Genomic DNA, 99,277 nt, shown 5'->3' on the forward strand with positions numbered 1-99,277 from the left:
GACGTGGCTCAGCGGTAGAGCATCGCCTTGCCAAGGCGAGGGTCGCGGGTTCGATTCCCGTCGTCCGCTCCATTTTTTGCGCCCTTAGCTCAGCTGGATAGAGCGTTTGACTACGAATCAAAAGGCCAGGAGTTCGAATCTCTTAGGGCGCGCCATTTTTTACAACAAATATCGGGATGTAGCTCAGCTTGGTAGAGCACCTGCTTTGGGAGCAGGGGGTCGCATGTTCAAATCGTGTCATCCCGATTGTTTTGCGGGTGTAGTTCAATGGTAGAACTTCAGCCTTCCAAGCTGATAGCGTGGGTTCGATTCCCATCACCCGCTCCATTTTTTATAAAGCCAAGACCGTAATCGGTCTTTTTTGCTATATACCCTTGGCGTTCTTAGGAACGCTATTTTCTTATATTCATTTGCTTTCTTTCTGTGCAGTTTTAAAGCGGGAACTCTTTATTTCTACATAATATTTTTTAGTTTTACTTGATCATTTTGAGGTCTGAATTTTACAGTTACTTAGTCGCTTTTTCATTATAAAATGAAGATTTATCAAATGAATTGTTGTATGATGTGATGAAGATGTGACATGAGTAAGTATGCAATGCAGACAGATAGGAGGAGTAACATGACTGAACTGACGGTAACCGCTAGCAAAGGCAGTTCCAACAACCTGCTCAGACGCGATGTGCGGTTCCTGGGGAATATTCTTGGAGAAGTGCTTGTTCACCATAGCGGGCAAGAACTTTTGGATAAGGTTGAGAAGATTCGTGAATTAAGCAAGTCGCTTCGCGCGATTTATCTGCCTGAAGTGCACGAAGAATTTAAACGGGAAATTGATTCGCTTGATCCGGATATTCGACATCAGGTGATACGTGCATTTGCGATTTATTTTCAACTTGTTAATATTGCGGAACAAAACCATAGAATTCGTAGAAAACGTGACTATGAACGATCTGCTGGTGAAGCTGCACAACCAGGTTCAATCGAAACCTCGGTTCAGCAACTAAAAGAACAAAACTTCTCCTATGAAGATGTCGAGAACTTTTTGCAAAACTTATCACTTGAACTTGTTATGACTGCCCATCCTACAGAAGCTGTACGACGAGTGATTTTAGATATTCATAAGCGTATTGCAGCAGACGTGATGCAGCTTGATGATCCTTCGCTAACGTTCAGAGAACGCGAACAATTGCGGGAAAAGCTGCTGAACGAAGTTATTACCTTGTGGCAGACTGATGAATTGCGCGATCGCAAACCGACTGTACTCGATGAAGTGCGTAACGGGATGTATTACTTCCATGAGACGCTATTCCATGTGTTGCCGGATGTCTATGCAGAGTTGGAACGTTGCTTGGCTAAATATTATCCGGAACATGATTGGCATGTACCGAATTATTTGCGTTTTGGTTCTTGGATCGGTGGAGACCGTGATGGTAATCCATCCGTAAAAGCAAACGTAACGTGGCAGACGCTACAAATGCAGCGTAAGCTCGCGATCCGGGAATATAACAGTATCCTTAAAGAAATGATTCAAATGCTGAGCTTTACGAGTAGCATCGTTGAAGTGACGCCGGAATTGCTAGAGTCGATCGAACATGATCGAGAGAATGTCGTTGTGGACGCAAAAGCGTATTGGCATAACGATAACGAGCCTTACCGCGTGAAATTAACGTATATGATGCGCAAGCTCGATAACGTACTTAACGATGAGAAAAAAGGTTCTCCTGATCGCTACTCGACTCCGGCTGAACTGATTGAAGATTTGCAGATCATCGACCGTAGTTTGCGTTATCACCATGCCGATTATGTAGCAGATAGTGCGATCAAAAAATTGGTGCGTCAAGTTGAATTGTTCGGTTTCCATACAGCGGCTCTTGATATTCGTCAACATAGTCAAGAGCACGAAAAAGCAATGACCGAGATTTTAAATAGTATGAATGTCGTGACCGATTATGCGCAGCTATCCGAAGATGAGAAAGTGGAGTTGTTAGTCGGACTGCTGGAAGATCCACGGCCGTTGACTACCCCTTACCAGACCTATAGCGAGGGCACAGAAGAGTGTCTGCAAGTATATCGGACCGTATTCGAAGCTCAAAATGAGTTCGGTAAAAACTGTATCAGCAGCTATCTGATTAGTATGGCGGAAGCTTCTAGCGATATTCTCGAAGTCATGGTGTTTGCAAAAGAAGTCGGTCTTTTCCGTAAACATACCGATGGAACTGTCGTTTGTACTTTGCAAGCGGTACCTTTATTCGAAACGATTGACGATCTTCAAGCTGCGAGCGGCATTATGAAACGTCTATTCGATATTCCGATCTATCGTGAATCGGTTACAGCTATGAATAACCAACAAGAGATTATGCTCGGGTATTCGGATAGTAGTAAAGATGGCGGTACCGTAGCGGCAAACTGGGAGCTTCGTGTCGCTTTGAACGAAATTACGGCAATGGCTTCGTCTTACGATATTAAGCTGAAGTTTTTCCACGGTCGAGGAGGGTCGCTCGGTCGAGGCGGAATGCCGCTGAATCGCAGTATTTTGGCTCAACCTCCACATACCGTTGGAGCAGGTATCAAAATTACGGAGCAAGGCGAAGTGTTATCGTCTCGTTATTCTTTAAAAGGGATTGCTTATCGCAGTTTGGAGCAGGCAACATCGGCATTGCTCAAATCCGCAGTAGCTGCGACCGATACTTCTTATATGGAAGAAGAACGTCAGTGGGAAGATATTGCTAGAGGTATTTCCGAAGCATCGTTGAACAAATATCAAGATTTGATTTTCCGCGATCCGGATTTCTTGTCTTTCTTCAAAGGCGCTACGCCGTTATCGGAAATCGGTGAATTGAATATCGGTTCTCGTCCGGCAAAACGTAAAAATAGTGATCGCTTTGAAGACTTGCGTGCGATTCCATGGGTATTTGCTTGGACGCAAGGGCGCTATCTGGTACCGGCTTGGTATGCAGCTGGAACAGGCATTCAAAGCTTTTATCAAAACAAACCGGAAAATCTTGTCGTATTAAAAGAAATGTACGCGAGTTTCCCGTTCTTTACTTCGCTGATCGATTCGTTGCAAATGGCGATTGCCAAAGCGGATCTCGTCATTGCGAAAGAATATGCTTCAATGTATGGGGACGACGAAAGTCGCAACCGAATCTTCGGATTGATCGAAGAAGAGTTCCGTTTGACGAAGCAGCTGATTTTGGACATTACAGGACAACAAGAAATTCTTGATAATGTACCGGTTATCCAAGAGTCGATCAGACTGCGTAATCCTTACGTTGATCCACTCAGTTACTTGCAAGTTCAGTTGTTGACGGAACTGCGTGAATTGCGAGATCAAGGCAGACCGGAAGATCAAGAACTTATTCGTGAAGTATTACTTACGATTAACGGTATTGCAGCCGGGCTTCGTAATACAGGTTGATCCAACCTCAAACTTTATCATTATATGCTTTTCAAAAACCGTATCTTTTTATTAAAAGATACGGTTTTTTTGATGTTTTTGGAAAGAAGTTAGAAGTTTTTCAGTTTCTTAACTTTTGTAAGGGGTTGGAAGAAGTTACAGCAGTAGTGTTGCTTTTTAACGCCGCATGAATTACGATTTGAACATACGCATAAATCGACCGGTTCACAGTATCTTTGTAGATCACGATGCTGTCGAAAAAGAGATGTGTTACCGAATCGGTCGGATGTAATGCTTGCCTTAACAGGCTTAGTCTGGGGGAGACATGGTGGACAATCTGGAAACGAGATTGGTGAAACTTGCGCTCAAAGGTGACCAGAGGGCGTTCGCCGAAATCGTTGATCTTTATAAGGATCGAATTTTTCATCTCGCATATCGAATGCTAAGCAATCGACATGAGGCGGAAGATGTCGTTCAGGAGACATTTTTGCGTGTCTACCGAAATTTGGATCGGTATGATCCTGGACAGAAATTTTCGACCTGGATTTATCGGATCGGAACGAACCTGAGCATCGACCGCTTAAGAAAAAGAAAACCTACATATTCGCTTGATGCTGAAATTGGCGATCAGGACGGTGCCGATGGCTACGCACTGATACCGGGCGATAACCGTACACCGGAAACGGAGTACATGATTTCCGAAACGCGCACAACGATTCACGAAGCGATCGACGGATTACCTCCAAAGTATAAGACGGTCATGATTTTACGTTATCTGCAAGAGCTTTCGTTACAAGAAATTAGCGATGTGCTTGATATGCCGGTAACGACAATCAAAACGCGTGTGCACCGTGGACGCGAGTTTTTGCGTAAAAAGCTGGAATCGCAGCAACACTAAGCGATTTCGGTTTTTTTATGCTGTTCTTTTTAAAAGTAAAAAAATTATCGGCTCCAACTGAAACTATCGTCGAGATGCGGCGTATTAAGAAGGGCACGATAAGGTTTAGATCAGATTTTACCGAGTTTTTACGAAAGGATTGGCTCTTATGGAATGCAAACAAGCCGTCTTGCTCATGCATGATTATCTGGACGAAGATCTACCCTTGGAGCAGGAAGCTCAATTGAAAAGTCATCTTGATACCTGCCCTGAATGTCGTGCTGCTTTTCGGCGTCTCGAAGAAACCGAGATGATGTTGTTCGCAGCAAATCGTAAATCCGAATCGCTATCCGTGTCTGAAGATATGACCGATCGCATTATGAGTTTTCTTCCTCAGCCTAAAAAACATAGTCCCGCATGGAGTTGGATACGTCGACACCCGGCATTGACTGCGGCAGCAGCTTTTATTTTGATTATGGTAGGTACGTCGATCGGATTTTGGAATGCGGATACTCAGCTTGTGCTCAAAGGCAATGATTTGAATCGTGTTCAAGTAGAAGGCAATACGGTTACTGTCCCGGAAGGTACGATTATTGGCGGAGATCTTACGGTAGAACGTGGAGAATTGAGAATCTACGGTGATGTTGAAGGAAATGTGACGGTGATTGACGGGACTTCGTATCAAGCTTCGACGGCACATGTAGCAGGGCAAGTTAAAGATATTAATCAAGCGTTGGATTGGGTCTGGTACAAGTTAGGCAATATTGTTTCAGAAGTAGCGTATAAGTAAGCTGTACCCACAGGCGCGTCTCGATGAGGCAGCGCCTTTTTTTGCTTGTAAAAGGATAGTCGGCTTGCAACGCAAGCACGAACGTTATAACCTATAGGTATCAATCCGAACTACAATCCGAACCGGCATTCGGTGCCGAAGCTTGGTGAGCCGGTGGATCTACTTCAATACCAGCAGCCTAAGATAGACGAAGATAACGGGGGCTTGGGGTCATGATGGATTATCTTACAAATTTAACAGTGAAAGATACGATCAAGGATGTCGCGGACATCTTGATCGTTACTTATATTGTGTATCAATTGATTTTGCTTGTACGCGGAACTCGCGCCGTTCAATTGCTAAAAGGAATTTTGGTTTTAGTCATTGTATGGGCAATTAGTAGTTGGTTAGATTTATACACATTAAAGTGGTTAATGGACCGGATGTTTACATTCGGCGTCGTTGCGCTGTTTATTATTTTCCAACCGGAGCTTCGTCGTGGTCTTGAACAATTGGGTCGCGGCAAGTTTGTCGGTCGCAACAGTGCAGACGAAGCGGAAGTCGGGCAAATGATCGCCGAACTCATGAAGTCGGTGGCTTATTTGTCCCGTCGCAAGATCGGAGCTTTGATTGTTTTTGAACGGAATACCGGGCTTAACGAGTACGTAGAGTCGGGGATTCCAGTGAAGTCGGTCGTGACGTCAGAACTTTTAAATAATATTTTTACACCGAACGCGCCTTTACACGACGGGGCAGTGATTATTCAGGATCGCGTGTTATCTGCGGCTGGCTGTTATCTGCCTTTGTCGGAAAATCCTTTTATCAGTAAAGAACTTGGAACAAGGCACCGTGCAGCAATCGGAATTAGCGAAGTCGCAGACTCTGTGTCTGTGATCGTGTCTGAAGAGACGGGGCAAGTTTCGCTTGCGCTAGACGGTAAAGTTGTACGTGACATCAGTGAAGAAGCGCTAGTGTCCAAGTTATATGAGTTGCTGAAATCCAATGCTTCGATCAAGGAGAAAAAGGGCTTGTTCTGGAGAAAGAAAGGGGACGAGCCGAATGGATAAGTGGTTGGCAAACAACACCGCTGCAAAAATCATCGCGCTTGCTGTAGCCCTCATTCTTTGGGCAATGGTTCATGTCGATACGGATACGCCTACCATTACAAGAAGCAGTCAGGGCGATCATACGACGATTGCGAATGTAGGGATCGAACCGTATGGATTTGATCAGGATAAATATGTATTAAAGACGGTAAGCCCGAAGCAAGTGAATGTGAATGTATCTGGGCAAGTGTCACAGCTTACGTCTTTGCCAAGCAGCAGCGAATATCAAGTCAAAATGGATTTGAGTAATATCGAAAAGCCGGGGCAATATACCGTTCCATTGAAGTTCGATCCGCCGCCTGGTGTAAGTCTGTTATCGATTGAACCGTCAAAAGTGACGATAACCGTAGAAGAAAAAGTGACAAAATCGTTTGATGCGGTCGTGCTGACTACAGGCGTACCGGCAGAAGGATTTACGAAGCTTGATCCGATCTTTGAAGAAGGAAATACCGTGCAAGTGACATTGCCAGAAAGCGAAATGGAGCAAGTCCAAAAGATTCAAGGCGAGATTAGTGTTGAAGGATCAAATGGAGACGTAGCAGGTCGAATCAAACTTGTAGCATACTCCCAAAACGGAAAAGTGTTAGACGATGCGGTAATTGAACCGTCATCGCTCAGAGTTCAAATTCCGATCTCATCCAGCGATAATGTGTCTTCCAAAACGTTACCGCTGAATATCAGCTACAGTGGGGATTTACCAGACGGAATGATTGTGTCGGATGTGCAAGCCAGTGCTCAAAAAGTGACCTTATACGGTTCATCAGAAGTGTTAGATCAATTGAGTAGTTTTCCGCCGGTAACATTGAATTTGGATCGCGTGACGGCAGAAGGTGAGACGACGTATACGGAATCGTTAAGCCCGCCTGAAGGGATTGATCGGATTGTTCCGGCTTCGGTTAACTATAAAGTGACTATCGTGCCTTACCAGAAAAAAACGATTGCTGATATTCCGATCACGTTAGCCGGTCTTGCTAATGGAAGTGAAGCAACCATCACCAATCCGCAGTCTGGTAAAATGGATATTACGATCGTAGGTGCTTCAAGTCTGCTGGATCAAGTGACAGCCGACGATATTCGGTTGACTGCTGATCTTACGGGGCTCAAAGCCGGAGCACAAGATGTTAAACTCAAAGTTGATCTGCCGAATTATATTCGGATTGAGGATAATACATCCCCTACGATCAAAGTTCAGATCACAGGCGGAGAATCTGAGACAGGGACTCAACCTCCGGAAGAAAATAATCCCGAAGTTAATCCATCTAGCGGTACAGACACACCTTCAAATGGTGGGAATACCGAGACAGGAAATGAACCGGACTCTGGTTCGGGATCGAATTCAGGATCAGGCTCGACACCTTCGGACCCTCCAAGCTCGACAGATCCGCCAGCGCAAAATGGATCGGATACGGAAACGCCGGGAACCGAAGAAGAACCATCGGATACACCAAGCGAAGGCTCGACCGATAATGGTCAAGGACAGAATCCACCTGGGCAAAGTGAAGGTACGAACCCGGATGATAACAAACCGGATTCTGGCACTGGCACCGATACCGGGGGCGAGGCTGCAACGCCTTAGCGTCGCCCCTACCAAGTTGTCACATACATTATGATTATTCGAATACGAAGCAGAGAGTCCAATCGTCTCTATGCACGTGGTTTGAAATAAAAGGAGAACAAGAATCGATATGGGAAAGTATTTCGGAACTGATGGCGTCCGTGGGGTCGCAAACCAAGAACTTACTGCGGAGTTGGCTTACAAAGTAGGTCGCTGTGGAGGTTATGTATTAGCAGGTAAAGTAGAAAAACCTACTGTACTGATCGGCATGGACACACGTATTTCCGGTCTGATGTTGGAATCGGCGTTAATCGCAGGATTGCTATCGATCGGAGCAAATGTTGTACGTCTTGGCGTCGTATCGACTCCAGCCGTAGCTTATTTGACTCGGACGCTTAAAGCCGATGCCGGCGTAATGATCTCTGCGTCGCATAATCCTGTACAAGATAATGGTATCAAATACTTCGGCGGAGACGGATTCAAGTTGTCCGACGAAACTGAACTTGAGATTGAAGCTTTGATGGATGCTGAAGTTGATGAGCTGCCGCGCCCTGTAGGAGCTGGACTTGGAACCGTGGTCAACGACGAAGCTTCGAAATTTGCTTATCTGGATTATTTGAAAACAACCGTGTCGAATTCTTTCAGCGGTCTGAAAGTCGTGCTCGATTGCGCGCACGGAGCGGCTTACGAACTGGCGCCGCACTTGTTCCGCGATCTAGGCGCAGAAGTGATTGCGATCGGTGCCGAGCCAAACGGCTTGAATATCAACGATAACGTAGGTTCAACGCATCCCGAAACGCTTCGCGAAGAAGTATTGAAGCACGGCGCGCAGATCGGTCTGGCGTTCGACGGCGATGCGGATCGTCTGATTGCGATCGATGAAAAAGGCGACGTGTTAGACGGCGATTATATTTTGTGTATTTGCGGCGATGCGCTGAACCGTGCAGGCAAATTGAACGGAAGTACGATTGTGACCACGGTTATGAGTAATATTGGTTTCTATAAAGCGACAGAAAAACTAGGTTTGAATACGCTCAAAACCGCAGTAGGTGACCGTTACGTGATGGAAGAGATGCGTAAAGGAAGCTATAACCTGGGCGGCGAGCAATCGGGTCACGTGATCTTCCTTGATCACGGCACGACAGGCGACGGAATGCTCACAGCGATTCAATTGGTGGATACACTGGTTGCCGCAGGCAAACCGCTTAGCGAATTGAAAACGATGATGCGTCAGTATCCGCAGTTGCTTGTAAACGTACGCGTTCAAGACAAACGTAATTACGAAGGCAATCAAGCGATCTTGGCAGCAGTCGAAGCTGTTGAGCAAGAATTGGGCAGCGAAGGTCGCGTATTGGTACGCCCTTCCGGTACCGAAGCTTTGATTCGGGTTATGGCAGAAGGCCCGGATAAAGACCAATTAGACCGCGTTGTCGGTCAGATTGCAGACGTCGTACGCCGAGAATTGGTATAAAAGTTGTAAACCTACGTTCGATGTCATATAATAACGGGGTGCTCGCTTGCGTTCAGGTGAGCATCTTGTTTTTTTTATTCAGCATTCGACTTTGAAGATTGCATCACTTTGAAAAGAAAGAGAGGAATGTGAGGTTAGATTCATAAGCGCCAGAGCTTGAGTGCCAGATCGGGACGCCGCTAGATCGATAGTGATTTAACGGGTATGTGCGATTCAAGCTGACGAGGTGGAGGTGTTCGAAATATTCGGCGGGGACCTTCCGGTATCGCATCAAACCGTAAGCGAATTTCGAAAAACGGACAGGCGACTGTCCGCACAAACGAATTCGTGGATGCAAAGTCATAAAGCTTGTCGTGCGGAAGTTGAAGCCGCGAAAGCTTATGTAGCCGAAAAAGGACAGATTGTTGCTTTCGGTGCGTAGATTTTGAAATTTCATGTACATCAAAGGCATCATTCTGTCTTTTTATCAAGAAATCAGTCTGTGCTTCATAAGTTTTTGGGATTCAATCATCCGCTCAAGCTTTATAGACCTCAACCCAAATGATGAGCGGAGGATATTAATTATGTGTGGAATCGTAGGATATATTGGACCAAGAAATACACAGGACATTTTGATCGAAGGGCTTTCCAAGCTTGAATATCGTGGATATGATTCGGCGGGTATCGCGGTTTATACAGACGGAGGCTTAAAAGTCTCTAAAGCGCTGGGACGTCTGGTGAATTTGGAAAACAAATTAGAAGGCGCTCCATTGGTCGGTTCGGCAGGAATCGGCCATACACGCTGGGCAACACACGGTAAACCTTCGGATGTGAACTCGCACCCACATACGGATGAAACGCAAAAGTTCTCGGTCGTGCATAACGGCATTATCGAAAATTATCTGGAACTCAAAGACGAACTGATGGCAAGCGGTGTTGAATTCGTATCCGAGACGGATACAGAAGTTATCTCTCACCTGCTGGCACGCGAATATCAAGGGGATATCGTTGCAGCGGTTCAAAATGTAATCAAACATCTGCGCGGTGCATTCGCACTGGGTGTACTGACTGAATATGAGCCGGATCGCCTTGTAGCGGTTCGTCATGCAAGCCCGCTCATTATCGGGATTGGCGAAGATGAAAACTTTATCGGATCGGATATTCCAGCAATCTTGAAATATACACGTAACGTATATATCTTGAACGATGGCGAAATGGCTTTGCTCACAAGAGATAGCGTGAAGCTGATGACGATCGAAGGCAACGAAATTACCCGGGAAATGACACATATCGAATGGGATGCGATTACCGCTGAAAAAGGCGGCTATGAGCACTTCATGCACAAAGAAATCCATGAGCAACCTAGAGCTTACCAAGATACAATGCGCGGACGCGTAGACGAAAGCGGGAAAAAAGTTGTGCTTCCTGATTTCCATATGACAGACGAGCAGATTAAAAATATCCGCAACGTACAAATCATCGCTTGCGGTACGGCTTACCATGCAGGTCTGGTCGGACGCACGGTAATCGAACGCCTGGTACGTATTCCGGTCGAAACAGACGTGGCTTCCGAGTATCGTTACCGTTCACCAATCGTGAACAAAGATACTTTGGTGATCGTCGTGAGCCAATCCGGTGAAACAGCGGATACTCTGGCAGCTTTGCGTGAAGCACAAGCAAACGGTGCGCATGTATTGGCAATCACGAACGTTGTAGGCAGCTCGATCGCACGTGATGCTAACGATGTCATCGCGACGCTTGCAGGCCCTGAGATCGCGGTAGCTTCGACAAAAGCGTATACGTCGCAATTGATTGCGTTCTATCTGCTCGGTCTGTACTTCGCACAAGTGCGCGGTACGCAAACGGAAGAACAAGTATCGGAGACTTTGGCTGCGATGCAAGCTCTTCCTGAGCAAGTCGAGCATATTCTTGCACGTGAAATGGAAGCAAAAGCTCATGCAGAAAGCTTCTCTTCGCAAAAACACTTGTTCTTTATCGGACGTGGTTTGGACTATGCAGCCGCTCAAGAAGGTTCATTGAAACTCAAAGAGATTTCGTATATTCATTCCGAAGCGTATGCCGCTGGCGAATTGAAGCACGGAACCCTTGCGCTGATCGAAGACGGCGTACCGGTTATTGCTTTGGCAACGGAACAATCGCTGATCGAAAAAACAGTGAGCAACATTAAAGAAGTTAAAGCTCGCGGCGGCGTTGTTCTGACAATCTGCTACGAAGAAGATGCAAAAGAATTGTTGAAATCGGTCGATTCCGTATTCACGATTCCAAAAACATTGCCGCTTCTGACGGCTTCGTTGTCGGTTATTGCTCTGCAATTGCTGTCCTACTACGCTTCGTTGGCTCTCGGTCTGGACGTAGACAAACCACGTAACTTGGCGAAAAGTGTAACTGTAGAATAGGAACTTGCTTCGATTTTACTGAAATAAACACAAACTGAAATAAACACAAAAGGAACTCCCTTTAGCGAAAGCGATAAGGGAGTTCCTTTTTATTTGATCTTTATTTTTGATTTGTATTTTTGGTCTCTTTTATCTTTGCTTGACTAAGCAAGTGTAAAACAGGGTAAAATGAATAAGTGAGCAATCATACATGAAATATTCCGGGAGGTTTTTAGATGTCAACAGCTCAAGCTAAAGTCGTATACGGGGCGGATCAGCCGTTCCAATCTGCTGAAATTCAACGTCGGGAACTTCATCCGCATGACGTACTGATCGAGATTAAATACGCAGGCATTTGCCATTCCGATATTCATAGCGCAAAAGGAGAATGGGGACCGGTTCAATATCCTTTCGTTCCGGGTCATGAGATTGCGGGTGTCGTCGCAGCCGTAGGTTCGGAAGTGACTAAACACACGATCGGCGATCGCGTTGGCGTAGGCTGCATGGTCGATTCTTGCGGCAAATGTATTCATTGCCATGACGGCGAAGAACAGTATTGTCTGGAAGGAATGACTGGAACTTACGGTTCGGTTGACCGCTACGGTCAATATACACAAGGTGGGTATTCAAGCCATATCGTCGTTACCGAAGATTTTATCGTGAAAATTCCGGACAATATTTCGTTAGAAGCGGCAGCTCCTCTGCTGTGTGCAGGAATCACAACGTATTCTCCGCTGCGTCATTGGGATGCAGCTTCAGGCAAAAAAGTCGCGGTTGTGGGTCTCGGCGGTCTGGGACATATGGCTGTGAAATTTGCTCATGCGATGGGCGCCGAAGTAACCGTATTGTCGCAATCGCTGAAGAAAAAAGAAGATGGGCTAAAGCTTGGAGCAAGTGCTTACTATGCCACAAGCGACGCAGAGACATTTAAGCAGCTTGCCGGTTCGTTTGATCTAATTATCAATACCGTGAGCGCACAGCTCGATATGAACGCGTATCTGTCGCTTCTGGCTGTAGATGGCACGCTCGTTAACGTAGGAGCTCCTGCTGAGCCGCTTCCGGTTCAAGTCTTTTCGTTGATCGGCAAGCGCCGTTCGTTCGCAGGATCTTCGATTGGCGGTATCCGCGAAACTCAAGAGATGCTGGATTTCTGTGCTGAGCATGGAATCACTCCAGAAATCGAAGTGATCTCGGCAGACCGGATCGACGAAGCTTGGGAACGCGTGTTGAATTCGGACGTAAAATATCGTTTTGTGATCGATATTTCGACATTGTAAAAATCGCTTCAAGATCACTTGAACATCAGACCTACCGCCCTCGGTAGGTCTTTTTTTGTAATGCCTGCTGGATTTCGCTTCGAAACACGCTATAATCAAATCGATCTTTCTTTTTACTTAAAGGAGCGGAAATATTGAATAAGCATGAACCTTTGTTGCCACAGCGATCTTTTCAAAAAGGTCGGCTTTTCGCATTTATCGCTTTACTTATCGCGACCGTATGGTTTGCCTCGCCTTCGATTCACCATGTGAATGCGAATATGTCTGCGGTTGGACCGGATGATCCGCATATTCACTATGTCGGGCGTTGGGACGATTCTGTGCCAGATACGTATCGGGGCTACTGGGCAGGTACTTCGTTTACGACAGCTTTTACGGGGGGCAGTGTGCGGCTAAGATTAGGAACACCTTATGGCCCTGCGGGTTCGGATTTATATACCTCGATCGACGGAGAACCTTTTCAGCTATACAAAAATGCGTACGGAACCGTGAATTTAACGCCCGAGCCTCTAAGCAGCGGCAATCATACGTTAACGGTCGTAACGAGAAATATTCGAGATGTCATCGTTTTTAAAGGGCTGCTACTCGACGAAGGAGCACAAACGATCGCTCCGCCAAAGCGAGATCGTCTGATCGAATTTATAGGCGACTCGATTACGGTTGGCTACAAAACGCCGAACGTCTCGATTGAATCGTATGCTTGGCTTACCGGCGAACAATTGAATGCAGATCATACGCAAATTGCCTATACCGGAATATGTCTGGTTGACGGCATTTCATGTAACGGATTACCGCCTTCAGGCATGAGTGAGCAATATTTTAAGCTTGAGACGCTCGATTATGCACAGTCACCGGCTTGGGATACAGCCAAGTCTGTACCGGACGTCGTCGTGATTAATATTGGAACTAACGACGCTCGCGCCAATATCGATTCGCATACTTTCCAAGCGACGTACGTTGAATTTTTGGAAAAACTACGACAGATCTATCCGCGTACGCAGTTGGTCGTATTGCTGCCTTTGAATGGATATATGAATAAAGAAAGTCGTGAAGCGGCTACGATTCGTCAAAAAGCGGGCGATCAAAAGCTGCATATCATCGCGACAAACGGTTGGTTATCGGAAGCCGCAGGCGATTACACCGATCAGCTGCATCCTTCGGCGCAAGGCAATATTAAAATGGCGGAGCGATTGACGCAAGAGTTGAAAACGACATTGGGATGGTGAGCTAAGGTTTTAGGAATCTTCCTAAAGCCTTTTTTGCATGGACAGGAGAAACCTATGCCGCGCAGTGGTATAATAGAGGATAGGGTTAGATACCATATACCGATCGGCGATTTGGAAAAATGTATCGCATAACCGGAAAAAGGAGAAGAATAATGATAGCAAAAACAGAGCAAGAAATCGAAGGTCTGAAAAAAATCGGGCGTATTGTCGCGTTGATCCGCGATGAATTGAAAGAAATGGCGAAGCCGGGTGTACGCACAATCGATTTGGATTTGCGCGCGGCGGAATTGTTCAAAGAACACGGCGCGGTATCCGCTCCGAAATCTACGTATGATTTCCCGGGCTATACGTGCATTAGCGTGAATGAAGAAGTAGCCCACGGCATTCCGGGCGAGCGCGTCATTCAAGAAGGCGACTTGGTCAATGTAGACGTCTCCGCTTCATGCGACGGGTATTTTGCGGATACCGGCGTATCGTTTGTCGTGGGTCAAGGCGATCCGCGTCTGGTTGAATTGTGCGAAGCGGCTGTCGAAGCTTTCGAAGCGGGAGCGGCGAAAATCAAAGCCGGATCGAAACGCAATAATGCAGGCAAAGCGGCTTATAACGTCGCACGCCGTCATGGCTTTAACATTATCGAGACGTTGACGGGGCACGGGATCGGCACTTCGCTGCATGACGAACCGGAATATATTTTGAGCTATTACGATCCGACGGATAGCGATCTTTGGAAAGAAGGATCGGTTATCGCGTTCGAGCCATTCGTTTCGACGAATGCGCGCGAAGTGGTCGAAGACGAGCATGACGGCTGGACGCTGCGAGCAGACGACGGCAGTCTGGTAGCGCAATATGAGCATACAATGATCATCACCAAAGGCGAGCCGATCATTTTAACGAAGTAGGAGCGAAAGATGACCAAAATAGCAGCAACGACTTTGTTTAATCAGGTCTTGGCGTTGCGCGAGGAATCGGGCGCAGAAGCGGCGTATGCTTGGGCGCGGGAGCACGGGGAACCGGGCGATCCGCGCCATATGAACTTGCTGTATGCGCTGGCTGCGGCTTCGGGGCAAGCGGGTACAGCGTTTGCGCTGCTGAGCGAAGCGGTGAAGGAGCGCGGCTTCTGGTATCCCGCAGACTATTTGCGGGAAGATGAGGATCTGGCTTCGCTGCGCAGCGAAGCGGGGTTTGCGGAGCTTGTGGAGCTATGCGAAGCACGCGAGGAAGCGGCGCTGGAACAAGCGGCTCCTGGGCTTAAGGTCTTGAAGCCGGAGCCTGCGGCAAGTGGAGGAAGCGAAGCCGGACTTACGGCGAACCGCGTGCTGCTTGTACTTCATGGTGATCAAGAAAATGAGCGCGATACCGAAGTTTTCTGGCAATCGGCAGTGAAACAAGGCTGGACGGTCGGACTGGTACGTTCTTCGCAAATCAAATTTGCCGATGCGCATGGCTGGGACGATATCGATCTTGGTGCTGCGGAACTGCGCGAGCATATGGAGAGTATGCTGCAAGATTCGGCATCTTCTGATCGCCGAGTTGTTCTAGGCGCTTTTTCGACAGGAGCGGAAGTGGCTTTAAATGCACTGCTTCATGACGAACTTCAAGTCGATGGGCTGCTGATGGTCTCGCCGTGGCTTGACGATGCCGCCGAATGGGTAGAAGCGCTAGAGCGATTGGAAGACCGAACGCCGCGCAGCGTATGGATTGCGGGCGCAGACGACGAAGAAGGACGCGAAGCTTCTCGCACATTGACCGGAGGGCTGCAAGATCGAGGGTTGAAAGCTCGCTTGAAAGTCGTAAACGGAATAGGTCACGATTACCCGGAAGATTTTGCGGTTCGTTTGGCAGAAGGATTAACGTGGATCACAGAGACTAAATAAGTATCCAATAAAGCTCCATATTTTGATCTAAAGGTCGACGATCCTCGTCGATCTTTTTTTATTTATAAGCGAAATCGTTTTTATTTTTGAAGGTTTAGGTGCTTCTTTTGACTGACGATTCAATGCGGTGAAGGAATAAATAAAAATAGTTGACACGTCATGTTCGCCCCGGTATATTGGTTTGAAAAATCGTTGAAGCCAGCAGGGACGTATTTCTGAGGCGTCTTGAACAAAAAGGCGTTTTTTGTATGCGGCGAGAAAGTGGTGAAGTGAGATGGAACAGGAAAAAGGTGGAGAGTTCAAACGCAAGATGCAAGTACGGCATGTGGTGATGTTATCGCTTGGCGGCGTTATCGGAACCGGATTGTTTTTAAGTTCGGGCTATACGATCCAGCAAGCGGGACCGATCGGAGCAATCTTGTCGTATTTGGTTGGAGCGATCGCGGTCTATTTGGTGATGTTATGTCTGGGCGAGTTATCGGTACAAATGCCGGAAACCGGTGCTTTTCATAGTTATGCCGCCAAATATATCGGACCTGCTACGGGTTATACGGTGGCTTGGTTGTACTGGTTAACATGGACCGTCGCGCTTGGCTCCGAATTCACAGCCGCAGGGTTATTGATGCAGCGCTGGTTCCCGGATATTAACGTCTGGATCTGGAGTGCTTTGTTTGCGGCGTTAATTTTCTTTTTGAATGCAAGCAGCGTACGCTTTTTCGCGGAGTCTGAATTTTGGTTTTCTTTAGTCAAAGTATTGACGATTGTCGCTTTTATTGTGATCGGAGCTGCGGCTGTATTCGGAATCGTGCCTATGGAAGGACAAAGCACGGCGCCGTTATTTTCGAATTTGACCGCAAACGGTTGGTTCCCGAATGGAGCCTGGGCGATTTTACTTACGATGCTTGCGGTGAATTTTGCTTTTTCGGGTACAGAACTCATCGGGATTGCAGCCGGAGAAGCGGTTGATCCTGCACGCACGATTCCTAAAGCGATCAAAACGACTTTACTTCGCCTGGTTCTCTTTTTTATTGGAACGATTGTGATCTTGTCGGCTTTACTGCCTATGGATCAAGCTGGTGTACTCGAAAGCCCGTTTGTCGCGGTATTGGATCGGGTGGGAATTCCATACGCGGCAGATGTGATGAACTTTGTGATTTTGACCGCTATTTTATCGGCTGCAAATTCCGGGTTATACGCGTCTTCCCGGATGTTATGGTCGCTTGCAGACAAAGGTACGGTTCCGCGCTCGTTGTCTAAAATTAATACGCGCGGCGTTCCGATGAACGCATTGATTCTCAGCATGGCGGGCGGAGCTTTGGCTTTGCTGTCGAGCATCATTGCACCGGGAACGGTATATATCGCACTGGTGTCGATCTCAGGGCTTGCGGTTGTCGCCGTCTGGATGAGCATTAGCTTGTCGCAATTCTTTTTCCGTCGCGCGTATGTGAAAGCAGGTCATTCGGTAAAAGATTTACAATTTCGAACGCCGTGGTATCCGGTCGTGCCGATCGTATCGTTTTTGCTTTGTTTGTTGTCGTGTGTCGGAATCGCTTTTGACCCCACGCAGCGGATTGCGCTGTACTGCGGGATTCCGTTTATTGTGATCTGCTATATCGCTTATTACGTCACAGCTAAACGAAAAGCCATGCAGTGAAGGAGGAAGACTTATGAATACTGTTAATCGAAAAGAAAACAAAAAAGAAAATCCGATCGCGGCTATTTTGAACCATTATCCGATTTTGATCTTGGATGGAGCGATGGCGACTGAACTTGAACGTTACGGCAGTAATCTGGATGATTCGCTCTGGTCCGCACGTGTATTGTTGGAGCAACCCGAACTGATATCTAAGGTGCATGAAGCTTATTTTCGCGCCGGAGCGGATTGTGCGATTACGGCGAGCTATCAAGCTACAGTTGAAGGATTTGCGGCAAAAGGAATCAGCGAACAAGAAGCGCTAGCCTTGATTCAACTTACCGTTGAGCTAGCATCCAAAGCACGCGATACGGTATGGGCAGAAGTGGATCAAATGACTCGTCCAAAGCCGATCGTAGCTGGTTCTGTTGGCGCGTATGGAGCCTTTTTGGCAGACGGTTCGGAATACACAGGCAATTATGGAGTAGATGATAGAAGGTTACGTGATTTTCACCGACCTCGTATCCAAGCATTGATTGAAGCCGGAGCGGATCTGCTCGCTTTTGAGACAATTCCTTCTTTGCAAGAAGCAAAGGTGTTAGCGGAATTACTGGCGGACGAGTTTCCGGATGCGTATGCGTGGATGTCGTTTTCTTTGCAAAACGGAGAACGGATCAGCGAAGGGACGCTGCTCCGTGAATGTGCGCAAACGCTGGAACCCTATACGCAAATTGCCGCGATTGGCGTGAATTGCGCACCGGCTTCTTTTGCCGCGCAAGCGATTGAGACGTTGGCGAGCGAGACAGACAAACCGCTGCTGATCTATCCGAATTCCGGAGAAACGTATGATGCGAAGACGAAAACATGGCAAGCCGGTGAATCGCAAACTTGTGGTTCTTTCGCCGAATCGGCAGAGATCTGGCATCGCGCAGGGGCGAAAGTAATCGGAGGATGTTGCCGCACGACGCCAGAGCAGATTGCACAAATTTCAAAAGCTTGGCGCAAGTAGAGCGAATCCTACGGAAACTTATTTATTTTTAAAAAAATCCAAAAAACAGTGATCTTTATTTTGGCTTTTTGCGTTTTATCCGATGAGAGCGCCACAGACTAGACATCATAATCGGCCCCATCGCCTACCTAAGTTTCAACTACCCGTTGGCGCTCTTGTTTTCCGCGACTTATACCTATCGACCTTGAATGTTTACAACCAGTCAGTCTACATGAACAAACCTTCTCAAGGTCAATTTCTACGGCAACCTTTTTGTATTCGTCCTCTAGCCGCCGCAATTTTTTCAAATGCCGGAGTCGCGGAAACACCAACAGGTCCTGATGCAGATCAGGGCTTTTTGTTTTATATAAAAGGAAATGAAAAAAGCGAAGCCCTTAGGCTCCGCCTCCTGTAGTGGATGCTAAAAGAGTATCGACATTCAAAACAAGCACGATCCGATCACGGTGTTCGAACACAGACGGCAAAAAGCGACGGCTTGCGACTTCTTCGTTATCTGTCAGTGCTGAATCAGCTACAGAAGCCGTATCATCTAGCGAATCGACGAGCAAAGCCACTTTTTCGCGTCTAAGCAAAATGAATTTATCCGTATCATTTTGATCTTCATGCGAAATATTGAGCTTTTTACGCAAGTTGACGATGGTATAAATTTCTTCGCGAATCTTGACGACGCCTTCGTGCCAATTCGAAGAAAACGGAATCGACGTACCGGGTTTGGAATTTTGGATCTCATCGATCTCATGGAACGGAATTCCGTATGTTTTATCGGCAAGTTTAAAAAGAATAAAATCGTTCATCGTATGCTCCGGTCTCCTTCATTAACGAATAGAATCTTGTTGCGCCAAGACTAAAAAAGTGGAGACGCAAAAGAAAGGGTTACCGTCATTATAGGGTATTATGCCTTAGCTTACTAGCATCATTCCGGCGATTTTTCGCGTCAATGCTGTTCATAACGTCAAGCGCATGGTACACTAACAGCGTATCGCACGTTGAAGTGCGTGCTTTTATCTTTTGCTTAAAATTAGTACCAGATACTAAAAACGGAATACGGAAGGAGCAGTCGACGTGTTGTATCAACCCATCGCCAGATTTGCCAGACTCTTATTGCGAGGATTCGGAAAATTCGAAATCGTCGGAGCGGATAAACTGCCCAAAGAAGGCGGATACGTGATCACCTGCACGCACAGAGGATGGATGGACGTTGTGGCACTGGGATGCTCGCTGCTGCCGACAGAAGTTCATTTTATGGCGAAAAAAGAGCTTTTTCAAAAAAAGATTGCCGATAAATTTCTGCGTGACATTAATGCGTTCCCGGTCGATCGCGAAAATCCAGGGCCTAGTACGCTAAAAGTTCCGATTCAACTGCTGAAGCAAGGCAAAACGATCGGAATCTTCCCGTCAGGTACGCGTTCGTCTGAAGATGTACCGTTAAAACGCGGCGCGGTCACGATTGCGAGTATGGCGAAAATGCCGATTGTCCCTGCTGCTTATATTGGGCCTAAAGGTTTGAAAGATCTGCTAAAAGGGACCAAAACGATGATCGTGATCGGAGAACCGATCTTGACCGTAAGCGAAGGCCCTTCGCAAGGAAAAAAAGATCTGAACGAACTTGCTGACCGCTTGGCGGGTGCGATGAATAAGTTGGAAGCCGAACTTGAGCAACTTCCTCAAAATCGTAAAAAGCTCAACGCATGATTTGAATACTTTATGATGAAGCCTCGATCTATTCGAGGCTTTTTTGTATGCGCGAAAAGTTGAAAGAACGTAGATGTCCATGCAAGCGGATGTGTAAAAATGGGTATATACGTATCACAACGATTTGATTCTGATGTAGAGCTGGGATCAATGAACAATTGAAGGAGGTGTGCTCCCTTTTCCTTGTTAACTTTATGAAAAGTGGAGAGTAGATATGGAAATTGTGAATGTGATTGTCGTGATCGTACTGATTTTATTGACCGCCTTTTTTGTAGCTTCTGAGTATTCGATTATTCGGGTACGCGTCTCGCGTATTAATCAATTGGCGGAGAGCGGGAACAAAAATGCGTTGGCAGTCAAACGGATCTTGTCTCGGCTCGATGAATTTTTGTCTGCCAGTCAATTGGGGACGACGTTAACGTCGCTGGCACTCGGTTGGTTGGGTGAATCGACCGTCGAAGAACTGCTTGCACCGATCTTTGTCTGGTTACATATTCCAAGTTCGATTACAGGAGTCTTATCATTCTTACTCGCCTTCTTGATTTTGACGTATTTCGAAGTACTGATCGGGGAACTGGTTCCCAAAACGATCGCGATTCAAGTTGCGGAGCCGCTGGCATTGGCTTTAGCGCGTCCTTTGATTATTTTTTACCGTATCACGTATCCGTTCAACTGGATTTTGAGTCGTTCGTCGCGCGTGATCAGCGGGCTATTCGGGCTTAAGCCATTAACCGAAGGAGAAGCGGCACAGAGCGAAGCCGAACTTCGGTTGGCATTGTCGGAAGGATTCAAAAGTGGTGAAATCACGCCAACGGAATATCGGTATTTGAACAATGTATTTGATTTCGATGAGCGGGATGCCCAAGAAATTATGGTTCCGCGTACGGAGATTCGCCATATTTCGCAGCAAGCGAAGATTGAAGATCTACTGCAATTGATTCAAGTCAAAACGTATAGTCTGGTTCCGGTCTCTATCGATGGCGATAAAGACCATATCGTAGGGATGATTAACGTCAAGCAAGTGCTTAATGATTATGTGCAAAAAGGGTATGATCCTCATCATCTAATCGCTGGATATATTCGTCCAGTCATCCAAGTTATTGAGACGGTACGTGCGCGCGATCTGCTGATTCGTATGCAAAAAGAAGGGATTCATATGGCAGTGTTACTCGACGAATACGGAGGTACGTCAGGTCTGGTTACGTTAGAAGATTTACTCGAGGAAATCGTCGGCGATATCAAATCCAGCTCGTCACCAAATGACGCCTCAGCACCGACGCCGCTTATCCGCAAACATAGCGAAGACGTATTTATACTGGGCTCCAAAGCTTTGCTGCACGACGTCAATCGCAAACTCGGAACAGATCTGGATTCCGAAGAAGTGTATACGATTGGCGGTTGGTTACTTTCGAAAAAGTACGATCTTAAACAAGGCGATGTTTGGACAGGAGAAGGTTGGGACTGGAAAGTCTCCGTAATGGAAGAAGGACGAATCCGTCAGATCGAAGCGACTCGTCAGTCTAAAAAAGAAGAATAAAGAAATCGGATATTTAGGTTCGTTTATTAGCAAAAATGTGGATAAAAATAAAATTTTCAGAAAAAAAGAATAAAGATTTCAACAGGCTGGGGATAAAACCCGCAATTCCGTGGATAAACCTGTGTATAATGTTTGAATAAACTGTGCACAAAGTACGACTTATACACAGGTTCCTTTCTTTTTCTAATCCTCGTATAATAAAAAGACCGTTATACTCACAGGAGGTACACTTTATGGCAGCGAAGAAAAAGCAGCCTGCTGCTCGTCCAGCCGCATCGGATAAGCCAGCAACGCTGAAAGATTTATTGAATCCCGATGTACTTGCGAAGTTGCAAGCCCAAGCCAACGAACTCAAAGCGACCGAACAAGAACGCCGGGAAGAAGAACAACGCGCCGCTGCTGAAGCTAAAAAAGCAGAGCGCAAACGCCTCGAGAACGACTTCGAGTATCTACTCGGTCAAAGCGAAGGTAAAAAGATCAATAAATACGATTGATCGTGAAGATTTGAAGAAAAGACCTCACTCCGGTGAGGTTTTTTCTTTTGGAGGTGTAATGAGTAAAACCGCATAGCGAATCCCCAAAGACAACGGCTCCAAAAAAAACAGAGTTGACAGCTCCAATCTATCGGGAGTATAGTACATTTTATTAATCGTAATAATTACTATTTGTCAAAAGGAGCGGTAAATCATGGAGCGATCAAAGATTCCAGTTACCGTCTTGTGCGGATATTTGGGATCAGGGAAAACGACTCTTTTGAATCATATCCTTCATAACCGTCAAGGCTTAAAAGTGGCAGTCATCGTCAATGATATGAGCGAAATTAATATTGATGCCGGATTAGTCGCAGGAGAAGCAAATCTGTCTCGTACCGAAGAAAAACTAGTGGAAATGTCGAATGGATGTATCTGCTGCACTTTGCGAGACGATCTGCTTCGTGAAGTGGAACGGCTATCGTCCGAAGGACGGTTCGACTATATTTTGATCGAATCGACGGGGATCAGCGAACCTGTGCCGATTGCCCAGACTTTTACCTATGCAGACGACGAGACGGGTGTAGATCTGACCAGACTCGCAAAATTGGATTGTATGGTGACGGTTGTCGATGCGTATCGGTTTTGGCATGACTTCGAAAGTGGTGAAAGTCTGCTCGCACGTGGTCAGGCAAGCGCAGAAGACGATACACGCGACGTGACCGATCTGTTGATTGACCAAGTTGAAATGTGCGATGTGCTGCTGATCAATAAATGCGACCTCGTAGAAGAACATCAATTGCAGCGGCTAGAGGGCGTATTGCGCAAACTACAACCATCGGCAATAATCATTCGCACCGTGCGCGGAGAAGTAGAACTGTCGGAGATTTTAAATACAGGCAAATTCGATTTTGAAAAAGCGAGTTTATCGCCGGGTTGGATTCGTGAATTGCAAAAAGAAGAGCATACTCCGGAAACCGAAGAGTACGGAATCGGATCGTTCGTATATCGCCGCCGCCGTCCTTTTCACCCTCAGCGTCTTGCGGACTTGCTATCGGAATGGCCGACTGAGGTTGTGCGCGCCAAAGGCTTGATGTGGATTGCAGTCAAAGAAGATTGGGCAGCAAGCTTTAGCCAAGCCGGGCCTTCGATTCAGTTTGGTCCGGCTGGGCATTGGATCGCCGCATTGCCTATAGCGGAGCGCGAAGAATTGTTTGCCGAGCAACCGGAACTTGCCCAAAGTTGGGACGAAGAAGTCGGAGATCGAATCAATGAGTTTGTCCTGATCGGCATCGATATGGATCGTCAGCAGCTGGAAGACCAACTGGATGCTTGCTTGCTAAATGATCGCGAATTGAAATCAGACTGGGCAAAAATGTATAACCCTTTACCGTGGATGACTGCTGAAGAAATCGGTGTGTAACCGAGCATATATATTAGGAGGGAAATTCAGATGGCGAAAAAGTCAAAAGTAGTCAAAGAGAAAAAACGTCAAGAAACCGTAGCGAAATATGCAGAACTACGCCGTGAGTTAAAAGAAAAAGGCGATTATGCCGCTCTGCAAAAATTGCCGCGCGATTCATCCCCGACTCGTCTCAAAAACCGATGTGAAGTGTCAGGGCGTCCTCGCGGTTATTTACGCAAATTCAAAGTCTCCCGGATCGTATTTCGAGAATTGGCGCACAAAGGACAAATTCCCGGCGTAACCAAATCAAGCTGGTAAACTTAGAAACTTAGGAGGAATGAATCATGAGAGTGATCGTAACTTTGGCATGTACAGAATGTGGAGACCGGAATTACACAACGACCAAAAACAAACGCAATCATCCCGAACGCTTAGAATTAAAAAAATATTGCCCACGCTTGAAAAAATATACGATCCACCGGGAAACGCGTTAAGTTTATTTCAACAAATAGATGGAGTTGTACTAGCCGCTTTTCGCTTTGTTGCGAAGGTGGCTTTTCTTATTTGGGCGCTTATCTTCCCTTATGTTATGATACATACAGACAAAAGGATAAAAAAGGAGGCATCGTTATGAACGGAAACAACCGGTCTTCGATTAAGCCAGGGCTTACCGTCGATATTGTACTCAAAAAGGATCAAGCTTCAGGCACACTCACTCGCGGCGTTGTCAAAGATTTGCTCACGAATTCCGCTACACATCCGCATGGAATCAAAGTTCGTCTGCAAGACGGACAAGTCGGACGCGTTAAACAGATTGTTGAATGATTGGGATTACGTAGAATCTACGGTTAGATAAAGAATATTCGCGTTTAATAGTAGGGTAGATGTCATCTTCACAACTTCTTGCTGAACATTGCTAATTTTTCAAAATGAACGGTAGGGAAGACAGGAGGAACGTAGGATGAACCAGCACCCTGAATCGACAGAGTTAAAAGTGGAACTGAAGTTTTTCCGCCCAGAGTATGAAAAGGCTCTGTTCGAAGATTATCATGTTTCCGCTGAGCAAGAGAAATATACGGCGCTCCCTGTACGAGCGATCCAGCTTTGCCGAGAAGATCGAGATCGTCATCCGATCGTGATTTTGGCGGCAAAACAGCCTGTTGGTTTTTTCGTGCTTCATCGAGGAGATCGAATCCGCAGTATTACCGAATCGCCGCGCGCGATGTTAGTTCGTTCGTTGTCGATTAACTTGTCGGAACAAGGCAAAGGATATGGTAAAGAAGCGATGGCATTGCTGCCGAAGTTCGTGAGCGATTACTTCCCGGATATGAATGAGATCGTATTGGTCGTGAATCAGCATCAAGAAGGCACTTTACAACTATATACGGACGCCGGGTTCGAAGACCGAGGTCATCGTAAATCAGGACCTGTCGGCGAACAAGTGCTTTTGCATTATCGAATGAACCGAAAACAATAAGAGTTGCCTGAATTTCGATAGGCAAAAAAAGCTCCGCAATGCGATCTAAAGATCGTATTACGGAGCTTTTTGATTGAAAACAAATCTTTTTCGTTAGACAGGCAATAACAGCAAAATGATCGAAGATAAGCTGAGACATACGCTGACTAGGCAGAGTACAAGCAATACTTGCTTCGGATTCAGCCCGCTAGAGAGTAGCCGGTAATGAATTTGAGAAGCATCCGCTTCGTAAATCTTTTTACCATTCTTCAATCGTTTGAGCACAACAAAGATATTATCGAAGATCGGTACGCCTAGCGCCAGGATCGGGACAAGCAGGGATAACAACGTTGCTTGTTTGAACGCTCCGTCTAATGCGATGATCGCCAAAATAAATCCTAAAAATGTCGCGCCGGAGTCTCCCATATACACTTTTGCCGGCGGCTTGTTGTACTTCAGATACGCAATCCCGACGCCAACCAAGCTAATCGCCATAATCGCCGAATCACTACGTTGCTGCGCAATTGCCACTACAAACAATGTACCGGCTGAGATTGTAGCCAGACTGCCTGCAAGACCGTCCAACCCATCGGTAAAGTTGATTACGGTCGTAACGCCGAAGATCCACAGTAAAGTCAGAATCAATTGCAGCCACTCCGGTAAAATCACATAACTGTCGGTGAACGGATTAGAAAATCCGGAAAACCGGATACCTGCCAAATAGACGAGCAACGCGGCAAGCAATTGCACAATCAACTTAGGTAAAGCCGGGAATTCGCGTTGGCTGACTTTATACCAATCGTCTACAAGTCCAATCGATAAAATAAGTAAAGAACCACCCAGTACAGCAGCCGACTCGATGGGAGTCATATCATTAAACAGTATGTAAGTGGTAGCAAATCCGGCGAACAGAGCAATTCCCGCCATCAGCGGAATCGGCTCGCGGTGTAATTTGCGTTCGTTATCGGGACGGGGTTTATCAACAAAATCAAGTTGGACAGCCCATTTGCGTAGTAGCGGAATCAACACAAGAGCAATCGTCAAAGACACGATAAAAGCAGCTAAATAAGACATAGAACCTCCTTGAACAGATCGCGATTTTGCATCGCAGTTGTACACTGTTGTCAGTATAATCCGCTTTGAATGAATGCGCAATGCGGAGCTTTTGAGTGAGGTCAGAGGCTGAATCCTGTTCTTGTTCTATGGTATGATGAAGAAAGATCGTAACTTGAGCGATCCGGCGACTACAATCTATGATCGCCTGATATGCGGAGGATGAACCTGGTGATGAGACGTATAACAAAGCCTTTTGTCAGATGGCTAAACGATATGAGAATTCGCAATAAGTTGATTTTCTTTTATGTAATCGTTGTCATGATTCCGGTACTGATTGTCGGTTTTATTGTGATTCAATATTTTAGATTGGACGCGCTGGAAAAAGCGACCAAGCAGACGGAGAACAATGTACAGCGAATCAAAACGCAGATTGAAAATCTGCTCAATGTACCAATTAGCGTATCCAATCAATTGCTGCTGGACCGAGATATGGAGCGTGTCGCAACTACGGTCTATCCGGCGGACAGACCGATTGAACTGGTCAATGCGTATCGCAATTATACCGATTTTACGAATTATGTGCGGGCTTATAGCGAAGTTCGCAGTATCCAATTGTTTACCGACAACTCGACGTTGTTCAATAATTTGCAATTTATGAATGCGGATCGCGAGATCCAAGCGACAAACTGGTATAAACAAGCGATGCAGCAGCGCTCGATTTTTTGGATGTATATCGATGATATGAATAATCCAAGACTTCAAAATAATAAGCAGCTGAGTCTGGTCAGACAGATCTTTTTCCCGAATACCGGCAAGCGAAGTGTGTTAGTGATTCAGATCAATACCGATTATTTGAACGAACTGCTGAGTCAAGAACCGTTCGATACGATGGTTGCAGATAAAGACGGATATATCGTAGCCGCGAAAAACCAAAGCTCGATCGGCAAAACGTTAGAAGAGATGGGATTTGAATTGGCTGCCGAAGATACCGAGCAAGAACGGTCATTTGAACGAAAGATTGAAGGCGTTGATTATCAAGTGTCGATCAATACGTTGATTCCCGATTCCAGCGTGAGCGGATTGACGGTAGTATCGGCATTTTCTTCGGCAAGTATCGTACATGACGCGAATCGAATCGGTCTGATCGGAGCGGGCTTGATCGTATTTATTCTATTTATGGCGCTACTTGCGGTATATTTCAATTCCCGGTTGATCAGTTCGCGGTTACTGAAATTGAATCGTAATCTGAACCGGGTAGCCGAAGGCGATCTGGGTACGGTCTCGCGTATCGACGGGCAAGACGAGATTGGTCAGTTATCGGAACAGTTCAATTATATGGTCGTCAATATCAACGAACTCATGAGTCAAGTCTACGAAGCGAGCGAAGCGAATAATCGGATGGAAGTGATGCAGCGCGAGATCAAGCTCAAAATGCTCGCCAGTCAGATTAACCCCCACTTTTTGTTCAATGCGCTGGAATCGATTCGGATGCGTGCTCATATACAAGGCGAAAAAGATATTGCCCGTGCGGTTCAGCTATTAGGAAAACTGATTCGGCGTAATTTGGAATTGGGCAACCGGCATGCTTCCCTTCGCAGCGAGCTGGATATGGTACGTTCCTATTTGGATATTCAAAAATTCCGTCACGGAGATCGTCTGCATTACGAATTGTCGGCCGGCGAAGATACGCTAAATACGATGTTACCGCCGCTTATCATACAACCTTTGATCGAAAACGCTATCGTTCATGGTTTGGAAAACAAAGAAACCGAAGGTTGTGTCACACTTCATGCTGTTCGAATCGGAGAAGAAGTGTTGATTGACGTAGTCGATAACGGTGCGGGAATGACGCCAGAACGATTGAAGCAAGTCGAAGAATCAATTCGCGAAAAAGAAGAAAGCGAAGAAAGTCGAATCGGGCTGCGTAACGTCCATCAACGATTGGTGATGACCTATGGCGAAGAATGTGGGTTACGCATTTCGAGTGAGCTTGGCAAAGGCACGCAAATTTACTTCAAGATACCTGCCGGGAGGGACGAGTAATGTATAAAGTGTTAATCGTAGACGATGAGCCTATGATTCGCGAAGGGCTGCGTACGATCGTAGATTGGGAATCGGAAGGCTTCAAGATCAGCGATACGGCTTCCAACGGAAAAGAAGGCTTCGAGAAATTCGGTCAGATTCAGCCGGATTTAACAATTGTCGATATTCGGATGCCGGGTATGACCGGGCTCGATCTGATCGAAAAAGTTCGTCAAAATAACGGAACTGCTCATTTTCTGATATTGAGTGGTTATGCAGAATTCGATTATGCAAAGCGTGCGATTGTGAACGGCGTAAATGGATATTTGCTCAAGCCGGTAGACGAAGTGGAGTTACTCGACGAATTGCGCCGGGTCCGAGATCTGCTAGAGCGAGAACAAGCTGCGCGCAGCGCCAAAATCGAGCAAGAAGCCGCGCTTCCCAAAGCGCAATTAGTAGAAGAATTACTGTTTGAAGAAAAGCCGCAAGATGAAAATCATATCACTAAGCTTGCCTCAGCACTGGGGTTGTCGGCTCCTGCTTATCGGGTCTTGCTAGTCGATGCGCACGGAAGTATAGAAACAGAGTCGCGCCAACATGCCGTATTCCGTCAACGGTTAAAAGAAAGTTTTGAAGAAAAAAACGGCGCTATTTTATTTTCGGCGGGTACGTATATCGGGCTGCTTTTAGTGCGGCAAAATCATACGGAATGTAGCCATACGCTGCAAAATCAGTTGTCCGATGCGGCAGGCGAATTGCATTTTCATGCGGCTTGCGGAGCCTCAATCGACGATTTGACCGAAGTATCGGCGTCTTTTCGCGAAGCAGAACGCTTATTACAGGCACGATTCTTTTTCGAAAGCGGTTCGGTCATCGATCAAGCCGCGTACAACCAGGTATTTGCAGATCAACCGACAGATGAAGATCTAACGGAATCCGAAGATATGCCGGAACTTGGCGAAAAGTTATATTATGCGCTCGATATTCGTAGCCGCGATGCTGTGCAAAAGGTACTGAGTGAGCTAGAGCAACGATTAGCTTTCCGCAAAACAGACGAAGCGGGAGTGCGTAGCGAATATGCGCGAACGTTATCCCTTGCGATGGGAAAGTTATCTTCTGGCGGAAGTTCGTCTACGACCGAGCTTGCTCAAAATTATCATAGTCTGCTGTTATCCGACGTGAATCAAGCCCAAAGTTACGGAGCACTGAAAAGACAGATTCATACACGTCTCGGTGAAATGATTGATCGTTTCGGTGGTGCCAATAAAGATACGGTACTCAAGCAGATGATCGATTTTATTCAGCGTAATTATAATGAAAACCTCAAACTTGAGCTGCTTGCCGATATGTTTGGCTACAATAGCGGATATTTAGGTAAGTTGTTCAAAAACTACACGGGACAGTATTTTAATGCGTTCGTGGATAAAGTCCGAGTCGAAAAAGCGAAGACGTTACTGGCTCAAGGGTTAAAAGTACATCAAGTCGCGGCAAGAGTCGGATACTCCAATGCCGATTATTTTCACGCTAAATTCCGAAAGTACGAAGGCACGTCTCCTTCGGCGTACCGAAGCGAAGTACATGGCGAGCAGCAAAGCGGCGAATCGTAAACCAAAGTCTATGATTAAAAAACGCAGCGTAAGCAATTGGAGTATAAATCTCTAATTGTTAGTCGGGCGAGGTGAGAATCAGAATTTAGATCTCTGATTTTCACCCTATTTTTTTGCGAATTTTTAGGTGAAACGTTTTTTATGTCTAATTTTCGCATGATTTTGTCTAAAATTCCTAGGGTATGCGCTTTCATAAAAACCATCTATCATAAAATCATAAAGAAATCAGGAGGGGTAAATATATGGGAACGCTCACACCAGGCGGTAGTTCCAATAGGAATCCGGGTACTCCTGCTGCTGATGCACTCGCTGGTAAGCGCTTTAAAAAGCAAGGTTTCTGGCGAACCGCTCTACAGCAAAGATACCTGTACTTAATGTCGTTGCCTTTTGTCATCTGGGCATTCATCTTCAGCTACTTGCCGTTATGGGGCTGGACGATGGCATTCCAAGACTTTAAACCGGCAAAAGGATTTTTCGAACAGAAATGGGTAGGGTTCGAGCATTTCGTCGAACTGTTCTCGGATGATCGGTTCTACCTCGCACTTCGTAACACGTTAGCGATGAGTGTAATGGGTCTGGTTGTCGGGTTTGTCGTTCCAATCATTTTCGCAGTCTTGCTCAATGAACTTCGCGGAATGATCTTCAAACGTTTTGTTCAAACGGTATCGTACCTGCCCCACTTCGTTTCTTGGGTCGTAGTAGCAGGTCTTGTTACGAAAATGCTTTCGACGCAAGGCGGTGCAATCAACGACTTGTTGGTCGGTCTTCATATTATTAACGAGCCGATTCAATTTATGGCTAAAGGCGAATGGTTCTGGTACATTGTAACCGCTTCCGATGTTTGGAAAGAGATGGGTTGGAACACAATCATCTATCTGGCGGCAATTACAGGTATCGACCCTGAACTGTACGAAGCTTCCCGTGTCGACGGAGCAAGCCGGTACAGACAAATGTGGCATATTACCCTTCCGGGTATTCGGACAACGATCTCTGTACTCTTCATTATGCAGATCGGTCATTTGCTCCAAATCGGATTTGAAAAACAGTTCCTGCTCGGCAACAATCTGGTGCTGGAATACTCGCAGGTACTTGAACTTTATGCGTTACAATACGGGCTCCAAATGGGACGCTTCTCGTATGGTACAGCGATCAGTATCTTCAACTCCGTTGTCAGCGTAATCCTACTGTTTACCGTCAACGGTATCTTCAAACGAGTATCCAAAGAAAGCATCATGTAAGGGGGGACAATTATGGCAGCACCTAAAGCATTTAATGCCACGCGAGGCGATAAAATATTCGATATTGCGAACATTGTTTTGATGTCGCTGGTTCTGATCGTGACGTTGTATCCGTTCTTGAACGTACTTGCGATCTCGCTCAACGAGTCGTCCGATACCGTTCGAGGCGGCGTTACCATCATTCCACGTGCTTTTACCTTTGATAACTATCAGCAGATCTTCCAGTATGAAGGATTGATTCGCGGTCTGTGGAACTCGATTCTTCGTACCGTAATCGGTACCGTCTTCGGTCTGATCAGTGCTTCGATGTTGGCGTATACGCTGAGTCGACCAGACTTCCAAGCTCGTAAGTTTACTTCGACTTTCTTGGTTGTGACGATGTATGTCAGCGGCGGTATGATTCCGGTTTATATCTTGTTCCGCGATCTGGGACTGCTGGGTTCGTTCTGGGTCTACATTTTGCCAGGTATCGTCAGTGCATTTAACGTTATCGTTATTCGCTCGTTTATGGATGGTCTTCCATACGCGTTGCAAGAATCGGCAAAACTTGATGGAGCGAACGATTTAACGATCTTCTTCCGTATCATTTTGCCGCTTTGTAAGCCGGTACTTGCGACTATCGCGTTGTTCCTTGCCGTTGGACAATGGAATTCGTGGTTCGATACGTATTTGTACAACGGACGTCATCCAGAATTAACGACGCTTCAATACGAATTGATGAAAGTTCTACAAAGTACGCAACAAGGCGGTAGCGGTCAGCAGATCAATGCTGCGGACATGGCGCAAAAAATGACGCAAATCTCGCCAGAATCGATCAAAATGGCAATTACCATCGTCGTTACCGTACCGATCTTGATCGTGTACCCGTTCTTGCAAAGATACTTCGTAAGCGGTATGACGCTTGGCGCAGTAAAATCGTAATTCAAGTTCTATCGTAAACAGGCAGCTTAGGTATTCACGGGAGGCTACTGCCTCCCGATATACAAAGGGCGCTTTGCGGAATAAGCGGAAATGAACATTTGCGTTTATTGTGACGAAGTGACCCATATAGAGAAAAAGAGCAATTTCAGGGTGATTGAAAAGGGAGGCTTTTTAAAGTGGGAAATAAAAAAGTGAAATGGGTAGCGCCGGTTGCACTGGCATCTATCGTAGGCTTAACCGCATGTGGCGGAGCAAGTAGCGATAATCGTTCGGCAGAAGAAGTAGAAAGCGGTCCGATTTCGTTCAGCTTGTTCAGCGCAGATTCAAATAGCAACTGGGTTGGGATGAAAGACGCCGTAGGCGCAGCGATTACAGAAAAAACAGGAGTGACGTTGGACGCGGAATACGCAATCGGCGGCGACACGCAAAAAGTATCATTGATGGTCGCGTCGGGCGAATATCCGGATTTGATTATGCCAAAAGGCGATACAAGCAAGCTTGTAGACGCCGGAGCATTGGTCGATCTAACCGATCTTATCGAACAATATGCGCCAAATATCAAAAAGATGTATGCCGAAGATATGAACCGTCTGAAGTACAGCAAAGAAGACCAATCGATCTATATCATTCCGACGTATACGGGTGTGGGACAGACGACATTCGATGCAGGCGGCGGCTTTGAATTGCAACTCGAAGTGCTCAAAGAACTTGGGTACCCAGAAATTCGTACACTCGAAGATTTCGAGAAAGCCATCAAAGAATATTACGAGAAAAATCCAACAATCAACGGTCAGCCTACGATTCCTTTATCGCTGAACGCGGATGATTGGAAAATGATGATCGGCGTAACGAACCCGGCATTTTTGGCTACAGGGCTTCCGGATAACGGCGAATTCGCGATCAACCCGGATACGTATGAATCGCAGCTTCATTACAAACGTCCGGAAGAAAAAGAATATTTCCGCTGGTTGAACAAAATGTACAACGAAGGTCTGCTGGATAAAGAAACTTTCACGCAAAAAAGCGACCAATATTTAGCGAAAATTTCGAGTGGACGCGTTCTCGGTACGATCAATCAAGAATGGGATTACTCTGAAGCAGAAAATGCACTGAAAGGATCAAGCGATCCAACGACGCAAAACCGTATTTACGGTCACTTCCCAGTAACGCTAAACGAGCAATACAAAGATCATTCCTTTATGGACGTAGGTTTCCCAGGTGGATACGGAATCGGTCTGACGACCAATTTGAGCGATGCGGAACAAATCCGTGCCATTAAATTCTTGGACTTTTTAGCATCGGATGAAGGTCAAGTGCTTGTTCAATGGGGCGTTGAAGGCGACCATTACAATGTAGAAGATGGCAAGCGTGTGATTCCACAAGAGATCCAAGACCGCAAAACGAACGATAACGTAGCGTTTACCAAAGAAACCGGAATCGGTATGTACACTACGATGTCTCCGCATTATGGCGACGGTGTCAAAGACGAAACGGGCAATTATTACACAACGAACTTCCCGGAACAGATTCAAAATGCGTATACGCAACCGGAAAAAGATGCTTTGAAGCAATATAATGCAACGACATGGAAAGATCTATTCCCACAAGCAGACGAACTCGGTACAAGCGCTTGGGGCGCCGCGTACAATTTGCCAGCTCCAAACGATTCGTCGTACACGGTTTCGTTCCAAAAGTCGCAGGACATTGTCCGTAAACGGATTCCGGAAGCGATTCTCGCTCCAGCCGATCAATTCGATACGATCTACGATGGTATGTTGGAAGAATTGAACGCGGACGATATTTTGGAAATGGAAAAAATCTTCTCGCAGCAGATCAAAGATACGGTTGAACTATGGGGTACAGGCAAGTAAATGTAGGTTTTAAAAAGAATAAATTTAAAGAAAAAGAATCCTAAAAAGGATTCTTTTTCTTTTTGATAAAAATATAAACATTTTTGTTGACAAAACGTTTTCGGAGTATTATATTCTTAACTGTAAGCACTTACATTACATGAAACAGCGATTTTAGCTTTATTCGAAAACGGTTCACCTAAGACTAAAAGTTATTAGTTAGGATGGATTTTGCAGAATAAAGCTTAATTATTTATTAATAATGTAAACGCTTTAAATCCAAATGATTAAAGAATTGTTGCTTGTCCAAGAGTCGGTATGATCGGGCAGCGCCCGTTGTACGCATATAAAAAATCCGTCCTAAGGGGGATGTCGATTAATGAAAGGGAAAACAAAAAAGATTGCAGCGTTGCTTATGACGAGCACGTTGGTGGTAGCAGCAGGATGCGGTGGCGGCGATACAGCAAAGCCTGCAAGCACAGGTGGAAATAATGCCGCAACAGACGGGGCGCCAAGCACAGAACCGGTAACGTTCACGTTCTTCGGCGGCGACGCTAGCCCAAACTGGAACAACATGCAAGATGCAGTAGGCAAAGTGATTACCGAAAAAACAGGCGTATCGCTTGAAGCCGAATTTGCAGTAAGCGGAACCGATCAGCAAAAGATCGCATTGATGATTGCTTCCGGCGAGTATCCAGAAATCATTTTCCCTAAAGGCGAAACCAGCAAGCTGGTAGACGCGGGCGCTATGGTAGACTTGACTCCGCTGATCGATCAGTATGCGCCGAATATCAAAAAGATCTACGGCCCTTACATGAATCGTCTGAAATTCAGCAAAGAAGATCCAGCAATCTATACGATCCCAACGAACGCGATGGTCGATCAGACTCCGTTTGACGCAGGCGGCGGATTTGAACTCCAACTTGCGGTACTCGAAGAACTCGGTTATCCAGAGATTCGTACAGTTGAAGACTTCGAGAAAGCGCTGCGCGATTATTACGAGAAAAACCCGACAATCGATGGTCAACCGACCATTCCTTTAACTTTAAATGCAGATGACTGGAAAATCATGATTACCGTAACGAACCCTGCCGTATACGCAACAGGCGGACCGGATGACGGCGAATATTATGTGGATCCAGAAACATACGAAGCTAAATTGCACTACAAACGTCCAGAAGAAAAAGAATACTTCCGTTGGCTCAACCATATGTACAACACAGGTCTGCTGGACAAAGAATCGTTCACTCAAAAGAACGATCAATATCTGGCTAAAATCTCGAGCGGACGCGTACTCGGTCTGATCGACCAAGATTGGGATTACCAAGAAGCTGAAAACTCCCTCAAAAGTGCAGGCAAACATGAGCGTACGTACGGTCATTTCCCGGTTACTTTGACAGAGGAGTACAAAGACCATTCGTTCGTCGATATCGGTAACGGTTCCGGTTACGGCGTAGGTCTGACAACGGCTTTGAGTGAAGAAGAACAAATCCGTGCGATTCAATTCCTGGACTGGATGGCTTCTGACGAAGCTCAAATCTTGAACAACTGGGGCGTTGAAGGCGAACATTATGTATTGGAAGACGGCAAACGTGTCATTCCTGCCGATGTTCAAGATCGCAAGTCGAACGAAAATGCCGCATTCACAAAAGAATCGGGCGTAGGCCTGTATGCGCCATTGTCTGTACGTTATGGCGATGGTGTTAAAGACTCAACGGACAACTACTACACAACAAATTATCCAGAGCTGATCACAGCGAACTACAGCGAGCCTATGAAAAAAGCTTTGGCAGCGTATGAAGCAACGACTTGGAAAGATCTGTTCCCGGGCAAAGACGAGTTCCCTGTTAAAGAGTGGGGCGCTGCGTACAACTTGCCGGCTCCAAGCGGTTCGGATTACACGGTTGCTTTCCAAAAATCGCAAGATATCGTGCGTAAAGCCATTCCGGCTGCAATCGTTGCAACACCTGAACAATTCGACGGCATTTACGATCAAATGTTGACCGAGCTTGACGGGAACGGCATTCCAGAGATGGAAGCGACGTATACCCAATTGATCAAAGACACGGTAGAAGCTTGGAACGCGAAATAAGCGATCTGCTTTGATCCAAATCAAATCAAACAACCTTCGTCCTTAGAGATGAAGGTTGTTTTGTTATTCTCTAACTATTTTTTAAAAAAGTTATCAATTTAGAAATGTAAGCGTTCTCAAAAAGAAAAAAGTAGGATATAATAAAGCGGAGCAAACGATACATGCTCAAAATGTAAGCGCTTAAAAATAATTGGGGGCAAGGCCATTTTCGGAAGGGTGGGATACAATGGAAACGATTAAAAAGTGGAAAGTCGCAATGGTATTGACAGCAGCATCGGCTTTGGCGGTAACAGGATGTAATAGCGGAAACGACGCAGCTTCAAAGCCAGCAACAGAGACATCATCGGCAAACGGAGCAGAAGGCGACGATACGTCACCGGTGACATTTACCTTCTTTGGCGGCGACGCAAGTCCAAACTGGTCGCGGATGCAAGATGAGACGGGCAAAGTCATTACCGAAAAAACAGGCGTTACCATCGACGGCGAGTTTGCGGTCAGCGGAACCGATCAACAAAAAATTGCGCTGATGATCGCTTCCGGCGAATATCCCGAAATTCTCTATCCGAAAGGCGAAACGAGTAAGCTTGTGGATGCCGGCGCATTGGTTGATCTGACGGACTTGATCGATCAGTATGCACCTAATATCAAAAAGTTATACGGACCTTATATGAACCGACTCAAATACAGCAAAGAAGATCCATCGATCTACACGATTCCAACGAATACAGCTATCGATAATACGCCTTTTGATGCCGGTGGCGGTTTTGAAGTTCAATTAGGCGTACTTGAAGAGTTGGGCTATCCCGAAATTCGTACCGTTCAAGATTTTGAAAAAGTATTGAAAGACTACTACGCGAAACACCCAACCATCGACGGGCAACCGACGATTCCTCTGACGCTCAATGCAGACGATTGGAAAATTATGATCACCGTCACGAATCCTGCTTTCTTGGCAACAGGAGCACCGGATGATGGCGAGTTTTATATCGATCCAGAAACGTATGAAGCGCAGCTGCACTACAAACGCCCAGTTGAAAAAGAATATTTCCGCTGGCTCAACCATATGTATAACGAAGGTCTGATCGATCCAGAAGCTTTTACGCAAAAAAATGACCAATATCTGGCGAAAATTTCTAGCGGACGCGTACTCGGTCTGATCGATCAAGATTGGGATTATCAAGAAGCTGAAAATTCTTTGAAAGCAGCGGGTAAAAACGATAAAATCTACGGGCATTTCCCGGTTACTTTGACAGAAGAGTATAAAGATCATTCCTTCGTTGATATCGGTAACGCATCCGGCTATGGCTTGTCGTTCTCGACGACCATGAGCGAAGAAAAACAGATTCGTGCAATCAAATTCTTGGACTGGATGGCGTCTGATGAAGGCCAGTTACTTGTGAACTGGGGCATCGAAGGTAAACAATACAATGTCGAAGATGGCAAACGCGTCATTCCAGAAGACGTATTGGATCAAAAGATTAACGACAATTCCGCTTTCCAGAAAGAAACGGGAATTGGTCTGTACACACCATTCACGGTTCGTTACGGTGACGGCGTAAAAGACGAGACAGGCAACTACTACACAACAAGTTATCCAGAGCAAATTACGAACAGTTACAGTGAAGATGAGAAAAAAGCGCTCAAAGCTTATGACGCTACAACTTGGAAAGATCTGTTCCCGGGTAAAGAAGACTTCCCTGTTAAAGCTTGGGGTGCAGCGTACAACTTACCGGCGCCAAGCTCGTCTGACTTCACGGTACCTTATCAAAAAGGTCAAGATATCGTGCGTAAAGCGATCCCGGCTGCAATTGTCGCTACACCGGAGCAATTCGACGTCATTTACGATCAAATGCTGACAGATCTGAACGGATCAGGGATTCCGGAGATGGAAGCTTTGTATACGCAGATGATCAAAGACACCGTCGAAGCATGGGGGACGCCGGCGGAGTAACCCTTTTGAGTGAGGTGGGGTCGTTCAATTGTGGGAGAGTGTAGGTGGAGCGGAGCTTTAGTGGCGCTGCGTGGAAAATTCGTTCAAGCCGCTGTTTCACTCGGAAAGCAGGATTGAAATTGGGGAAGGAAGCTTTCCGGGTTCAAAGGCGTCTTGAACTGAATTTTCCCCTCCGCTGGGCCAGGCTCAACGCATACGGAAGAATTGAATAGACTCCACGAAAAAAGGCGGGGGATGCTCCGCCTTTTTTTGGTGGGGGAAATTACAACCTAAAAAATCCAGAACGAATTGAAGAAGAACTGGGGGATGTTTATGCTAAAATGAGAAGGAAGTCATTTAGAAAAAAAGTGAAAAACGGTGTCGTCGATCTAAAACGTTTCTTGAAAAGCGGAAGGTGGCGGAATGGTGAGTAGCAAAACGTATAAATTATGGTACAGACAGCCTGCGACGAAGTGGGAAGAAGCATTGCCTGCGGGGAATGGGCGGCTCGGAGCGATGGTTTTTGGCGGAGATCGCCGAGAGCGCTTGCAGTTGAACGAAGACACATTGTGGTCAGGGTTTCCAAGAGACAAAGTCAATTACAACGTCAGACGGTATTTGGAGCCGGTACGGAAGTTGATTTTTGCGGGTAAATACGCAGAAGCAGTAAAGATCATCAACTCCAATATGGTTGGTTCGAATACCGAAGCGTATCAACCGTTAGGCGATCTGTACATTGATCGAATTGGCGGGGGAGAAGCATCGAATTACGAGCGCGACTTGAATGTAAGTAACGGAGTTTTGACTACGTCGTTTACGGCAGATGGAGTGAAGTTCACTCGCGAAGTCTGGATTAGCGAACCCGATCAAGTCATTACAGTTGTGCTAGAAGCAGATCAAGCAGGAGCGATCGATATCGATGTATCGTTAGAAAGTCTGCTTCCATACGAGACCGCCGCGTATACGGGCGGCGTCTTGTCGATGACTGGAACAGCACCGAGTCATGTCGAGAACAATGATGACGAGGACCATCCTGAACCGGTTTTGTTTGATGAAGAATTGAGTCTGCGTTTTGAAGCAAGATTACAAGCCATTGCTGAAGGCGGAGAAACCTTGGCTTCTGAAGGCAAAATTCAAATTCGCGGCGCTAATCGCGTGATGCTGTTATTAGCGGCGGCGACGAATTTCGAACGATTTAACCAAATGCCGCAAAATAGTTCACGCCGTCCGGATTTGCTATGCAAACAATGGTTGAGCGAAGCTTCGAAACTTGGCGAAAATCGTTTGCGTGAACGACATATCCGCAACCATGAGCAATTATTTGCACGCGTGGAGCTTACGCTGGGCGGAGAAGAACGAGCGGAACTTCCGACCGATGAGCGGCTTGAAGCTTATAAGCAAGGTACGGCTGATCCGGCTTTGGAAGCTTTGTATTTCCATTACGGTCGTTATCTGTTGATGGGCAGTTCGCGTCCGGGCACGCAACCTGCCAATCTGCAAGGGATATGGAATCATCAGATCGATCCGCCGTGGAACAGCAATTATACATCGAATATCAATGTTGAGATGAACTACTGGCCGGCAGAAATCGTGAACTTAAGCGAATGTCATCAGCCGATGCTAGAGATGATCGCCGAAATGGCGGAAGCCGGTAAACGTACCGCGAAAGTCCATTACGGGACACGTGGCTGGACAGCGCATCACAATATCGATATCTGGCGGATGTCGAATCCGTCCGGCGGCGACGCGAGTTGGGCATTCTGGCCAATGGGCGGACTATGGTTGACCGCGCATCTATGGGAACATTATTTGTTCACGCGCGACGAAGCATTTTTGCGGGATCAAGCTTATCCGATTATGCGAGAAGCCGCTTTGTTTGCTCTAGACTGGCTGGTCGAAGGACAAGGCGGCCAATTGACGACGGCGCCTTCAACGTCGCCCGAGAATCGTTTTGTGACCGATAGCGGGGAATTCTCCAGCGTAGCTTTCGGATCGGCAATGGATCTGACATTGATTCGCGATGTGATGGAGCGCGTACTTGAGATCGAAGATAAATTCGAGCTGACCCACTCGGACAGTGAAGAAATTCGTTCGGCGCTAGAACGTTTGCAGCCGCTTCAAGTCGGCTCAGACGGTCGATTGCTGGAATGGGGAACAGAGCTTGCCGAACATGAACCCGGTCATCGTCACGTTTCGCATCTATACGGGGTGTATCCGGGGCGCTCGATCAATAGAGTCCACTCGCCGCAGCTGCTTGAAGCTGCCGAGAATTCGCTAGCTTCGCGGATCGCCAATGGCGGTGGTCATACCGGCTGGAGCTGCGCATGGTTGATTAACTTGTATGCGCGTCTACTCGATAGCGAACAAGCGCATCATTTCGTCCATACGCTGCTTGCGCGTTCGACGCATCCGAATTTGTTTGACGATCATCCGCCGTTCCAGATCGACGGAAACTTCGGCGGCACAGCCGGCATCGCCGAGATGCTGCTCCAGAGCCATCTGGACGAGCTGCATCTGCTTCCGGCTTTGCCTTCCGCTTGGAACAGCGGTTCCGTGAGCGGCTTACGTGCTCGCGGCGGATACACCATCTCGCTATCTTGGCAAGATGGACAGATCCAATCGGCGGAGATTACCGCCGATTTCACCGGGGCGATTACGATCCGCACCGATCGCGCGTTCGAGGGGTCTTCGCCTGTACAAAGCGGCGAAGCAGGAGCTTTCGTAGGCAGCTTGAATCTAGCTGCCGGCGAAATGGTTCAGCTTTCATTTAATTAAGCTTTATGGTTTTTTGCAAGTTTAAAAGCCGTCTGTGCAAAATGTCACAAAACTGTCGAACAAAACGCTAACTGATTCGCACACAACGACTCTCTTTATCCGATAAAATAAGAATGTCGCGATAAGGAGCGCTACACATGTAAATTTGTTGGATAACGGTCCGAAAGACGTTAAAAGGGGTAAGAGCATATATAAAGGAAGAGAAATTTAAAAAGGCGAAATAAAGTGAGGGGGAAATAGAAGATTAGTCACTTATTCTAAGGAAGTATCTGCATTGTCGAAAGAGCTTTTCAACGGTCAAAATCACCGATAAAAGCAGATAGTTTGACATCTTTGTTAACAAAGTCAAAACTTTTCGAAAAAGCTGTTCATTTCTGGTATCTTTAAGTGTAGAATCAAAGTTGCGTTTTAATGTCTGAAATGCTTATCGAATGACTTGAGCGTTCACCAAGGAGAGGGGATCTACATGAGCAAAAAACGAAGATCGCTCGTTCGTGCAGCTTTCTCGGCAATCACTCTTGTTATGACGATGCTGCTGCTTTCCGGATGCGGGAACTACATGGTTCTGAATCCGAAAGGACCGATTGCGGCTCAGCAGTTGGACTTGATCATCATCACGGTTATCTTATGCGCGATCATCATCGTGCCTGTGTTGGTTATCACGTTCGTTATCGTATGGCGCTACCGCGCTACTAACAAGAAAGCCGATTATAAGCCAGAATGGGCACACAGCAACCTGCTGGAGACGATCTGGTGGGGAATTCCGATTGTCATCGTTATTGTCCTCGCGATCGTGACTGTGCGTTATACGCACGAGCTTGAACCTTCCAAAGCGATTGCTTCGGAAAAAGATGAAGTAACGATTCAGGTTGTATCACTCAACTGGAAATGGTTGTTCATCTATCCGGAAGAAGGTATTGCGACCGTAAATACGATCACAATTCCTGAAGATCGTCCTGTTCGCTTTGAGTTGACGGCAGATTCGCCGATGAACTCGTTCTGGATTCCAGAATTGGGCGGACAAATTTATGCGATGTCTGGTATGTCGATGGCACTGCATTTGCAAGCCGATGAGCCGGGAACTTATTTCGGTACGGCGGCTAACTTCACCGGCGAACACTTCGAAAACATGACGTTTGACGTTAATGCGACGAGTGACGCTGAATATGACCAGTGGATTGAAAAAGCGAAACAATCGCCGGAAACACTCACTGATGAGTCGTATGAAGAATTGTCTAAGCCAAGCGAAAAAGAAGAACCTATGCTTTATTCCTCGGTTCCTGACGGAATTTACGAGCGTATCGTAACGAAGTATATGCACGATGGTGCAGAACTTCATCAACACGGAAGCGCATCTGCTGACGAGACAAACGGATCGACATCGGCAGAAGCTACAAATGCGAACTCGGAAGAAGCATCTTCCTCGCACAACGGTCATTGAGATCCGCCTTTTGGCGGGTCTTGATGTCTGAACAATGAATGCAACGAAAGGAGCTCCCTAATGCTCGAGAAAATCAAAGAGTTCGCATCCGAGTTTTTTGTAACGGGCGATCCACTGATCTATGGCGCCGACGTGTCTATCGTTTTAGCGACGCTTGGGATTGTGTTTGTACTCACGTACTTCAAAAAATGGGGTTGGCTCTGGAAAGACTGGCTGACGACTGTCGATCATAAAAAGATCGGTATCATGTACATCCTTGCCGCGATCGTAATGTTGTTCCGCGGTGGCGTCGATGCCGTTATGATGCGGACTCAGCTCGCTTTTCCGGATCTAAATTTCCTTGAAGCGGATCACTATAACCAAATCTTTACGACGCACGGCGTTGTAATGATCTTCTTTATGGCGATGCCTTTCATGTTTGGTCTGTTCAATATCGTCGTTCCGCTGCAAATCGGCGCACGCGACGTTGCGTTCCCTTTCCTGAACTCACTGAGTTTCTGGTTGTTCGCAGCCGGAGCGATGCTGTTCAACTTGTCCTTCGTTATCGGCGGTTCGCCTGACGCTGGCTGGTTGTCATATCCACCGCTTTCGGGTACGCAGTTCAACCCAGGGGTCGGACAAAACTTCTATATCTGGGGTATCCAGATATCCGGTATCGGTTCCCTCGCGTCCGGTATCAACTTTATCGTAACGATTCTTAAAATGCGTGCTCCGGGCATGACGATGATGAAAATGCCGATGTTCACTTGGTCGGTATTCGCTGCTTCGACAACGATCATCTTCGCTTTCCCAATCTTGACAATCACAATGTTGCTGCTGTTTATGGACCGCTTCTTCGGCGCCCATTTCTTCACGCTCGACGGCGGCGGCAATCCGATGATGTATATCAACCTCATCTGGATGTGGGGTCACCCGGAAGTATATATCGTCGTACTGCCGGCATTCGGTGTCTTCTCCGAAACGGTAGCGACATTCGCGAGAAAACGGCTGTTCGGTTACGCTTCGATGGTATTCGCGATGGTAATCATCAGTATCATTTCGTTCTTCACTTGGGCTCACCACTTCTTCACAATGGGCTCCGGCGCGAACGTTAATGCGTTCTTCGCCGTGACAACGATGATTATCGCGATTCCGACCGGGGTTAAGATATTCAACTGGTTGTTCACCATGTACAAAGGTAGGATTACCTTCCCGACTCCAATGATGTGGACCATCGCGTTCATACCGGCATTCGTTGTCGGCGGGATGACGGGGGTTATGTTGTCGGTAGCACCGGCAGACTTCCAGTTCCACAACAGTTACTTCCTGATCGCCCACTTCCACCAAGTACTGATCGGTGGCGTCGTATTCGGTTACTTCGCTGGTCTGTATTATTGGTGGCCGAAAATGTTCGGCTTCAAGCTCAACGAATATCTCGGCAAATGGGCATTCTGGTTATGGAATATCGGTTTCTACATCTGCTTCATGCCTCAGTACCTTGTAGGTCTTGACGGTATGACGCGCCGGATCAGTGTATTCAGTGATCCGGATTGGCAAGGGCTGAATATCGCATCGACCATCGGTGCTTATATTATGGGTCTTGCATTCGTATTCCAAGTTGCACAAATCGTGTACAGCATGTTCCGCAAAGAAATGGATACAACAGGCGATATCTGGGATGCTCGCACATTGGAGTTCTCGATTGCTTCCCCAGCACCGGAATACAACTTTGCGGTAATCCCGCAAGTGCATAGCCGCGATGAGTGGTGGGAAGAAAAAGAACGCCGTGCAAGAGGCGAAAAACCTTGGGACCTAGGCAAAATCGAACCGATTCATATGCCGAAAAACTCGGCAATCGGACCGATTATGGGCGCGTTCTGGTTTATCGCAGGCTTCGGTCTGGTCTTCCATTGGTTGTGGATGGCGATTCCTGGCTTTATCGGTATTTTCGCTTGTATGTACGCGCGTTCGTTCAGTGCTCACAAAGCCGAATACTACATTCCGGTTGAAGAAGTCGAGCGAACTGAAGCGAAGTTAAGGGGGTCGGTATAATGGCACAGTCTCCGGCGCATGGTTCGGACCATCATGATCATCACGCTGCAGGTCATCACGACCCGCAAGATCTGAAATTGCTCGGTTTCTGGATTTTCCTTGTAACCGACGTTATTATGTTCTCTACGCTTTTTGCAACATTTATCGTACTTCGCGGCGGTACGGACGGTGGTCCTACCGGCGCGGATCTACTGGAAATCAACGGGATCATCATTTCCACGTTCCTGTTGTTAACAAGTAGTTTCACGAGTGGTGTAGCTGTACTTGCAATGCACCAAAACAAGATCAAACAGATGATTATCTGGTTGGTTATCACCGGATTGCTCGGGGCAGGATTCTTGTACCTCGAAGTCAACGAGTTCTTGCACTTGATTCATGAAGGTGCGACTCTGCAAACTAGCGCATTCTGGTCTTCGTTCTTTACCCTTGTCGGCACGCACGGTGTCCACGTTACCGTCGGCTTGTTCTGGATGATCTCGATCATTATTCAGATCGTACGCCGTGGTCTGACAGACGACACCAAAGGCAAAGTTACAGTATTCAGTTTGTACTGGCACTTCTTGGACGCGGTCTGGATCTTCTTGCTCTCGATCGTGTACCTGATGGAGGTGATGTAAGATGGCGGATCACAACAACGCGCATAACAGTCATGGTGGGGAACGTCACGAGCATGGCTCGCTTAAGTCCTACATCATCGGTTATATCATCTCGATCGTATTGACGATTATTCCTCTCGTTGTCGTGTTAAACGACATGATGGGGCGTACCGCAACGATTGCTGTGATTATGGTAACCGCAACTCTGCAATTTTTGGTTCAGTTGATCTTCTTCATGCACGTACGTGATGGAGAACAACCTCGTTGGAACTTGATCACTTTGATCTTCGGCGTTTTGATTTTGCTGACGATCGTGATCGGTTCGATCTGGATCATGGGTAACAACTCGATCGGCATGAAAATGTAGATCCAATCAGAGCTCGCTTCGGCGGGCTCTTTTTTGTTGCACAAAAAAGGCTGATTCTCCAAAGCCAAGCATCATGGAGAATCAGCCTTTTTACTTTTTCGATCAAGATCTTTATCACTCAGTCGGTTCCACGGTAGCGGGGCGGAACACCCAAAGTTTGTTTAATACATAATTTAGAGCCAAGCTTGGCAAAGTTACGATTACTTTTGCGATCCATAGGGGGAGAAACGTATTCAGTCCGATCAAGATCAACGTCGTTAATAGCGCTACGATCACGTTGACAACTATAAAACGAATCCATTCACCTTTTGATTGACTTTTATGGGTAGCGAACGTCCAGCGACGATTCCAATAATAGCTATTGGCTGTACCGGCTGCGTAACCTGCGATCTGAGCAAAAGGACCGAGTACGTGCTGCAGCAGAAAAAACACAATAAAATCAACAATCGTATTAGACACTCCAACGATCGCAAAACGTAACGGTCTACTCGAAATTTGGGTAAGCGGCATATCGACTTATCTCCTTTTATCAGATCTACAGCTTAGAGAGCTTAGTTACGGCACTTGGTTTACAACGGAATATCGCGCAAAGAACTTAAATCGTATAACGTATAACTTTTATCAAGACCCAGGTTATCGAAGACTTGCCCAATCGCGCCTTTGATATTCAATCGGTCTGAATCTGCGGAAGACACGTTTTGTACAGGTGCTGTATTGGAGTAAAATGGATTCCATGCCGATTCCGGTATCGCTACTCCGTTATTTTCGACCCAGCGGATAATGGGATCTTTTTTGTTATGCGTACCGCCGATCAGTACATAGCGAAGTTCACCGGAGCGAACAAGCTTTTGCAGCCCGGCTACATCAAGCGCGGGATCTACTCCTTTAAATCCACCCCAGGCTAAAACGGGAAGTTTCGTCTGAATAATCAACGCATCAGCTCCGCTGTTAGACGAAGGCATTGCTGCCAAATACTTGGCTTGACCTCGATTTTCGATCATATATTTCACAAGTTCCGTATCCAAAGGTTTTCCGTCTTGGCTCCAACTTCCGCCGTCATCGGCTAAATGGGGTGACGCATAAGGTTGGCGAGCACTCACTCCATATAAGGAAGGAGTAAGCGACCAGTAAGCGGGCAGCGCAAGCAGAGTTGCAAGCGACAAGGTTAGCGCCATTCTGGCTGCACGGCATCCCTTCAATTTGAGTCCAAGTAAAGCCAGCATACCAAGTATAAAGCAAATCAGTCCAAGCGCTAAATAACCGTCGTCATAAGCGATATACGTGATCGTACCCAATCCGAGCAACGAGGCAGGCAAAGTCCATTTCCAACTACGGCTTTGATATAACTCCGCAAGGGCTGAACCTGCTAAGGCAGCGATCGCTGGAGCCAACATAATCAAATAATAACGGTGGAAATACCCAGCTAAGCTGAATACAATAATCATCGGAATCAGCCATGCCGCCCAAAAAAGAACTTCGTTTCGCTGTTCCCGTCGACGGCTCCACAGCAGAAATATCCCGAATAAACCCAGAGGAAGCAACCATGTAATTTGACCCGCAAGCTTTACATCCAGTAAGCGCACCAGACTCGGAGGGCCATCTTCGCTTGTTGAACTCATCGCTCCTGCTGAAGACGAAGAGTAAAGGGTACTTGGTTCGGAAGCTGATTCCAGCTGTGAAGATGTAGAGCTTGAGAAATTGATTTTGGAACGATCTCTATCCAGTGGAAGGGTAGACGTTAAATGCGCATCTTGCGCTTTGATTTTCGCCGCTACTTGTTGACTTGCTGCCAGACTTCCGCTCAAATCCCCGGTTAATCGACCGATCCCGTTATAGCCTAGAGCCAGTTCCAATACCGAGTTGTGCTGACTGCTGCCGATATACGGTCTTTTATCCGCAGGTGTGAGATCGACGATCACTGCCCAAGATAACGACACGACAATCAATACCGCTGTCCCGGCGCTAAGATGCTTTAATTTTTGTTTCCAATCAATTTTATAAGCCAACCAGATGAATAAATAAAAAGCCGGCAATATCAGATAGGCTTGTAGCATTTTCGTATTAAAACCTACGCCGACTAGCACAAATGCCCAACATAACGTAGAAAGCCGCTGGTTTTGAACTGCTTTTTTTAATATATATGTAGCCAGTAATAAAAAGAACACCAATACGCTATCTACATTATTCGTTCGACTCACCGCAACCGCAATCGGCGTTAACGTGAAAATAACAGCCGACAATCGCGCGGCAGCGATGCCGAACGAAGAACGCACAATAAAGTAAAGGAGCACCATTGAACCTGCAAAAGCAAGCGCAGACGGCAAAGCCAAACTCCAAGAATGGAGACCGAAAATTTTCACACTGATCGTTTGAAGCCAAAAAGCGACTGGAGGCTTGTCTATCGTGATAAACCCGCCGGGATCAAACGAGTTATAAAAAAAGTTATGAAAGCTTTGGGTCATGCTCGTTACAGCGGCAGTGTAATAGGCGTTAAGATTACCGGATTTTTCGATCTGAAAAAGCGATAAAAATAAAGCGATCAGCACCAGAATTGCCGGAACAGGGTCTATTTTTCTTATCCATAATCTTGCGTTCATCGTAAGTCCCTCCGGTTCCGGAATTTCTGCCTATCTATTGTGTACCTCTGAAATTGAAATCAATTTATTTTAACCGGGAAAGCTGAGTTGTAAATGAAAAAAAGCTTAGTCAAAGCTGAAAGAAAAGATGTACAAATTGTACAATGTGAACTAAAATGAACCTATATAAACGTTCACTTTTAAAATCGAAAGGATGACTACTGTGGAAAACCGTTATGATTCTAATCCGAAAGACGTAAAAGGCTTTGATACGACTCGTTTGCGCGAAGAGTTTTTGATCGAAACGCTGTTCACACCTGATGAGCTTGTAACCGTTTACTCACACACGGATCGATATATTGTAGGTTCTGCTGTTCCGGTATCGAAAGAAATTAAGCTGGAAGCAGACTTCAAACAAATCGGCGCGGATTATTTCTTGGAACGTCGCGAAGTCGGCATCATCAATGTTGGCGGCGCAGGTTCGGTAAAAGCTGGCGACGAAGAATATTCGATCGGCGAAAACGAGTGTCTGTATATCGGGCTTGGCGTTGAGCATGTGTATTTTAAAAGCGCAGATGGAAGCATCCCGGCGAAGTTCTATCTGGTATCGACTCCAGCTCACAAAGCTTATCCAACGAAAAAAGCCGGTCAAGGCGAAGCGATCAAAGCTCATCTGGGCAGTATCGATACTTCGAACGAGCGTACGATCAACAAATACATTTTGCCAGGCGGAATCGAAAGTTGTCAGCTCGTGATGGGCATTACGCATTTGGAACCGGGCAATATGTGGAACACCATGCCTTGCCATACGCACAACCGCCGCTCCGAAGTGTATCTGTATTTCAACATGCCCGAAGATGCAGCAGTATTCCACTTCATGGGTGAGCCGCAAGAGACGCGTCACTTGGTCGTACGCAACGAGCAAGCGATCTTGTCGCCAAGCTGGTCGATCCATAGCGGCGTAGGTACGAACAACTACACGTTCTGCTGGGCAATGGGCGGGGAAAATCAATTGTTCGACGATATGGACGGCGTAGACATGAAGGACTTAAAATAGACCCTACACGACTTTTTTCGGAATAGGAGCTATATCCAACCATGAACGCACTCAAAAGGCACGAAAAACTGATGGAAATTCTGATCGAGCGCCAAGAGATCGGGGTCAGTGAGTTAAGCACGCTGCTCGATGTAACAGGCAAAACGATCCGTGAAGATCTGGCGCGTCTCGAAGAAAAAGGGCTGCTGATTCGTGTCCACGGCGGCGCGATGTTGGCGCAGAATGATCAGTTTGGCATTTTATCGGCAAAAGGTACCGGAGATAAGCATAGCGCGGAAAAAGAAGAAATCGCGACTAGAGCGCTTCGGTATATCGAACCCGGCGATATCATCGCATTAGATGGCGGGGGAACGACGCTGCAAATGGCGCGCCAGCTTGAGAACGTACCGCTTACGGTCATTACGAACGATTTGTTTATTTTGAGCGAATTGGCACGCAAAGATAAGATTCGTCTGGTCGTACCAGGCGGGGAACGCGTGCGTAATGTACTGATCGGACCGACCAGCGCGCAATTCGTAGAAGGTCTGAATATCAGCAAAGCGTTTTTGTCCGCTACAGCTTTGGATTCGGAACTTGGTGCTTCGATCTATACGAGCGATCTTGTTCCGTACAAAAAAGCGTTGGTGCAGACGGCAAGGCAAGTATACGGCGTTGTGGAGCATCAGAAATTCGGCAAGTTTGCGCTGTGGACGTTTGCAGACAGCCAAGCTTTCGATGTGATCATTACCGATCGCGGTCTTGATCCTCGGCAGCATGAACTTTTCGCACAGAAAAATATACGATTGGACGACGGAAGCGGCGAATTGAAGAGTTAATTCCGATCGCCGCCTTTTGTCAGCAACCATGATCGGGAGGAAATCAAGCATGAGTATGTTCGACCTTAGCGGCAAAGTCGCACTCGTTACCGGAGCAGGCGGAGGGCTTGGACAAGGGATGGCGTTAGCGCTAGCTGAAGCTGGAGCCGATATTATCGCCGTTTCGTATACTTCCCGTTCCGATACGACAGATCAGATTCGTGCGCTCGGGCGTCAAGCTTACGATATTCGCGCAGATCTGAGTCAACCGGAAGAAGTCGAGTCTGCGTTCAAACAAGCGTTGGAACTGACAGGACGTATCGATATTTTGGTGAATAACGCGGGTACGATTCGCCGTACGCCGATTTCTGAGCATAGTTGGAAAGATTTCGACGAAGTACTGGATCTGAATTTAAAAAGCGTCTTTTATTTGACCCAGCTTGCAGGCAATCATATGATCGAGCAAGGTAGCGGGAAAATTATCAATATCGCTTCTATGCTATCTTTCCAAGGCGGCATTAACGTACCGGGTTATACCGCGAGTAAGCATGGGCTTGCCGGCTTAACGAAAGCTTTTGCGAACGAATGGGCATCCAAAAACGTTCAAGTCAATGCAATCGCACCGGGCTATATGTCAACAGACAATACCGCTCCGATTCGTGCCGATCAGGAACGTACGGATTCAATCACGGTGCGGATTCCTGCCGGTCGTTGGGGAACTAGCGAAGATATGGGCGGCCCTGCGGTCTTTTTGGCTTCGTCCGCTTCGGACTACGTCAACGGTCATGTTTTATGCGTCGATGGCGGTTGGATGAACCGTTAATTGATCACTGAATACGCATGTTGAAACAAGCCGCGGACGGCGATGGAGGGTGAGTACCCGTCCACGTCGTTTGCGGTTTTTTTGTCGAAAAGGGATTGAAGAATAGGAGGATATACAATGAAACTTGGAATTTTAGCCCATACTTACGGCAAACGACCTACTGCTGAACTTGCGAAAAAAATAGCGGAAGAAGGATTTACTTCGGTTCAGTTAGCCTTACCGAAAGCGATTGGCGATATCGATTGTTCACCCGAAAAATTAAGCCCGGGTCTTGCCAATCATATCGGTGAAGCGTTCGATCGCGAAGGCGTGCGTATCGCGATTCTTGGTTGTTATATCGATCCCGTACATCCTGATCCCGATATCCGCCGCGCCGAGATCAATCGGTTCAAAGCCCATCTGCGTGTCGCTCGCGATTTCGGTTGCGGGATGGTGGGGACAGAGACAGGTTCGTTCCTGACCTATGCCGAATCGCATCCATCGAATTATATCGAGCATGGATGGAGCGTACTGCGCGAAACGGTATCTGAACTTGCCGAAGAAGCCGAAAGATGGGGCATTAAGCTCGCTATTGAACCCGTAGCCGGTCACACTTTGAATTCGCTAGAGTTGGTTCGACGATTGATGGAAGAAGTTCCTTCTTCGACAGTCGGTTTACTATTCGACGCATGTAATCTATTGAACCAAGAGCGCTTGCCGAAGCAAGACGAGATGATGCGCGAAGCTTTCGAGACGCTTGCGGATCGTATGGTGCTGATCCATGCCAAAGATCTGGAGTTCGGCGAAGGCGGCTTTTTCGTTGGCGACGGTCTTCCTCGTCTGGACCGGGCGATTGGCGAAGGATTACTCAATAAAAACTTGCTTTACAGTCTGCTCAAAACGTATAAGCCGCATATCGATATTTCTCTTGAAGGCGTAACCGCCGACCAAGCGAAGTCTTCCGCAGACCGTTTGCGTCAATTGTATGCGAACGCTTAGAGGTTTATACGCTTATTTGCCTTGATCGTCGGGTAATGGAAGATATATCCACGATCGTATGAAAAGGGGCGAATCCAACAATGAGCAATCACGAACACCATTCGGAATCATCTCCGGTTGCACTGGTGACCGGGGGCGTACAAGGGCTAGGTCGCGGTATTTCGCATGTGCTGGCGCAAAAAGGATATCGAATCGCGTTAACGTATCATTCCAGTTCGGATGATGTCGAAGAGATGACCAAGGAAATTAAGCATATTTACGGTGCTGAACCTTTTGCGATCCAAAGCGATCTGACACAGCCCGGCGAGCCGGAGCGCGTGGCAAAAGAAGTATTGGCACACTTCGGTAAGATTGATTTACTTGTGAATAATGCCGGGCAAAGTACGATGAAGCCACTGGTTGAGCTTGAAGAGGAAGAGATCAGTTGGATGATCGATCTGGATTACAAAGCACCGATTTTACTTTCTAAATTCGTTGCAAAGTCGATGATCGAACGTAACATCAAAGGCAATATTCAATTTATTACGTCCTCGCGTGGCGAACGTGCTTATCCTGGGGATAGTATCTATGGCGGTATGAAAGCGGCATTGATCCGCTCTTGCGGTTCGCTCGCGTTAGAGTGGGCGCCGCACGGAATTCGAACCAATTGCATAGCGCCCGGTGCTACGGTCAACAATCTGGATCAAGACGCAAATACGGAACCTTTGGGTCGGAAAATCCCGCTGGGTCGTCTTGGCACGCCTTCGGATATAGGGGAAGCCGTCGCTTGGCTTGCTTCCGATCATGCCGCGTATATTACAGGGATCAACTTGCGGATCGACGGAGGTTTGATTCTTCCCGGTATGCCGGAAGATCCTTCACTCGAAGCCGGATATGGCTGGGGCATGGTGTATCCAGAGCAGCATGACTGAGACTTGCTTGATTACGCTTCATTCCCTATTCCACTGGATACGGACTCGTTTCGTTGATGGTCCACAAGTAAAGCTTTCGCCCAAGGCGAAAGCTTTTTTACTACGTTTTATTTATATTCGACTATTCATATCGGATATTCAAAATAATTCTTTTCATTCCTCACAATCTGTGTCAGAATAGAGCAAAGTTTATCCTCAAATCATTGCCTAGTTTGGAATTCAGCGCGGCATGTCCACAACCAGAGCTTATGTCACTCACAGGATGCCGTTCTATGATATCACCGGCTGCACAGTCGGAATCTTAGGAGGAATACGATATGACAGAAGAAAGAAAGCTTGCTTTTGAGACCCTTGCTATTCATGCTGGACAAGAGATTGACCCGGTTACGGGCGCTCGCGCGGTTCCTTTGTATCAGACGACTTCTTACGGATTCCGGGATACGGATCATGCCGCTAATCTGTTTGGGTTAAAAGAATTCGGCAATATCTATACGCGTCTGATGAACCCGACTAGCGATGTATTTGAACAACGAATCGCAGCGCTTGAAGGCGGAGCCGCGGCACTTGCGACGGCATCCGGTCAAGCGGCAATCACCTTTTCGCTACTGAATATTGCTGGAGCAGGCGACGAGATCGTGTCTTCGGCAAGTCTGTATGGCGGTACATATAATTTATTTGCAGTGACGTTACCTAAGCTTGGGATCAAAGTTCATTTTGTCGATTCCAGCGATCCCGAAAACTTCCGTAAAGCCATAAACGAAAATACAAAAGCCGTATACGCGGAAACGATCGGTAATCCACGCGGCGACGTGCTGGATATTCAAGCCGTTGCGGATATCGCGCATGAACATAACGTGCCGTTGATCGTAGATAACACGTTCCCAAGCCCTTATTTACTGCGTCCTATAGAACATGGCGCGGATATCGTCGTCCATTCGGCAACCAAATTTATCGGCGGTCACGGCACTTCGATCGGCGGCGTTATTGTGGATGCAGGGAAATTCGATTGGGCAGCCAGCGGCCGTTTCCCGGGGCTGACAGAGCCGGATCCTAGTTATCACGGTCTGGTCTATACCGAAGCGCTCGGTCCGATTGCTTACATTATCAAAGCGCGCGTTCAATTGATGCGTGACCTCGGAGCGTCGATCTCGCCGTTTAACTCGTGGATGCTGCTGCAAGGATTAGAGACATTGCATTTACGGATGGAACGCCATAGCCAAAATGCGCTTGCCGTTGCACAGTTTTTGGAAAGTCATGATCAGGTCGAGTGGGTTAATTATTCCGGTCTATCCAGCCATCCTTCGTACGAATTAGCGCAAAAGTATTTGCCGAAAGGGCAAGGCGCGATTTTGACATTCGGTATCAAAGGCGGCATCGAAGCAGGCAAAAAGCTGATCGAAAATGTTCAATTGTTCTCGCATTTGGCGAATGTCGGAGACTCGAAAAGCTTGATTATCCATCCGGCAAGCACGACGCACCAACAGCTGGGCGAGCAAGAACAAGTCGCTTCCGGCGTGCTGCCAGGTATGGTTCGTTTATCGATCGGAACCGAATCAATTGACGATATTTTGCACGATTTGAGTCAAGCGATTGCGAAAGCTACCGGAAATTGAGCGAAATTTAGTGCAGCTTGATCGACTTGCTGTCTTAAAAAAGTCTGTTTTCCCGATAGGGAAGGCAGGCTTTTTGCTGTATCCATATTCATGAAATCTTCATTTTAATAGTAAGAAATTCAACTTGACACAATCTATTGTAAGCGCCATAATGAGAACTACATTGTAATCATTATAAAATAGGAATCGTTGAGAAAGAGGAGGCATCATTGATGTATAAATCAATCATTATCGGTACCGGACCTGCTGGGCTAACCGCTGCGATCTACCTTGCACGCGCTAATATGAGCCCTTTGGTTATCGAAGGACCGCAGCCGGGTGGACAGTTAACCACAACGACTGAAGTTGAAAATTTCCCAGGTTTCCCTGAAGGTATCATGGGCCCTGAGTTAATGGATAATATGCGTAAACAAGCCGAGCGTTTTGGTGCGGAGTTCCGTACAGGTTGGGTAGAAAACGTGGATATGTCCCAGCGTCCGTTCAAACTGCATGTAGACGGCATGGGCGAACTGGTAACGGAAACCCTGATCATTTCTACAGGCGCAAGCGCGAAGTATCTCGGTATTCCGGGCGAAGAAGAAAATGTCGGTATGGGCGTCAGCACTTGCGCGACTTGTGACGGATTCTTTTTCCGTGGCAAAGAAATCATCGTGGTCGGCGGCGGCGATTCCGCGCTCGAAGAAGCGAATTTCTTGACCCGTTTCGCGACAAAAGTAACGTTGGTACACCGTAGAGGCGAACTGCGTGCTTCGAAAATCATGCAAGACCGTGCACGCCAAAATCCGAAAATCGAATGGGCTTTGGATCGTACACCGCTTGAAGTCGTAAAAGGCGACAACGGACTGAAAGGTCTGTTGGTACGCAATAACGAAACGGGCGAAGATGTGCTGCTTGAAGCAAGCGGCGTATTCGTGGCGATCGGTCACCACCCGAATACCGGCTTCTTGAACGGACAAGTGACAACAGACGAGAACGGCTATATCGTGGTTACGCCAGGTACAAGCGAAACGAATATTCCAGGCGTATTTGCTTGCGGCGACGTACAAGATACACGTTATCGCCAAGCGATCACAGCAGCAGGCAGCGGTTGTTCCGCAGCGATGGACGCCGAGCGCTTTATCGAAAGTCTGGAATTTGCCGAAGCGATTGCGGAAGCTACCGTTTAATTTTTTAAAAACGAGTCCGATTACAGATCGGTTTTGTATCTGCTAGTCGGACAAGCTATAATAAAGAAAATAGGTTTCCAATAACCAAAAAAGGTGGAGAGATCAAGATGACAACAGCAATCGTCTACACAAGCACAAACTGCCCGCACTGCAAACAAGTGAAAGGTTATTTGGATGGCAAAGGAGTCGCTTACGAAGAACGTAATATCGAACAAAGCGACGATTTTGCACAACAAGTATGGGATATGGGTCTTCGCGCTGTACCTGTAACCGTAATTGGCGAAGCGAAAATCGTAGGCATGAACAAACTGCAACTTGAAAAAGCGTTAAACGCTTAAGTTAGACATAGATAAAAAGGCGAGCCTTAACGGCTTCGCCTTTTTTGATGTTCGTTTTTATACCGACACACGCACACGTCCCAAAAATTGAGCGACTGCCAAATGGGCAGCGCCTAATACCGCAGACCGGCTGCCGAGTTCCGAGAAAGAAATCGAGAGTTCGCGGCGATGGTAAGGAAGCGCCCGCTTGGCAATGGTTGCTAGCATCTTCGGTTCGATCCAGGCTTTCGCTTCCGTCAGCGGCCCTCCGACCACGATCTTTTGCGGGTTGAATCCATTCACGAGATTGGTGACGCCGATGCCGAGTCTACGCCCGATTTCTTCGTACATTTCGAGAGTCGAGGCATCTCCGACTTTCGCTTGTTCAACTCTTTCCGCCGTGGTGAGAGCAGGGAGAGACGTGTACGAATACGCACGTTCCGACGCATACAATTCCCAACATCCTTGATTGCCGCAACTACATAACCGTCCGTCGCTTTCGATCGACATATGCCCGGTTTCGCCTGCATAGCCCCAAGCTCCTTTATACAATTGCCCGTCGATGATCATCCCCGAGCCAATGCCCATCCCAGCGCTGACATAGACCAGATGCCGTACATGTCTCCCGGCTCCGTATTCCCGTTCCCCGGCTGCGCCTGCGTTAGCTTCATTGTCGATCACGACAGGAACGTTGTACTTCTCTTCAATCCGTGATTTCAGATCGACGCCTTCCCAATTCAGGTTGGGCGCATACAAAATCAGCCCAGACTCGTCCACCATCCCCGGCACACCGATCCCGATCCCAACGATTCCGTGCGTCGTCTGCGGCGCAGCATCGATCAGCGGTTGAATGACTTTGCCAATCACTTCAAACACCGCATCTTCATCAAGCTGACCAAGCGGCAGAACATGCTCTTGCAGAATAGTGCCTTTCAAATCCGTCAAAATGGCTTTTACCCGCGTGACACTAAGCTCGACCCCGATCACACATCCAGCCGATCCGTTAAAAAGCAACATCAGCGGTTTACGCCCACCGCTGGATTCCCCTAATCCCGTTTCTTCAACCAAATTCTGCTCGATTAACTCCAAAGTTAGATTCGACACCGTCGCTTTATTCAACCCTGTCTTTTCCGACACATCGGTTCGAGAAAGCGGCCCTTTACGCCGAATTGTATCCAATACAATCGATTTATTTAACTTTTTAACGAGCGCTTGATCTCCCGTGATTCGCATCTTTTTTCCTCCATCCGTACCTTGACCGTTTCTTTATCTTATTCGCTAACCTGTCTATTCGTCTATTTTTATCTTTTATGTAGAGTTATTATAGGTTTTTATTTTGAAAGTTTCCCGGTTACTGCTACAGCATTCACCTGTAGCCAGTAACCCAATCTTTTAATGTTTTGCCCTTCTAATCTTTTAATCTTTTGATCTTCTAATCTTTTGATTGTATTGTCCCGAAAAGGAAGGGACAACATCATTCCCGCCCTTCCTCGCCCCTCGCCCCGCGGTCGCTGGGAGAGATGTGTGCGGTAGAAGCGACTTTTGGCTTTCCCGTAGGGAAAACAACCCGAGCGCCTAACGCACACATCTTTCCCCACTGCACAACCCCCGCAAAACTTAGTTTAACCAATAGACAAAGTTTTTCCAATATGCTAGGATATCCATGTAAACGATTTCTTGAACATTATGAGGAGGCATTTCTTACATGGCTTATTTCGAAAATATCGGTAAAGTGGCTTACGAAGGCAGTCAGTCGCAAAATCCATTCGCTTTTAAATTTTATAATCCTGACGAAATCGTAGCTGGCAAAAAAATGTCCGAGCATCTGAAATTCTCGATGGCATATTGGCATACATTGACGGCAGAAGGTAACGATCCGTTCGGCGCAACAACGGCGATTCGTCCGTGGCATTCGTATACAGGTATGGATCTGGCAAAAGCTCGCGTTGAAGCTGGATTTGAATTTATGGATAAAATGAGTCTGGACTACTTCTGTTTCCACGATATCGACGTAACGCCAGAAGGATCTTCGCTCAAAGAGTTTTTCGCGAATATCGACACCATCGTGGAATTGATCGAATCGCATATGAAATCGACCGGTAAAAAACTGCTATGGAACACGGCAAACATGTTCACGAATCCGCGCTTCGTACACGGCGCTGCATCCACTAACAATGCAGACGTATACGCACACGCAGCGGCTCAAATCAAAAAAGGTCTGGAAGTCGGCAAGCGTCTTGGCGGTGAAAACTATGTCTTCTGGGGCGGGCGCGAAGGGTACATGTCTCTTCTGAACACCGACATGAAACTGGAGCAAGACAATATCGCTCGTATGTTCCATATGGCGGTTGATTACGCCAAAGAAATCGGCTTCGACGCTCAATTCCTGATCGAACCGAAACCAAAAGAGCCAACCAAGCACCAATACGACTTCGACGCGGCAACTTCGATCGCATTCTTGCAAAAATACGAGTTGGATAAACATTTCAAACTCAACTTGGAAGCGAACCATGCGACACTTGCCGGTCATACGTTTGAACACGAGCTGCGCGTCGCTCGAATCAACGGCATGCTCGGTTCCCTGGATGCCAACCAAGGCGATATGCTGCTCGGTTGGGATACGGATGAATTCCCGGTTAACGTCTACGACGCTACACTGACATTGTATGAAGTCCTGCAAAACGGCGGTCTGGGCAAAGGCGGCATCAACTTCGATGCGAAAGTTCGCCGCGATTCTTTCGAAGCGGACGATCTGTTCTTGGGTCATATCGCGGGTATGGATACGTATGCCAAAGGTCTGAAAGTTGCAGCTAAACTGATCGAAGATCGCGCGTTCGAAAAAGTGATCGAAGAACGTTATAGCAGCTTCTCCGAAGGCATCGGCGCTGACGTCGTAGCCGGCAAAACGACATTGGCTTCGCTCGCAGAGTACGCGCTGAACAACGAGACGCCTCGCGCGAATAAGTCTGGTCGCCAAGAACATCTTCAGTCTATTCTTAATCAATATATTTATGGATAAAGACTCTTCTACCCCTTCGGGCAAGAAGAATCTTGCATCCCGCGCCAAGCGATAAAAGATGAAGGAATCTTCTACCCCTCCGGGCAAGAAGAATCCTGCATCCCGCGCCAAGCGTTAAGCATTTAAAAACTTTTTTGCTTAGCTCCAAGCGCTATTTCTTACGCGCATCCCGCACCAATATTCGGACGGCTTCCCGCAAGCTCCCTTCGGGGAAGGGGAGCCGTCCTTTTATATGTTCCCTACCTAAAGGAGGCAAATCATGAGTTATGTGATCGGAATCGACCTCGGTACGAGTGCCGTCAAGTCGGTACTCGTTGACCGCACAGGCACAGTCGTGTACGAAGAATCGGAAGAATATCCGCTGTATCAGCCAAAACCCGGCTATAGCGAACAAGAAGCTGAAGATTGGGTCGAGAAAACGATTCTTTCATTGAATAAGTTATTGTCCGCTTCGGGCGTTCAGCCGCAAGAAATCGAAGGCATTAGCTTTTCCGGGCAGATGCACGGGCTTGTGCTCGTCGGTGAAGACGGTCGCGCGCTGCGCCGCGCAATCTTGTGGAACGATACGCGGACAACGCCGCAATGCCGTAAGATCGAGCAAGTACTCGGCGATCAGTTGCTTCAAGTCGCCCGTAACCGTGCGTTAGAAGGCTTTACTTTGCCGAAAATCTTGTGGGTACAAGAACACGAACCGGAGCTATTCCAGCAAGCTTCGCTGTTCTTGCTTCCTAAAGACTATGTGCGTCTGCGCCTAACCGGCAATGCCGCAATGGATTATTCCGATGCCGCAGGAACATTGCTGCTGGATGTGGGCGGCAAAAAATGGAGCGAAGAGATCGGCGCGGCTTTCGATCTCAAGCCATCCCTGTTCCCAACGCTCGTCGAATCATTCGACGATACCGGAGCGCTATTGCCGGAGATGCAAGCAGCGACGGGGCTGACCGAGCGTACGCGCATCTACGCAGGCGGCGCGGATAATGCTTGCGGCGCGATCGGCGCCGGCATTTTGAACGAAGGGCAGACGATGTGCAGTATCGGCACGTCCGGCGTAGTCTTGTCGTATGAGACGCGCCGCAATCTCGATTTCAAAGGCAAAGTCCACTTTTTCAATCATAGCGAAAAAGATGCTTTCTATATTATGGGCGTGACCCTTGCGGCAGGGTACAGCATGCAGTGGTTCCGCGAGACATTCGGCGGCGGAGCTTCGTTCGAACAACTGCTGACGGGAATCGATCGAATATCGCCGGGAGCGAACGGACTGTTATTCACGCCGTATATCGTCGGCGAACGGACGCCGTACCCGGATGCGGATATTCGCGGCAGCTTTATTGGCATCGACGCAAGCCACAAATTGCCGCATTTCGCCAGAGCGGTAATGGAAGGCATCACGTTCTCGCTTCGCGAATCGATTGATATTCTTCGCGCGTCAGGCAAGACGGTAGACAAAGTGATTTCGATCGGCGGCGGAGCGAAAAACGCGGAATGGCTGCAAATGCAAGCGGATATTTTCGGTGCAACGATCGTCAAATTGCAAAACGAACAAGGACCGGCGATGGGTGCCGCGATCTTGGCGGCTTACGGAAGCGGCTGGTTCAATAGTCTACAAGATTGCGCGCGCGAATTTATTCACGAAGCGAAAACGTACACCCCGGATGCAGCTAAAACCGAAATTTATAATCAATTGTTTGACGTGTATCGCGATGTCTACGGACAGACCGCGGAGCTGAATCGCAAGTTAGCTGCGCTTCGCGGCGGCGAGCCATCCTAAATCCACGTATATTCGATGTCGGAAAGTCGATTTCCCGAGTGGGGGGAATCGGCTTTTTGCCGTGCACATGCTCAAAAGAACTCCAAACCGCGATATAGTTGCTTTTTCAGAAGAGACGTTCATAATAAAGGAGGGGCTTTTTATCATTTTTGACGAACCTTTTCGTATAAAAGTTACAATTTCATCGCGGTTATGCCGATATACAAAGCAGAAACTTTCGTCAATAAAGGGGAGAAGGCAGGCACATGAAAGGTACAGCAGGTAAGCAATTAGTAAAGGTAGGAACTGTATTCGCACTGATGACGGGAGCGACGGTTAGCGGGTTTCAGCCGTGGGCAACATCTTCGGTTAACGCGGCGACTGTCTCACAGACCCAATCTCAAAAACAACTTCAAGCGCAACTGTATGAAGCATTATCCGCTCGCAAAGACAATGTGAAATTGACGTATCCCGGCGGGATCAATGAATTGAAAAAAAATATCGAACCTGCACTCGATGCGGCGATTGCTCAAGATCCTTATATTCATTACATCATGAAAGGCTACGCTTATTCGCTGCAAGGCACGCAAGTTTCTTCGACCGCGACCGTTAAGTTGACGTACCGGGAAACGGCGGAGCAAAGTGCTTATGTGCATCAGCAAGTCGCAGCCGCGCTTCAAAAGATTATTACGAAAGACATGAACGATCATATGAAAGTCAAAGCGATCCATGATTGGGTCGTACGCACGCTTCAATATGATACAACGTTGTCGAAATTCACCGCTTACGAAGGTCTGAAGACCGGAAGCACAGTATGCCAAGGTTACGCGTTATTGACTTACGATATGTTGACTCAAGCAGGTTTCGAATCCAATATCGTAGAAGGTTATGTGAAAAACGAAGCGCATGCGTGGAATATGGTGAAGCTTGACGGCAAATGGTATCAGATCGATACGACGTGGGATGATCCTTTGCCAGATCGGGGCGACCGCGTTTCAACGTCTTATTATTTGCTGACTGATGCGCAGCTGAAAGAAGATCATCGCTGGAAAACAGCCAATTATCCAAATGCGGTTACGCCATATGACCAAACGTTGAACGCATTGATCGCAAAAGGCGTAAGTGGTGCCAAAGAATTGCGAGCAACGCTAGGATATACGTCTTCGTCCAGTACAATTGTATCGACAGCAGGTGTGCTTCAAAATCTGGTACAAAAAGCGGCGGCAGATGGAGAAAGCAGTTTAACGTTTAAGTATAAAGGAACAAAAAATAAGCTGAAAAAAGATTTGTTAACGCTCTACAACTACGGCGTTTCCCCAACCGGGTATACAAGCAAATCGTTAAGCGGCGCAAACAATTGGCAAGTCACTTTATATTGGAAGTCTTAAATTGATGCAAAAAAAGAGCCTTCGCCGGAGATCCGGAATCGAAAGGCTCTTTTTATCGATGTTTTTATTAATGAAGCTTATAGATCATTTCGACCGCTTACATCGCATTGATCCAATGGAACAACTTTTGTTTTTTTCGCATATTTATAACCGAACCATAAGATGAAGAATAACGGTACGCTGAGATAAGTCGCGATCAACCCGAGCCAATCGACCGTTCCGTTTTCAATCGTAGACAAACTTTGCCCGACAATGACGAACAGACATAGCGCAAAAGCAAACAGCGGTCCGAATGGGAACCAACGAGCGCGGTAAGGCAATTCGCTGACATCATGCCCTTGCTTCACAAAAGCACGACGGAATCGGTAATGACTGATTGCAATCCCGACCCAGGTAATAAACCCGCACATGCCCGAAGCATTCAACAGCCATGTGTACACGACGCCATCTCCGAAAAACGAAGCGAGGAAAGCGAGCATGCCGATCGCCGCTGTCACGATTAGCGCATAGATCGGTACGCCGCCGCGTGTGAGCTTGGCAAGGAACTTCGGCGCTTTGCCTTCGACAGCCAGCGCATAAAGCATCCGAGTCGAGGCATACATGCCGGAATTGCCCGCAGATAAAACCGACGTTAAGATGATCGCGTTCATAACGGCTGCCGCAAAAGCAAACCCGGCACGTTCAAACACGAGAGTGAAAGGGCTCGTTCCGATCTGATCCAGATCGCTGCTCAGCAAGTTCGGATCGGTATACGGAATCAGAAGCCCAATCACGAAAATCGCCAAAATGTAAAAGATCAAAATCCGCCAGAACACTTGCTTGATCGCGCGAGGGACGTTACGCTTCGGATCTTCACTTTCACCCGCGGCAACCCCGATCAGTTCGGTTCCTTGGAACGAAAATCCCGCAGCCATAAATACACCCAAGAAAGCGAAAAATCCTCCGTTAAAAGGAGCCGAAGCCACGGTAAAGTTACTGAAGCCGACCGATTGACCGCCCATCAGACCGAAAATCATCGCGACGCCGACCACTAAGAAAATAATAACCGTAACAATTTTAATCAGCGCAAACCAATATTCGGCTTCACCGTAAGCACGAACCGATAACGCGTTTAGTAAAAATAAAATGCCGAGGAATAACACGCTCCACAAAAAAGAAGAACTTTCCGGGAACCAATATTTGATAATCAATGTTGCGGCAGCAAGTTCCGCTGCAATCGTGACTGCCCAGTTGTACCAATAATTCCAGCCCATCGCGAAGCCGAAAGCAGGATCGACATAACGGCCGGCATAAGCGCTAAACGAACCCGGTTCGGGTGAGTGGGTCGCGAGTTCTCCAAGACTGGTCATTAAAAAGTAAACCATGATCCCAACAGCCGCGTAGGCGAGTAAGGCACCTCCGGGACCCGCGCTTGAGATCGCGCCGCCGCTTGCGAGGAACAGCCCCGTTCCGATCGCGCCGCCCAGCGCAATCATGGTCATATGTCTGGCTTTCAACCCTTTTTTTAGTTGGGTGTTGCTTGATGTTGAATCTTGCACGTTCATGATGATTCGACTCTCCTCGTATAATGGGGTGGCACGAAAAGAAGCGCATAGCAAAAAGCCGACAGACACGGGTCCGCCGGCATGGCAAAATCCGCATCGCAAACGCGCTTCGTTTCGTGAAGATAGCTCAACATCTACCGCAAAGCAGATGACAGTTTCGTTTCTTTCGAAAACGAACCCAACATCGATTTCAAGTCAGAAAAATCGACGTTTCGGCGGGTGCGCCTTTCCAAACCGGGATCATCGACGCTCTGCCGCGTCTCCACCGGTGTACTGATCGCCACCGCAACCTCTACCTCATCACCGATTCGATCTCGGATGCGATGAGGGAAAACTATAAATAATAACAAAAAGCCCTGCAATCCGCAGGGCGAATAACTTTCACAGTATACGGGATTGCTCTCTCGGGAGCAACCCCATATTCTGCAATTGAAGACGGCGCGAGTTTTAGATCGACTCTGCCGGGTTCTGACGACTTTTCGCCATCTGCTGCCAGATGGTACCTGCCGCTTCTTCGCCGGAGTCGATACGCTCCAGCGCCATACGCGCTTGAAGACCCACTTCGAATTCGGGATCATTCGAAGCTTTTTCAAGAGCTTCTTTGGCATCGTCGGTGCCAAGCTCGTACAAGAAACGAGCCGCGCGCCAGCGTACAATTTTGCTATTGTCGGTGAGCGATTCCAGCATCACTTGCGTAGCTGCCGGATCTCCGATATCCGATAGCGTGTCGCCGGCCGTTCGGCGCACAGCCGGCGAAGCGTCTTTCATCGCGCGGAACAGAAGCTGCATTGCTTCCGGCGTTTTCAAATCGCCGAGGTATACGACAGCGAGGCGGCGAATTTGCATTTTCTCGTCGCCAAGCGCCTGTTCGATCAGCGAAATATTGCCTTCGCTGACTTCCATCGCTTCCAAAGCCGAGTAGCGTAGACGCCAGTCTTCGCTGCGAAGCGCTTCTTCGACTTCGGCTTGCGACCACTCCAAGCGCTGCTCGACAAATTCATCCGCTTTGGCGCCGTGCGCGATCGCTTGCTCGATGACGCGTTTCAGACGTTCTTGCGGAAACGCCGCTTCGAGTTCTTGTTCGACTTCGCGCGCAATGTCGGGAAGATCGCCGTAGCGAACACCGTAATCGGTCAATTTGCGTTCTTTGATCATCGTTGCGCTTGCGACTTCGGTTACCGCGTCAACGAATCGTTCCGAAAGACCGATCCGTTCTTCGGTTAGACCGGATTTTACGCGGATCTGCATCGGAATGCCGCGGAAAAATTGAACGAATACTTGCGCTTCGCCGAAATGCCCCGCTGCATCTTCAATATCGGAATCAATCGGCTGATCGAAGCGATTGCCGAAAATTTCTTGGACATCGGACAAGATCGCGGACCAATCGGCGCCGCCTTTACGATCGATTGCCATAAAGTCTGACGTATGGAATACGCTTTTGACACCTTCGATATGCAATAAGCGCGCGATAACGGGCGGTGCGGAGCGTTCATTATCGAGTGTATATGTTTTGCGAACCCCGTTTTCCAGCGTTTCGTCCAGATGAAGTTTCATTGTATTCGGGCTGGGCGTCGGTTCGATCAATTTGATGTTCATGAGTCATCCAAGCCTCCTTTGTTCACTTTTGAGTCTATCCTTTATCTATTTTACACACTGTAATCGGAAATGTCACAATAGGGAGTAAGCATAAAGATAAAAAAATTACGCTTTCTTAGTCGATATAAGGGTAGAGAGGGTAATGAGATAGAGAGGCAGTCTTGATGAAGGAGGAACGGATATGCCGAAGGTGAAATACTTGAATGCCAACAATACCCCGATGGGTAAAACATTGAAAGAACATCGGGATCGACATTTGCATCGTAGACGCAAAAAACGCGATTATTCGTATATTATTCCGAGCCAACCGGCGAGGTTGGATTACTTGACCGATAACCGTGACGACGTCACGATTACTTGGGTCGGACATTCCACATTTTTGATCCAATATGCAGGGCTGAATATTTTGACAGATCCGATCTGGGCGAAACGAATGGGCATCGGCAAGCGGTTGACAGAACCGGGAATTCCGATTGAAAAAGTGCCGCCGGTCGATCTGATCTTGGTGTCCCATTCGCATTACGACCATATGCATATCGCATCGATTCGTAGATTGATCAGCCCACATACGCAAGTGGTTGTACCGGTTGGTTTGAAAAAAAAGCTGGCTCGTAAGCAAATTGAACGTTGTATCGAATTAGCATGGTGGGAAGAACTGGTCGTCGAAGGCGTGCGAATCACGTTTGTTCCGACGCAGCATTGGACGCGCCGGACGCTGTTCGACGCCAACACTTCGCATTGGGGCGGATTTGTGTTGGAACCTGCGGCTGCAATCAAAGGCGTCGCGGCGACGGTTGTAGAGAAATCCGAGCAAGACTTGGAAGAATCAAGCGAAGGGTTTGTTTCAGAATTAGAGCTAACCGACTCGGAAGACGAAAATAAATGCGGACGCTGGAGCGATACGCTCAATGCGAATATGTCGGCAAGCGGAGAGCCGCTTCCGCCTACCATTTATTTTGCCGGAGACAGCGGTTATTTTGCCGGATTCCAAGAAATCGGCGAACGCTTCCGCGTGCATATTACGATGATGCCGATCGGCGCCTATGAACCGGAATGGTTTATGGGGCCGCAGCATATGAATCCGGAGCAGGCACTTCAAGCTTTCCGCGATGTAGGTGCCGAAATTATGATTCCGATGCATTACGGTACGTTTAAATTGTCCGATGACACAGCGGAAGAAGCTTTGGCAAGACTTGAAGCGGAGCGTGTAAGAACGCAGACGTCTAAAGACTGTATTAGGCTAATGGTTCACGGCGAAACGATGATCGTGCATACGCAGCAAAAGATGGTTTCTTCTTGATTTTTTATTCCGTTGACCGCCTCGATGTCTGATCGAGGCGGTTTTTTGATGTGCATAGGTTTATCGAATGAATTTTTACAGAAAAAGCATCAAAGAATGCCTTACGCGGCTCTTTTTTGTGCTATAATAAGCTTTTGAAAAGAACATCAGATTGAATCAGGAAGTTATGTATTTTGCAGCGCAATATTGGCGATTTGCAAAAAGTTTATAATAAAGGATGGGAATACACATGATTAGTACAAGCGGAATTACGCTTCGCTATGGCAAGCGTCCTCTTTTTGAAGATGTAAATATTCAATTTAACCCAGGAAACTGTTACGGTCTGATCGGAGCCAACGGCGCCGGCAAATCGACATTCCTCAAAATTTTGTCCGGTGAAATCGAAGCCAACCAAGGCGAAGTTTCGATCACTCCGGGCGAACGTCTTGCCGTATTGAAACAGAACCATTTCGAATACGATGAATATCAAGTGCTGGAGACCGTTATTATGGGTCACAGCCGTCTGTATTCGATCATGAAAGAAAAAGACGCGCTCTATGCAAAAAGCGATTTCACCGAAGCTGACGGTATCCGTGCCGGCGAACTCGAAGGTGATTTTGCCGAATTGAACGGTTGGGATGCGGAGTCCGATGCGGCTGCGCTGCTGATCGGTCTGGGTATCGTACGCGATATGCACGAGAAAAAAATGGACGAGCTGAGCGGTAACGAGAAAGTCCGAGTATTGCTGGCTCAAGCGTTGTTCGGTAATCCGCAGATCCTGCTGCTGGACGAACCTACCAACCACTTGGATATCGAATCGATCAACTGGTTAGAGAACTTCTTGATGGGCTATGAAGGCACCGTCATCGTCGTATCTCACGACCGTCACTTCTTGAATAAAGTATGTACTCATATTGCCGATATCGACTTCGGTAAAATCCAGCTGTATGTAGGCAACTACGATTTCTGGTACGAGTCGAGCCAATTGGCGCTTCGTTTAGTACGCGATCAGAACAAGAAAAAAGAAGAAAAGATGAAAGAACTTCAAGCCTTTATCCAACGCTTCTCGGCGAACGCTTCGAAATCGAAACAAGCGACGTCGCGTAAAAAGCAATTGGAACGAATTTCGTTGGATGATATTCGTCCGTCTAACCGTAAATATCCGTTTATCAACTTCAAGCCTGAACGCGAAGCGGGTAAACAATTGCTGACGATCGATAACTTGAGCAAATCGATCGATGGCGAAAAAGTATTGGATAACTTCAATTTGGTTGTCAACAAAGGCGACAAAATTGCATTTGTAGGTCCTTACGGTCTGCCTAAATCAACATTGTTCGATATCGTAATGGGTGAGGAAGAAGCTGACGGCGGCGAATACACATGGGGCGTAACGACGACTCAAGCGTATTTCCCGAAAGACAACTCCGAATATTTCGATGGCGTCGATCTGAATCTGGTTGAATGGCTGCGTCAGTATTCGAACGAACAAGACGAGACTTTCCTACGCGGATTCCTTGGCCGGATGTTGTTTGCCGGTGAAGAAGGTCTGAAAAAAGCTAGCGTATTGTCCGGTGGCGAAAAAGTTCGTTGTATGCTCGCGAAGATGATGTTGAACGGCGCGAATGCGCTGATCATGGACGAGCCAACCAACCACTTGGACTTGGAATCGATCACGGCATTGAATAACGGTCTGATTGACTTTGACGGCACACTGCTGTTCGTTTCCCATGACCATCAGTTTATTCAAACCATCGCTAACCGTATCGTTGAGATTACGCCTAACGGCGTTATCGATCGTACCATGTCGTATGACGAATACCTCGAAAGCGACGAAGTGAAAGAACTGCGCAATCGTATGTATACCGTACAAGTTTAATCTAAAATATAGAAAAAGCGTGATTCCGGCAAAAGTCGGGATCACGCTTTTTTGATGTTGTTTTTCAGCTTTTTAATATAGAAGAAAAAATTAAGATCCTCCTGTACGGCGACGTTGATTATTAGGTTTTTTGTTGTTTTGAGTGGTTAACTTTTTGGTTTGGTTACTCTGAAAGCCGTTTTTACCTGCACCGTTTTGTTGTTTTTTTTGCTCCAACTTATTACGGATCGCTTCTGCTAAATCAACTTTCCGGGTTCCTTTTTCTTCAGTCATATGGAACTCCTCCTCGCTATGTCACATTCTTACGCATTTCTTCTTTATATTATCCGCTTTCACGGTAGGCGACAAGCGGAAAAACAAGAAAAGCTCCGGCATATGCCGGAGCTTTTTAAGATGGAAACTTGAGAAAGTTGATTACTCAACTACGATCCAAGCCAGACCCATCCAAGTGTAGATTTCTACCCATTGGCCGCTTGCAGGGTCAGTTTGACCTTTACCTGTTGTATCCAGCTTTTGGGGTCCAAGGTACCCGATCATAGTGCCGCCTGGCGATTTGTAGAACGGCGTCATTGTTGTCAGATCGATAGTCGGTGTTGGGTTAACCGAGATTTTCGAAGGATCATCGATCGATGTAGCTGGAATGTTAACTGTTCCGCCTGTGTTCATACCAGTCGAAGGAGTCGGATTTAGCATGAAGTTTTGCAAAGATTCAACGCTTGTTCCTGCAATCAAATTATTATAAGCATTGCGATTAGTCAGGTCTGTTTCATTGAATGGATTTTCTTGCATTTTAGAAAGAACATAAATTGTATTGCCTGTTGTGTTGAGTGGCATTCCCATAATTTCTTTGTTTGGCATTGCATTCCAAACTGCGCTATCGTAACCACGAATCATAGCAAACGTTACAGGAGCCGCATTAGCATCTGTAGGTTGATATGTAAAATTAACCATATAATTAGCTGATTTTTCGCCCATATTAGCTAATGCTTCACCCATATATTCTTTACTACCTACACTACTATTCCAAGTTCCTGGGTTAGTAAAACTAAATCCATTGTTATTGCCCATGAATTTCGCAGAGTTAGTTACATTTCCAGTAACAGCGGTAGGAGTAGTAGTTGTAACCGTTCCCGTTGTTTCTGCTGCGGAAACTGCTGTTGCCAAGCTGCCCATCAGTAATGCGGATGCTGTGAGTGTAGTAACAAGTTTTTTCATAAAAGGTAAGCCTCCTTTAGTTTTGGGAGCTTGTTTGCTCCATCCTGCTATAAAAATAAACGCTAGCTTGAGGAATGAACCAACACTGCTAAAAAAAAACATCAAAATATATACTTGTCTGTTTAAGTAAGAGAATGGGCGGAGTTCTTTAAAATTGCTATAATGGATTCAGACTGCACGATAACTTGCTTAGCGAAAAGGAGGTATGATTAGAAGAAAATAAAAAACCGCTCCTATGGTGTAGGAGCAGTTTTATCAGCAATACGTATTTGATTCGTTAACGCGTGGTTCGGTTTCGACCGAAGAACAGCGAAATTACGAATAGTGCCAAGAACACCCAGAACAATACTTTAAAGATTGCGGCCGCGGCTTCGATGATTCCGACAAATCCGAAGATTCCGAGTACGACTGCGATTACAAGTAAAACCAAAGACCATTTCAACATAATAGAGTCACTTCCCTTTCTACATAAGATTAAGTTGCAACGTCCAGCTAGTGTTCGTGTTGCCTTGTAGGTTCCAATTAACCGAGCATTTTGACATTGAAACAAAGCAAGGTTTTAGTTCTATACCTGAATTAGATCTATTGTTTCGGCTAAAAAAGCTCCGGGTAACTATGCAGTAAAGCAAGAGAAGTTTCGCGAATAATGTAAGATTTACAAAAAAAACGGGTGTGGAGAAAGCGAGGTTTTAGATGTGGTATGGCAATGGGCTTTGGTAATTGTAGCTTTAGCGTTTGCAGCATTGGTGATTTTCTTGATTAAAACGTTGCAAGCCGGCACAAAAACGCTGGAAAATACAGCAGAGACGTTGAAAGAAGTACAAAAAACGATGGATGAACTTACGTATGAGATTAAACAAGTGGTTCGTCATACCAATGATATTGCGTTGGATGCAAACCATAAGTTGAAACAACTTGATCCTGTAATGGAATCGGTTAAAAACTTGGGGCAACTTCTGAACGAAGTGACGTTGGTTAGCCAACAGTATTCTCACCGTATGATCGAAAAAGCTAAAAATCATCGCGAAAATAAAGAAAAGCATAAAAAAGATCATCCAGGTGCGGCAATGCTTCCTGCTTCCAAAGAAAGCCCAGCGGTGCAAAGCTATAGAGCAAATCACGGTACTGGCGGAAACGGTGCTGAAGGCGTAGGCGTACAAAAGATCGTAAAATGGATCGATACAGGCGCTACAGTATGGCAGAAGTTCCGTCGTTAATCGAAATATAAGCCAATCTATCATGTAGGGATGTAGAAGTCGTATATGAAAGTAGCCGCTAAAGTCTTTTAAGCGAAAGGATGAGAACGATGTTTACATTTATGATACTTATAACTGGGATGTTATCTTCTCTTTCGACGCAAGACCTTGCCCCTTCGTATGCGACTTCTGCCATACATGCACCGATAGCGGTTCATCAAGATTCGGTTGAAAATAAGCAGCAAGTTCAATCTACAATCTATCCTGCGAATTCTGGGCTTGAGACATTGAATGGAATTACGTTGCAAGATCGAATCCGAGATGTTGATGCGCTTTACGGAAAGCCGCTTGAGAAAAGACCGGCTTACATGGGCGGAGACGAATATCTATATGGAGACTTGGTTGTAGGTGCTTATCAGAATTGGATCGATTATGTGTCGGTTCCGGCAAGTTTGGAGTTTTTCAATCTAAATGGTCGTGATCTGCCAATGGATGCCAAAGAAATTCGGAAACAACTCGGTCGTCCCGATTTTGTAGCTGATGACGGATTTGGTTACGAACATGATGGGCAAGCAATCAAAATTTTTACGGATTCTCAAGGTGAAGTTCGTAGCGTTGACTTATTCGATAATTCTTCAGTATAAAAATAGTGTAAAAATAGATTCAAATCTTAAAAAAGTGGGTAAAGAAGACTTTGTGCATGTTTTGAGTCTTTTGAGAGTTTGCCTAGCTTAGCAGATTCGAAGCGTAGATAAGGAATGGGATGCAAAGTCCCATTCCTTATCTACGTTTATGGAACGATTTACAAGATGTTGATAAATAGGTCGAATAAGGTGTTTAATCCAGTAATATAAAGCGTGTTAACGCAAGAGGGAGCGGATTATGAAGATTCTAGTTGTCGACGACAATCCTACCAATGTCATCATCATTCGTGAAATATTAAAAAAAGAAGAGTATCGCAATATTGAGATCGCGTCTTCGGCGCGTGAAATGTTTGCTATTTTGGGTGTAGCCGATCTTGATCCACAGGTGAAACCAAAAGTATCAGATATCGATCTTATTTTGCTTGATATGATGATGCCGGAAATGGACGGGATTGAAGCTTGCCGAATTGTACAAACGTATGAGCATCTTCGGGATATTCCAATTATTATGGTTACAGCTGTAGGCGATTCCAAAAAGCTTGCTGAAGCTTTAGACGCTGGGGCGGGCGACTATGTGACGAAACCGATTAACAAAGTCGAATTGATGGCTCGGATTCGTCTAGCCCTACGTTTGAAGCAAGAAAAAGATTGGCACAAAGAACGCGATCAGCGGATTCAAGACGAATTGAAACTGGCGGCAATGGTGCAAAATGCAGTATTGAGTTTGCCGGTTGGCGATGAATTTATCGAAATCGATGCATTGTACAAACCTTCGTTTGAACTAGCCGGAGATTTGTATGCGTGGTATCCACTTGGAGATGGGCGCTACGGTATTATTTTGCTTGATATGATGGGTCACGGAATATCTTCATCCCTATTTACGATGTTTATTGCTTCCGTATTAAAAGATACAGTCGTTACATATGTCGATCCCGAAAAGGTTATTCAAGAATTGAATCGACGTTTTAATCAGTTGCATATCGAAAATCAATTGATTCAGTACTACTTTACGGCAATCTATATGGTGGTCGATACTCGCTTCAAAAAGATCGATTACGTAAATGCCGGTCATCCTCCAGGATTATTGTTCCAAGGCGATCAAGTTGTAAAATTAGAACGTTCTTCTCACCCTGTAGGTTTGTTTGATCGTATTGATGCTCAGCCGCAGACGGTTTCTTATGAAGGCGAAAGCCATTTGGTTTTGTATACAGACGGTTTGCTTGAAGCCGTTGATGGAGAGCAAGAAGATCAATTGGCATTCCTCGTTTCGCAGCTTCGAGAAGGGCATAGTTTCAACAAAGCACGGATGGAAGAAACATTTTTTGTAGGGGAACCGGATGCGGAGCAAGACGATGACAAATGTCTGGTATGGATTTCGTTGAAAGAAGGAGCGGCTGAATAGATGAAGATTAAAACGAAGCTGGTCGTGGGCTTCTCTGCGCTATTGCTTATCATGTTGGCTTTATCGCTGGTGAGCTACGACCGGATGAGTTATATGAATGATCAAATCGACCGTGTCTATCAAGATCGGTATATGAAGGTACGCTACAGCAGCGGGATGCGAGGCGAGATCAACGGCATTGCAACCGAACTTGCCGGTCAACTTTTAGGAGGGCAAGCATCTAACCTTTCTGAAAGTCGCTTGTTGATTGATAGTGCCAAAGGTCGTGCACAGAGCTATTGGAATTCGATTACTGCTGAAGCAGGTTCGGCAGAAGAACGACGTCTTGTTCAAAATGTCGGCAAAACGTGGGAGAATTTCTCAAGTTACGAGACCAATCTGATGCAGTTACTAGAAAACGGGGGGCGGCAAGAAGCGCTGAACTATCGTAATTCGACAGGGATCGAACTTCAGCGGGCTTCACTTACTGCAATCAATGATTTGGCGAGCTATCAAGATCTTCAAGTCGAATCGGAAGTGGCAGCAGTCAAAACCGCTTATGAACGTTCGGTACAGATCACGACTGCTTTTCTCGCTATAGGTCTGCTACTCGGACTTGGTATTATGATGTGGATTATCCCAAGCGTAACGCGAGGATTGAATACCGTTTCGATGATGATTTCGAGCTTTGGAAAAGGTCGCCTCAAAGCGATTCGGCGGATCAAAGTCAAATCCAAAGACGAGATTGGTACGGTGGCGCTTGTTTTTCAACAAATGGCAGAAGATATCGAAGAAAAACAAGCGATCGAACGCGCTTATGCCGAAGCGCAAAATAATCAAGCCTGGATCAATTCGAACATGGCGCGGATTACGGATGTATTAAAAGGAATCATGTCGCTTGAAAAAGTGTCGCAGACCTTTGTCAGCGAATTCACGCCGATTCTTGGAGCCGAATATGGAGCTCTATATTTAACGGATTTGAAAAATACGAATGAATTGAACGTCTACGGTACTTATGCTTTTAGCGATCAACAGAACATTAAATCCAAGCCATCTTTCCGTGTCGGAGAAGGATTGCTTGGACAAAGTGCTGCAGATCATCGGAGCATTGTACTGGACGACGCTTCTGAGCAATATATTCATATCCATTCTGCTTTGGGCAACAGCAAATCGACTCAGATTCTTATTTATCCGATTTTGGCGGAAGGTGAATTGATTGGTGTGTTTGAGATCGCTTCGTTAACGCCATTCAATCCGTTGCAACGTGAATTGTTAGAGCAGCTTCTAACGAATTTAGGCGTTATTTTGAACAATATCAATGGGCGCCTTAAAGTCGAAGAATTGCTTCGAGAGTCACAAGCGCTCACCGAAGAACTTCAATGTCAGTCGGAAGAACTTCAGACGCAGCAAGAAGAATTGAAACGTTCGAACGAAAGCCTCGAATCGCAAACCGATGCGTTGAAGCGTTCCGAAGAACAGCTGCAACGTCAGCAAGAAGAATTGGAGCATTTCAATACCGAATTGATTGCCAAAACGCGTGCTTTGGAAGAACAAGTACATGAGACCGAAGAAAAAAATCGGGAAGTTGAGCATGCTCGTGTACAACTGGAACGCCAGACGATGGAACTCGCGGTATCCAGCAAATATAAATCCGAATTTTTAGCTAATATGTCGCATGAACTTCGAACTCCGCTGAATAGCTTGTTGATCTTGTCTCAATTGTTGGCGGAAAATAAAGACGGTAACTTAGAGCCTAAACAAGTCGAATATGCGCAGACGATTTATATGTCCGGAGCGGATCTGCTTAAGATGATCGATGAAATTTTAGATCTATCTAAAGTCGATGCCGGTAAAATGGAACTGAACCGCGAGCCTGTGCCTTTAGATGAAATTACGACATTCGTCGTCAACAATTTCTCGGCAGTCGCGGAAAAGAAAGGCATTGAATTAAATATCGAAGTGGATCGCGATCAATTGCCGAACGCGTTGTTGACAGACGCACATCGACTCAAGCAAGTATTGCGCAATCTGTTGTCCAATGCGTTCAAATTCACTTCCGAAGGCTCTGTCACTTTCTTGATGCAAGAAGCTAATCCTGAGCAATTGCCGGATTATTTGGAGAAAAAACGCAAGTTTATCGAATTCTCGATTATCGATACCGGCATCGGCATTCCATCGGACAAAACAGATATCGTGTTTGAAGCTTTCCAACAAGTCGATGGTACGACCAGCCGTAAATACGGCGGTACCGGTCTTGGGCTTTCAATCAGTCGTGAATTAGCGAAGCTGCTGGGCGGAGGAATCGCCTTGGAAAGCCGAGACGGCGAAGGCAGTCGTTTTACGCTTTATATTCCAAAATTGACGACCTACGCAACAGTTGAAGAACAAAGCGAAAAAAGCAACATGTTAATGCCTGCACACCACGATCCCGTGATGATTTCGGAGCGACGGAAGCCAGCGGCAGTTGAACCGATCGCGCCGAAGCTGCATCTTCCAACTATTGAAGATGACCGCGACGATGTGACGCCGCAAGACAAAGTGCTGCTGATTATCGAAGACGATCCGAAATTCGCTGTTATCTTAAGAGATATGGCGCGTAGTAACGGATACAAAGCGATAGTCGAAGTTCAAGGCGATACCGGTCTTGAGACTGCGCGCAGCCGAATGCCGGATGCGATCATTTTGGATATCCAACTTCCGGTTATTGACGGATGGACGATTTTGAGCGAACTCAAAAGCAATTCCGAAACCCGCCATATTCCCGTTCATGTCGCTTCCGTCGTCGATGACGTCAAACAAGGTCTGATGATGGGCGCAATCGCTTATTTGAAAAAGCCGGCAAGCAAAGAAGGGTTAGAGCGAGCATTTTCTTCGATTGACTCTTATGCGGACAAAGGGCTTAAACATCTGCTTATTGTTGAAGACGACGATATTCAGCGTCATGCGATTATTGAATTGATCGGGCACGACGATGTAGCGATTAAAGCGGTCGCAACCGGCTCGCAAGCGCTTGAAGAATTGCAACGTCATCATTATGATTGTATGGTACTCGATTTGATGTTGTCCGACATGACCGGATTCGAGATGCTTGATCGGATTCGTGAAGATGAACGATTGCGCGATTTGCCGATTATCATTTATACAGGCAAAGACCTTGATGCCAAAGAAGAAACGAAGCTGCGTCAGTATGCGGAATCGATTATTGTCAAAGACGTAAAATCGCCGGAACGATTGCTGGACGAGACAACATTGTTCTTGCACCGGGTCGAAGCCGATTTGCCTGAAGACAAACGTAAGATTTTGCAAAAACTGCACAACAAAGAAACCTTATTCGAAGGCAAAAAGATTTTGCTTGTTGACGATGATGTTCGAAATGTATTTGCATTATCGAGCGTACTCGAAGGCTATCGAATGGATGTTACTTTTGCTGAAAATGGCCGCGAAGCTTTAGATATTCTTGAAGATCGTCAAGATTTTGATTTGATTTTGATGGATATGATGATGCCAGAGATGGACGGTTACGAAGCGATGCGCCATATCAGACAAAGACCGGAATTGGAACGTATTCCAATCATTGCGTTGACTGCAAAAGCGATGAAAGAAGATCGCAGCAAATGTATTGAAGCCGGAGCTTCCGATTATGTCAAAAAACCGATACAGACCGAGCAACTTTTGTCGTTGATGCGGGTATGGTTGTATTCGTAACTGGAAATATTGGGTAATAAACAAAGATTAAACACGATTTTTAGATAAGCTGAGGTTAAACCTATGACATTCAACGGGTTTCAAGACATGACCATGACCGAAAATGGTTCCGATCTTAATGAATTGGAGACGATCGAAGCCGATCTGCTGTTAGAAGGTGTCCATCGGTTATACGGTTACGATTTTCGGAATTACGCGAAGCCTTCACTGATGCGCCGAATTTGGCATCATGTCCATGCCGAAAATCTAGAAACGATCTCTCAACTGCAAGATAAAGTGCTGCATGATCGAGCTTGCTTTGAACGGATGGTTCAAAGCCTCTCGATCCCAGTGACGGAGATGTTCCGCGATCCGGAGTTATTCCGTACATTTCGCCGAGAAGTCGTTCCTATTTTGCGGACTTATCCGTATATTCGGATTTGGCATGCGGGATGTTCGACCGGAGAAGAAGTGTACTCGATGGCGATTCTGCTGCATGAAGAAGGACTGTACGACAAAGCACGCATTTATGCTACAGATATGAATGATCGCTCGCTTAAACAGGCGAAAGAAGGTATTTACGGGATTGAAAAAATGAAGTTGTATACTAAAAATTATTTGGAAGCTGGCGGAACGCAATCGTTTTCGGATTACTATACTGCCAAATACAACTCTGTAATGCTACAACCCTATTTACGCAAAAATATCATTTTCGCTGAACATAATTTGGCAACCGATCGTTCTTTTAACGAATTTAATGTTATTTTATGTAGAAACGTTATGATTTATTTTAATGATACGCTCCGAGATCAAGTGCACGGGCTTTTCCATGAAAGTCTTAGCCGGTTTGGCATTCTTGTGCTGGGATCAAAAGAGTCGATACATTTTACCCAATATAGTGATTCTTATGAGCCACTCGATCGTGTCGAAAAGATCTATCGGAAGATTAAATAGAAAGTGTAGGGGGATTCCATCGTGGTTCAAGAGCCGATTCATATTCTGTTGGTCGACGACCGTCCGGAAAACTTACTCGCTTTGGAAGCCGTTCTAGGTAGTGAACGGTATACACTTGTGAAAGCTACTTCGGGCGAAGAAGCGCTTCGATGTCTACTCAAAGACGAATTTGCTGTGATCGTTCTCGATGTTCAAATGCCTGGCATGGATGGCATCGAGACAGCAAAACTCGTGAAAGCCAGAGAAAAGACAAAAGATATTCCGATCATCTTTATTTCAGCCAACAGCAAAGAGTCGGAGCATCTGTTTGCAGGGTACTCCGCAGGCGCTATCGATTATATGGTTAAACCGTTTATCCCTCAGATTTTGAAATCCAAAATCGAAGGGTTCGTTAGCATGTATTTAGCTAACAAGCGTCTAAAAGATCAGACCGTTCTGCTTCATCAAAAAACGCAAGAGCTTGAGAAGATTAACGAAGAACTTGTCAAAGCCAAAGAAGCGGCTGAGATTGCAGCCAAAGCAAAAACCGAATTTTTGGCGATGATGAGTCATGAAATTCGTACTCCGATGAATGGCGTTATCGGTATGATCGATCTGCTGATGGAGACAGAGCTAAAACCAGAACAACAAGAATATACGGAGATTATTCGCGGCAGCGCAGACTCGCTTGTCACGGTGATCAACGATATTTTGGACTTTACTAAAATGGAATCCGGCAAAATGGAACTGGAAGAACATCCGTTTGAACTCAAAACGTGTATCAGTGAAGTTTTTAATCTGTTCACGATGGAAACTGCACGAAAGAACTTGGAAATGGTATACTTTACGGAAGAGTCGGTGCCAGAGCTTTTATACGGGGATATGACGCGGTTAAGACAAGTGCTGATTAATCTGGTAGCCAATGCCGTGAAGTTTACCGATCAAGGCGGAATTTATCTAGTGGTCTCCAAACGGGCAGAAAAAAATGGTCGTTTGACATTGGAATTTGCGGTCAAAGATACGGGAATCGGCATTTCTACAGATAAAATCCATCGTTTGTTCCAACCTTTTTCCCAACTGGATTCTTCGATGACTCGAAAATATGGCGGAACCGGGCTTGGTTTGGCAATTTGCAAAACCCTTGTCGAAATGATGGGCGGAAATATTCGGGTGGAAGCTTTAGAAGAAGGCGGAGCGATGTTCGTATTCACCATTCAAGTTGAAGCTTTCCAACCGGAAGAGTCTATTTCTTTTCGACATGAAGTCAGTTCTATGCGATATGAAGAACGGAAAATTCCCGCGTCGATCTTGATCGTAGATGATCATCCTGTGAATCGAAAATTGATGCTGAGTATGCTTGAAAAGATGGATGTCACCGCTGAAGCCGCCGAAAATGGGGAACAAGCGTTATCGATGTTGAGTGACCGATCTTATGATTGCGTATTTATGGATCTGCAAATGCCGATTATGGATGGAATTGAAGCGACAAGACGTATTCGGGAGAAGTTCCCCGCCGAGACAGGGCCGGTTATTATCGCGATGACAGCTAACGTGATGAACGATATTCAGTTGCGTTGTCAGGAAGCTGGAATGAACGATTATATCAGCAAGCCTGTGAAAATGGATGGGGTTAGACAAATCATTGCTCGCCATCTATCTGAGTACAATGATTATTCGGTCGAAAAAGCAGCGCATTAATGTTCGGAAGATTTAAATTCGTTTCAATAGCTTGGTTTAGGTTTAATAAGTTTAGAAAACATTTATTTAGGGAGAATGTCTATGACCACAAATAAGAACGATAAGTTCAATGCTAGAACGGTTTCTGAAGAAGGCAAAAGTGTCGTCTACTTAAGTGGGGAACTCGATTTATCTGTAGCGCCGGACTTTCGTCTTGTTATGGAGCCGCTTGTAGGGGATTCCGAAGTCGATTTGGCGATCAATTTGAAAGAATTGAAGTATATCGATAGCACGGGGATTGGCATCTTGCTGTCTATTTTGAAAGCACGACACTCCGCTAATGCTTCATTTAGCGTCGAAGAAGTTCCTGCCCAAATTCAAAAACTGTTTGATATGACAGGTATCGCCAAATTTTTTGAGCCCCAAGAGAATTCCCAATAGGAAAGGATCGAACAACGCATGAAAGCAGATCAAACCGTAACCCTCAACTTACCGGCTACCGCCGACTATGTGGATATTGTACGGCTGAACCTGTACGGCATCGCGTCCAAGATGGGCTTTTCCTATGAAGACATCGAGGACATGAAAGTCGCTGTATCGGAAGCTTGCAATAACTCAGTTTTATATGCGTATGGACAGGAAGGAGGATTAGTGGAAGTCGTGTTCGGTGTAACCCGTGACGAACTTACCATCACCGTCAAAGACGAAGGTGTAAGTTTCTCTATGCCGGGTAACGAACCTTCTGATACTGCTCCGACTTTGCATGACAAAGATTTGCATGATGTGGAAATTGGAGGTCTCGGTTTCTATTTGATGCAAGCTCTTATGGACGACGTGAAAGTTGCCAGTGAGAGCGGAAAAGGAACGCAGGTTGTTCTAACCAAGCGTCTCACCAGGAGTGAGGAGAAAGTATGAATGATAAAGTGACCCCGCCTGAAACGATGTCCGAAGCGGTGTCCTTGATTTGGGAATATCAACAGACCAAGGACAATGAGATTGCCACGGTCCTTATTAAAAAGTATGAACCGATGGTGAAGATGGCCGCAGGCAAGATCGCCAGAAACCGGCCTGATCTCTACGAAGACTTGTATCAGGTTGGTCAGATGGCGTTGATTCGCCTGCTTCAACAGTACGATATTCAATTAGGGATTCCTTTCGAACCTTATGCGATGAAAAGTATGATTGGGCACATGAAGAACTTTTTACGTGACAAATCGTGGTACATACAGGTGCCTAGACGTATTAAGGAAAAAGGAGCTTTGGTACAGCAAGCAATCGATGAATTGACGGTTCGGTTGGAACGTTCGCCGGATGTCAAAGAAATCGCGCAATATCTGGATCTTAGCGTCGAAGAAACGGTCGAAGTATTGGCTGGTCGCGAATGCTACCATTATGTTTCTTTAGACTCTCCTCTTTCACAAGAAGAAAGTGCAGCAACGCTCGGAGAATTAATCAGCTCCGATGTCAACGACTACGATACGGTTGAACGAAGAATGGATCTTCAGCAGGCTTTGAGTCAGTTGAAAGAGCAGGAGCAAAAAGTGCTACTGCTTGCTTTCCAAGAAGGTCAATCTCAACGTGCGATTGCGCAAAAGCTTGGCGTTTCTCAAATGAGCGTTTCTCGTATTCAAAAACGAGCGACAGAAAAGCTCAAGCAGATTATGTCTAATTCGTCTTCGTTATGAAATTAACGTTCCAAAGTGATCATAAAAAATGACCGTACTTATTCTTAATTAAGAATAAGATACGGTCATTTTTTATTAGGGTTTGGATATGTTGAATTTTAAGAACCGCTGCTGCGACCTTCTCGAATCAGTCCACCTACATATTCAAAGAAATCACTGACATAAGGTACACCCAGACTCGCCATTACCGAGGCAATCCACGTTAATAAAGCGATGACTACGACCGTACCGACCGATAATCCCAGACCTCTTGCAATACCCGCTGTAAAGTTAGATATAATTCGTCTTTTCCAATCGGTGTAATTTTCAACCAGATCTTTAAAATCGCCTTTTTTCAAAGCGACAGAGATATCTTCTAATTGCTTATTCAAACGGGAAACTTCGTGGCGAAGTTCAAACGGATGATCTTTCGACAAGTCTTGTGGGCGTAACGTGCCGTCTTGAGTCCGGTCATTTTGTTCAATAGTAGCACTAGCGAAACGATCGCCGGTAGTGTTCTCTGTTTTTGTAGGAGTCATAGCAAATCCCCTCTTTCTATATCATAGTCAAGTAGTAGTGTCGGTCATGAAGGAGGCGAATTGATCGGCAAAAGGCGCTAAAAACCGGGTAATAGTCATAAAAAAAGCCGGCTGAGTTAGCCGGCTTTTTGAAAATCAAGTGGAAACTTACAGAACCGGCTTATTACCTGTTGGCGAACTCGAGTTAGCCGCTTTGATTTCATTTTTAGTTTCTTCTGTTTTTTTAGCTGTTTCTTCCATGATTTCTTTATCTGCTTTCGCAGCTTCGTTTGCTACATCTGCCGAAGCTTCTTTCAAAGTCGCGCCTACATCAGCAGAAGCGTCTTTAACCGTTTCAGCAACGTCAGCACCGTTTTTACGAACGGCTTGTACAACGTTCGATGTTTTTTCGGATACCGATTGAGCCAGCGTTGTTGCTTTATCGCTTACAACTTCAGCAGCTGTTTTCGCTTTGTCGCTCACGAGTGTAGCTGTATCTTTAGCTTTATCGCTAACAAGCGTAGCTGTGTCTTTTGCTTTCAGACCAATTGTGCTTGCTGCGCCTTTTGTTTTGTCTGTAGCCACGCCGATTTGATCGGAGATATCGCTACGCAGATCACGACCTGGTTTAGGTGCGAACAACAGGGCTGCTGCTGCGCCGATCAGACCACCGATCAACAAACCTTTTGTAAACGTCGAACCGCTTTGCATTGGGTACTCTCTTTCTGCCTCGTTCATGAATAATCACTCCTTAGAATTAGTCGTAAGTAGATTGAATATTGGGTCGTGCGGTCATTGAAAAACTCGACCGAAACGTCTCAAGAAAAGGAAAACGGTGACTCGGTTAGGCTGCGCGCCTAATGAACTTGGCAATAAGCCCAAGAACCAGAACGAAGATTGCAGTGCCGAGTACAGCAGGAATGATAGCAAAATCTGCGATCTTCGGTCCAAAATTACCGAATAACGAATTTCCGATCCATGAGCCGGCAAAACCAGCTATAGCTGCTCCGATGATTCCGCCTGGCATCATATTGTCTGCTAATGCGTTTCCAATAAAGCCGATGACAATCGCCATAATCAGGCTGATAACCAGCCCCCACATCCCGCTCACCTCCACTCTTGGCTTTCTGCTTGCGCATTGTCCAAGGTTCGGAAGACTGCGCTGCCGCTCTTAATTGCTATATAAACGCTACCTTTGGGACTGAAACAGGAAAGCAGGCATATAAGAAGGGAGTAGACGACGATTTTAAAGATTTGGATACAAAGAAAAGCCCTACCTTTGTCGGATACGTGAATACAAAGGTGGGCTTGCTCTTGGTGATCCATCACGAGAGTAGGCGTTGCTTTCAATCTTGTTCTAGGCTTCTTTTTTGCGTAAACGACCGAGTTCGGAAGCAATTGCTTCGACTTCGGAAATACTGAGTGTAGGTTTATTCATAATGAGATCGTATACATCGAAAATGTCGTCGTATTGCTCGATCGAAAATGAAGAAGACTGCATAGCAGCTCCAGAAGCCATACGAAGTTTCGTTTTGATCGCTTCAATCATATACTCTACATTTTCTTGCGTTTTGTTGGATAAATCCATAGATAAGCTCCTTCCGTCAGACAGTCCGCCAAAGAAGGGGTAAACATTTTCATCACATCCAAGATCAGAAAATAGGTCTGTTTTCAGCGGCTTTTGATTCCTCATTGTAGCATGAACCAGGCGGACACTCATCCTTTTTTGCAGAAACCTATGAAAGTACGATAAAATCGAAGAGCGATGTTAGAAAACGACAGAAATTTTGAGGAGAGAACGACGATTGAGTATCCGTGAATCGGTGTGGGCTCAGACAGGTGAAGAAAAGCGAACCAATCGGTTTGCGGATGTTCAAGCCCTTTTTCAAGAATTAGCCGCCCATTTTAAGCAAGACGAGCTTTTATTTTTATGTATCGGCACAGACCGTTCCAGCGGAGATGCTTTTGGTCCAGTGTTAGGAAGTCGTTTGAAAGCCGCAGGTTTTACTTATGTATTTGGAACATTAGAACATCCTTGCGATGCGACAAATTTGGAATCGACCATAGCGGCTTTACCTCAAGGATTACCGATCGTCGCTTTTGATGCTTGTTTGGGAAAGCCCGGTTCGGTCGGGAAGTTGTTGGCTACAAGAGCAGCTTTGACCCCTGCCGGATCGATGAAAGGTTCTTTTGCTCCAGTCGGAGATTATAGTGTTGCCGCTGTAGTAAACCAAGATGGACCCAAGCCTTATCAGTCTCTTCAGACTGCGTCGTTATCTCTTGTTTTGCAATTGGTTGACGAGACTGCCGTTGCTGCGCAGCAAGCATTTGGTATTCACCTTTAACGAAAGCAGGTGTTTAAGTATGGAGAGAGCGAATTCGCAAGGTCTTCCGATTCGTTTTGTAGATCGAGGGGAAGGGCCTGCATTAGTGTTATTACACGGGTTTGTCGGAAGCGCGGATTATTGGGAAGAAATTGTGCCTCTGCTCGAAAAACATTTTCGCTGCATCGTGCCGGATTTACTCGGTCATGGTCAGTCCGAAGCTCCGCAAGGTGCATATACGATCGAACAACTTGCCGATGGCGTATTATCGATTCTCGATACGCTGAACGTAGAGAAAGTCATTTTGCTTGGACATTCCATGGGCGGATATACAGCGTTATCGTTTGCCGAGCGTTATCCAAAGCGACTACGTGCATTTGGTTTGATTCATTCAATGCCGCTTCCTGACGACGAAGGCGGTAAGCAGAAGCGTACAGCCGTTGCAGAACGTGTTCGAAAAGAAGGCGTCAAGCCTTTTGTAGACGAAGCGTCTCCAAACTGGTTTGCGCCAAATGCGGAGACGACGATGCCAGCCGCGCTTGAGCGTGTGCGCGAAATCGGGTATGCCACTTCGCGAGAAGGCGCTGCGGGAGCGGCTTTTGCGATGCGTGAACGTCCAGACCGCGGGCATGTTATCCGAAATTCGAATCTTCCTGTGCTTTTAATCGCGGGCAGTGAAGATGGAATTGCTCCGCCTGAAAAAGCTTTTGCCGCTGAGAATGCTCAGACTTCCAAATATGTGATTGAAGGTAGCGGTCATATGAGTTTATTCGAAGCGCCGCAACAGCTAGCTCGTCATATCGCTTCGTTTGCCGAAGGTTTGTAAAGGTGGGATCGACGTGTTAAGAAAAGATTATTTGACGCGAATGATTGAGGAAATGGCAGAGGCTGTCGGTTCGATCCTCGGATTGCGTCGTCAACAGAAAAGCGAGGAAGCGTTGGAAGAATTAGATGGGTTACTCAAACGTAACTTTCGGATCAGTGAGCAAATGTTGCGTTCATTACCACCGGAAGAATTAATCCAGTTATTTCGTCAGCGAGACAGTGTGGATGCCGAAAGTCTGCAACTGCTTGCACGCGTCCTTCAAGAAAATGGCGAAATCTATACCGATCTTGGGGATACCGGACAAGCGACATCTTCTCGAATCAAAGCTCTGCATCTATATCTCTACGCTGCGCTAAACGGAGGAAGCCGCGAATTGGTCGATTACCCGGCGCGGATTCGCGAACTCTTATCTTTTTTGGAAAAATACCGACTCCCTGCGGACGCCGAACGTCTGGTTATGCGGTATGAAGAACGCGAAGGCAATTATGTACAAGCAGAAGATGCGATGTACCGGATGCTTAGCGCAAGCCCAGAAGATGATCCACAAGCGTTAGAAGAAGGAAGAATGTTTTATGCACGATTAGCCGCATTGGATGAACAGTCTTTACAAGCCGGCGGATTAACGATTGAAGAAGTAAACGAAGGCATAGAAGCGTTAAACGAATAATTCAGTCACCATGCTGAAAGGATGAACATAAGTGAAACAAAATATGAACGAGCTGCTGACCGCGATCTTACCGGAAGGTAAGTTAATTACCGCTACAATCAGTCAGCCTAGACAAAAAGACAGCGAATCGTATACCAAAGTCGCAATCAAGCCGCTGATGCTCAAAGACGAGCTGCATTATCAGCTGGCGTACCACTATGAGAAAAAAGTTACACATGAAAACTTAGCGTTATCTGAAGCTTTGCCACGAATCACGACACTTTTGGAAGAACAAATGCGACAAGGACTGTTTTGTACACTGGAAGCCGATTACCAAGTCTTAGTCAGCAAAAAAGGTAAACTCGGTATTTTGAAAAAAGCGCCAACCAAAAAAGAAGCTCCAAGTCTATCGCATAACCGCAAAAAGACATATGTACTCGAAGAAGGGGAACGTATTCCTTTTCTGATCGAATTGGGTGTCATGAACGATAAAGGGAAAGTACTTGCCGCTAAATACGATAAGTTCCGCCAAATTAATCGGTTCCTTGAGATGGTGCGAGATATTTTGCCGGCATTGCCGAAAGACCGCAAACTGACAATCGTTGATTTTGGTTGCGGCAAATCGTACCTGACTTTTGCGCTTTATCATTATCTGGCTGTGCAAGAAAAGTTCGAGCTTAATGTTGTAGGGCTGGATCTCAAAGCAGATGTTATTGAACATTGCGAAGCTTTGGCGCGGACATTGAATTACGAGGGGCTGCATTTCCGGATCGGGGACATCGCGGATTACAACGAGTTTGATGCTGTCGATATGGTCATTACGCTTCATGCGTGCGATACCGCTACAGATGCCGCACTCGAAAAAGCAGTCCGTTGGGACGCTTCGGCGATCTTATCCGTACCTTGTTGCCAGCATGAGCTGTTCACTCAAGTGCAAAACGATGTGTTAGAGCCCATGTTGTCACACGGTATTTTGAAAGAACGGTTTTCGGCGCTTGCTACCGATGCGATCCGTGCCAAGTTACTCGATATCGTCGGTTACAAAACGCAAATGCTTGAATTTATCGATATTGAAAACACACCGAAAAATCTATTGATCCGTGCTGTAAAATCAGACAATCAACCGACTGCTACGTTATGGCGCGAATACGAAGCTTTCCGTGGATTCCTCGGCGCTACTCCGTATTTGGAAAACGCTTTGCGCGATAAGTTGCCCGCTCCTTCAAACGTCTGAACGTCTTCGTTTCATTGATCTACCCAATGTCAGTAATCGGAAAGAGGGAATACAGTGGGATTCATTTCAGATATCGTTTCGCAGCTTTTTGTTTGGATTCAAGGGCTTGGCTATTTCGGAATTATGTTCGGATTGATGGTTGAAGTTATTCCAAGCGAGATTGTACTGGCTTACGGCGGATTTCTTGTGTACTCGGGAGATATTAACTTCTGGGGCGCGGTGCTGTTTGGTACAATTGGGGGTGTGTTTGCGCAGTTGTTTATTTATTGGATCAGCCGTTATGGCGGTCGACCCATGTTGAATAAATTCGGCAAATATATTTTGATCAAAGAATCACATATCGACCATGCCGAGAAATGGTTTAATAAATACGGAACCGGCATTATCTTCAGCGGACGATTTATTCCGGTTGTTCGCCATGCGATCTCGATCCCTGCTGGTTTGGCTAAAATGTCGCATTTGCGTTTTATCGTATTGACTACACTTGCCGTCATTCCTTGGTCGATTCTGTTTATTTTCCTCGGATACCAACTGGGCGGACAGTGGCAACATATTGATGAAAAAGCATCGCCGTATGTAGTTCCGATTATTTTGATAGCCGTAATTTTATTGATCGTATATCTCGTTGTCAAAGCGATCTTGACTCGTCGCAAAAAGGCGAGAGCCCAATAAATTCAAATGGCTTAGCATACAAATCGAATAGAAAAGAGGGAATCAGTGATGAGCACATCTAACTTGAAATCGAAATTCGGTACAGGGCTTAGCCCGCAAGGTTTTATTGATTCTATGGAAAAAAACAAAGAAACGTTCGAAGCGGGGTATCGCGATTTCACTTGGAAAAAAGACGAAGATCGATTGTTTTTCGAAAATCTGCGTTTGCGTAACGATTTAAGAACGGTGATTTTGGCTGCGGACTGGTGTGGGGACGTAGCGCGGAACGTGCCTGTCGTTTTCCGTGTGATGGAGACCGCTGATATTCCGGTAGATGTACTGATCTTGGAGCAAAACTTCGATCTGATGGACGAATATTTAACGATGGGTGGTCGTTCGGTTCCGATCGTGATTATTGCAAATGCAGAAGGCGAACCTTTGCTGCAATGGGGACCACGTCCTGAGAAAGTGCAAGAGCTGATGCGCAAGTTCAAAGCCGAAAATCCGGATCGTGAAGCAGCGGATTATGCGGATAATATGAAAGTCGTACGAGAGCAAATGATGGAGCGTTACGGTGAAGGTACATCGATTCATGAAGTGATTGTACACGAACTGCGTACGCTGCTGTCGGAGGTGTAAGATGCTTAGAGTTGAAACCTTTAGTCTAGGCCCTGCGCAGACCAATGCTTATCTGCTGCGCGGAGAAGACGATCTTAAAGCTGTCGTGATTGATCCGGGTATGAATCCTGCGGCACTGATGCGCCGAGTTGAACATTTGCATATCGAAGCCATTTTGCTGACCCACGCACATTTCGATCATATGGCAGGAGTAGACGAATTACGCAAAGCCAAAGGCTGCCCGGTTTATTTGCATGATCTGGAAAGCGAGTGGTTATCCAATGGCAAGTATAATGGCTCGGCGAGATGGCCAGATCTGAATGGCCCGATTACAGCCGAACCTGCTGACTTTGCGCTTAGCCAAGGTCAAAAGTTGAATCTAATCGGCAATGAATTCACGGTATTACATACGCCGGGTCATTCTCCAGGTAGCGTCAGCTTTTTATGCGGCAAAGATTTGTTCGCAGGAGATGTCTTGTTCCGTGACGGGGTAGGGCGTACCGATCTCTACGGATCACGTCAAGGTGACCTGGTCGATTCGATCCGACTGAAGCTGTACACTTTACCAGATGATACAGTCGTTTATCCGGGGCATGGTCCGCGTACAAAGATCGGCTACGAGAAAGCCAACAATCCATTCGTTCCGGCACTTTAAAAAGCTGGACAAGGCAGGAAAGCGATAGTAAGATACATGTATTGATTATCGATCCTGCAACAAGAATGCCGATAAGCAGACCGGAATCACTGTGACGCTGATCGAACTTGTTTCTCGGTCGAATGAAATTAAATACGCGTATAAGTCGGATATCGTCGTTAAATCGACCGTTCGTAATGACGCATGATGCCTGCGAAGCACGCAAGCTGAGGATTTAATCCCGGTTTGCGTTCTTTTTTTTGCTTTTTTACATGGATTATTCACTTTTTTAATGGCAATTGAATAACCGTATACCCGATACTCAAGGAGGAACGAAATACATTGGATGAAGCCAAACCGATTAACCTGAATAAAGTAGCCCCACCGAGATTGGTCTGGGAACGACGTACAGCTGAACAACCTGCCGTTATTACCCATCGACCCAAAGAAGTTTCTGTACAAGCTTGGAACTTCGCTAGACTGGATCATGAACGATTCAATCAACCCTGGCATGAACGTTTAAGCGAAATTCGAAAAGGCAAAAACCCTCGTTAAGCACCGATCGGGAAATTTCGACTTCATTTTGAGGAAAACCTACATAAAATGCACGCTGAACGTGGACAGCAAAACCTTTTTTTAGTACGATATAAGCTAAGGATTTGCATGATATTGATTTCACATCATCAGTGCACCATAAAGTTGGAATGACCCGGGTAGGGGCAGACTTTGTAGATGACGACCGAGGGGGAGAAAGAATGCTTCATCTGGGAGAAAAAATCGTGATCGTCGCGGATGTTTTTGAGCAGAACCTTCCTATGGGAGAATACGGATATTTGATCGCTTATGATCGTAATCCGGATAATGCTTTTGATTATATCGTTCGAGTGCCACAGGCTAACCGCAACTTTTTCGTCACGGAAAAAGACATTGAGCCGGAAGAAAACGTACTGCGATTTCAAGCCGACCAAGTCGAACGTGCTGCATTGATCGATTACGCTTTGGCGACGCATAACGAAAAGCTGTTCTTTCAAGTGATGAACGGCGAAGACGAAGAGACGCAAGAAGCGGAAGCCGAAGCGGCTGCCGAGCCGATGACGCAAGCTGAGTTTATCAAAAAGATTAATTTGCGTGCATGGATTTAATGTCGGCAAAAGCCGACTTTTGATGAAGCCGGCTTCTGCCGGCTTTTTTCTGTATGAAAGGTGAGGAGAAGCAGAGGCTATCACTTTGGAGCGGTCTAGATTTTTGCGAGTTGCTCACCTATAATGGGGACGTTAAGGAGTTTCAGCACTTTACCTCTTTAAACGATAGGAGAATCGAATATGAAAATCACAGTAGAGCAAGTTGAACACGTAGCAAAACTAGCACGGTTGAACGTAAGCGACGCAGAAAAAGAAATGTTCGCTGAGCAACTTAGCGATATTTTGCAGTACGCAGAAAAGTTGAATGAACTGGATACGGAAGGCGTAGAACCGACCACACATGTACTTCCGCTACATAGCGTTATGCGTGAAGATGAAGTCAAGGAAAGTTTGTCGATCGAGCAAGTGCTGCATAATGCACCTGAAGACGAAGACGGTCAATTCCTTGTTCCCGCAGTTTTGGATTAATCTTAACTATTTAAAAGAATGAACGATCAATACGGAGGTGCGATAGTGACATTGTTCGATTTGAGTCTTCAAGACATTCAAAAGCAACTGCAAGCCGGCGAATTATCCGTGACTGAGCTAGTCAAGGATTCGCTGCAACAAGTAAAAGATAAAGATGAGAAAGTGAAAGCTTTTTTGACCGTGGATGAAGAAGGTGCGCTTCAAGCAGCAGCCAAGCTGGATCAAAAGCTGGCTTCTGGTGAAGAGCGCGGGTTGCTTTTTGGCTTGCCAGCAGGGATCAAAGACAATATCGTCACGCAAGGTCTGCGTACGACTTGTGCCAGCCAATTTTTGCGTAACTTCGATCCGGTCTATGATGCGACCGTGGTTAGCAAATTGCGCACGGAAGATAGCATTACGATCGGTAAGCTGAATATGGACGAATTCGCGATGGGCGGTTCGAACGAAAATTCCAGCTTTGCTCCGGTACGTAACCCATGGAATACAGATCGTGTACCGGGTGGTTCTAGCGGTGGTTCGGCTGCGGCGGTTGCGGCAGGCGAAGTTTTCTTCACGCTTGGTTCCGATACAGGCGGCTCGATTCGTCAACCGGCTTCGTATTGCGGCGTTGTGGGACTAAAGCCAACTTACGGCCTTGTTTCTCGTTTCGGTTTGGTTGCTTTTGCTTCTTCACTCGATCAGATCGGACCGCTGACGCGTACCGTTGAAGATTCAGCTTATGTATTGCAAGCTATTGCCGGGCACGACGATCGCGATTCGACCTCGGCTAATGTGACGGTACCTGATTATACGTCTGCTTTGACAGGGGATATCAAAGGTCTGCGCGTTGCGGTTCCAAAAGAATATATGGGCGAAGGCGTCGATCCGCAAGTAAAAGAATCGGTGATGGCGGCGATTTCTCAGCTCGAAGCACTTGGCGCGACTTGGGAAGAAGTATCGCTTCCACATACAGAGTACGCACTTGCTGCTTATTACTTGCTGTCTTCTTCGGAAGCTTCATCCAACTTGGCACGTTTTGACGGCGTACGTTATGGCGTTCGTGCCGAAAATCCTGAGAATTTGCTGGATTTGTATTTGAAATCAAGAAGCGAAGGATTTGGCGACGAAGTGAAACGCCGGATCATGCTCGGTACGTATGCGCTGAGTTCCGGTTACTACGATGCGTATTATTTAAAAGCGCAAAAAGTCCGCACGCTGATCAAGCAAGACTTTGATAACGTGTTTGAGAAATTCGATGTGATCGTAGGGCCTACAGCGCCGACAACCGCATTTGCAATCGGTTCGCAAACGGATGATCCGTTAACGATGTATCTGAACGATATTTTGACGATTCCGGTTAGCCTTGCAGGGGTTCCGGCGATTAGTATTCCTTGCGGTTTCGTAGATGATATGCCGGTCGGTCTTCAAATTATCGGTAAGCCGTTCGACGAACAGACCGTATTACGCGTCTCGCATGCGTTCGAGCAAAGTACCGATCATCACAAACGCCGCCCGCAGATTTAATCTCGTAAGCCGAAGAAGGAGGAATCGCCTGTTATGTCTACCGTACAATACGAAACAGTGGTCGGGCTCGAAGTTCACGTCGAGCTGCACACCCATACCAAAATTTTCTGCGGATGTTCCACAGCATTTGGAGCACCGCCGAACACCCATACTTGCCCAGTCTGCCTCGGTCATCCTGGCGTATTGCCGGTATTGAACCGTCAAGCCGTTGAATATGCAATTAAAGCCGCTACGGCGCTGAATTGCAAAATCGCCGATGTCAGTCATTTTGACCGCAAAAACTATTTTTATCCCGATTCACCGAAAGCTTATCAAATCTCCCAAGCGGGTCGTCCAATCGGAGAGCATGGTTGGATCGATATCGAAGTAGACGGTAAAACCAAGCGAATCGGAATCACGCGTCTGCATTTGGAAGAAGACGCAGGCAAGCTGACGCATACCGGAGCTTTCGGTTCGCTGGTCGATTTTAACCGCGTGGGTACGCCTTTGATCGAGATCGTTTCGGAACCGGAAATTTCTTCGCCGGAAGAAGCTCGCGCGTATTTGGAGAAAATGCGTGCGATTATGCAATACTGCGAAGTATCCGATGTGAAAATGGAAGAAGGTTCGCTTCGTTGTGACGCGAATATCAGTCTTCGTCCAGCAGGGCAAAAAGAATTCGGGATTCGGGCGGAGCTCAAAAACATGAACTCTTTCCGCGGTGTGCAACGTGGCCTTGAATACGAAGAAATTCGCCAAGCCGAAATTCTCGACGAAGGTGGCATCGTTATCCAAGAAACACGCCGCTGGGATGAAGCCAAAGGCGTTACGCTATCGATGCGCGGCAAAGAAGAAGCGCACGATTATCGGTACTTCCCAGACCCGGATCTTGTTTCGGTAGAAATTAGCCAAGAATGGAAAGAACGTATTTTGGCTTCGATTCCTGAACTGCCGGATGCTCGTAAAGCGCGTTATAGCGCAGATTACAGTCTGCCTGCTTACGATGCACAAGTCATTACGTCGTCTAAGCCGCTTGCAGATTTGTTTGAAGAAAGCTTGAAGTATACGAATGACGCCAAATCCGTGTCGAACTGGATGATGGGCGACTTGCTCGGTCATTTGAATACAAGCGGACTCGAATTGACTGCTGTTCCGATTACCGGTCAAGGTCTGGGCGAACTTGTCGGTTTGATCGAAAAAGGAACGGTTAGCAATAAAATTGCAAAAACCGTGTTCAAAGAAATGCTGCAAAGCGGCAAGCTTCCGCAGCAGATCGTTGAAGAACAAGGGCTTGTTCAAATCAGCGACGAAGGCGCGATCAAAGCGATCGTAGTCGAAGTCGTAGCCGCGAATCCACAATCGGTTGAAGATTACCGCGCAGGTAAAGATAAAGCGATTGGCTTCTTGGTAGGTCAAGTCATGAAGCAAAGTAAAGGCAAAGCAAATCCAGGGCTTGTAAATAAATTGCTTATAGAGTTGCTGCAAGGCTGATGAACGGGCATCGTTAAATCAGGACGCGTTCGCTTGCGAACGTGTCCTTTTGTCTTTTTATCTATTATTACGGCTGTATAAGCGAATATTCGAAATTCGGTTAATGATAGAAAAGAAGTAGGGAGGATCGGGATGATCGATAAACTGGATATGTCCAATGAATCTTTAGTCGAAGAATTATTTCAATTGCAACAGATCGCTTACCGACTCGAAGCACAATTGATTGGATTTGAAGAAATCCCGCCGCTTGCCGATACAATCGCGACTCTAAAACGCAGCAGCGATATTTTTTATGGCTATACCTCAGAAGAAGGTCGGTTGATTGGCGCAATCGCCGTGGAAGAAGAGTTTCCCGGAGAATTAACATTGACTCGTATGATGGTACATCCTGATTTTTTTAGACAAGGGATTGCTACACGGTTGATCGCGTACATCTTTTTGCATTATCCGAATTTCAAAACGTACAAAGTCTCGACCGGTACAACCAATGAACCTGCAATGCGTCTTTATCAAAATTTTGGATTTGTTCCTTTTCGCAAAGAATATGTAGCTCCCGGGGTAGAGTTGACTACCTTAAGAAGACAAGCGGATCCAAAAGCGATAAATAGATAGATTTTTTAAAAGAAGGAGCCAAACCTTGATGACTAATCCATGGGTGATCGATAATACTCATATTTTGCTACGTATCTTATGCGCTGTATTGCTTGGCGGGCTGATCGGTTGGGAACGTGAACGCTCAAGTCACGCTGCTGGGCTTCGTACTCATATTCTTGTGTCTGTCGGCTCGGCATTAATTATGCTGCTTTCGATGTATGGGTTTGTCGCATTTGTCGACCAACCTAGTGTACGTGTCGATCCGGCGCGGTTAGCAACAGCCGTGATTTCGGGTATAGGTTTTCTTGGTGCAGGAACGATTCTGTTTACGGGTAAATCGATTACGGGTCTGACCACAGCCGCTTCGCTTTGGGTCGTTGCAGCGATAGGGCTGGCCGTAGGAGCCGGATTTTATTTTGCCGCGATTTTAACCACACTTCTTGTTTTTTTAACGTTGCTTTTGCTGAATATCGTCGAGCAACGTTATATTCGTGGACATCATCGGCATGTTGTAACGATTCGAGGACGAACCGGTCACGGGTTAATGGAGAAAGTGTCTGACTTTATGAAAGAACGCGAAGTCCGTATTCGTAAAATGGAAGTGCAAGTCAAAAGCGATGCGCCCGATTCGATTATAGAAGGCGGTTCTGCGGCAGAAATTACGATGCACTTGATTTCGGAGAAACGTATGGACCCTGCCGAAATGACGCATCAGTTATTGAACATGCAAGGCGTATATTCAGTCGCAATCGAATAAGATCACTGACCCTACAGATAGAATGGCAAGAAAGGAGGCGGAAGTCGATGAAAAAAAAGAGTAACAGAGCAACAAAAAGCAAAAAGTTACGTCAAAAACGAACATTAATTGCTTGTGTGTTATCTGCGATCTTACCTGGAGCAGGGCATCTTTATTTAGGATTAATTCAAAAAGGCATTTCTTTTATGTTGGCAATTCTGCTTGTTATCGAAGCTTTGCTATATTTTTCGGCAACAGGCATCAAAATAAATGTTCCTTTATTAATTTTACTAGGCTTAACGATTCCAATTGTCTATTTCTATAATCTATATGATGTCCTTCAAGCGACTGATCGGGTGAATGAACGCCGACGAAATGTTGAAAACGATTTTCGGAATTGGCGTAAAAGTATGAGGTTTGCTTTGATTTTACTTGGAGAAGGCGCCATACTCCTTATTTTGCATAGTCGTCCAATCTGGTTCAGGCAGCTGCTTGATCTTTATGCAAAAGAAACCGTCGCTATTCTTTTACTTCTACTAGGTTTAACTTTTGCGGTTGTACAAACATTTGGTATACGCAAAATGTTCAGAACCCATTCGGCTTCTTCTTTATCATCGACCTCGGTAGTCGCCGCAAAGGAGGGCAAAGATGAATCCTAAAATTCGAATCGGGCGATGGACAGCAGCTTTGTTATTGATTTGTGTAGGCGCCTTGCTGTTAAGCGATGAACTTCGTGGACGCGATGATATGTTGGAGCTGCTTCGTTGGTGGCCGGCTATTTTTGTGCTTTGGGGAATTGAATATGTCGTGATGCTGCTTTTGTTTCGACGTCGCCGAGGCAGAGAGCGCCGTTTTCGGATTGACCTGATCGGCGTAGTGATCGCGGCTGCGCTCAGCGCATCGGTCTTCATCGTGACCCAACAAAATCATTACCTGCATTTGTGGAACCGCGTAAGTCTCGATTTAACAAGTTCCGGTATCGAATTTAGCGAAGCGGAAGGCAATAAATTTGCCAAGCCTTCTGTCGATTTGACGGCATCGCTTGAGTTGAACCGGCTAAGTATCGAAGGCATCAATGGAGATATTATTGTTCGTCGCGGTTTTTCAGATCGGATTCGCGTACGCAGTACGGTATGGGTCGATCAGAGCGAACCGGAAGAAGCTAAAGCAATCGCTGAAAAAACAGGCGTTCAAATTAAAGAAGGCGAGACGTTGGCAATTACAACCGATTCGCAAGGTTACGGAGCTTCCGGAAGACGTCAACCTCGGATTGATCTGGAAATTTTGCTGCCTCCTGAACGTGGGTTTGATATGGATATTCGAACAAATCGAGGTTCCGTTAATTTGAACGGTATACAAGCGCCGCGCAACATTTCGGTACAAACAGGCGGAGGTAATCTGAACTTTAGCAATATCATTGGCAATATTTCCGCTTCCACTTCAAAAGGCGGTGTTCAATTTGCAACAGTAACAGGTAACGTAAACGCGGAAACTCAACAAGGTGATATCGAAAGCTCGAATATATCGGGTGCGGTCGATTTGACGACGATGCTTGGCAATGTCACGGCTGTCAGTACGATCGGCGATGTTGCCGTAGATACACGTAACGGGAGTATCGACGTGAGCGGGGTTAACTTTGGATTATCCGCACAGACCTTAAACGGCAATATCACCGTAAACTCAAGAGTCGTACAAGGCGATTGGTCGGTCTACAGTGCTGTAGGACGTATCGATTTGACCTTGCCGGATGAAGGGAACTACCAGATGGAAGGGTCCAATGGATACGGCGATATCCGTAGCGAATTGCCTTTTGCGATTGAAGATCGAGTCTTGAGTGGCACATATGGAGACGGGAAGTTTACGATCAAAGTGGATGGGAATGGAGACTTGAACGTTCTTCGCAGTGATTGACACGTTGACAAAAAATATTCGAGAATCGTACAATGGAGAGTAATTCAAGGAAATACGGCGAGGAGGAGAACGGGATGACGACACGTGTACAGCATGCTTTGGAACAGTTGAAAATTAACGGTGTGCGCATCACTCCCCAACGACATGCCATTTTGACTTACCTGATGGAAAACATGGGGCATCCGACAGCGGACGAAATTTATCGCGCGTTGTGTCCACAATTTCCAAGCATGAGCGTCGCTACCGTTTATAACAATCTCAAAATGCTGATCGAAGCGGGGATGATTCACGAACTGACTTACGGAGACAACTCCAGTCGATTCGATGCGAACGTCAGCGAGCATTATCATATCGTATGTGAGAAATGCGGGAAGATCGAAGATTTCCATCACTCTTATTTGGCGGAAGTTGAACATGCTGCGGCAAGATCTACAGGGTTTACGGTCAAAGGACATCGTTTGGAAGTGTACGGAGTTTGTGAAGGTTGCAGTGAACATTGACGTTTGCTTACAATAAAGCGTGTGAAGCCTATGTGGCTTCCACGCTTTTTTTATAGCGTATTCTTGCAGGTTAAGCAGAAAGGTAGCGGTTATCCAGTGGCAGAATATAGAGCACGGCGCACACGTAGAACTTCAAAAAAGCGCTCCGGCAAAAAGATTGTACTCAGTATCGCCGTGTTAGCAGCAGCTTTTGGCGTATGGCAGTTACTTCCGAACTTTTCGCACGAACAACCGGAATGGAGCGGTCAAAAAAAGCCTATTTTTATAGAAGGACATTGGAGCAACTATACAGCAGTCGGTGATGGAGAGGATTTGAAGTTGCCTTTACCTTTTATCATCGAACAAATCAATACATATGCCTATAGTGACCCTGATCAAGACACCGCAATCTTTACGACTGCAAAAGACCTTCTGGTCATGACTCAAAATGCAGAAGAAGCACAGCTCAACGGCAAAAGTTACAGTCTCCATTCTTCTTTAGAAGAAATTGAGGGTGTGCTTTATGTGCCGGTAGAACCGCTAGAGCAGATATACGGAATTCAAATTGCCGAAGAAAGCTCAGAAGGCGCTGTGAGCGTGATGAAAGCTGGCGATCATTTTCAAATGGCGACTGCGGAAAAAGGCGGACTTTTCAGTTCACCCAAGCTTCGTAGCGAAAGCACGATCAAATCTCCGATTCGAGCCGAGCTAAATGCAGGTCAATCTTTACGTATTTGGAGTCAGGAAGGCGATTGGCTATATGCACAGACGGATCAAGGCGAATCGGGTTATATCCGTGCAAGTGGTGTGAAACTCGGAAAAGAAGAGAACATTCCGAAGCTTGAACTTCCTGCAAATGCAGCCGCGCAAAAATGGCAAAATCAAAAAATCAATTTGGCGTGGGAAGCTGTGTATGAACGCAAACCTAGCCCGGATCTAATCGAAGAAATGCAAGGCGTTAATGTGGTCAGCCCTACTTGGTTCGAATTGATTGATGATCAGGGAAATGTGAGAAACAAAGCAGATTCTAACTATATAGGACGTGCGCATAACCGGGGCAAAGAAGTCTGGGGATTATTCAGCAATGGTTTCAAAGCCGATCTAACCCGCGATATGTTAAGCGATTATGAGACGCGAGCCGTGGCAATTTCTCAAGTGTTGGGTTATGCCAAAGAATACAACTTGGACGGGATCAATCTCGATTTTGAAAATGTATATACCGAAGACCGAGCTGCATTCGTTGAATTCGTACGAGAGTTTACGGTACAAGCGCATCAAATCGGATTAACCGTATCTGTAGATGTGACCCCAAAATCGAATAGCGAAATGTGGTCGGCGTTTTTGGATCGACGTGCATTAGGCGAAACGGTTGATTTTATGATGCTCATGGCATACGACGAACATTGGGCAAGCAGCCCGGAGGCTGGTTCGGTCGCTTCACTGCCTTGGGTAGAAAAATCCATTAAACGTATATTGGAAGAAGACGAAGTACCAGCTTCCAAGTTAGTGCTCGGAATCCCCTTATATACACGGGTATGGACAGAAACCGAGCAAGAGGGCGAGATCAAAGTGTCTTCTTCCGCAGTAGGCATGGAAACTTCGCAGCGCCTAATCACAGAAAACAAAGCAAAAACCGAATGGCTTGATGATATCGGGCAACATTATGCAGAATACCAAGAAGACGGCGTTACCAAAAAAATCTGGTTGGAAGATGCACAGTCTTTGATGCGCCGAGTTCAACTTTCCCAAAAGTACGAACTTGCTGGCGTAGCCAGCTGGACACGGAGTTTTGCTTCGGCATCTGCCTGGAACATACTTGATGGGGTCAATAAAAAATAATTCGCTTCGATGCTTCTTAAGGCATTTAATGAAGAAGGAATGAACCGCCCGGCGTAGAATACAGTGTAACGGCAAAAAATCCATACGCTGTACTTTTTCTGCAAAACCGGGTGGCAACCTTCGCCTATAAGCAAGGAGGAATTTTGTTTGAGCCCTTTTACCTTTAACGATTTAATCCAACAAGACCCTATTCCTCTGGGAGCGGTTGCTTGTTATCGTCCCAACGAGAATTTTCATGGCGCGCTTTTGCAAGACTTTGATGTCCTTGTGTTTTTGATCTTTGATTCTCCTAAAGAAGACGTGCAAACGCATCATCGTATCGAAAACGGCGTTCATTATCATTATCTAAGTTTGCAAACCGAAGAGTTAAAACGATGGATCATTACTGGCGAAAACCGTTCATTAGTTCATTATTTTTTGCAAGGAGAAGTGATCGACGACGTGAATGGACAAATTCTGCATCTCAGACAACAAGTTGAGCAGTTTGAGCAGCCTCTTCAGAAACAACGTTTGTTTTTTGAATTTGCTCGTTTTTTGCGTAATTACGTAGAGGCAAAGCGGCATTTAACGGAAGGGCACGAAATGGATGCGTACTACAGCACTTTGAAAGCTTTGCATCACTGGGCATGTATCGAATTGGTTCAGCAATCTGTCTATCCCGAGAAAACGATCTGGAACCAAGTCAAAACCCACAGCGCACAAGTATACAAACTGTATGAACAATTGGCTTTCAGTCAAGAAACGCTAAGAGAACGTGTCGAACTTGTACTGCTAGCCTGCGAGTTTTCTGTGTTGTCCAAGATGGAAGTTTGTTCAGAGTTGTTGATTCGAGTTCTTCGCAGTCGCAAAATCCCGTGGAGTATCGAAGAGTTGGTTCGCCATCCCGATCTAGACTACGTGAAAAAAGAATTGCCTATGGTTGTGCGTAAACTCGTATATCGGTCGCTAATCAAACAATGGCCGCAAGAAGGCAAACTCAGCCCGCATAGCGAGGAAATAAGATACAGTGTACATTGAATAAATCTTATTTCGTAAAAAGGTTGACAGCAAGTTAGTATTCATGATAAATTAAATCTCGCCGTTCAAAAGCGTTGTGCTTTAAAGCGCCGTACAGAACGACTCACAAATCAAGCTTCGAAAAACTTTTTAAAAAAAGTGCTTGACGAACTGCTTGAAACTGTGATAGGATATAAAAGTCGCCGCTGAGAGATACGGCGGTCAACGAAAAGAACGAAACAAGAAAAGATTTGCTTCGTTTGCTCCTTGAAAACTGAACAGTAAGTGAGTCGCGATCATGCAGATGATCGTGAGAACAATATAGATTCTTGGGTAACCAAGAATCGCCAACGTTAGACATTGAGCACATCGTGCTTTCTTATTAAAGCCGATCTTCGGATCGCAACTTAATGGAGAGTTTGATCCTGGCTCAGGACGAACGCTGGCGGCATGCCTAATACATGCAAGTCGAGCGGAGTTCATGAGAAGCTTGCTTCTCTGAGACTTAGCGGCGGACGGGTGAGTAACACGTAGGCAACCTGCCTTTCAGTTTGGGAT

Annotated in this window: 89 protein-coding genes, 3 tRNA genes, 1 rRNA gene and 1 riboswitch; of the genes, 79 read left to right on the forward strand and 14 right to left on the reverse strand. The window is 46.3% G+C overall.

Translation table 11 applies throughout. The features are described from left to right. The first annotated feature begins 78 nt into the window (after positions 1–78). The 17 genes from NOM90_RS17490 (at position 79) to mmuM (ending at position 18,566) form a co-directional block, all read left to right on the forward strand. Positions 79–155 (forward strand) — tRNA-Arg (locus tag NOM90_RS17490). 17 nt (positions 156–172) lie between these two features. Continuing rightward, positions 173–246 (forward strand) — tRNA-Pro (locus tag NOM90_RS17495). Between the two features lie 7 nt (positions 247–253). Further along, a tRNA-Gly gene (locus NOM90_RS17500) sits at positions 254–327 on the forward strand. Positions 328–619: 292 nt separating this feature from the next. Then, the gene (ppc, locus tag NOM90_RS17505; RefSeq protein WP_255943829.1) at positions 620–3,415 is read left to right on the forward strand and encodes a phosphoenolpyruvate carboxylase; all 2,796 of its coding nucleotides are present in this window, start codon (positions 620–622) and stop codon (positions 3,413–3,415) included. Positions 3,416–3,719: 304 nt separating this feature from the next. Beyond that, on the forward strand, positions 3,720–4,292 hold the full coding sequence (gene sigW / locus NOM90_RS17510) for an RNA polymerase sigma factor SigW (RefSeq protein WP_037291506.1): 573 nt from the start codon (positions 3,720–3,722) through the stop codon (positions 4,290–4,292). A gap of 148 nt (positions 4,293–4,440) precedes the next feature. Beyond that, on the forward strand, positions 4,441–5,061 hold the full coding sequence (locus NOM90_RS17515) for a zf-HC2 domain-containing protein (protein WP_255943834.1): 621 nt from the start codon (positions 4,441–4,443) through the stop codon (positions 5,059–5,061). A gap of 212 nt (positions 5,062–5,273) precedes the next feature. Further along, positions 5,274–6,107, forward strand: a complete 834-nt coding sequence (gene cdaA / locus NOM90_RS17520; RefSeq protein ID WP_255943836.1) for a diadenylate cyclase CdaA — start codon at positions 5,274–5,276, stop codon at positions 6,105–6,107. Beyond that, a complete protein-coding gene (locus NOM90_RS17525; protein WP_255943837.1) occupies positions 6,100–7,722 on the forward strand; it encodes a CdaR family protein in 1,623 nt (540 codons plus the stop codon). Before cdaA ends, NOM90_RS17525 begins: the two co-directional genes overlap by 8 nt. Positions 7,723–7,831: 109 nt before the next feature. Further along, entirely contained in the window at positions 7,832–9,172 is a 1,341-nt protein-coding gene (gene glmM, locus NOM90_RS17530) for a phosphoglucosamine mutase (RefSeq protein ID WP_255943839.1), read from the forward strand. A 232-nt stretch (positions 9,173–9,404) separates the two neighbouring features. Then, positions 9,405–9,593 (forward strand): hypothetical protein, encoded by a 189-nt coding sequence (locus tag NOM90_RS17535; RefSeq protein WP_255943841.1) that lies wholly within the window; start codon positions 9,405–9,407, stop codon positions 9,591–9,593. Positions 9,594–9,735: 142 nt separating this feature from the next. Further along, the gene (gene glmS / locus NOM90_RS17540) at positions 9,736–11,568 is read left to right on the forward strand and encodes a glutamine--fructose-6-phosphate transaminase (isomerizing) (RefSeq protein WP_255943842.1); all 1,833 of its coding nucleotides are present in this window, start codon (positions 9,736–9,738) and stop codon (positions 11,566–11,568) included. Between the two features lie 215 nt (positions 11,569–11,783). After that, positions 11,784–12,824 carry an NAD(P)-dependent alcohol dehydrogenase gene (locus NOM90_RS17545; RefSeq protein ID WP_255943844.1) on the forward strand — a complete coding sequence of 347 codons (1,041 nt, stop codon included), beginning with the start codon at positions 11,784–11,786 and terminating at the stop codon, positions 12,822–12,824. A 134-nt stretch (positions 12,825–12,958) separates the two neighbouring features. Beyond that, entirely contained in the window at positions 12,959–14,050 is a 1,092-nt protein-coding gene (locus tag NOM90_RS17550) for an SGNH/GDSL hydrolase family protein (protein WP_255943846.1), read from the forward strand. A 152-nt stretch (positions 14,051–14,202) separates the two neighbouring features. Next, positions 14,203–14,949, forward strand: coding sequence for a type I methionyl aminopeptidase (gene map / locus NOM90_RS17555; protein WP_255943847.1), 747 nt, complete (start codon positions 14,203–14,205; stop codon positions 14,947–14,949). Positions 14,950–14,958: 9 nt separating this feature from the next. Continuing rightward, positions 14,959–15,924 carry an alpha/beta hydrolase gene (locus NOM90_RS17560; protein ID WP_255943849.1) on the forward strand — a complete coding sequence of 322 codons (966 nt, stop codon included), beginning with the start codon at positions 14,959–14,961 and terminating at the stop codon, positions 15,922–15,924. A 274-nt stretch (positions 15,925–16,198) separates the two neighbouring features. Then, positions 16,199–17,578, forward strand: a complete 1,380-nt coding sequence (mmuP, locus tag NOM90_RS17565) for an S-methylmethionine permease (protein WP_255943851.1) — start codon at positions 16,199–16,201, stop codon at positions 17,576–17,578. A gap of 13 nt (positions 17,579–17,591) precedes the next feature. Continuing rightward, positions 17,592–18,566, forward strand: coding sequence for a homocysteine S-methyltransferase (gene mmuM, locus NOM90_RS17570; RefSeq protein WP_255943853.1), 975 nt, complete (start codon positions 17,592–17,594; stop codon positions 18,564–18,566). A gap of 374 nt (positions 18,567–18,940) precedes the next feature. Here the strand turns inward: mmuM and NOM90_RS17575 are convergent, their stop codons facing one another. Continuing rightward, positions 18,941–19,360: a chemotaxis protein CheW gene (locus NOM90_RS17575; RefSeq protein ID WP_255943854.1), complete on the reverse strand. Its 420-nt coding sequence runs from the start codon at positions 19,358–19,360 to the stop codon at positions 18,941–18,943. A gap of 271 nt (positions 19,361–19,631) precedes the next feature. On the opposite strand from NOM90_RS17575, the gene NOM90_RS17580 reads away from it, so the two are divergent. The 8 genes from NOM90_RS17580 to NOM90_RS17615 all read left to right on the forward strand — a co-directional run bounded on the left by NOM90_RS17580 (position 19,632) and on the right by NOM90_RS17615 (position 25,147). After that, a complete protein-coding gene (locus NOM90_RS17580; protein WP_305121079.1) occupies positions 19,632–20,258 on the forward strand; it encodes a lysophospholipid acyltransferase family protein in 627 nt (208 codons plus the stop codon). Between the two features lie 214 nt (positions 20,259–20,472). Beyond that, positions 20,473–21,795 carry a hemolysin family protein gene (locus NOM90_RS17585; protein ID WP_255943857.1) on the forward strand — a complete coding sequence of 441 codons (1,323 nt, stop codon included), beginning with the start codon at positions 20,473–20,475 and terminating at the stop codon, positions 21,793–21,795. Positions 21,796–22,028: 233 nt separating this feature from the next. After that, complete coding sequence (locus tag NOM90_RS17590) at positions 22,029–22,289, forward strand: DUF3886 domain-containing protein (protein WP_255943859.1); 261 nt, start codon at positions 22,029–22,031, stop codon at positions 22,287–22,289. Between the two features lie 193 nt (positions 22,290–22,482). Next, positions 22,483–23,688 carry a GTP-binding protein gene (locus NOM90_RS17595; RefSeq protein WP_255943861.1) on the forward strand — a complete coding sequence of 402 codons (1,206 nt, stop codon included), beginning with the start codon at positions 22,483–22,485 and terminating at the stop codon, positions 23,686–23,688. Positions 23,689–23,718: 30 nt separating this feature from the next. After that, positions 23,719–23,988: a 30S ribosomal protein S14 gene (gene rpsN / locus NOM90_RS17600; RefSeq protein WP_255943863.1), complete on the forward strand. Its 270-nt coding sequence runs from the start codon at positions 23,719–23,721 to the stop codon at positions 23,986–23,988. A gap of 26 nt (positions 23,989–24,014) precedes the next feature. Further along, on the forward strand, positions 24,015–24,164 hold the full coding sequence (gene rpmG / locus NOM90_RS17605; RefSeq protein WP_087801633.1) for a 50S ribosomal protein L33: 150 nt from the start codon (positions 24,015–24,017) through the stop codon (positions 24,162–24,164). 136 nt (positions 24,165–24,300) lie between these two features. After that, the gene (locus NOM90_RS17610) at positions 24,301–24,495 is read left to right on the forward strand and encodes a YwbE family protein (RefSeq protein ID WP_255943866.1); all 195 of its coding nucleotides are present in this window, start codon (positions 24,301–24,303) and stop codon (positions 24,493–24,495) included. 136 nt (positions 24,496–24,631) lie between these two features. Next, complete coding sequence (locus tag NOM90_RS17615; RefSeq protein ID WP_255943868.1) at positions 24,632–25,147, forward strand: GNAT family N-acetyltransferase; 516 nt, start codon at positions 24,632–24,634, stop codon at positions 25,145–25,147. Positions 25,148–25,240: 93 nt separating this feature from the next. Here NOM90_RS17615 and NOM90_RS17620 read toward each other — a convergent pair whose 3' ends face one another. Then, positions 25,241–26,200, reverse strand: coding sequence for a glycosyltransferase family 4 protein (locus tag NOM90_RS17620; protein WP_255943870.1), 960 nt, complete (start codon positions 26,198–26,200; stop codon positions 25,241–25,243). 213 nt (positions 26,201–26,413) lie between these two features. Between NOM90_RS17620 and NOM90_RS17625 the strand changes: the two genes are divergently transcribed. From NOM90_RS17625 to cyoD, 12 genes are all read left to right on the forward strand, one after another. Continuing rightward, positions 26,414–28,225 carry a sensor histidine kinase gene (locus tag NOM90_RS17625; RefSeq protein WP_255943871.1) on the forward strand — a complete coding sequence of 604 codons (1,812 nt, stop codon included), beginning with the start codon at positions 26,414–26,416 and terminating at the stop codon, positions 28,223–28,225. After that, positions 28,225–29,811 carry a response regulator transcription factor gene (locus NOM90_RS17630; RefSeq protein WP_255943873.1) on the forward strand — a complete coding sequence of 529 codons (1,587 nt, stop codon included), beginning with the start codon at positions 28,225–28,227 and terminating at the stop codon, positions 29,809–29,811. Before NOM90_RS17625 ends, NOM90_RS17630 begins: the two co-directional genes overlap by 1 nt. A gap of 242 nt (positions 29,812–30,053) precedes the next feature. Next, complete coding sequence (locus NOM90_RS17635; RefSeq protein ID WP_255943875.1) at positions 30,054–31,049, forward strand: ABC transporter permease; 996 nt, start codon at positions 30,054–30,056, stop codon at positions 31,047–31,049. 12 nt (positions 31,050–31,061) lie between these two features. Next, positions 31,062–31,970 carry a carbohydrate ABC transporter permease gene (locus tag NOM90_RS17640; protein ID WP_255943876.1) on the forward strand — a complete coding sequence of 303 codons (909 nt, stop codon included), beginning with the start codon at positions 31,062–31,064 and terminating at the stop codon, positions 31,968–31,970. Positions 31,971–32,146: 176 nt separating this feature from the next. Then, complete coding sequence (locus NOM90_RS17645; RefSeq protein ID WP_255943877.1) at positions 32,147–33,841, forward strand: ABC transporter substrate-binding protein; 1,695 nt, start codon at positions 32,147–32,149, stop codon at positions 33,839–33,841. Between the two features lie 358 nt (positions 33,842–34,199). Further along, positions 34,200–35,912, forward strand: coding sequence for an ABC transporter substrate-binding protein (locus NOM90_RS17650; RefSeq protein ID WP_255943878.1), 1,713 nt, complete (start codon positions 34,200–34,202; stop codon positions 35,910–35,912). 226 nt (positions 35,913–36,138) lie between these two features. Then, a complete protein-coding gene (locus NOM90_RS17655) occupies positions 36,139–37,863 on the forward strand; it encodes an ABC transporter substrate-binding protein (protein WP_255943879.1) in 1,725 nt (574 codons plus the stop codon). 402 nt (positions 37,864–38,265) lie between these two features. After that, complete coding sequence (locus tag NOM90_RS17660) at positions 38,266–40,617, forward strand: glycoside hydrolase family 95 protein (RefSeq protein WP_255943881.1); 2,352 nt, start codon at positions 38,266–38,268, stop codon at positions 40,615–40,617. A 466-nt stretch (positions 40,618–41,083) separates the two neighbouring features. Further along, the gene (cyoA, locus tag NOM90_RS17665; RefSeq protein ID WP_255943882.1) at positions 41,084–42,058 is read left to right on the forward strand and encodes a ubiquinol oxidase subunit II; all 975 of its coding nucleotides are present in this window, start codon (positions 41,084–41,086) and stop codon (positions 42,056–42,058) included. Between the two features lie 60 nt (positions 42,059–42,118). Next, positions 42,119–44,089, forward strand: coding sequence for a cbb3-type cytochrome c oxidase subunit I (locus NOM90_RS17670; RefSeq protein ID WP_255943884.1), 1,971 nt, complete (start codon positions 42,119–42,121; stop codon positions 44,087–44,089). Then, complete coding sequence (locus NOM90_RS17675) at positions 44,089–44,706, forward strand: cytochrome (ubi)quinol oxidase subunit III (protein ID WP_255943885.1); 618 nt, start codon at positions 44,089–44,091, stop codon at positions 44,704–44,706. Before NOM90_RS17670 ends, NOM90_RS17675 begins: the two co-directional genes overlap by 1 nt. Position 44,707: 1 nt before the next feature. After that, positions 44,708–45,052, forward strand: coding sequence for a cytochrome o ubiquinol oxidase subunit IV (cyoD, locus tag NOM90_RS17680; RefSeq protein ID WP_255943886.1), 345 nt, complete (start codon positions 44,708–44,710; stop codon positions 45,050–45,052). 114 nt (positions 45,053–45,166) lie between these two features. Here the strand turns inward: cyoD and NOM90_RS17685 are convergent, their stop codons facing one another. Next, the gene (locus tag NOM90_RS17685) at positions 45,167–45,562 is read right to left on the reverse strand and encodes a GtrA family protein (RefSeq protein ID WP_255943888.1); all 396 of its coding nucleotides are present in this window, start codon (positions 45,560–45,562) and stop codon (positions 45,167–45,169) included. A gap of 59 nt (positions 45,563–45,621) precedes the next feature. Continuing rightward, positions 45,622–47,649: an ArnT family glycosyltransferase gene (locus NOM90_RS17690; RefSeq protein ID WP_255943889.1), complete on the reverse strand. Its 2,028-nt coding sequence runs from the start codon at positions 47,647–47,649 to the stop codon at positions 45,622–45,624. Positions 47,650–47,851: 202 nt separating this feature from the next. Here NOM90_RS17690 and kduI point away from each other — a divergent pair, with 202 nt between their 5' ends. The 8 genes from kduI (at position 47,852) to NOM90_RS17730 (ending at position 55,308) form a co-directional block, all read left to right on the forward strand. Next, entirely contained in the window at positions 47,852–48,685 is an 834-nt protein-coding gene (kduI, locus tag NOM90_RS17695; RefSeq protein WP_255943890.1) for a 5-dehydro-4-deoxy-D-glucuronate isomerase, read from the forward strand. A gap of 41 nt (positions 48,686–48,726) precedes the next feature. After that, positions 48,727–49,500 (forward strand): DeoR/GlpR family DNA-binding transcription regulator, encoded by a 774-nt coding sequence (locus NOM90_RS17700; RefSeq protein ID WP_255943891.1) that lies wholly within the window; start codon positions 48,727–48,729, stop codon positions 49,498–49,500. Positions 49,501–49,549: 49 nt separating this feature from the next. After that, complete coding sequence (gene kduD, locus NOM90_RS17705; protein WP_255943892.1) at positions 49,550–50,302, forward strand: 2-dehydro-3-deoxy-D-gluconate 5-dehydrogenase KduD; 753 nt, start codon at positions 49,550–49,552, stop codon at positions 50,300–50,302. A 117-nt stretch (positions 50,303–50,419) separates the two neighbouring features. Then, positions 50,420–51,280 (forward strand): sugar phosphate isomerase/epimerase family protein, encoded by an 861-nt coding sequence (locus NOM90_RS17710; RefSeq protein WP_255943894.1) that lies wholly within the window; start codon positions 50,420–50,422, stop codon positions 51,278–51,280. Positions 51,281–51,360: 80 nt separating this feature from the next. After that, positions 51,361–52,191, forward strand: a complete 831-nt coding sequence (locus tag NOM90_RS17715; protein WP_255943895.1) for an SDR family NAD(P)-dependent oxidoreductase — start codon at positions 51,361–51,363, stop codon at positions 52,189–52,191. A gap of 317 nt (positions 52,192–52,508) precedes the next feature. Next, positions 52,509–53,804: a homocysteine synthase gene (locus NOM90_RS17720; protein ID WP_255943897.1), complete on the forward strand. Its 1,296-nt coding sequence runs from the start codon at positions 52,509–52,511 to the stop codon at positions 53,802–53,804. Positions 53,805–54,016: 212 nt separating this feature from the next. Beyond that, complete coding sequence (gene trxB / locus NOM90_RS17725; protein ID WP_255943899.1) at positions 54,017–54,970, forward strand: thioredoxin-disulfide reductase; 954 nt, start codon at positions 54,017–54,019, stop codon at positions 54,968–54,970. A gap of 107 nt (positions 54,971–55,077) precedes the next feature. After that, entirely contained in the window at positions 55,078–55,308 is a 231-nt protein-coding gene (locus NOM90_RS17730) for a glutaredoxin family protein (protein ID WP_037291402.1), read from the forward strand. Between the two features lie 57 nt (positions 55,309–55,365). Here NOM90_RS17730 and NOM90_RS17735 read toward each other — a convergent pair whose 3' ends face one another. Further along, positions 55,366–56,520: an ROK family transcriptional regulator gene (locus NOM90_RS17735; RefSeq protein ID WP_255943902.1), complete on the reverse strand. Its 1,155-nt coding sequence runs from the start codon at positions 56,518–56,520 to the stop codon at positions 55,366–55,368. Positions 56,521–56,992: 472 nt separating this feature from the next. Here NOM90_RS17735 and xylA point away from each other — a divergent pair, with 472 nt between their 5' ends. From xylA to NOM90_RS17750, 3 genes are all read left to right on the forward strand, one after another. Then, complete coding sequence (gene xylA, locus NOM90_RS17740; protein ID WP_255943904.1) at positions 56,993–58,306, forward strand: xylose isomerase; 1,314 nt, start codon at positions 56,993–56,995, stop codon at positions 58,304–58,306. 259 nt (positions 58,307–58,565) lie between these two features. Then, positions 58,566–60,074: a xylulokinase gene (gene xylB / locus NOM90_RS17745; protein ID WP_255943905.1), complete on the forward strand. Its 1,509-nt coding sequence runs from the start codon at positions 58,566–58,568 to the stop codon at positions 60,072–60,074. A 245-nt stretch (positions 60,075–60,319) separates the two neighbouring features. Then, complete coding sequence (locus NOM90_RS17750; RefSeq protein WP_255943907.1) at positions 60,320–61,441, forward strand: transglutaminase domain-containing protein; 1,122 nt, start codon at positions 60,320–60,322, stop codon at positions 61,439–61,441. A gap of 77 nt (positions 61,442–61,518) precedes the next feature. Here NOM90_RS17750 and NOM90_RS17755 read toward each other — a convergent pair whose 3' ends face one another. Both NOM90_RS17755 and NOM90_RS17760 read right to left on the reverse strand, forming a co-directional pair. Further along, positions 61,519–62,985, reverse strand: coding sequence for an amino acid permease (locus tag NOM90_RS17755; protein WP_255943909.1), 1,467 nt, complete (start codon positions 62,983–62,985; stop codon positions 61,519–61,521). Between the two features lie 115 nt (positions 62,986–63,100). Continuing rightward, positions 63,101–63,288, reverse strand: a riboswitch (Lysine riboswitch). A gap of 144 nt (positions 63,289–63,432) precedes the next feature. Next, positions 63,433–64,581, reverse strand: coding sequence for a conserved virulence factor C family protein (locus NOM90_RS17760; RefSeq protein WP_255943910.1), 1,149 nt, complete (start codon positions 64,579–64,581; stop codon positions 63,433–63,435). A 181-nt stretch (positions 64,582–64,762) separates the two neighbouring features. Between NOM90_RS17760 and NOM90_RS17765 the strand changes: the two genes are divergently transcribed. Beyond that, on the forward strand, positions 64,763–65,881 hold the full coding sequence (locus tag NOM90_RS17765) for an MBL fold metallo-hydrolase (RefSeq protein WP_255943911.1): 1,119 nt from the start codon (positions 64,763–64,765) through the stop codon (positions 65,879–65,881). Positions 65,882–66,110: 229 nt separating this feature from the next. Then, positions 66,111–67,736 (forward strand): ABC-F family ATP-binding cassette domain-containing protein, encoded by a 1,626-nt coding sequence (locus tag NOM90_RS17770; protein WP_255943912.1) that lies wholly within the window; start codon positions 66,111–66,113, stop codon positions 67,734–67,736. Between the two features lie 90 nt (positions 67,737–67,826). On the opposite strand, the gene NOM90_RS17775 is transcribed toward NOM90_RS17770, so the two are convergent. The 3 genes from NOM90_RS17775 to NOM90_RS17785 all read right to left on the reverse strand — a co-directional run bounded on the left by NOM90_RS17775 (position 67,827) and on the right by NOM90_RS17785 (position 69,396). After that, complete coding sequence (locus tag NOM90_RS17775; RefSeq protein WP_255943914.1) at positions 67,827–68,009, reverse strand: hypothetical protein; 183 nt, start codon at positions 68,007–68,009, stop codon at positions 67,827–67,829. Between the two features lie 141 nt (positions 68,010–68,150). Beyond that, a complete protein-coding gene (locus NOM90_RS17780) occupies positions 68,151–68,951 on the reverse strand; it encodes a hypothetical protein (RefSeq protein WP_255943916.1) in 801 nt (266 codons plus the stop codon). A gap of 277 nt (positions 68,952–69,228) precedes the next feature. Then, entirely contained in the window at positions 69,229–69,396 is a 168-nt protein-coding gene (locus tag NOM90_RS17785; RefSeq protein ID WP_255943918.1) for a DUF1328 domain-containing protein, read from the reverse strand. A gap of 250 nt (positions 69,397–69,646) precedes the next feature. On the opposite strand from NOM90_RS17785, the gene NOM90_RS17790 reads away from it, so the two are divergent. The 9 genes from NOM90_RS17790 to NOM90_RS17830 all read left to right on the forward strand — a co-directional run bounded on the left by NOM90_RS17790 (position 69,647) and on the right by NOM90_RS17830 (position 80,151). Continuing rightward, on the forward strand, positions 69,647–70,168 hold the full coding sequence (locus NOM90_RS17790; protein WP_255943920.1) for a DUF948 domain-containing protein: 522 nt from the start codon (positions 69,647–69,649) through the stop codon (positions 70,166–70,168). A gap of 89 nt (positions 70,169–70,257) precedes the next feature. Then, positions 70,258–70,791, forward strand: a complete 534-nt coding sequence (locus tag NOM90_RS17795; RefSeq protein ID WP_255943921.1) for a hypothetical protein — start codon at positions 70,258–70,260, stop codon at positions 70,789–70,791. A 238-nt stretch (positions 70,792–71,029) separates the two neighbouring features. Next, positions 71,030–72,193, forward strand: a complete 1,164-nt coding sequence (locus tag NOM90_RS17800) for a PP2C family protein-serine/threonine phosphatase (protein WP_255943923.1) — start codon at positions 71,030–71,032, stop codon at positions 72,191–72,193. Then, positions 72,194–75,877, forward strand: coding sequence for a response regulator (locus NOM90_RS17805; protein WP_255943925.1), 3,684 nt, complete (start codon positions 72,194–72,196; stop codon positions 75,875–75,877). Positions 75,878–75,940: 63 nt separating this feature from the next. Continuing rightward, on the forward strand, positions 75,941–76,810 hold the full coding sequence (locus tag NOM90_RS17810) for a CheR family methyltransferase (RefSeq protein ID WP_255943926.1): 870 nt from the start codon (positions 75,941–75,943) through the stop codon (positions 76,808–76,810). 18 nt (positions 76,811–76,828) lie between these two features. Beyond that, positions 76,829–78,487, forward strand: a complete 1,659-nt coding sequence (locus tag NOM90_RS17815; RefSeq protein WP_255943970.1) for a response regulator — start codon at positions 76,829–76,831, stop codon at positions 78,485–78,487. Between the two features lie 81 nt (positions 78,488–78,568). Further along, positions 78,569–78,907 carry an STAS domain-containing protein gene (locus NOM90_RS17820; protein WP_255943928.1) on the forward strand — a complete coding sequence of 113 codons (339 nt, stop codon included), beginning with the start codon at positions 78,569–78,571 and terminating at the stop codon, positions 78,905–78,907. A gap of 18 nt (positions 78,908–78,925) precedes the next feature. Next, positions 78,926–79,381 carry an anti-sigma B factor RsbW gene (rsbW, locus tag NOM90_RS17825; RefSeq protein WP_255943930.1) on the forward strand — a complete coding sequence of 152 codons (456 nt, stop codon included), beginning with the start codon at positions 78,926–78,928 and terminating at the stop codon, positions 79,379–79,381. Further along, positions 79,378–80,151: a sigma-70 family RNA polymerase sigma factor gene (locus NOM90_RS17830; RefSeq protein WP_255943932.1), complete on the forward strand. Its 774-nt coding sequence runs from the start codon at positions 79,378–79,380 to the stop codon at positions 80,149–80,151. Before rsbW ends, NOM90_RS17830 begins: the two co-directional genes overlap by 4 nt. A 98-nt stretch (positions 80,152–80,249) precedes the next feature. On the opposite strand, the gene NOM90_RS17835 is transcribed toward NOM90_RS17830, so the two are convergent. The 4 genes from NOM90_RS17835 to NOM90_RS17850 all read right to left on the reverse strand — a co-directional run bounded on the left by NOM90_RS17835 (position 80,250) and on the right by NOM90_RS17850 (position 82,236). Continuing rightward, the gene (locus NOM90_RS17835; RefSeq protein WP_255943934.1) at positions 80,250–80,669 is read right to left on the reverse strand and encodes a DUF5665 domain-containing protein; all 420 of its coding nucleotides are present in this window, start codon (positions 80,667–80,669) and stop codon (positions 80,250–80,252) included. Positions 80,670–80,816: 147 nt separating this feature from the next. After that, positions 80,817–81,386 carry a YtxH domain-containing protein gene (locus tag NOM90_RS17840; protein WP_255943936.1) on the reverse strand — a complete coding sequence of 190 codons (570 nt, stop codon included), beginning with the start codon at positions 81,384–81,386 and terminating at the stop codon, positions 80,817–80,819. Positions 81,387–81,492: 106 nt separating this feature from the next. Next, on the reverse strand, positions 81,493–81,750 hold the full coding sequence (locus NOM90_RS17845; RefSeq protein ID WP_255943938.1) for a GlsB/YeaQ/YmgE family stress response membrane protein: 258 nt from the start codon (positions 81,748–81,750) through the stop codon (positions 81,493–81,495). 255 nt (positions 81,751–82,005) lie between these two features. Further along, the gene (locus NOM90_RS17850; RefSeq protein WP_255943939.1) at positions 82,006–82,236 is read right to left on the reverse strand and encodes a DUF1128 domain-containing protein; all 231 of its coding nucleotides are present in this window, start codon (positions 82,234–82,236) and stop codon (positions 82,006–82,008) included. 217 nt (positions 82,237–82,453) lie between these two features. Between NOM90_RS17850 and yyaC the strand changes: the two genes are divergently transcribed. The 20 genes from yyaC to NOM90_RS17950 form a co-directional block, all read left to right on the forward strand. Continuing rightward, entirely contained in the window at positions 82,454–82,993 is a 540-nt protein-coding gene (gene yyaC / locus NOM90_RS17855; RefSeq protein WP_255943942.1) for a spore protease YyaC, read from the forward strand. Positions 82,994–83,012: 19 nt separating this feature from the next. Next, positions 83,013–83,798 (forward strand): alpha/beta fold hydrolase, encoded by a 786-nt coding sequence (locus NOM90_RS17860; RefSeq protein ID WP_255943943.1) that lies wholly within the window; start codon positions 83,013–83,015, stop codon positions 83,796–83,798. Positions 83,799–83,811: 13 nt separating this feature from the next. Further along, positions 83,812–84,465, forward strand: coding sequence for a DUF6483 family protein (locus NOM90_RS17865; RefSeq protein WP_255943944.1), 654 nt, complete (start codon positions 83,812–83,814; stop codon positions 84,463–84,465). 43 nt (positions 84,466–84,508) lie between these two features. Continuing rightward, positions 84,509–85,678, forward strand: coding sequence for a class I SAM-dependent methyltransferase (locus NOM90_RS17870; protein ID WP_255943972.1), 1,170 nt, complete (start codon positions 84,509–84,511; stop codon positions 85,676–85,678). Positions 85,679–85,732: 54 nt separating this feature from the next. Beyond that, complete coding sequence (gene uptA, locus NOM90_RS17875) at positions 85,733–86,350, forward strand: undecaprenyl phosphate transporter UptA (protein WP_255943945.1); 618 nt, start codon at positions 85,733–85,735, stop codon at positions 86,348–86,350. A 48-nt stretch (positions 86,351–86,398) separates the two neighbouring features. Continuing rightward, entirely contained in the window at positions 86,399–86,968 is a 570-nt protein-coding gene (locus NOM90_RS17880; RefSeq protein WP_255943947.1) for a thioredoxin family protein, read from the forward strand. A gap of 1 nt (position 86,969) precedes the next feature. Then, positions 86,970–87,602 carry an MBL fold metallo-hydrolase gene (locus tag NOM90_RS17885; RefSeq protein ID WP_255943948.1) on the forward strand — a complete coding sequence of 211 codons (633 nt, stop codon included), beginning with the start codon at positions 86,970–86,972 and terminating at the stop codon, positions 87,600–87,602. A 321-nt stretch (positions 87,603–87,923) separates the two neighbouring features. Further along, complete coding sequence (locus NOM90_RS17890; protein ID WP_255943949.1) at positions 87,924–88,136, forward strand: hypothetical protein; 213 nt, start codon at positions 87,924–87,926, stop codon at positions 88,134–88,136. A 200-nt stretch (positions 88,137–88,336) separates the two neighbouring features. After that, on the forward strand, positions 88,337–88,723 hold the full coding sequence (locus tag NOM90_RS17895; protein WP_255943951.1) for an ATPase: 387 nt from the start codon (positions 88,337–88,339) through the stop codon (positions 88,721–88,723). 180 nt (positions 88,724–88,903) lie between these two features. After that, the gene (gene gatC, locus NOM90_RS17900; protein WP_255943953.1) at positions 88,904–89,191 is read left to right on the forward strand and encodes an Asp-tRNA(Asn)/Glu-tRNA(Gln) amidotransferase subunit GatC; all 288 of its coding nucleotides are present in this window, start codon (positions 88,904–88,906) and stop codon (positions 89,189–89,191) included. 45 nt (positions 89,192–89,236) lie between these two features. After that, entirely contained in the window at positions 89,237–90,694 is a 1,458-nt protein-coding gene (gene gatA, locus NOM90_RS17905) for an Asp-tRNA(Asn)/Glu-tRNA(Gln) amidotransferase subunit GatA (RefSeq protein WP_255943955.1), read from the forward strand. A 33-nt stretch (positions 90,695–90,727) separates the two neighbouring features. Beyond that, the gene (gene gatB, locus NOM90_RS17910; protein ID WP_255943956.1) at positions 90,728–92,164 is read left to right on the forward strand and encodes an Asp-tRNA(Asn)/Glu-tRNA(Gln) amidotransferase subunit GatB; all 1,437 of its coding nucleotides are present in this window, start codon (positions 90,728–90,730) and stop codon (positions 92,162–92,164) included. 132 nt (positions 92,165–92,296) lie between these two features. Then, a complete protein-coding gene (locus tag NOM90_RS17915) occupies positions 92,297–92,776 on the forward strand; it encodes a GNAT family N-acetyltransferase (RefSeq protein ID WP_255943958.1) in 480 nt (159 codons plus the stop codon). A gap of 28 nt (positions 92,777–92,804) precedes the next feature. Then, complete coding sequence (locus NOM90_RS17920) at positions 92,805–93,515, forward strand: MgtC/SapB family protein (protein WP_255943960.1); 711 nt, start codon at positions 92,805–92,807, stop codon at positions 93,513–93,515. Between the two features lie 47 nt (positions 93,516–93,562). Further along, complete coding sequence (locus NOM90_RS17925) at positions 93,563–94,153, forward strand: hypothetical protein (protein WP_255943962.1); 591 nt, start codon at positions 93,563–93,565, stop codon at positions 94,151–94,153. Continuing rightward, a complete protein-coding gene (locus tag NOM90_RS17930; RefSeq protein WP_255943964.1) occupies positions 94,143–95,405 on the forward strand; it encodes a DUF4097 family beta strand repeat-containing protein in 1,263 nt (420 codons plus the stop codon). The genes NOM90_RS17925 and NOM90_RS17930 overlap by 11 nt, the downstream gene beginning before the upstream one ends. Before the next feature lie 74 nt (positions 95,406–95,479). Continuing rightward, positions 95,480–95,905 (forward strand): Fur family transcriptional regulator, encoded by a 426-nt coding sequence (locus tag NOM90_RS17935; RefSeq protein WP_255943966.1) that lies wholly within the window; start codon positions 95,480–95,482, stop codon positions 95,903–95,905. 96 nt (positions 95,906–96,001) lie between these two features. Next, positions 96,002–97,723 (forward strand): glycosyl hydrolase family 18 protein, encoded by a 1,722-nt coding sequence (locus NOM90_RS17940; RefSeq protein WP_255943968.1) that lies wholly within the window; start codon positions 96,002–96,004, stop codon positions 97,721–97,723. Positions 97,724–97,870: 147 nt separating this feature from the next. Beyond that, a complete protein-coding gene (locus NOM90_RS17945) occupies positions 97,871–98,740 on the forward strand; it encodes a nucleotidyltransferase-like protein (protein WP_255943969.1) in 870 nt (289 codons plus the stop codon). A gap of 386 nt (positions 98,741–99,126) precedes the next feature. Continuing rightward, positions 99,127–99,277, forward strand: a 16S ribosomal RNA gene (locus NOM90_RS17950); the annotation flags it as partial.

This window comes from Saccharibacillus sp. JS10, from assembly GCF_024436065.1.
In the GTDB taxonomy this organism is placed as follows: Bacteria; Bacillota; Bacilli; order Paenibacillales; family Paenibacillaceae; genus Saccharibacillus.

Bases quoted from the DNA above. Each gene is read 5' to 3' on its own strand.
- glmM (WP_255943839.1), top strand. From the start codon at position 7,832: ATGGGAAAGTATTTCGGAACTGATGGCGTCCGTGGGGTCGCAAACCAA.
- kduD (WP_255943892.1), top strand. From the start codon at position 49,550: ATGAGTATGTTCGACCTTAGCGGCAAAGTCGCACTCGTTACCGGAGCA.
- NOM90_RS17845 (WP_255943938.1), bottom strand. From the start codon at position 81,750: ATGTGGGGGCTGGTTATCAGCCTGATTATGGCGATTGTCATCGGCTTT.
- NOM90_RS17850 (WP_255943939.1), bottom strand. From the start codon at position 82,236: ATGGATTTATCCAACAAAACGCAAGAAAATGTAGAGTATATGATTGAA.
- cdaA (WP_255943836.1), top strand. From the start codon at position 5,274: ATGATGGATTATCTTACAAATTTAACAGTGAAAGATACGATCAAGGAT.
- NOM90_RS17810 (WP_255943926.1), top strand. From the start codon at position 75,941: ATGACATTCAACGGGTTTCAAGACATGACCATGACCGAAAATGGTTCC.
- NOM90_RS17660 (WP_255943881.1), top strand. From the start codon at position 38,266: ATGGTGAGTAGCAAAACGTATAAATTATGGTACAGACAGCCTGCGACG.
- NOM90_RS17765 (WP_255943911.1), top strand. From the start codon at position 64,763: ATGCCGAAGGTGAAATACTTGAATGCCAACAATACCCCGATGGGTAAA.
- NOM90_RS17775 (WP_255943914.1), bottom strand. From the start codon at position 68,009: ATGACTGAAGAAAAAGGAACCCGGAAAGTTGATTTAGCAGAAGCGATC.
- NOM90_RS17930 (WP_255943964.1), top strand. From the start codon at position 94,143: ATGAATCCTAAAATTCGAATCGGGCGATGGACAGCAGCTTTGTTATTG.
- NOM90_RS17750 (WP_255943907.1), top strand. From the start codon at position 60,320: ATGAAAGGTACAGCAGGTAAGCAATTAGTAAAGGTAGGAACTGTATTC.
- NOM90_RS17870 (WP_255943972.1), top strand. From the start codon at position 84,509: ATGAACGAGCTGCTGACCGCGATCTTACCGGAAGGTAAGTTAATTACC.
- NOM90_RS17685 (WP_255943888.1), bottom strand. From the start codon at position 45,562: ATGCCGCTTACCCAAATTTCGAGTAGACCGTTACGTTTTGCGATCGTT.
- NOM90_RS17625 (WP_255943871.1), top strand. From the start codon at position 26,414: ATGAGACGTATAACAAAGCCTTTTGTCAGATGGCTAAACGATATGAGA.
- NOM90_RS17885 (WP_255943948.1), top strand. From the start codon at position 86,970: ATGCTTAGAGTTGAAACCTTTAGTCTAGGCCCTGCGCAGACCAATGCT.
- NOM90_RS17780 (WP_255943916.1), bottom strand. From the start codon at position 68,951: ATGAAAAAACTTGTTACTACACTCACAGCATCCGCATTACTGATGGGC.
- NOM90_RS17820 (WP_255943928.1), top strand. From the start codon at position 78,569: ATGACCACAAATAAGAACGATAAGTTCAATGCTAGAACGGTTTCTGAA.
- NOM90_RS17830 (WP_255943932.1), top strand. From the start codon at position 79,378: ATGAATGATAAAGTGACCCCGCCTGAAACGATGTCCGAAGCGGTGTCC.
- NOM90_RS17675 (WP_255943885.1), top strand. From the start codon at position 44,089: ATGGCACAGTCTCCGGCGCATGGTTCGGACCATCATGATCATCACGCT.
- NOM90_RS17640 (WP_255943876.1), top strand. From the start codon at position 31,062: ATGGCAGCACCTAAAGCATTTAATGCCACGCGAGGCGATAAAATATTC.
- mmuM (WP_255943853.1), top strand. From the start codon at position 17,592: ATGAATACTGTTAATCGAAAAGAAAACAAAAAAGAAAATCCGATCGCG.
- cyoA (WP_255943882.1), top strand. From the start codon at position 41,084: ATGAGCAAAAAACGAAGATCGCTCGTTCGTGCAGCTTTCTCGGCAATC.
- NOM90_RS17770 (WP_255943912.1), top strand. From the start codon at position 66,111: ATGATTAGTACAAGCGGAATTACGCTTCGCTATGGCAAGCGTCCTCTT.
- NOM90_RS17840 (WP_255943936.1), bottom strand. From the start codon at position 81,386: ATGAACGAGGCAGAAAGAGAGTACCCAATGCAAAGCGGTTCGACGTTT.
- NOM90_RS17760 (WP_255943910.1), bottom strand. From the start codon at position 64,581: ATGAACATCAAATTGATCGAACCGACGCCCAGCCCGAATACAATGAAA.
- gatC (WP_255943953.1), top strand. From the start codon at position 88,904: ATGAAAATCACAGTAGAGCAAGTTGAACACGTAGCAAAACTAGCACGG.
- rsbW (WP_255943930.1), top strand. From the start codon at position 78,926: ATGAAAGCAGATCAAACCGTAACCCTCAACTTACCGGCTACCGCCGAC.
- NOM90_RS17560 (WP_255943849.1), top strand. From the start codon at position 14,959: ATGACCAAAATAGCAGCAACGACTTTGTTTAATCAGGTCTTGGCGTTG.
- NOM90_RS17860 (WP_255943943.1), top strand. From the start codon at position 83,013: ATGGAGAGAGCGAATTCGCAAGGTCTTCCGATTCGTTTTGTAGATCGA.
- trxB (WP_255943899.1), top strand. From the start codon at position 54,017: ATGTATAAATCAATCATTATCGGTACCGGACCTGCTGGGCTAACCGCT.
- NOM90_RS17795 (WP_255943921.1), top strand. From the start codon at position 70,258: ATGTTTACATTTATGATACTTATAACTGGGATGTTATCTTCTCTTTCG.
- ppc (WP_255943829.1), top strand. From the start codon at position 620: ATGACTGAACTGACGGTAACCGCTAGCAAAGGCAGTTCCAACAACCTG.
- NOM90_RS17515 (WP_255943834.1), top strand. From the start codon at position 4,441: ATGGAATGCAAACAAGCCGTCTTGCTCATGCATGATTATCTGGACGAA.
- NOM90_RS17615 (WP_255943868.1), top strand. From the start codon at position 24,632: ATGAACCAGCACCCTGAATCGACAGAGTTAAAAGTGGAACTGAAGTTT.
- NOM90_RS17710 (WP_255943894.1), top strand. From the start codon at position 50,420: ATGAAACTTGGAATTTTAGCCCATACTTACGGCAAACGACCTACTGCT.
- NOM90_RS17880 (WP_255943947.1), top strand. From the start codon at position 86,399: ATGAGCACATCTAACTTGAAATCGAAATTCGGTACAGGGCTTAGCCCG.
- map (WP_255943847.1), top strand. From the start codon at position 14,203: ATGATAGCAAAAACAGAGCAAGAAATCGAAGGTCTGAAAAAAATCGGG.
- NOM90_RS17545 (WP_255943844.1), top strand. From the start codon at position 11,784: ATGTCAACAGCTCAAGCTAAAGTCGTATACGGGGCGGATCAGCCGTTC.
- NOM90_RS17670 (WP_255943884.1), top strand. From the start codon at position 42,119: ATGCTCGAGAAAATCAAAGAGTTCGCATCCGAGTTTTTTGTAACGGGC.
- NOM90_RS17575 (WP_255943854.1), bottom strand. From the start codon at position 19,360: ATGAACGATTTTATTCTTTTTAAACTTGCCGATAAAACATACGGAATT.
- NOM90_RS17720 (WP_255943897.1), top strand. From the start codon at position 52,509: ATGACAGAAGAAAGAAAGCTTGCTTTTGAGACCCTTGCTATTCATGCT.
- NOM90_RS17630 (WP_255943873.1), top strand. From the start codon at position 28,225: ATGTATAAAGTGTTAATCGTAGACGATGAGCCTATGATTCGCGAAGGG.
- NOM90_RS17835 (WP_255943934.1), bottom strand. From the start codon at position 80,669: ATGACTCCTACAAAAACAGAGAACACTACCGGCGATCGTTTCGCTAGT.
- NOM90_RS17655 (WP_255943879.1), top strand. From the start codon at position 36,139: ATGGAAACGATTAAAAAGTGGAAAGTCGCAATGGTATTGACAGCAGCA.
- NOM90_RS17895 (WP_255943951.1), top strand. From the start codon at position 88,337: ATGCTTCATCTGGGAGAAAAAATCGTGATCGTCGCGGATGTTTTTGAG.
- NOM90_RS17755 (WP_255943909.1), bottom strand. From the start codon at position 62,985: ATGAACGTGCAAGATTCAACATCAAGCAACACCCAACTAAAAAAAGGG.
- NOM90_RS17730 (WP_037291402.1), top strand. From the start codon at position 55,078: ATGACAACAGCAATCGTCTACACAAGCACAAACTGCCCGCACTGCAAA.
- NOM90_RS17715 (WP_255943895.1), top strand. From the start codon at position 51,361: ATGAGCAATCACGAACACCATTCGGAATCATCTCCGGTTGCACTGGTG.
- NOM90_RS17620 (WP_255943870.1), bottom strand. From the start codon at position 26,200: ATGTCTTATTTAGCTGCTTTTATCGTGTCTTTGACGATTGCTCTTGTG.
- NOM90_RS17610 (WP_255943866.1), top strand. From the start codon at position 24,301: ATGAACGGAAACAACCGGTCTTCGATTAAGCCAGGGCTTACCGTCGAT.
- NOM90_RS17635 (WP_255943875.1), top strand. From the start codon at position 30,054: ATGGGAACGCTCACACCAGGCGGTAGTTCCAATAGGAATCCGGGTACT.
- glmS (WP_255943842.1), top strand. From the start codon at position 9,736: ATGTGTGGAATCGTAGGATATATTGGACCAAGAAATACACAGGACATT.
- NOM90_RS17700 (WP_255943891.1), top strand. From the start codon at position 48,727: ATGAACGCACTCAAAAGGCACGAAAAACTGATGGAAATTCTGATCGAG.
- cyoD (WP_255943886.1), top strand. From the start codon at position 44,708: ATGGCGGATCACAACAACGCGCATAACAGTCATGGTGGGGAACGTCAC.
- NOM90_RS17525 (WP_255943837.1), top strand. From the start codon at position 6,100: ATGGATAAGTGGTTGGCAAACAACACCGCTGCAAAAATCATCGCGCTT.
- xylA (WP_255943904.1), top strand. From the start codon at position 56,993: ATGGCTTATTTCGAAAATATCGGTAAAGTGGCTTACGAAGGCAGTCAG.
- NOM90_RS17805 (WP_255943925.1), top strand. From the start codon at position 72,194: ATGAAGATTAAAACGAAGCTGGTCGTGGGCTTCTCTGCGCTATTGCTT.
- NOM90_RS17585 (WP_255943857.1), top strand. From the start codon at position 20,473: ATGGAAATTGTGAATGTGATTGTCGTGATCGTACTGATTTTATTGACC.
- rpmG (WP_087801633.1), top strand. From the start codon at position 24,015: ATGAGAGTGATCGTAACTTTGGCATGTACAGAATGTGGAGACCGGAAT.
- NOM90_RS17735 (WP_255943902.1), bottom strand. From the start codon at position 56,520: ATGCGAATCACGGGAGATCAAGCGCTCGTTAAAAAGTTAAATAAATCG.
- gatB (WP_255943956.1), top strand. From the start codon at position 90,728: ATGTCTACCGTACAATACGAAACAGTGGTCGGGCTCGAAGTTCACGTC.
- xylB (WP_255943905.1), top strand. From the start codon at position 58,566: ATGAGTTATGTGATCGGAATCGACCTCGGTACGAGTGCCGTCAAGTCG.
- NOM90_RS17785 (WP_255943918.1), bottom strand. From the start codon at position 69,396: ATGTTGAAATGGTCTTTGGTTTTACTTGTAATCGCAGTCGTACTCGGA.
- mmuP (WP_255943851.1), top strand. From the start codon at position 16,199: ATGGAACAGGAAAAAGGTGGAGAGTTCAAACGCAAGATGCAAGTACGG.
- NOM90_RS17935 (WP_255943966.1), top strand. From the start codon at position 95,480: ATGACGACACGTGTACAGCATGCTTTGGAACAGTTGAAAATTAACGGT.
- NOM90_RS17800 (WP_255943923.1), top strand. From the start codon at position 71,030: ATGAAGATTCTAGTTGTCGACGACAATCCTACCAATGTCATCATCATT.
- NOM90_RS17690 (WP_255943889.1), bottom strand. From the start codon at position 47,649: ATGAACGCAAGATTATGGATAAGAAAAATAGACCCTGTTCCGGCAATT.
- NOM90_RS17595 (WP_255943861.1), top strand. From the start codon at position 22,483: ATGGAGCGATCAAAGATTCCAGTTACCGTCTTGTGCGGATATTTGGGA.
- NOM90_RS17915 (WP_255943958.1), top strand. From the start codon at position 92,297: ATGATCGATAAACTGGATATGTCCAATGAATCTTTAGTCGAAGAATTA.
- sigW (WP_037291506.1), top strand. From the start codon at position 3,720: ATGGTGGACAATCTGGAAACGAGATTGGTGAAACTTGCGCTCAAAGGT.
- NOM90_RS17590 (WP_255943859.1), top strand. From the start codon at position 22,029: ATGGCAGCGAAGAAAAAGCAGCCTGCTGCTCGTCCAGCCGCATCGGAT.
- NOM90_RS17650 (WP_255943878.1), top strand. From the start codon at position 34,200: ATGAAAGGGAAAACAAAAAAGATTGCAGCGTTGCTTATGACGAGCACG.
- NOM90_RS17920 (WP_255943960.1), top strand. From the start codon at position 92,805: ATGACTAATCCATGGGTGATCGATAATACTCATATTTTGCTACGTATC.
- NOM90_RS17925 (WP_255943962.1), top strand. From the start codon at position 93,563: ATGAAAAAAAAGAGTAACAGAGCAACAAAAAGCAAAAAGTTACGTCAA.
- rpsN (WP_255943863.1), top strand. From the start codon at position 23,719: ATGGCGAAAAAGTCAAAAGTAGTCAAAGAGAAAAAACGTCAAGAAACC.